Annotated in this window: 79 protein-coding genes, 1 other RNA gene and 1 riboswitch; of the genes, 37 read left to right on the top strand and 43 right to left on the bottom strand. The window is 65.1% G+C overall.

Annotated elements, in window-relative coordinates; translation table 11 throughout:
• Both ACXAF3_RS13915 and ACXAF3_RS13910 read left to right on the top strand, forming a co-directional pair.
• On the top strand, positions 1 to 108 hold a 108-nt coding region (locus tag ACXAF3_RS13915; RefSeq protein WP_475112918.1), incomplete at its 5' end, for a transposase.
• A 44-nt stretch (positions 109 to 152) separates the two neighbouring features.
• Positions 153 to 962: an MOSC domain-containing protein gene (locus ACXAF3_RS13910; protein ID WP_475112917.1), complete on the top strand. Its 810-nt coding sequence runs from the start codon at positions 153 to 155 to the stop codon at positions 960 to 962.
• Between the two features lie 143 nt (positions 963 to 1,105).
• Here the strand turns inward: ACXAF3_RS13910 and ACXAF3_RS13905 are convergent, their stop codons facing one another.
• Positions 1,106 to 2,014 carry a methyltransferase gene (locus tag ACXAF3_RS13905; RefSeq protein ID WP_475112916.1) on the bottom strand — a complete coding sequence of 303 codons (909 nt, stop codon included), beginning with the start codon at positions 2,012 to 2,014 and terminating at the stop codon, positions 1,106 to 1,108.
• 398 nt (positions 2,015 to 2,412) lie between these two features.
• Here ACXAF3_RS13905 and ACXAF3_RS13900 point away from each other — a divergent pair, with 398 nt between their 5' ends.
• Positions 2,413 to 3,390, top strand: a complete 978-nt coding sequence (locus ACXAF3_RS13900; protein ID WP_475112915.1) for a questin oxidase family protein — start codon at positions 2,413 to 2,415, stop codon at positions 3,388 to 3,390.
• Between the two features lie 18 nt (positions 3,391 to 3,408).
• Positions 3,409 to 3,957 carry a thioredoxin family protein gene (locus ACXAF3_RS13895; protein WP_475112914.1) on the top strand — a complete coding sequence of 183 codons (549 nt, stop codon included), beginning with the start codon at positions 3,409 to 3,411 and terminating at the stop codon, positions 3,955 to 3,957.
• Between the two features lie 33 nt (positions 3,958 to 3,990).
• Here ACXAF3_RS13895 and ACXAF3_RS13890 read toward each other — a convergent pair whose 3' ends face one another.
• Positions 3,991 to 4,692, bottom strand: a complete 702-nt coding sequence (locus tag ACXAF3_RS13890; RefSeq protein WP_475112913.1) for a glutamine amidotransferase-related protein — start codon at positions 4,690 to 4,692, stop codon at positions 3,991 to 3,993.
• Positions 4,693 to 4,881: 189 nt separating this feature from the next.
• On the opposite strand from ACXAF3_RS13890, the gene ACXAF3_RS13885 reads away from it, so the two are divergent.
• The 3 genes from ACXAF3_RS13885 to ACXAF3_RS13875 all read left to right on the top strand — a co-directional run bounded on the left by ACXAF3_RS13885 (position 4,882) and on the right by ACXAF3_RS13875 (position 9,152).
• Positions 4,882 to 5,616 carry an OmpW/AlkL family protein gene (locus ACXAF3_RS13885; RefSeq protein ID WP_475112912.1) on the top strand — a complete coding sequence of 245 codons (735 nt, stop codon included), beginning with the start codon at positions 4,882 to 4,884 and terminating at the stop codon, positions 5,614 to 5,616.
• A 194-nt stretch (positions 5,617 to 5,810) separates the two neighbouring features.
• Complete coding sequence (locus ACXAF3_RS13880) at positions 5,811 to 7,412, top strand: AbgT family transporter (protein WP_475112911.1); 1,602 nt, start codon at positions 5,811 to 5,813, stop codon at positions 7,410 to 7,412.
• 690 nt (positions 7,413 to 8,102) lie between these two features.
• On the top strand, positions 8,103 to 9,152 hold the full coding sequence (locus ACXAF3_RS13875) for an AraC family transcriptional regulator (protein WP_475112910.1): 1,050 nt from the start codon (positions 8,103 to 8,105) through the stop codon (positions 9,150 to 9,152).
• Positions 9,153 to 9,167: 15 nt separating this feature from the next.
• Here the strand turns inward: ACXAF3_RS13875 and cobO are convergent, their stop codons facing one another.
• The 7 genes from cobO to ACXAF3_RS13840 all read right to left on the bottom strand — a co-directional run bounded on the left by cobO (position 9,168) and on the right by ACXAF3_RS13840 (position 16,894).
• Positions 9,168 to 9,788 (bottom strand): cob(I)yrinic acid a,c-diamide adenosyltransferase, encoded by a 621-nt coding sequence (cobO, locus tag ACXAF3_RS13870; protein WP_475112909.1) that lies wholly within the window; start codon positions 9,786 to 9,788, stop codon positions 9,168 to 9,170.
• Between the two features lie 125 nt (positions 9,789 to 9,913).
• Positions 9,914 to 11,779, bottom strand: coding sequence for a TonB-dependent receptor plug domain-containing protein (locus tag ACXAF3_RS13865; protein ID WP_475112908.1), 1,866 nt, complete (start codon positions 11,777 to 11,779; stop codon positions 9,914 to 9,916).
• Positions 11,780 to 11,882: 103 nt separating this feature from the next.
• Positions 11,883 to 12,043, bottom strand: a riboswitch (cobalamin riboswitch).
• Between the two features lie 225 nt (positions 12,044 to 12,268).
• Positions 12,269 to 13,042, bottom strand: a complete 774-nt coding sequence (locus ACXAF3_RS13860; RefSeq protein ID WP_475112907.1) for an ABC transporter ATP-binding protein — start codon at positions 13,040 to 13,042, stop codon at positions 12,269 to 12,271.
• Positions 13,039 to 14,034, bottom strand: a complete 996-nt coding sequence (locus ACXAF3_RS13855) for a FecCD family ABC transporter permease (protein ID WP_475112906.1) — start codon at positions 14,032 to 14,034, stop codon at positions 13,039 to 13,041. The genes ACXAF3_RS13860 and ACXAF3_RS13855 overlap by 4 nt, the downstream gene beginning before the upstream one ends.
• Positions 14,018 to 14,827 (bottom strand): ABC transporter substrate-binding protein, encoded by an 810-nt coding sequence (locus ACXAF3_RS13850; protein WP_475112905.1) that lies wholly within the window; start codon positions 14,825 to 14,827, stop codon positions 14,018 to 14,020. The genes ACXAF3_RS13855 and ACXAF3_RS13850 overlap by 17 nt, the downstream gene beginning before the upstream one ends.
• A 39-nt stretch (positions 14,828 to 14,866) precedes the next feature.
• The gene (gene radA / locus ACXAF3_RS13845; RefSeq protein ID WP_475112904.1) at positions 14,867 to 16,288 is read right to left on the bottom strand and encodes a DNA repair protein RadA; all 1,422 of its coding nucleotides are present in this window, start codon (positions 16,286 to 16,288) and stop codon (positions 14,867 to 14,869) included.
• 48 nt (positions 16,289 to 16,336) lie between these two features.
• Positions 16,337 to 16,894 carry a L,D-transpeptidase gene (locus tag ACXAF3_RS13840; protein ID WP_475112903.1) on the bottom strand — a complete coding sequence of 186 codons (558 nt, stop codon included), beginning with the start codon at positions 16,892 to 16,894 and terminating at the stop codon, positions 16,337 to 16,339.
• Between the two features lie 116 nt (positions 16,895 to 17,010).
• On the opposite strand from ACXAF3_RS13840, the gene ACXAF3_RS13835 reads away from it, so the two are divergent.
• From ACXAF3_RS13835 to ACXAF3_RS13820, 4 genes are all read left to right on the top strand, one after another.
• Positions 17,011 to 17,382 (top strand): hypothetical protein, encoded by a 372-nt coding sequence (locus ACXAF3_RS13835; protein WP_475112902.1) that lies wholly within the window; start codon positions 17,011 to 17,013, stop codon positions 17,380 to 17,382.
• 99 nt (positions 17,383 to 17,481) lie between these two features.
• Complete coding sequence (locus ACXAF3_RS13830; RefSeq protein WP_475112901.1) at positions 17,482 to 17,958, top strand: DUF411 domain-containing protein; 477 nt, start codon at positions 17,482 to 17,484, stop codon at positions 17,956 to 17,958.
• 10 nt (positions 17,959 to 17,968) lie between these two features.
• A complete protein-coding gene (locus tag ACXAF3_RS13825) occupies positions 17,969 to 19,897 on the top strand; it encodes a copper resistance system multicopper oxidase (protein WP_475112900.1) in 1,929 nt (642 codons plus the stop codon).
• Between the two features lie 11 nt (positions 19,898 to 19,908).
• Positions 19,909 to 20,712, top strand: a complete 804-nt coding sequence (locus ACXAF3_RS13820; RefSeq protein WP_475112899.1) for a copper resistance protein B — start codon at positions 19,909 to 19,911, stop codon at positions 20,710 to 20,712.
• A gap of 149 nt (positions 20,713 to 20,861) precedes the next feature.
• Here ACXAF3_RS13820 and ACXAF3_RS13815 read toward each other — a convergent pair whose 3' ends face one another.
• Positions 20,862 to 21,683 carry an oxidoreductase gene (locus tag ACXAF3_RS13815; protein WP_475112898.1) on the bottom strand — a complete coding sequence of 274 codons (822 nt, stop codon included), beginning with the start codon at positions 21,681 to 21,683 and terminating at the stop codon, positions 20,862 to 20,864.
• 48 nt (positions 21,684 to 21,731) lie between these two features.
• Positions 21,732 to 22,769: an MBL fold metallo-hydrolase gene (locus ACXAF3_RS13810; RefSeq protein ID WP_475112897.1), complete on the bottom strand. Its 1,038-nt coding sequence runs from the start codon at positions 22,767 to 22,769 to the stop codon at positions 21,732 to 21,734.
• A 175-nt stretch (positions 22,770 to 22,944) separates the two neighbouring features.
• Between ACXAF3_RS13810 and ACXAF3_RS13805 the strand changes: the two genes are divergently transcribed.
• Positions 22,945 to 23,556: a TetR/AcrR family transcriptional regulator gene (locus tag ACXAF3_RS13805; RefSeq protein WP_475112896.1), complete on the top strand. Its 612-nt coding sequence runs from the start codon at positions 22,945 to 22,947 to the stop codon at positions 23,554 to 23,556.
• Positions 23,557 to 23,608: 52 nt separating this feature from the next.
• Here ACXAF3_RS13805 and ACXAF3_RS13800 read toward each other — a convergent pair whose 3' ends face one another.
• Positions 23,609 to 23,977, bottom strand: a complete 369-nt coding sequence (locus tag ACXAF3_RS13800; RefSeq protein ID WP_475112895.1) for a cupredoxin domain-containing protein — start codon at positions 23,975 to 23,977, stop codon at positions 23,609 to 23,611.
• Positions 23,977 to 26,208 (bottom strand): heavy metal translocating P-type ATPase, encoded by a 2,232-nt coding sequence (locus tag ACXAF3_RS13795; protein ID WP_475112894.1) that lies wholly within the window; start codon positions 26,206 to 26,208, stop codon positions 23,977 to 23,979. Before ACXAF3_RS13795 ends, ACXAF3_RS13800 begins: the two co-directional genes overlap by 1 nt.
• Positions 26,209 to 26,313: 105 nt before the next feature.
• Here ACXAF3_RS13795 and ACXAF3_RS13790 point away from each other — a divergent pair, with 105 nt between their 5' ends.
• From ACXAF3_RS13790 to ACXAF3_RS13780, 3 genes are all read left to right on the top strand, one after another.
• A complete protein-coding gene (locus tag ACXAF3_RS13790; protein ID WP_475112893.1) occupies positions 26,314 to 27,630 on the top strand; it encodes a DnaT-like ssDNA-binding domain-containing protein in 1,317 nt (438 codons plus the stop codon).
• Positions 27,530 to 28,198 (top strand): replication protein P, encoded by a 669-nt coding sequence (locus ACXAF3_RS13785; protein WP_475112892.1) that lies wholly within the window; start codon positions 27,530 to 27,532, stop codon positions 28,196 to 28,198. Before ACXAF3_RS13790 ends, ACXAF3_RS13785 begins: the two co-directional genes overlap by 101 nt.
• 118 nt (positions 28,199 to 28,316) lie before the next feature.
• On the top strand, positions 28,317 to 29,027 hold the full coding sequence (locus ACXAF3_RS13780; protein ID WP_475112891.1) for an outer membrane beta-barrel protein: 711 nt from the start codon (positions 28,317 to 28,319) through the stop codon (positions 29,025 to 29,027).
• Between the two features lie 41 nt (positions 29,028 to 29,068).
• On the opposite strand, the gene ACXAF3_RS13775 is transcribed toward ACXAF3_RS13780, so the two are convergent.
• A complete protein-coding gene (locus ACXAF3_RS13775; protein WP_475112890.1) occupies positions 29,069 to 31,003 on the bottom strand; it encodes a phytase in 1,935 nt (644 codons plus the stop codon).
• A 124-nt stretch (positions 31,004 to 31,127) separates the two neighbouring features.
• Positions 31,128 to 33,746, bottom strand: coding sequence for a TonB-dependent receptor (locus ACXAF3_RS13770; RefSeq protein ID WP_475112889.1), 2,619 nt, complete (start codon positions 33,744 to 33,746; stop codon positions 31,128 to 31,130).
• Positions 33,747 to 33,896: 150 nt separating this feature from the next.
• Here ACXAF3_RS13770 and ACXAF3_RS13765 point away from each other — a divergent pair, with 150 nt between their 5' ends.
• Positions 33,897 to 35,822, top strand: a complete 1,926-nt coding sequence (locus tag ACXAF3_RS13765) for a PhoX family protein (RefSeq protein WP_475112888.1) — start codon at positions 33,897 to 33,899, stop codon at positions 35,820 to 35,822.
• 88 nt (positions 35,823 to 35,910) lie between these two features.
• Complete coding sequence (gene pstS / locus ACXAF3_RS13760) at positions 35,911 to 36,981, top strand: phosphate ABC transporter substrate-binding protein PstS (protein WP_475112887.1); 1,071 nt, start codon at positions 35,911 to 35,913, stop codon at positions 36,979 to 36,981.
• Here pstS and ACXAF3_RS13755 read toward each other — a convergent pair.
• Complete coding sequence (locus ACXAF3_RS13755) at positions 36,971 to 38,854, bottom strand: sensor domain-containing diguanylate cyclase (protein WP_475112886.1); 1,884 nt, start codon at positions 38,852 to 38,854, stop codon at positions 36,971 to 36,973. The two genes, pstS and ACXAF3_RS13755, sit on opposite strands and share 11 nt — an antisense overlap.
• Positions 38,855 to 39,371: 517 nt before the next feature.
• Here ACXAF3_RS13755 and ACXAF3_RS13750 point away from each other — a divergent pair.
• A complete protein-coding gene (locus ACXAF3_RS13750) occupies positions 39,372 to 41,429 on the top strand; it encodes a di-heme-cytochrome C peroxidase (RefSeq protein WP_475112885.1) in 2,058 nt (685 codons plus the stop codon).
• Positions 41,426 to 42,676 (top strand): catalase family protein, encoded by a 1,251-nt coding sequence (locus ACXAF3_RS13745; RefSeq protein WP_475112884.1) that lies wholly within the window; start codon positions 41,426 to 41,428, stop codon positions 42,674 to 42,676. The genes ACXAF3_RS13750 and ACXAF3_RS13745 overlap by 4 nt, the downstream gene beginning before the upstream one ends.
• Before the next feature lie 150 nt (positions 42,677 to 42,826).
• Here the strand turns inward: ACXAF3_RS13745 and ACXAF3_RS13740 are convergent, their stop codons facing one another.
• Positions 42,827 to 43,435 (bottom strand): MarC family protein, encoded by a 609-nt coding sequence (locus tag ACXAF3_RS13740; protein ID WP_475112883.1) that lies wholly within the window; start codon positions 43,433 to 43,435, stop codon positions 42,827 to 42,829.
• 187 nt (positions 43,436 to 43,622) lie between these two features.
• Here ACXAF3_RS13740 and aceK point away from each other — a divergent pair, with 187 nt between their 5' ends.
• Positions 43,623 to 45,374: a bifunctional isocitrate dehydrogenase kinase/phosphatase gene (gene aceK, locus ACXAF3_RS13735; RefSeq protein WP_475112882.1), complete on the top strand. Its 1,752-nt coding sequence runs from the start codon at positions 43,623 to 43,625 to the stop codon at positions 45,372 to 45,374.
• A gap of 70 nt (positions 45,375 to 45,444) precedes the next feature.
• Positions 45,445 to 45,942, top strand: coding sequence for a hypothetical protein (locus tag ACXAF3_RS13730; protein WP_475112881.1), 498 nt, complete (start codon positions 45,445 to 45,447; stop codon positions 45,940 to 45,942).
• Here ACXAF3_RS13730 and ppk1 read toward each other — a convergent pair.
• Positions 45,929 to 47,989, bottom strand: a complete 2,061-nt coding sequence (gene ppk1, locus ACXAF3_RS13725) for a polyphosphate kinase 1 (protein WP_475112880.1) — start codon at positions 47,987 to 47,989, stop codon at positions 45,929 to 45,931. The two genes, ACXAF3_RS13730 and ppk1, sit on opposite strands and share 14 nt — an antisense overlap.
• Positions 47,990 to 48,225: 236 nt before the next feature.
• Between ppk1 and ACXAF3_RS13720 the strand changes: the two genes are divergently transcribed.
• The 3 genes from ACXAF3_RS13720 (at position 48,226) to ACXAF3_RS13710 (ending at position 51,796) form a co-directional block, all read left to right on the top strand.
• Positions 48,226 to 49,692, top strand: coding sequence for a Ppx/GppA phosphatase family protein (locus tag ACXAF3_RS13720; protein WP_475112879.1), 1,467 nt, complete (start codon positions 48,226 to 48,228; stop codon positions 49,690 to 49,692).
• A gap of 108 nt (positions 49,693 to 49,800) precedes the next feature.
• Complete coding sequence (locus ACXAF3_RS13715) at positions 49,801 to 51,267, top strand: protein adenylyltransferase SelO (RefSeq protein ID WP_475112878.1); 1,467 nt, start codon at positions 49,801 to 49,803, stop codon at positions 51,265 to 51,267.
• A gap of 112 nt (positions 51,268 to 51,379) precedes the next feature.
• Positions 51,380 to 51,796 carry a DUF2147 domain-containing protein gene (locus ACXAF3_RS13710; protein WP_475112877.1) on the top strand — a complete coding sequence of 139 codons (417 nt, stop codon included), beginning with the start codon at positions 51,380 to 51,382 and terminating at the stop codon, positions 51,794 to 51,796.
• A gap of 127 nt (positions 51,797 to 51,923) precedes the next feature.
• On the opposite strand, the gene ACXAF3_RS13705 is transcribed toward ACXAF3_RS13710, so the two are convergent.
• From ACXAF3_RS13705 to parC, 6 genes are all read right to left on the bottom strand, one after another.
• Complete coding sequence (locus ACXAF3_RS13705) at positions 51,924 to 53,390, bottom strand: DHA2 family efflux MFS transporter permease subunit (RefSeq protein WP_475112876.1); 1,467 nt, start codon at positions 53,388 to 53,390, stop codon at positions 51,924 to 51,926.
• A 32-nt stretch (positions 53,391 to 53,422) separates the two neighbouring features.
• Positions 53,423 to 54,508, bottom strand: a complete 1,086-nt coding sequence (locus ACXAF3_RS13700; protein ID WP_475112875.1) for an HlyD family secretion protein — start codon at positions 54,506 to 54,508, stop codon at positions 53,423 to 53,425.
• Between the two features lies 1 nt (position 54,509).
• A complete protein-coding gene (locus tag ACXAF3_RS13695) occupies positions 54,510 to 54,965 on the bottom strand; it encodes a MarR family winged helix-turn-helix transcriptional regulator (RefSeq protein ID WP_475112874.1) in 456 nt (151 codons plus the stop codon).
• A 189-nt stretch (positions 54,966 to 55,154) separates the two neighbouring features.
• Positions 55,155 to 56,066, bottom strand: coding sequence for an aromatic amino acid exporter YddG (gene yddG / locus ACXAF3_RS13690; RefSeq protein ID WP_475112873.1), 912 nt, complete (start codon positions 56,064 to 56,066; stop codon positions 55,155 to 55,157).
• 154 nt (positions 56,067 to 56,220) lie between these two features.
• Entirely contained in the window at positions 56,221 to 56,955 is a 735-nt protein-coding gene (locus tag ACXAF3_RS13685) for a helix-turn-helix domain-containing protein (protein ID WP_475112872.1), read from the bottom strand.
• A 158-nt stretch (positions 56,956 to 57,113) separates the two neighbouring features.
• Positions 57,114 to 59,363 carry a DNA topoisomerase IV subunit A gene (gene parC / locus ACXAF3_RS13680; RefSeq protein WP_475112871.1) on the bottom strand — a complete coding sequence of 750 codons (2,250 nt, stop codon included), beginning with the start codon at positions 59,361 to 59,363 and terminating at the stop codon, positions 57,114 to 57,116.
• Between the two features lie 134 nt (positions 59,364 to 59,497).
• On the opposite strand from parC, the gene ACXAF3_RS13675 reads away from it, so the two are divergent.
• Genes ACXAF3_RS13675 through ACXAF3_RS13655 form a run of 5 tightly spaced genes read left to right on the top strand, consistent with a single transcriptional unit; the run spans position 59,498 to position 62,695 of the window.
• Entirely contained in the window at positions 59,498 to 60,226 is a 729-nt protein-coding gene (locus tag ACXAF3_RS13675; RefSeq protein ID WP_475112870.1) for an AHH domain-containing protein, read from the top strand.
• Positions 60,223 to 60,810: a hypothetical protein gene (locus tag ACXAF3_RS13670; RefSeq protein WP_475112869.1), complete on the top strand. Its 588-nt coding sequence runs from the start codon at positions 60,223 to 60,225 to the stop codon at positions 60,808 to 60,810. Before ACXAF3_RS13675 ends, ACXAF3_RS13670 begins: the two co-directional genes overlap by 4 nt.
• Positions 60,811 to 60,819: 9 nt before the next feature.
• Positions 60,820 to 61,272: a DUF2214 family protein gene (locus ACXAF3_RS13665; protein ID WP_475112868.1), complete on the top strand. Its 453-nt coding sequence runs from the start codon at positions 60,820 to 60,822 to the stop codon at positions 61,270 to 61,272.
• A gap of 17 nt (positions 61,273 to 61,289) precedes the next feature.
• The gene (locus ACXAF3_RS13660) at positions 61,290 to 61,889 is read left to right on the top strand and encodes an ABC transporter ATP-binding protein (protein WP_475112867.1); all 600 of its coding nucleotides are present in this window, start codon (positions 61,290 to 61,292) and stop codon (positions 61,887 to 61,889) included.
• Entirely contained in the window at positions 61,886 to 62,695 is an 810-nt protein-coding gene (locus ACXAF3_RS13655; RefSeq protein WP_475112866.1) for an ABC transporter permease, read from the top strand. The genes ACXAF3_RS13660 and ACXAF3_RS13655 overlap by 4 nt, the downstream gene beginning before the upstream one ends.
• A gap of 226 nt (positions 62,696 to 62,921) precedes the next feature.
• Here ACXAF3_RS13655 and ACXAF3_RS13650 read toward each other — a convergent pair whose 3' ends face one another.
• The 3 genes from ACXAF3_RS13650 to ACXAF3_RS13640 form a co-directional block, all read right to left on the bottom strand.
• Complete coding sequence (locus tag ACXAF3_RS13650) at positions 62,922 to 63,443, bottom strand: DUF6790 family protein (protein WP_475112865.1); 522 nt, start codon at positions 63,441 to 63,443, stop codon at positions 62,922 to 62,924.
• Positions 63,444 to 63,502: 59 nt separating this feature from the next.
• Positions 63,503 to 65,452: an aconitate hydratase gene (locus tag ACXAF3_RS13645; RefSeq protein WP_475112864.1), complete on the bottom strand. Its 1,950-nt coding sequence runs from the start codon at positions 65,450 to 65,452 to the stop codon at positions 63,503 to 63,505.
• A gap of 124 nt (positions 65,453 to 65,576) precedes the next feature.
• The gene (locus ACXAF3_RS13640) at positions 65,577 to 70,817 is read right to left on the bottom strand and encodes a DUF748 domain-containing protein (protein ID WP_475112863.1); all 5,241 of its coding nucleotides are present in this window, start codon (positions 70,815 to 70,817) and stop codon (positions 65,577 to 65,579) included.
• A 437-nt stretch (positions 70,818 to 71,254) separates the two neighbouring features.
• Here ACXAF3_RS13640 and selD point away from each other — a divergent pair, with 437 nt between their 5' ends.
• The 3 genes from selD (at position 71,255) to cobB (ending at position 75,754) form a co-directional block, all read left to right on the top strand.
• Positions 71,255 to 73,540, top strand: coding sequence for a selenide, water dikinase SelD (gene selD, locus ACXAF3_RS13635; RefSeq protein ID WP_475112862.1), 2,286 nt, complete (start codon positions 71,255 to 71,257; stop codon positions 73,538 to 73,540).
• Between the two features lie 127 nt (positions 73,541 to 73,667).
• Positions 73,668 to 74,975: an NAD(P)/FAD-dependent oxidoreductase gene (locus tag ACXAF3_RS13630; protein ID WP_475112861.1), complete on the top strand. Its 1,308-nt coding sequence runs from the start codon at positions 73,668 to 73,670 to the stop codon at positions 74,973 to 74,975.
• Positions 74,976 to 75,046: 71 nt separating this feature from the next.
• Positions 75,047 to 75,754, top strand: a complete 708-nt coding sequence (gene cobB / locus ACXAF3_RS13625) for a Sir2 family NAD+-dependent deacetylase (RefSeq protein ID WP_475112860.1) — start codon at positions 75,047 to 75,049, stop codon at positions 75,752 to 75,754.
• Position 75,755: 1 nt separating this feature from the next.
• On the opposite strand, the gene ACXAF3_RS13620 is transcribed toward cobB, so the two are convergent.
• Both ACXAF3_RS13620 and ACXAF3_RS13615 read right to left on the bottom strand, forming a co-directional pair.
• The gene (locus tag ACXAF3_RS13620) at positions 75,756 to 76,277 is read right to left on the bottom strand and encodes a SixA phosphatase family protein (RefSeq protein ID WP_475112859.1); all 522 of its coding nucleotides are present in this window, start codon (positions 76,275 to 76,277) and stop codon (positions 75,756 to 75,758) included.
• 182 nt (positions 76,278 to 76,459) lie between these two features.
• Positions 76,460 to 76,933, bottom strand: a complete 474-nt coding sequence (locus ACXAF3_RS13615) for a hypothetical protein (protein WP_475112858.1) — start codon at positions 76,931 to 76,933, stop codon at positions 76,460 to 76,462.
• Between the two features lie 457 nt (positions 76,934 to 77,390).
• Between ACXAF3_RS13615 and ACXAF3_RS13610 the strand changes: the two genes are divergently transcribed.
• Positions 77,391 to 77,837 (top strand): CBS domain-containing protein, encoded by a 447-nt coding sequence (locus tag ACXAF3_RS13610; RefSeq protein ID WP_475112857.1) that lies wholly within the window; start codon positions 77,391 to 77,393, stop codon positions 77,835 to 77,837.
• A 27-nt stretch (positions 77,838 to 77,864) separates the two neighbouring features.
• On the opposite strand, the gene ACXAF3_RS13605 is transcribed toward ACXAF3_RS13610, so the two are convergent.
• Positions 77,865 to 79,730: an SLC13 family permease gene (locus ACXAF3_RS13605; RefSeq protein ID WP_475112856.1), complete on the bottom strand. Its 1,866-nt coding sequence runs from the start codon at positions 79,728 to 79,730 to the stop codon at positions 77,865 to 77,867.
• 92 nt (positions 79,731 to 79,822) lie between these two features.
• On the opposite strand from ACXAF3_RS13605, the gene mnmH reads away from it, so the two are divergent.
• Complete coding sequence (gene mnmH / locus ACXAF3_RS13600; protein WP_475112855.1) at positions 79,823 to 80,914, top strand: tRNA 2-selenouridine(34) synthase MnmH; 1,092 nt, start codon at positions 79,823 to 79,825, stop codon at positions 80,912 to 80,914.
• Positions 80,915 to 80,953: 39 nt separating this feature from the next.
• Here mnmH and ACXAF3_RS13595 read toward each other — a convergent pair whose 3' ends face one another.
• From ACXAF3_RS13595 to ACXAF3_RS13555, 9 genes are all read right to left on the bottom strand, one after another.
• Positions 80,954 to 81,883, bottom strand: coding sequence for an SDR family oxidoreductase (locus tag ACXAF3_RS13595; RefSeq protein ID WP_475112854.1), 930 nt, complete (start codon positions 81,881 to 81,883; stop codon positions 80,954 to 80,956).
• Positions 81,884 to 81,897: 14 nt separating this feature from the next.
• Positions 81,898 to 82,275, bottom strand: coding sequence for a VOC family protein (locus ACXAF3_RS13590; protein ID WP_475112853.1), 378 nt, complete (start codon positions 82,273 to 82,275; stop codon positions 81,898 to 81,900).
• A 22-nt stretch (positions 82,276 to 82,297) separates the two neighbouring features.
• Positions 82,298 to 82,666, bottom strand: a complete 369-nt coding sequence (locus ACXAF3_RS13585; RefSeq protein ID WP_475112852.1) for a DUF2750 domain-containing protein — start codon at positions 82,664 to 82,666, stop codon at positions 82,298 to 82,300.
• 68 nt (positions 82,667 to 82,734) lie between these two features.
• Positions 82,735 to 84,117 (bottom strand): 23S rRNA (uracil(1939)-C(5))-methyltransferase RlmD, encoded by a 1,383-nt coding sequence (rlmD, locus tag ACXAF3_RS13580; RefSeq protein ID WP_475112851.1) that lies wholly within the window; start codon positions 84,115 to 84,117, stop codon positions 82,735 to 82,737.
• Positions 84,118 to 84,242: 125 nt separating this feature from the next.
• Entirely contained in the window at positions 84,243 to 84,947 is a 705-nt protein-coding gene (locus ACXAF3_RS13575; protein ID WP_475112850.1) for a M48 family metallopeptidase, read from the bottom strand.
• Positions 84,944 to 85,375, bottom strand: coding sequence for a hotdog fold thioesterase (locus ACXAF3_RS13570; RefSeq protein WP_475112849.1), 432 nt, complete (start codon positions 85,373 to 85,375; stop codon positions 84,944 to 84,946). The genes ACXAF3_RS13575 and ACXAF3_RS13570 overlap by 4 nt, the downstream gene beginning before the upstream one ends.
• A gap of 72 nt (positions 85,376 to 85,447) precedes the next feature.
• Positions 85,448 to 86,008, bottom strand: coding sequence for a DUF2799 domain-containing protein (locus ACXAF3_RS13565; RefSeq protein WP_475112848.1), 561 nt, complete (start codon positions 86,006 to 86,008; stop codon positions 85,448 to 85,450).
• 7 nt (positions 86,009 to 86,015) lie between these two features.
• On the bottom strand, positions 86,016 to 86,666 hold the full coding sequence (locus ACXAF3_RS13560) for an MBL fold metallo-hydrolase (protein ID WP_475112847.1): 651 nt from the start codon (positions 86,664 to 86,666) through the stop codon (positions 86,016 to 86,018).
• A gap of 35 nt (positions 86,667 to 86,701) precedes the next feature.
• Positions 86,702 to 87,595, bottom strand: a complete 894-nt coding sequence (locus ACXAF3_RS13555; RefSeq protein WP_475112846.1) for a hypothetical protein — start codon at positions 87,593 to 87,595, stop codon at positions 86,702 to 86,704.
• Positions 87,596 to 87,832: 237 nt separating this feature from the next.
• Here ACXAF3_RS13555 and malT point away from each other — a divergent pair, with 237 nt between their 5' ends.
• Positions 87,833 to 90,547 (top strand): HTH-type transcriptional regulator MalT, encoded by a 2,715-nt coding sequence (gene malT, locus ACXAF3_RS13550; protein ID WP_475112845.1) that lies wholly within the window; start codon positions 87,833 to 87,835, stop codon positions 90,545 to 90,547.
• Between the two features lie 237 nt (positions 90,548 to 90,784).
• Positions 90,785 to 92,431: an alpha-amylase family glycosyl hydrolase gene (locus ACXAF3_RS13545; protein ID WP_475112844.1), complete on the top strand. Its 1,647-nt coding sequence runs from the start codon at positions 90,785 to 90,787 to the stop codon at positions 92,429 to 92,431.
• Between the two features lie 312 nt (positions 92,432 to 92,743).
• Here ACXAF3_RS13545 and ACXAF3_RS13540 read toward each other — a convergent pair whose 3' ends face one another.
• Complete coding sequence (locus ACXAF3_RS13540) at positions 92,744 to 93,184, bottom strand: hypothetical protein (RefSeq protein ID WP_475112843.1); 441 nt, start codon at positions 93,182 to 93,184, stop codon at positions 92,744 to 92,746.
• A gap of 74 nt (positions 93,185 to 93,258) precedes the next feature.
• Complete coding sequence (locus ACXAF3_RS13535) at positions 93,259 to 93,609, bottom strand: hypothetical protein (protein ID WP_475112842.1); 351 nt, start codon at positions 93,607 to 93,609, stop codon at positions 93,259 to 93,261.
• Positions 93,610 to 93,932: 323 nt separating this feature from the next.
• On the opposite strand from ACXAF3_RS13535, the gene ACXAF3_RS13530 reads away from it, so the two are divergent.
• Positions 93,933 to 94,634, top strand: a complete 702-nt coding sequence (locus ACXAF3_RS13530) for a L,D-transpeptidase family protein (RefSeq protein ID WP_475112841.1) — start codon at positions 93,933 to 93,935, stop codon at positions 94,632 to 94,634.
• Positions 94,635 to 94,884: 250 nt separating this feature from the next.
• Here ACXAF3_RS13530 and ACXAF3_RS13525 read toward each other — a convergent pair.
• Both ACXAF3_RS13525 and ACXAF3_RS13520 read right to left on the bottom strand, forming a co-directional pair.
• Positions 94,885 to 94,962, bottom strand: a non-coding RNA gene (locus ACXAF3_RS13525) — sX9 sRNA.
• 315 nt (positions 94,963 to 95,277) lie between these two features.
• Entirely contained in the window at positions 95,278 to 96,684 is a 1,407-nt protein-coding gene (locus ACXAF3_RS13520) for an alanine/glycine:cation symporter family protein (protein ID WP_475112840.1), read from the bottom strand.
• Positions 96,685 to 96,896 lie beyond the last annotated feature (212 nt).

Raw genomic sequence — 96,896 nt, 5'->3', positions numbered from 1 at the left:
GGCATGAACAACCGCATCAAGGTGATCAAGCGCACGGCCTACGGATACCGGGACAACGACTACTTCTTCCTAAAGATCAAAGCCGCGTTTCCCGGTAAAGTGCGATGAACCTTTTTATTGCCGGCACTCAACAGGGAACAATAACAAACCCAATGCATATCTCCGCCCTCTACCACTTCCCGGTCAAATCCCTGCAGGGCCACCGCTGCGAATCCCTGACCCTGGACCGCTTCGGCGCCGCCGGCGACCGCCGCTGGATGCTGGTGGACGAAAGAGACCAGTTCGTCACCCAGCGGCGCCTGCGCGCCATGGCGAGGCTGAAAGCCACCAATATCGACGGCGGCGTGCGCATCGAAAGCGATGGCGGCGAGCGGATAGAGGTGGCACAGCCGGAGGACTCCGCCGAACTGCGCCGGGTCACCGTCTGGGGCGACACCGTCAGCGCCCGCGACGCAGGAGACGCGGCCGCCGCCTGGCTGAGTGAGCAGTTGCAAACTCCGCTGCGCCTGGTGGCCATCGGGGAGGAGTTCCACCGGCCGCTGAAGGCGCCGCGAGCGGATCGCCAGGTGGGCTTCGCCGACGGCGCGCCGCTGCTGCTGATCGGCCAGGCCTCCCTGGACGACCTCAACGCGCGCCTGGAACAGCCGGTCTCCATGCTGCGCTTCCGCCCCAACCTGGTGGTCGGCGGCGCAGCGCCCTTCGCCGAGGACGGCTGGAAAAGAGTCCGCATCCACACGGCCACGGGCCCGCTGGAGCTGGAGAACACCCACCGTTGCGCCCGCTGCGCGATACCGGGGCTGGACCCCTTTACCGGCAAGGCCGGCAGGGAACCGCTGCACACCCTGGCGAAATACCGGCGCGGGGAAGACGGGCAGATCTATTTCGGCGTGAACCTGGCGCCACACAGCGCCGACCCGGCGGGCGCGGTTATCCGGCTCGGCGACCGGGTGGAAGTGGAGTAAACGGAGGCTAGGGAAGCTCGGTAACCGATCTCTTCGCCACAGGCCCCAGTGCTGCGTTGAAAAAGCTTGAATTAACCGCTTTTTCGCCTTGCCCTGGTGCCTGTGGCTGTGAGCTTTAGTTGCCGAATTTACCGCCTGGACCACTAACGGCGCGCCTGCAGCAGAATATTGCGCGGCGTCAGCTGCCGCTCGCAGAATTCCCCGACCCGCACCTCGGCCCCCCGCTCCAGCAGGTACAGGGCCCTGTCCAACACCAGCCAGAGCTCCAGGGGCCGGCGGAACAGATGGGTGACCAGCTCCATGCGCCGCACCCGGCGCAGCCGCTCGCGCCCCCGGGCCAGCCAGGCGCACTCGTCCAGCTTACCGGGCAGTTCCAGCCCCTTGCGCCCCGCGGCCCAGCGGGCGAAATCGCCAAAACTGCCCGAGAGCAGGCTCTTCTTCACATTGGGCAGCGGCAGATAGCAGTCCTCGCCGCGCAGTTCGCGCTGCAGTTCATCGAAGGCCAGCCGCCAGTGCAGCTCCGTCTGGCGCAGGCGGCGCACGCCGGCGCCGGCGGTAACGGTTTCCTGCAACGGCAGATGTAAATCCGCTTTCGACAGACACACCCGCGCGGCCGCACCGGCCCGGGAAAGTGGCGCGAAATCCTCGCCCCGAATCAGGTGATAGCAACAGGGGGACAGGCTCAGCCTACCGCCGCGGTTTCGCACCCAGTGGCGCATCAGCTCGACGTGCAGATCGCCGCAGGCGTGCAGCGCCACCGCGTCCTCCCCGGGCCTGACCCAGGCGCCCGCTTCGGGGGCAAACGCATCGCAGTGCACGAAACGCATATCCGCGCCACTGCGCGCCGCGAGATTCTCGCCCTCGCGGCAGAGGCGCTGCTGCCACTCCAGGCTTGTGACCGGCCCCCCCCCCGCAGGTGGCCAGCAGGCGCCCCAGGTGCCCCTTGCCGGCGCACCACTCCAACAGGGGCGCCCGCGACTGCGGCAGGCAGCCGGCAAAGGCGAGAATCTGCCGCCATTTGCGCCCGGGCACGCCGTAGCCCAGCCGGGCATCAAAAGCGAGGTCGCGGGATTCGAAGCGCGGCAGCCGCACCAGCGCCTGCAGCCGCCGGCCATCCGGTATCCAGGGGGACAGCCACTCGGCCGCGGCGGTGATATCCCCCTCGAGGCGATCGACATCGGCGTCACTCAGCGATTCCAGCGCGGCGCAGAGTTGCGGATGGCTGTGTCGCCAATAGAAATCGCGGTGGTGGAAGGGCCTGAGCTGCCACCAGTGGCGGTTGGCGGCCAGTACCCGGTCCAGCGCCCGAAACCACTGCGGAAGGCTATCCCGCTGAAACGACCCGACTTCTTGCTCCATCCGCGGAAACCGAACTGCACTCATCTCGACTTGCGTGAAGCGGGCATTCTATAGTCATTGCCAGAATCGGGAGAAGCAGAGGGAGCCCCCCATGAGCATCAGCCGTTACTGTGCAGAACTGCTCGAAGCGGCCGGCCGCTACCACGTGCGCTACGGCGACCGCCTCGCCAACCACCTGCCGATGGTGCTGATCGCACTGGACAAGATGGGCGCCGGCCACGAACAGATGCGCCGCGCCTTCGAGCGCTCGGTTCCCCACCTGGAGAGGCCACAACTGCTGCCCCCGGACCCGAAGGTGTCCATCGCGGACTGCCGCAACCGCGAGGAGCTCTTCCCCAGCGCGCTGCGCTACTACGAGCTGCAGATCCGACAGCACGGCATCGGCGGGTGCCTCAGGCGCGAACTGCCGCCGCTGCTGCCGGCCATCGCCGCCGCCGCCTTCCACCCGCTGATCCGCACCGCCTACGGCATAGACGCCCAACACCAGCAGGAAGTCGCCTATGGCCTCGCCTACTGGAACCTCGAATACCACCGGCTGCCGACCAGCGAGAAACTGACCGATGCGCACGCTTCCGAGATACTGCCGCAACTGGCCGAACGATTCCCACTGATTTCCCTCGCGCCCGGCAATATCGCCGACCATATGCAGTCGGTGACGCAGCAGCGCGGCTGGATGGATACGCCGATTCAGCCGGAGCAGTTGGGGCTTGCGGATATAGCGCGGGTCGCCATCGACGCCTATAGAGGCACGAGGGACTTTACCCTGCTGCACGGGGTGACAGGCTGCCACGCGCTGCGGCTGATACTGCCTTTTTGCCCGGAACCAGAAACCGCACTGCGCCATTTCTGGAGCGGTTTGGCGGTTGCCTATCTGAGTACAGGCCCGAAAAATATCGTCGCCGCCCCGGATGAAAATGGGACCCCGGCGGCCTGGAATGCAATCAAGAGGAATGCCTGCAATAGCGATGACGATCACGTGATCAAACTGACATACAGCTGCTCCGAGGAGTGCAGCTTTTACCACTGGCCGGATTATCAGCGCACGGCCGCCGAACTCTTCAACAACTGAATCCGGGAGAAAATAGTCATGGCCCTGACACCTTCCAGCATGGTTCCCCTCGGCAGCCCGATGCCGAGCTTTTCACTGCCGGATCCGGCCGGCAACCTGCACAACAGCGACGACCTTCCGGAACAGCCGATCCTCGTCGCCTTTATCTGCAACCACTGCCCCTACGTAAAACACATAGCCGCCGCCTTCGCGGAATTCGCTCAAGAGTACAAAGAGGCGGGCCTGACCATCGTCGCAATCAACAGCAACGACTTCGGCAAATATCCCGAGGACAGCCCGGAAAAGATGCAGGAGGAGATAGCCGCGCGGGGCTATGTGTTCCCCTATCTGGTGGACGAGAGCCAGGCGGTGGCGCGGGCCTTCGGTGCGGCCTGTACGCCGGATTTCTTTTTGTACGACGGAAACCGCAGGCTGGTCTACCGGGGGCAGTTCGACGGCAGCCGGCCGGGCAACGGCGAGCCGGTGAACGGGCGCGATCTGCGCGCGGCGGTGGATGCGGTCTTGGCGGGGGAGCAGCCCGGCGGGGAGCAGATGCCCTCGATCGGGTGCAATATCAAGTGGAAGTGAGGCGGGCTCAGCGCCCGCCGTTCACCAGAGGGATTACTTGCGCAGAAACTCCACCATCCACTTGGCCACGGTATTCTCGTGGATATCATTCTGCAGCGAGGCCTTGCCCTTCTCCACCAGCTCCTCGCCGAAAGCCTCCTTGCGCAGTTCCATCAGGCTCTTGGAATAGGGTTTGGTGAACTCCGGGTGGGCCTGGAAGGTCAGCATGTGGTCGTCCACCTGCACCATGGCCATGGGGCAGAAGTCGCTCCCGGCCAGCACCTTGGCGCCCGGCGGCAGCTCCTCCACCTGGTCCTGGTGGCTGACCAGCAGGCTGAACTGCTGCAGCGGCTCGGACATCCACGCCGGAGTCTCCTGCAGTTCGTAGCTGTGCACGCCGATACCCCAGCCCTTGTCGGATTTGCGCGTCTTGCCACCCAGAGCCTGGGCGATCAGTTGGTGGCCGAAACAGATGCCGATAGTGGGTTTCCTGGCATCGTGCAGCTTGCGCACGAAGTCCATCAGCGGCGGGATCCACTCTTTGTCCTCATAGACGCCGGTTTTGCTGCCGGTAATCAGATAGGCGTCCACCTCGTCGATATCCGCCGGGTAGTGGCCGCGCTGCACCTCGTAGGTGGTGAATTCCAGCTCCGGGTCCTGGCTGCGCAGCAATTCGGCAAACATCTCCGGGTACTCGCCAAATTCGCCGACCAGCTCCTTGCGCACGTCGTCGGTTTTCAAAACACCAATTTTCATTATCTCACCGCTGGGTTGACTGCTATCGGTTGTCGGTTGGGAGTGCGGATTATGGCATATTCGCGCGGCCGAGTTGGCCCGGGGAAATCCCGCCCGCTGGCGCGGCTTGCAACCGGGCGGCGTCGCGAAACTGAACCCGAGTCTAAACTGACTATTGGAAGCCCCTCGCAGTTCAAGGAGCGATCTCAGATGAAAGCCTTCAACCTCCTCGCCGCGGCCCTGGCGCTTGCGCTCGGCGCCGGCCAGGCGCTGGCCGACTACGACCAAGGCAGTGTGATAGTGCGTATCGGCGCCGGCTGGGCGGATCCGGATGACGATTCCAACTGGCTGAGACTGGACGGCACCCAGCTGCCGGGCACGCGCGTCTATGCGGACACCGGCGAGAGCGCCACGTTTACCGGTACCTGGCTGTTTGCCGACCACTGGGGTATCGGCCTGATGGCCGCGATTCCGTTCGAGCACGACCTGGAGGTGACCGGCCTGCCCAACCCGGCCGGCAGCCCGCCGCTCGGGCGCATCCGGCTGGGCGATTTCGAGCAGCTGCCGCCGACCGTGACGGTCCAGTGGTTCCCGGTGTGCACCGACTCCTGGGTGCAGCCCTATGTGGGCCTGGGCGTCAACTACACCACCTTTATGGACGAGAATGTCAGCCGCGCGGCCAACGAATACTTCACGATGGTGCTCGGTGCGGTGGGCGATGCGGATCTGGATATGGACGACTCCTGGGGGCTGGCCGGCGAGCTGGGCGTGGATATAGCCCTGGGCCGCAACAGCCAGTGGCTGGTCAACGCCGCCGTCTGGTACCTGGATATCGACAGCGACACCCGAATCCGCTTCCCCACCCTGACCGGCACCGGCGTCATCAAGACGGAGGTGGATATAGATCCCTGGGTCTATTCGGTCGGTATAGGCTACCGCTTCTAGGGCCTCCGATACATTGATCCCGCCAGCCGCTGTGCCGCAGCGGCTCCCCCTACTGCCGCCGCTGTCCGCCGCGGCATTCAATCCAACCTGACTTTTGTGTATGATCCCCGGTTTTAGCGCATTTTTTAGCCAAATAATCGGCAGCGGCACCGCGGATATCCGGCGCCCCGAGACGAGATGACCGAGGAGACACAATGACCACAACCACATCCTCCAGCGAGCGGCAGGCCGACGCCGCCAACAGCCGCACGGCCTTTACCCGCTTCCTCGACACGGTGGAGTGGCTGGGCAACCTGTTGCCGCACCCGATCACCCTGTTCGCGCTCTTCGCGGTGGGCGTCGTTGTTATCAGCGGCATCGCCTCCTATTTCGGCCTGTCGGTGGCGGACCCGCGCCCGCTGGGCGCCGCCGGCCGCGACCCGGACGGCGTGATCGAGGTGTTCAACCTGTTCAGCGGCGATGGCCTGCGCCTGATAGTCACCAGCCTGGTGACCAACTTCACCAGCTTCGCACCGCTCGGCACCGTGCTGGTGGCGGTGCTCGGCGTCAGTGTCGCCGAGCACTCGGGACTGCTCTCGGCCGCGGTGCGCGGCCTGGTGATGCAGGCCTCGAAGCGCACCGTGACGGTGATCGTGGTCTTCGCCGGCATCCTGTCCAACACCGCGTCGGAGCTGGGCTATGTGGTGCTGATTCCGCTGGCGGCGATGATCTTCCACTCCCTCGGCCGCCACCCGCTGGCGGGCCTGGCGGCGGCCTTCGCCGGCGTCTCCGGCGGCTACAGCGCCAACCTGCTGATCGGCACCGTGGACCCGCTCTTGTCCGGTATCACCGAATCCGCCGCGCACATCATCGATCCAACCTACACCGTGGGCCCGGAGGTGAACTGGTTCTTTATGATCGCCAGCACCTTCCTGATCACCATCGTCGGCAGCTGGGTGACCATCGCGATCGTGGAGCCGAAACTGGGCAAATACGACCCGAGCGAGGCCTCCGTCGACCTGTCCCAGGACAAGATGGGCGCGCTGACCGCCGACGAGAAGCGCGGCCTGAAGTTCGCCGGCCTGGCGGTGCTCGGGGTCTGCGCGCTGCTGGCGCTGTCGATCGTTCCCGAGTGGGGTGTACTGCGCAACCAGGCCACCGGCGGCGTGGCCGGCTCGCCCTTCCTGAAGGGCGTTGTGGTCATGATCCTGGTGTTCTTCGCGATTCCCGGCTTCGTCTACGGCCGCGTGACCGGCACCATGCGCAACGACCGCGACGTGATCGATGCGATGTCGAAGAGCATGGGCACCATGGGCATGTACATAGTGCTGGTGTTCTTCGCCGCGCAGTTCGTGGCCTTCTTCAAGGTCACCAACCTGGGCACCATCTTCGCGGTGCTGGGCGCCGACGCGCTGCAGAGTATCGGCCTGACCGGCCCGCTGCTGTTCCTGTTCTTTATCATGATGTGCGGCTTCGTGAACCTGATGCTGGGCAGCGCCTCGGCCCAGTGGGCGGTGACCGCCCCCATCTTCGTGCCGATGCTGATGCTGCTCGGCTACGCGCCGGAAGTGATCCAGGCCGCCTACCGCATCGGCGACTCGGTGACCAATATCATTACGCCGATGATGAGCTACTTCGGGTTGATCGTGTCCTTCGCCACCCGCTACAAGAAGGATCTGGGCATGGGTACGCTGATCGCGACCATGATCCCCTACTCGATCTTCTTCTTCGTGTTCTGGACCGCGCTCTTCTTTATCTGGGTGTTCGCGCTGGGGCTGCCGGTGGGACCGGGGGCCGCGACCTACTACAGCGGCTGATCGACGGCGCCCGCGCCCTCGCGGCGCGGGCGCCCGTCAGACCGGGTTCAGCTGCGAGCACACTTGCTGAAACCGCAATTGTCCTGCCGCACCGGCACCTCCCCCCTCCGCCATGGCGCTCCAGCCACTGCCCCTATTCCGCCTGCAGACGCGCCTGCCCAGCCCGACTAGTGGCAGAACCCAGAGGCATGTGCCAACCGGCTGTAGGGCCGCAAGCATATCAGCCCCCAAGACTCGACGCGCCGAGAAAAACTTTTTTAACCCCCGCCGAGAACAGAAACCATTTAACGCGAAATCGTTATTCTTTGGGAAAAATAAATTAAAAAAAGATATTTTCGGAACCAGATTTTTAATCTGAATGAAATTCGAGGAATTTAATTTTACAACCCTTGCATTTCCGGCGGCGGCCCGCGCAACGACTGTCGCCAATTGCCAATAATTTGTCCGCCACTAACGGGTAATATGCACGAAAACGATTACCTTATAACTGAATTTCAATAATCTGCTCCGGCACGGCCACCCGCCGAATGGGGAAAGCGGCGGATACAGGCGGTCCCAGCCGGGCGCGGGAGTTCGCGACAACAACCACCAATAAATACAAAGCCCGGCGGGGATCCGCACATGGTGCGGCCCCCGGCGAAGCTCAGCTTGCCCCAGTACTTCCGGGGCGCATTGGGGACTCACAAGACAATGACTCAGCTGATCAAAACCGCTTCACTGACGGGGTTTTATGAACTGGTGACTCGGCTCGGCGGAGATCCGGACGCGCTGCTGCGCCAGTTCAACATCGACGCGGAAAAAGTAAGGAGCCTCGAAGGTGTTCTGCCATTCGGCGCCGCCGTGAAGGTCGTTGAGGCGGCGGCCGAACAGCTGGACTGCCCGGATTTCGGTCTGCGCCTGGCGCGACAACAGGACCTCACGATCCTGGGGCCACTGGCGGCGCTGGCCCTGAACGCACCGACCGTGGGGGATGCGCTGAGGGCCACGATCAATTGCCTGCACTACTACACCGGGGGCCTGAAGGTCGCGTTGCGGGCCGACAGGCCGGCGGGGCGCCACTATCTGTCCATCGAAACCAGCGAGGGACGGCCCCTGCCGAGCCAGAACCGGGAGCTGGCCCTGGGCTTCGCGCACAGGGCCCTGAGGGTGCTCTGCGGCGAGGACTTCCGCCCCCAGGCGGTGCTACTGCAAGGCGACGAGCCGCTGCACGACGCCTACTACGCTTTTTTCGGCGCGCCTGTACATTTCGCCCAGGACTTGGACGCACTGGTGCTCAGCGCCGAGCAGCTGGAACACAGGATCGCGCACAACGACACGCGGCTGCACCAGTTCCTGAACGAATATATCGGCGAGGCTTTACGGGAGCAGCCGATGGATCTGAAAAACCAGGTGGAGCAGCTGATCTTCCGCCTGATGCCGATCCAGCGCTGCAGCCTGCAGGAAGTGGCCAACCAGCTCGGTCTGCACAAGCGCACATTGCAGCGCCGCCTCAGTGATCAGTCCATTGTCTTCGAGGCGTTGCTGGACAGAATTCGCCGCGAGCACACAAAGAAATACCTGTTGGAGCCGGAAATGCCGATGACCCAGGTCGCGGCCCTGCTCGGCTACCGGGAGCAGAGTTCCTTCAATCGCGCCTGCCAGCGCTGGTTTGGCATGACGCCGCTGAAGATGCGCAGACAGCTGCAAAGCAAAGCGGCTGCGGCCGCCGCAAACCCGCTGGAGGGCACTTTCGAACCGTGAAGCGGCGGGCGCCGCCTACCACTCGATTCCCTTGCGCGCCGCGATACCATCGCTGAAGGCGTGCTTGTGCGCGCGCATTTCCGTGACGGTATCGGCGATGTCCTTCAGATACTGTTTGGCGCCGCGGCCGGTGACAATAACCGTCTGCGAGCGCGGGCGCTGCCGTATCGCGTCGAGCACTTCCCGTTTGTCGAGCCAGTGGTAGTTCAGCGCATAGGTGAGTTCGTCGAGCACGACCAGGTAGACCCTGTCGTCGCGCAGCGCCGCCAGCGCCTTGTCCCAGAGTGCGCGCGCGGCGGCCTTGTCGGCCTCGAAATCCTGGGTTTCCCAGGTGAAGTCGGTGCCCATTTCGTGCCACTGAAGCGGATACTGCTCCGGCGGCAGTTGCGTCAGCAGATTCTTCTCCCCGCACTCCCAGGCCCCCTTGATAAACTGCGCCACCACCACACGGTAGCCGTAGCCCAGCGCGCGGGCGACGGTGCCCACGGCGGCGGTGGTCTTGCCCTTGCCGTCGCCGGTGTAGAGGATCACTATGCCGCGCTCTTCGAGGGCCCTGGCCACGCCGGCGTCGACGATTTTCTTGCGCGCCTGCATGCGCTTCCTGTGGCGTTCGGCTTTTTCTTCCGGGGTGGTCATGGGAAGAGACAATTTCTGGAATATAAAGAAATATTGTAGATACACTGGGCAGGCAAATACACCGTGCCAGCGGATGCCCGTAGGAGCGGCCGTTGGCCGCTCCTGCAAAGGGCAGAGACTGCGGATTACAGGGTCAGCTGTACACCCGCATAGACGGCCGCGCCGGCGGTGTAGTAACCGGCCACTTCGCGGTAGTCCTCGTCCAGCACATTTTCGCCGCGCAGCGTCAGACGCACCTTCTCCGTCAGGCGATAGGCGGCGTTCAGATCCAGCTTGCCGTAGTCGTCCAGCAGTGCACCGCTCACGTCGAGGCGGTCTTCCACCCGCTGCCAGTTGCCGTTCAGCGTCAGCCTGTCGCCGAGCAGGCGGTAGCTGAGCCCGAGGTTGTAAACCCGCTGTGGCACCTGCCGGCGCTGTTCGCCCTGCGGGTCGATGGAATCCAGCCAGGTGCCGTTCAGGTACCAGTCGACCCGCTCGCCGATACCGCCGGCCAGGGACAGTTCCACGCCCTCGGACCGGCTGTCGCCGTCATCCTGGCGGTAGGCGCCCCAGTTGCCCAGTGCAAAGTCGTAGACGATCGCATCGGTAATTTCCTGATCGAAATAGGTCACTTCCATCTGCAGCAGCTGCGCCAGCTGATATTCCAGGCCCAGCTCGTAGCCGCGGCTGGTTTCGGGACCAACGGCCTCGACTCCCTGGGACAGGTTGTGACTGATCTCGTAGGGACTGGGGGCGCGATAGCCGGTACCGAAACTCGCGCGGTATTTCAGCTGCTGCTCGTCGCCCAGCAACACCGGATAGGCCACGGACGCGCGGAAGCTGTTGTGGTCTTCAGTTTCCAGACTGTCGCGGCGATAGCCGAGCGTATAGAAAACCTTTTCCGCCACCTCCCCGCGCCACTCGGCGAACAGACCCAGGCTGTCGATATCCTGTTCGCTGAAGGCGCTGCTGAACTCCTGCTGTTCGTACTCCGCACCCCACAGCAGCTGGCCGCCGGCCACAGCGCTGTTGCCGGTATAGCTCAGCTCGGCGATGGCGCCGTCCACTGCGAAGGTGCTCTGTCCGACGGCGATACTGTCGCGCTCGATTTCCTGGCGCGCAACGGCCAGCCGGTGGCCGGCGGAGTCCCGCCGGAAGTGGCCGGCCAGGCGGTAGCTGGTCTGGGCGAACTGATCCAGGCAGTCGTCCGTCGGCGCAAAACCGGCGTCGTAGCAGCCGTCGAACTCGGACTCCGCGTCCGTGTGGCGCAGCTGGCCTTCGACGGACAGGTTTTCGCTGAACTGGTAGCCGAGGCGCGCGCGGCCGCTCAGATTGTCGTAGCCGTCGTCCTCGCCGCCGAGGTCGCTCTCGCGGCTGTTGAATCCGTCGCTGGAGAGATTGGAAAGGCTCAGGTCGTAACTCCAGCCGTCGCGGCTGCCACCCAGGTTCGCGCTGGCTTTCTGTGTGCCGTAGCGGCCTGTCTCGGCACTCAGCTGCGCCCGCAGAGGCGCGCCGGCTCTCTTGCTGATGATATTGATCACACCGCCGGCGCCGGCGCCGTACATCATGCCCTGGGGGCCGCGCAGCACCTCGATGCGCTCGATATCCGCGGCCTGCAGATGCTGGAACTGGGTGCCCACCTGCGGCGCGGCCGGATCGGCGATATTCACCCCGTCCAGCAGCACCAGCGTGCGGTAGTTGCGCTCACCGCGCACAAACACCGAACTGACCTTGCCCGCACCGCCGCTGTTACTGACGGATACGCCCGGCAGCGTGCGGATCACATCCAGCAGGCTGTCGTAACCCAGGCGCTCGATATCCGCTTCCGTCAGCACGGACACGGACACCCCCACCTCTCTCCTGGGCATCTCGATGCGGCTGGCGGTGACGGTGATCTGCTCCAAACTACTGGCTGAAGGCTCCTTATTGTTATTGGCTGAAGGCTCCTCGGCGGCAGACAGCAGCGGCTGGCCGGCGGCGAGGACGGCCGCGGCAATAAGCGTTTTTTTCATGGTGGTTCCCCAATCTCGAAGATGTTTACGGATTGAGGGAGGGTGAGTGCAATCAGTGCGCACAACGGGTGGGGCACACAGACCAGACAAAGCCCTCCGCTTTATCCTGCGATTGCTCTGGGCCGGTATCGGGCTTGTCATTGCAGTTGACTTACCGTTGCGGGGGCAGCGCCGGATTCTGTTTTGAGAAAACATCACCGGACTTCCCGTTTACCCCAGCCAAGTGCAATAGCACTGCTGGGCACCCAGGGCGGGCGGCAGTATAGCAGCGCTTAGTGACGAGTGGTTAGTAACCGGAATTGCCTGTAGGAGCCTGCTTGCAGGCGAATGGCCGCGAAGCACTGTTCTTTTCGCCTGCAAGCAGGCTCCTACAGGCGGAGGTCGGTTGGACGGCGAATCCGATGCGAAGGCGACGGAGCTCCGGAACCAAGCCCACCCGGGCGAACACAGGGCTCGCCCCTGCACGAGTGAAAAAAGCGCGATCAGTCGCTATAGCAGATCCAGCGGCACGAAGTCCGCGACGCCGTCGCGCCAGCGGAATTCACAGCTGACTCCGTACACATCGCCGATCAGCGCCGGGGTGAAGACGTCTTCCGGCGCCCCCTGGGCGATCAGCCGCCCGTCCCGCAACAGCAGGATGCGGTCGCAGAAGCGCGCCGCCATGGAGAGATCGTGCAGGGCCAGCACGACCGTTTTGCCCGCGTCCGCCTGGCGGCGGAAATTCTGCATCAGCTGCAACTGGTGGCGGATATCCAACGCCGCGGTGGGCTCGTCGGCAATCAGCAGTGGCGCCTCGCCGACCAGCAGCCGCGCCAGCTGTACGCGGCGCAGCTCGCCGCCGGAGAGCTGGGTCACCGGGCGCCCGGCGAACTCGAGCCCATCCACCAGTTTCAGTGCCGCGCTCACGCGCCGCGCGCTATCCGCCGGCCGCCCCCAGGGCAGAAGGCCCAGCGCCACCAGGTCGGCCGCGGCGAGACTCCAGGCCGGGGTTTCCGACTGGGGCAGATAGGCACCGAGGCGCGCGCGCTCGGCGGCGGAAAACTGCCGCGCGTCGCGACCGTCAAAGGCGATCTCCCCCGAGCCGGGAACCAGCACGCCGGCCAGGCACTGCAGCAGGCTGCTCTTGCCGGCGCCATTGGGCCCCACCACCGCGGTCAGTTCAAAGGGTTTGAAAACACAGTTGATATCCGCCAGCACCTGCCGGCGCCCGCGCGCCAGGCCGAGCTTCAGGCAGGAAACTTCCAGAGTTCGCGCTTCGGTCACAGCTGCTGCCCCCTGCGTGCACTGACGATCAGCCAGAAAAAGAAGGGCGCCCCGATAAAGGCGGTCACGGCGCCGATTCTCAGTTCCTGCGCGCCGACAAAATTGATCACCAGAATATCCGCCAGCAGCAACAACAGCGCCCCCGCCAGCGCGCTGGCCCACAGCAGCCGGCCCGGGTCCCGCCGCACCAGCGGCCGCATCAGGTGCGGCACGACCAGGCCGACAAAGCCGATGGTGCCGGCCACCGCCACCGCCGCACCCACGGCGCTGGCGATTCCCAGCAGGACCAGTAGCGGATAGCGGCGGCCGCGAAAGCCGAGGGAGGCCGCGCTTGCCTCGCCCAAAGAGAGCGCGCGCAAATAGTTACGCGCGAAATACAGGAGCGCCGCACCGAGCAACACGAAGGGAAAAGCCAGCAGCAGTTGATCCCAACCGCGGTTAGCCAGCGAGCCGAGCAGCCAGAAGACGATCTCCTGCATCGCGAACATGCTCGGCGCGTAGTTCAGGGCCAGCGCCATCAGCGCAGACAGAAAGGCGTTGATGGCCACGCCCGCCAACACCAGCCTGCTGGCGCTGGCACCGCGCCCGGCCAGCAGCCACACGCAGGCCGCCGCGCAGAAGGCACCGGCTATGGCCAGCGCCGGCAGCAGCCAGCCGGACTGCCAGGCGAGCCCGTAATAGAGCAGCAGAATCGCGGCCAGCGCCGCGCCGCTGGATACGCCCAGCAGGGCCGGCTCCGCCAGCGGATTGCGCAACCAACCCTGCATGGCCGCGCCGCCCATGCCCAGCGCCGCGCCCACCAGCACCGCCAACAGCGCGCGCGGCAGGCGCAGCTGCCACAGGATCACGGCGTCGCCGCTGTCGCTGCGCCAGCCCTGGCTCAGGGCCGCAACGAGATCGACGGGCACAGGGCCGCTCGCCAGCGCCGCGAGCAGTGCCAGCGGCAGGGCAGCCATTAACAGCGCGAGCGCGGATTTATCGCGATTCAACAAGTGTTTTTCTCTTATCTGTCAGCTGTTGCAGCACACCCGCCGCGACCAGCGCGGGGCAGAACCCCAGTTCCTTCGGCAGCGTATAGGTGCGGCCGCTATCGATATAGCGTTTCAGTACCGGGTGGCGCGCGGCCAGGTGCGCAATGGCGAAATCTTTTTCGCCGCCGTAAAAAACCAGCAGATCCGGCCGCATCGCGATCACCTCCTCCAGGCTGACCCTGCCGAGCTGCTCGATACCGCGCTGCGCGGCCAGATTGTCAAAACCCGCGCGCTCGAGCAACTGGTGTTCCAACATGCCCCCGCCATAAGTAATGTTGTTGGCGGAGAGTATCAGCGCGGAGCTTCTCTCCCGCACTGGCGGCCGCTCGAGCAGCGACTGCAGCTGGCGCCGCTGTTCTTGCAACGCCGGCAGCCGGCCGAGGACCTTCTGCAGTGCGTCCAGTTGCGTCACCAGCTGCTCCAGACTGTAGGCGTCGGGGATGGAGACCACATTCAAACCGAGTTCGCGCAGCCGCCGCGCCGCGCGCTGCGCGCCGAACTGGCCCACCAGAATCAGGTCCGGCTGCAGGCGCAACAGCTCCTCCGCCTGGCCGCGGTTCAGGTACACCTGCGGCGGCAGGGGCGCCGAGCGGTAGTGCTGGTCGGCGGAGAGCCAGGTGACCGAGGCGATTTTCTCCGGGGCCACCCAGTGGAGGAGCAGCTGGTCCAGGCACAGGTTCAGGGAGGCGATGCGCTCGTAGGCGCTTGCATTTGTGGATAGCAGCAGCGCAATCAGCAGGAGTGTTTTTTTCACGGCGTTTTTTTCCCACTGCAATTCTTGCGGAGCTCCTGCTCAGCTCATATCGATCGCGGCCAGCGCCTCGGCCAGGGTTTTTACCGGGCGCATCTCCATGCCATCGATATCGTTTTTCAGCCGGTTGGCGGCGGGCACTATGGCCTTGCGGAAGCCGTGCTTGGCCGCTTCGCGCAGCCGCTCCTGGCCCGACGGCACCGGGCGTATCTCTCCGGCCAGACCCACTTCGCCGAACACCATCAGGTCGCGCGGCAGCGGGCGGTTGCGGAAGCTGGACACCACCGCCAGCAGCAGGGTCAGGTCGGCGCTGGTCTCCATCACTTTGACCCCGCCGACCACATTGATAAACACATCCTGGTCGCCGACCAGCACGCCGCCGTGGCGGTGCAGCACGGCGAGCAGCATATTCAGCCGGTTCTGATCCAGCCCCACCGCGACCCGGCGCGGGTTGCCGAGGCTGCTGTCGTCCACCAGCGCCTGCAGTTCCACCAGCAGCGGGCGGGTGCCCTCCCACACCGAGGTCACCACCGAGCCGGCCGCCACTTCCTCGGCACGCTGCAGGAAAATGGCCGAAGGGTTCGAGACCTCCTTCAGGCCCTGCTCGGTCATCGCGAAGACCCCCAGCTCGTTGACCGCGCCGAAGCGGTTCTTGTGCGCGCGCAGGGTGCGGAAGCGGGAGTCGTGGGTGCTCTCAAGCAGTATCGAGCAGTCGATGATGTGCTCCAGCACCTTGGGCCCGGCGAGGCTGCCGTCCTTGGTCACGTGGCCGACCAGAATCAGCGCGGTGCCGGTCTGCTTGGCGTAGCGGGTCAGGTAGGCAGCGCTCTCGCGCACCTGGGCCACGGAGCCCGGGGCCGACTGCACCTCGCTCATATGCATCACCTGGATGGAGTCCACGACCATTACCTTCGGCTTGACCTCCTTGGCCACATGGCAGATGCGCTCAACATCGGTTTCACTCAGCATCTGCAGGTGCTCCGCCGGCAGCCCCAGGCGCTTCGCGCGCATGGCCACCTGCTGCAGGGATTCCTCGCCGGTCACATAGAGTGCGGGCATGGCCCTGGACAGGTGGCACAGGGTCTGCAGCAGGATGGTCGACTTGCCGGCGCCCGGGTGGCCGCCGATCAGCACCACCGAGCCGGGCACCAGGCCGCCGCCGAGCACCCGGTCCAGCTCCGACGCGGAGGTGGGGATGCGCGGCAGCTCGCCGAGGTCGATCTCCGAGAGTTTCTGCACCCTGCCCTGGCCCGCGGCGCCGGCGTAGCCGCTCTGGGCATCGGTGAAGTTGGCCGCGCGGCTGTCTTTGTGCTCCGGTCCCAGGCGCACCTCGCTGAGGCTGTTCCAGGCGCCGCAGGCGCTGCACTGCCCGGCCCACTTCGAGTAGTCGGCACCGCACTCGTTACAGACGTAAGCGGTTTTCTGCTTCTTGGCCAAGGCCGTTCCCCCCGGGAAATCTCGCATACAGGGCGCAGAGTTTACCCGCCGCGGCGGGCCGGGGAAAACGCGGAATCAATCGGTGACGATCACCGGCGTGCCCACCGGCGCATAGCGGTAGAACTTCTGCGCCATATGCCGGGGCATGCGCACGCAGCCGTGGGAGGCGGGGTAGTTGGGCACGTCGCCGGAGGCGTGGAAGCCGATACCGCCGTTGAAACGGATAAAGTAATCCATCTTGGCACCGCGGTAGTAGGTGCCCGGCGGGCGGCGGTGTTTGCGGGTGTCCACATCGGCGCGCACTACCCGGTGGGTGTTCCTGTCCACATAGCTGCCGTAGAGGGTGGATCTGTGTTTGAGCTTCTTGCCCTTGACCCTATAGCGCCCTTTCGGAGTCCGGAAACCGGCCTTGCCGGATGAGACGCGGGATACGCCCACCAGTTTGCCGCCCTTGTAGAAGTAGGCCCGCTGCTCGCCGAGAGACACCCGTATCGAGGGCGCCCCGGGGCTGTTGGCCGCGGCCTCCTCATCGAACCAGCTGGCGGGCGCGGCAGCGGCCGGGATCGCCAGCAGGGCGACAAGGCACATCGCCAGCGCGGTGATTGTGAGTCTGTACTGCCTGATCGGGTGCATAAACACTCCTCCCGCATAGGGCAGCTTAATGTCGCCGGGCCCCCATCACTACCCGCAGTTGCACCGGCGGAGACCAGCTCCTAAACTGCTGCGACTCTACTTTGCAGAAGATCCCCATGCGCACCGGAGTCGCCCGCACACTGCTGCTGATACTGCTACTGGTCCTCGCCGGCCAGGCGTCGGCGGCACCCTGCGATTCCGGCGGCGATATGTCGATGCCGGTGGATATGACGGGCGACCACCAGTCCCACTGCGCGCCCGGCGCCGACGGCGATCACGCAGCGCCAGGCTGCGGCGATCACGGCGGCGACTGCGAGCCGAACTGCGGCTGCTGCCCCGGTCACTGCGCCGGCGCCCTGCCCGCCGGCGATACCAAGGCCATGGCCCTGCGCGCAAACTCCGCGGCCACCGGCTACCGCGAACTCAACTCCTCTCCCGAACCCGAAGCGGCCCTGCGCCCTCCCATTCGCGGCCCCATCCCGAACTAAAGGGGCGAGTGTGCCCGGCGCCACTCCCCTCCCCGATCGATCCCGCGCGCGCCCGATTGCGCTGCGCGACCGCCGCCTGTTTAGAGAAGAGTTGAAACCATGTATCGCAAACTGTTTACCGCCAGCCTGCTGTCGCTGGCACTCACCGCCTGCGCCGAAGAGAAAACGCCGACCACCGATTCCGTCGAACTGACCACCTACAAGTCCGCCAGCTGCGGCTGCTGCAAGCTGTGGATCGATCACGCCAGGGACAGCGGCTTCTCCGTCACCGCCAATGACGTCGATGACCTCAACGGGGTGAAAGACCGGCACGGCATTGCCCCCCGTTTCCAGTCGTGTCACACCAGCGTGTCCGCCGACGGTTACGTTTTCGAGGGACATGTGCCCGCGAAACTGGTGCAACGCTTCCTGCAGAATCCGCCCGAGGGCGCCAGGGGCTTGGCGGTGCCGGGTATGCCGCCGGGCAGCCCGGGCATGGAAATGGCCCCCTTCGCCCCCTATCGGGTACTGCTGATTGGTGCCGACGGCAGTCACAGCGTCTACGCCGAAGTGCGGTCCGCCGAGCAGCAGTATTGAGGGAACAGGGATGAAAAAAATCGGGAAATACCACCAGCCGCCGGCCTCGCCCGGTCGCCGCAGGTTCGTCACCGGCATCGCCGCCGGTGCCGCGCTGTTGGGCATGCCCGCCGCCCTCGCCGGTGCACCGCGCCGTGCGCCCGCCCCGCGGGCACTGCGCGGCGATGTCTTCGATCTGCGGGTCGGCTACACGCCGGTCAACTTCACCGGCCGCGAGCGCACCGCGGTGACCGTCAACGGCAGTCTGCCCGGGCCGATACTGCGCTGGCGGGAGGGGCAAACGGTCACGCTGAAGGTCACCAACGGCCTTGCCCACGACACCTCGATCCACTGGCACGGCATTATCCTGCCGAGCGATATGGACGGCGTGCCCGGGCTCAGCTTCGCCGGCATCAGACCCGGCGAGACCTTCACCTACCGCTTCCAGGTCAATCAGAGCGGCACCTATTGGTACCACAGCCACTCGGACTTCCAGGAGCAGCAGGGCCTGTACGGCGCCATAGTGGTCGATCCGGCCGACGCCGATCCGGTGGCCAGCGACCGCGACTACGTGGTGCTGCTTTCCGACTGGAGCGACGAATCGCCCCACGATATCTACGCCAAGCTGAAAAAAGAGAGCCACTACTACAATCGCCGCCGCCGCACCGCCGCCGACCTGTGGCGGGAAGTAAAAGAGAAGGGCGTGGCGGCGACCTGGCGCGACCGCGCTATGTGGAACGAGATGCGCATGGCCGACACCGACATCTCCGACGTCACCGGCTACACCTATACATTTTTGATGAACGGCCAGACGCCGGACGACAACTGGACGGCGCTGTTCAGGCGCGGCGAAAAAGTGCGCCTGCGCTTTATCAACGCCGCCGCCATGACGATTTTCGATATCCGCATCCCTGGCCTGAAGATGACGGTGGTCGCCGCCGACGGCCAGAACATCGAGCCGGTCACGGTGGACGAATTCCGCATCGGCGTGGCCGAAACCTACGACGTGATCGTCGAGCCGGACGGCGACAGCGCCTATACCCTCTTCGCCCAGACCATAGACCGCAGCGGCTTCGCCCGCGGCACCCTGACTCCCGAGCCCGGCCTGCGCGCCGAAGTGCCGCCGATGGACTATGCCCCGGTACTGACGCACCGCGATATGGGGATGGCCCACGCGATGGGGGGAATGGATCACGGCGGACACCAGATGGGAGCTATGGACCATTCCCGGCACGGCGGTATGAGCGGCATGGACCATTCGCGGCATCGGATGGGCGGTATGGACCACTCGCAGCACCGCAACGCCGATCACAGCCGGCACAAAGCCGGGGCTGAGGACTACAGCCTGCACGGCGGCCGCCCGGAACTCGGCGGTATGCGGGGCGTCTGGTACACGGAAGACCTGGGGCCTGCCGGCCACGGCAGTGACAGCCCGATAGTGCACCTGCCGAGCGAATACGGCTACGGCGTGGACATGCGTTCGGAGATGCCGATGAGCGGCCTGCACGACCCCGGCATAGGTCTGCGCGACCATATGCAGCGCTACGGCCGGCGCGTGCTGAATTACGGCGATATCCGCAACCTGGCGCCGACCATCGACCGCCGCGAACCGGCACGGGAACTGCAGCTGCACCTGACCGGCAATATGGAGCGCTATATGTGGTCCATGGACGGTATCAAGTTCAGCGACGCCGAGCCGCTGATGCTGAAGTACGGCGAGCGCATCCGCATCACGCTCGTCAACGACACCATGATGACCCACCCGATCCACCTGCACGGCATGTGGAGTGAGCTGGAAACCGGCGATGCCGAGTACATCCCGCGCAAGCACACGGTGCTGGTGCAGCCGGGCGCGAAGATCAGCTACCTGGTCACCGCCGACGCCTACGGCCGCTGGGCCTACCACTGCCACCTGCTGTACCACATGCCGGGCATGTTCCGCGAAGTGCGCGTTGTCTGAGGAGTGCGACCATGAAACCAATCATTATTTTATCGGCCGCACTCGCAGCCAATGCTGCCCTGGCCCTGGAAGACATGCCCCATCACGGCCACGGCGATCGGGTCGCGCAAGCGGGTTCCTACCCGGCCGGACAGGGCACAACCAGCAACCTGGAACACGCGCCGGATTCCCCGGATCACGTCATGGACCACGACGTGCTGCTGACCAAGGTCACTTTCGACCAGCTGGAGGTGCGCGAGCACGACGGCGGCGCACTGAAGGGCGACCTCTGGTTCGGCGGCGACCGCAACAAACTGTGGCTGAAAACCGAGTGGGAGCGGAGCGAAGGGGAAACGGAGAAGGCAGAACTGCACGCGCTCTACAGCCGCGCCGTGGCGCCCTACTGGGATCTGCAGATGGGCGTGCGCCACGACTTCGAAGCGGAGAGCGACAGCCGTAACTGGGGCGCAATCGGCTTCAACGGCCTGGCGCCCTACTTCTTCGAGGTGGACTCGGCGCTGTTTGTCGGCGAGGACGGCGACACTGCCCTGCGCCTGGAGGCGGAGTACGAGCTGTTGTTCACCCAGCAGTGGATTCTGAGCCCGGAGATAGAGGCGGATTTCTTCGGCCAGAACGACCGCGAGGCCGGCACCGGCTCCGGCCTTTCGGACGTCGAGCTGGGCCTGCGTTTGCGCTACGAATTTACCCCGCAGTTCGCCCCCTATATCGGCGTGCACTACGAGAGGAAATTCGGCAACGCCGCCGACTTCGCCCGCGACGAGGGCGAGCATACCAGTGTCACCAGTTGGGTGATCGGACTGCACAGCTGGTTTTGAGCCCTCCCTTCACGCCAAGTTGGGGGCTGTGGCGGCCGAGTAGTGCGGGTATTTCGAGAACCTATCCGGGCAGGCGCCGCCGGCTGTGTGCAACCCAGGCCGGTGGCGTATTCCCGACAGTACCCGCGCGCCCGCTATTTCCAGCGGACCTACTGCACCATCGACATCACGACACGGTCGAAGATGCGGTCGCCGAACCACTTGCGCATAAACATCATCGGCTTGGCGTACTTGCCCCCGGCATAGCGGGTCTTCGGCCGGCGCGCGCGCACCGCCTTCAACACCAGATCCGTGATCACCGAGGGCGGCGACAAATTGCCCTTTTCCTGGCTGTTCCTGCCCAGCTCCGCGACCTTGCTGGCCATGGGGCCGTACGGGCCCTGGCCGGAGCGCTCCAGCATCGGGCCGCCCATCACGTCGGCAAACTCGGTGGCGATGGCACCGGGCTCGATGATCACCACATCGATACCGAACTGCTGCACCTCGATGCGCAGGCAGTCGGACCAGCCCTCCAGCGCATGCTTGGTGGCGTGATACCAGGCACCGAGCGGCGTATATACCTTGCCGCCCATGGAGGAGATATTGATGATCCTGCCCGAGCCTTTCTCGCGCATATGCGGCAACACCAGTTGCGTCAGGCGCGCGAGGCCGAACAGGTTCACCTCGAACTGATAGCGGGCGTCGTCGATACTGGTGTCCTCCACCGCGCCGTACATGCCGAAGCCGGCATTGTTGATCAGCACATCGACGCCACCGTGGTCCCGCTCGATCTGCGCCACGACAGACTCGATATCTCCCGACAGGGTGATATCCATCGGCAGCGGAATAATGCCCTCGGCCCTGAGGTCCTCCATTTTCTCCACGCGGCGCGCCGCCGCGTAGACGACCATCCCCTGCTTCGCCAGCGCCCGGGCGAAGTCCTTACCCATACCGGAGGAAGCACCGGTAACCAGTGCAACTTGCTTGCTCATTTCAATTGCCTCTCTTACTCATTCGACAAATCAATTCGGATACCGGGGTCACTGGCTGGTCGCCAGTTGCGCCGGTTCGCGCACCATTTCTTCGCGCCACCAGGCCAGTGATTCTGCTGGCGTACGCACAGATAGCGGGGCGCCGATAATCGGCGTCACCAAACGGACCCCGAACTGTTCCGCGGCGATGGCCGCGCGCTCGAGCGGTTCGTACCAGTCGTGCAGGGCCAGGTCGAACGTACTGTTGTGGATCGGCAGCATCGCTTTGCCGCGCAGGTCCAGATGCGCCTGCACACTCTGCTCCGGCAACATATGGATCTGGCTCCAAAGCTCGTTGTAGGCACCGGTTTCGATCAGGGTCAGGTCGAAGGAGCCGAAGCGCTCACCGATTTCCTTGAAGCCGTTGAAATAGCCGCTGTCGCCACTGAAAAAGATGCGCGCTTCATGGCTTTCGATCGCCCAGCTGGCCCAGAGGGTTTCGTCCCGGTCGGTCAGGCCGCGGCCGGAAAAATGCTGCGCCGGCGTCGCGGTGAATTTCAGGCTGCCGACGGAAACCGACTGCCACCAGTCGAGCTCGACGATCTTGTCACTGGCAATCCCCCAGCGGCGCAGGTGATTGCCCACTTTCAGCGGTGTGATGAAGCGCTCCACCCTGCCGTCCAGCGCCAGCACGCTGGCCTTGTCCAGGTGGTCGTAGTGGTCGTGGCTGATCACCACCGCCTTGATACGCGGCAGGGCGTCCAGCTCCAGCGGCAGCGGATGGAAGCGCTTGGGCCCCATCCACTGCACCGGCGAGGCCCGCTCACTGAACACCGGGTCAGTCAGCACATACTCACCGTCCAGGCGCATCAGCACAGTGGAGTGGCCGAGGCGGTACACGGTCGCCTCTCCCTGCCCCCGCGCCAGTTCCGCCGCGGGAATGGGACGCAGCGGCAATGGCCCGGCGGGCGCCGGCGCCACCCGCTCTGCGCAAACATAGGCCTTGATTATGTCGACCATGTTGCCGGGCTGAGCCCGGTAGTCGGCGGATGTGTTGCGAAATTTTTCTGCCTGCGTCGAACAGGCACTGAAAACACCAATGGTCATAAACATCACCCCTGCGAGTGCGAACCAGCGAAGTTTCATGGAGACCCCATAAAGTAAACTATACTGTGCAGTGTAAATTCAGGATCGCCAGAAGTAAACTGGCTAGTGTAAAATTTATCCGGATGACGGACAGGGCGCTGACTACCCAGTCCAAAACGGGACAGCCGAGAAGCCGATGAGCGACAGAAAACCGACGAGAAGTGAGATAAAGCGCCAGGCGATCCTGGATGCGGCCAAGCAGGTGTTCCAGGAGCTGGGCGTACAGGGCACCAGCATGGACGAACTGGCGGCGCGGGCGCAGGTGTCGAAGCGCACCGTTTACAACCACTTCGCCAGCAAGGAGGCGCTGATCCTGGAATTGATCGGCGCACTCTGGCAGCAGGCGACGCAGTTACCGCAGGGCGCCTACGACCCGGCTGCCGATCTGCAGCCCCAGCTGTGCGCACTGATCGAGGCGGAAATCGCCGCGATCTGCAGCCGCGAATATATCGAGCTTAACCGGGTGGCGTTCGACCATTTCTTTCACCGGCCCGAGGCGCTGCAACGGGAAATGGAAAGATTTGCCGCGATCGAAACCGGCATCAAGCGCTGGATCAAGGCCGCGCGGGCGGACGGGCGCCTGCGCGAGCTGGATACGGAAATCGCCGCTGGCCAGATCCACAACCTGATCAAGGGCAGCTGCTTCTGGCCGCAGCTGATTCAGATAGCGCCGATCCTGAACGACAGAGAGCGCCGCGAACTGGCCGAGCGCACCGCGGCCATGTTTCTGAGTCACTATCAGCAATAAAAGCGGCGCTAACGCCGCTTCCGGCTCGCTCCTCCCCCCACTTTCCACTCCCTCACTCCACCACAAGCGTGCCGCGATACATCTGCATCTGGCAGGTAAACGGATACTCACCCGGCCGCGCCGCGGGGATCTTTACCGCGGTGTCGCCCTGCATCGCCAGCTGCGCGCTGACTTCCAGATCCGGAAACAGCACCCACTCGGCGCAGGGGCTCGGGTCCTCGCGGAGGAAATGCAGCGTCGCCTCTGTGCCCGCCGGCACGCGGATGCGGTCCGGCTCGTAGACGCCATCCTTCACCAGAATCCGGATTTTCCGCACATCCCCGGCCGCGGGCGCCGCGCGCCACCTGGGCCCCAGCCAGAACCACCAGACGATGCCCGCAATCAGCAGCAGGCCGATACCGTTGACCAGTAGTGTCAGCATCAGCGCACCTCCGCCGGCCGGAAAAAGCGCAGGCGATTCGCATTGCTGACCACGGTCACTGAGGACAGCGCCATGGCCGCGCCGGCGATCACCGGGCTCAGCAGGCTGCCGGTCAATGGATACAGAGCGCCGGCGGCGATCGGAATCCCCAGGGTGTTGTAGATAAAGGCACCGAACAGATTCTGCTTGATATTGCGCAGCGTCGCGCGCGACAGCTCTATCGCATCCGCGACGCCGTGCAGCGACGAGCGCATCAGGGTCACGTCGGCGGTTTCTATCGCGACATCGGTGCCGGTGCCTATGGCGAAGCCCACTTCCGCGCGCGCCAGAGCCGGCGCATCGTTGATGCCGTCGCCGGCCATGCCCAGATGCCCGCCTTTCGCCTGCAGTTCCGCGACGATGCGCTCCTTGTCCTCCGGCAGGAGTTCCGCGTGCACCTCGTCTATGCCCAGCTGTGCCGCCACCGCCTCTGCGGTGGCGCGGTTGTCGCCGGTGAGCATCTGGATTTCCAGGCCGAGGCTCTTGATTCTCTGTATCGCGGATTTTGCGTCCTCGCGCAGCGGGTCCGCCACCGCAATCAGGCCCGCGGCCGCGCCGTCCACCGCCGCATAGATAGCCGTGCGCCCCTCGGCGGCAAGCGCTTCGGCGGCCGCCACCCACGGGGAGATATCGATATTTTCGCGCAGCATGAATTTGCGGTTGCCGAGCAGTATTTTCTTGCCGTCCACTGTGCCGGAGACACCGTGGGCGGTGATTGCCTCAAAGTCGCTCACAGTCGCCAGTTTCAGCCCCCGCTGTTTCGCCGCGGACACTATGGCCTCCGCCAGCGGGTGCTCGGACGCCTGCTCCAGGCTGGCCAGCAGGCGCAGCAGTTCCCGCTCGTCGCCATCTGCCTGCAGGTCGGTGACCCTGGGGGCGCCCACGGTGAGGGTACCGGTCTTGTCCACCACCAGGGTGGTCAGCTTGCTGGCCTGTTGCAGCGCCTTGCCATTGCGCACCAGCACGCCGTGTTCGGCGCCCTTGCCGACGCCCACCATCACCGACATGGGCGTAGCCAGCCCCAGCGCACAGGGGCAGGCGATAATCAGCACCGCGGTGGCCACCACCAGCATATGCGCGACTTTCGGATCCGGCCCCCAGTTAAACCAGATCAGTGCCGACACTGTGGCGACGATCATGACGGCCGGCACGAACACGGCGGAAATCCTGTCCGCCAGGCGCGCGATGGGCACGCGGGAATTCTGCGCCTTCTTCACCAGCTCGATAATCTGCGCCAGGCGGGTCTCGGCGCCGATCTTCTCCGCAACGAACAGCAGGGTCCCGTTCTTGTTCAGAGTGCCGGCGGACAGGAAATCGCCCGCGCCTTTCCGCACCGGCAGCGGCTCACCGGTGAGCATGGATTCGTCCACCAGACTGCCGCCGTCGATCACCGTGCCGTCCAGCGGAATTTTCTCGCCCGGGCGCACGCGCAGGTGCTCGCCCGGCAGCACCTCTTCCACCGGCACATCCACCTCTTCGCCGCCGCGCAGCACCCGCGCACTGGTCTCCTGCAACGCCAGCAGCTTCTCCACCGCGGCACTGGTCTTGCCGCGGGCGCGCACCTCCAGCGCCTGGCCCAGGTTGATCAGGCCGATAATCATCGCACTGGCCTCGAAGTAGACGTGGCGCGCCATCTCCGGCAGCAGCTGCGGCACCAGCACCACCAGCATCGAGAAGGCCCAGGCGGTGCCGGTACCCAGCGCGATCAGCGTGTCCATATTCGCGTTGTGATGGCGGAAGGCCTTCCAGGCGCCGGTGAAGAAGTGACCGCCGCAGTAGATGAGCACCGCCAGCGTGAGAAGACCGACCAGGCCCCAGGCCAGCTGCTGGCCGGGGCTGTGCACCGACATCTCACCGGTGACCAGGCCCCAGGCCATCAGCGGCAGGCCGAGGCCCAGCGCCAGCCCCGAGCGCCACAGCAGGTCGCGGTAGTGGGCGCGGTCCGCGGCGCGCTGCCGCTCGCGCAGTTCGCGCTCGCCGACAGTGGCCAGCGCCGCGCCGTAGCCGGCCTCCTCAATGGCCCGGATGCAGGCGTCCGCGGTGGCGGAGCCCTGCACCGCGACCGTCCTCTCCGCCAGGTTGACCCGCGCCTCATCGACACCGGGCAGTCGCCGCAGCGCGCCCTCGATCTTGTTGACGCAACTGGCGCAGGAGGCGCCGCTCAGGGTAAAGGTCTGTTTGCTCTGCACCATCTTTCCATCCTAGCCATGGATCACCGGCGGGGAGCTTAGGGGCTTCCCGCCAGGGGAAGGCAAGACCTCCATGCGACGGCCAACGGGGGGTGGTAGAATCGCGCCATGAAACACCCCCTGCTCCCGGAAAGACCCCTCAGCCTCTCCCCCACTCTGGCCGCCACCCTCGGCCTGGAGGAGGCGGTGCTATTGACCGCGCTCGGGGACCTGCTGCCTTTCCTGCCGGTGGAGTCCCACCCGGGGCGCGACTGGTACACGGCCGACGGCGAGCAGCTGCAGCAGCTGCTGCCCTTCTGGCAGCCGGCGGATATCCAGCGGGTGGCCACCAGCCTGCGCAACCAGGGGGCGCTGCTGCTGGGCGCGGCCCCCTACGGCAGCAGCGAGATACTCAAGTTCGCGCTGCCGCTGGGCAAAGCCCAGCCGGAAACGCCTGCGCCGCCGGCCGCGCGCAGCGCCAACACCATCTCGCCGAACTGGCAGCCGGACGCCGAGACGATGGCGCGCATCGCCCAGCTCGGGGTGCCCGAGCACTTCGTGCGCGAGCAGCTGCCGGAGTTCGTCACCTACTGGCGCGAGCGGGGCGAGCCGCGCCACTCCTTCGGCGCCCTGTTCCTGAAGCAGGTCAAGAGCAAATGGGAGGCCTTCCGCGCGACGGCGCAGCGCAAGCAGCCGCTGCCCGAGGACTGGCGCCCGAACGAGGAGACGCTGCGCAAGCTGTCCGACGAGGGGGTGCCCAGCACCTTCGTGCAGCGCGCCCTGCAGCGCTTCGTCGACTACCACCGCTCCAGCGGCAAGCAGTCCATCTCCTGGGATCTGGAGTTCAACGACTGGGTCATGGAGGACTGGGAAAAGCAGGACGCGCCCTTTATCGAGAAGCGCAAACCCACCCCGATGACCCGCGACTGGCAGCCCAGCGAACACACCTGGGAACAGCTCAGGCGCCTGGCCATCAATCCCAGCTTCGCCGCCGAGCTGCTGCCGGAATTCATCTACAAGTGGCTCGAGCGCGGCGGCCACAGCGCCCGCTGGGGCGAGCTGTTTATCGAATACGCGCGCGAGGAGTGGGCCTACTACTGCCAGGGCATCGAGAAGAACCCGGTGGCCAAGCCGATACCGCGCAACTGGCAGCCGGGCAGCGACTGCTTGAGCCACCTGGTCAACCAGTGTGAAATAGACCGGGATTTCGCCCTCTCTTTGGTACCCGAATTCATCCTCTACTGGCGCGGCCAGAACGCCGCGCGCAAGAGCTGGGACGCCGTCTTCGTGCGTCACGCGCGCCACCAGTGGGCGGAGCGCAACAAGCTGGCAATAGGAAACGCATATGGCAGGCAAGATACCAACCACCCGACAAACCAGCGCAACCAGAACCAGCGGACAAGGGACAGATCCATCGGCGACATACTCACAGACACAAACTGGTAGCGCCGAACAGCTGAACGACAAGAAGCGCGCTATCAACGAGGTCTTCGCGCTGTTCAAGCTGAACTATCACAACCAGTTCAGCGCCGCCTTCCCGGACACAGAGACGCTGCATCACGCCAAGCGCCTGTGGCTGGAGGCGCTGGCCGCCTTCGAGCCGCAGGAGATTATGGCCGGCGCCAAGCGCGCGATACTGCAGAGCGAATACCTGCCCACGGTGCACAAGATGCTGACGCTCTGTGCCGCCGGCGAAAACGGCCTGCCCGAGGCCCGCGCCGCCTACCGCGAGGCCTGCAACGCCCCCAGCCCCAAGGCCAACCACAACTGGAGCCACCCGGCGGTCTACCACGCCGGGCGCGAATCCAACTGGTTTTTCCTCGCCAACAACCCGGAGTCGGTGGCCTACCCGGTTTTCGCCGAGCACTACCGCAAAATCTGCGCGCGGGTATTGGAGGGAGAGAAGCTGCCGGCGCCGCAGCAGCTGAAGCTCGAGGACAACCCCGGCAAGCCGCTGTCGAAGGAGGAGAATGCGAAGAAGCTCGCGGCGCTGCGGGCCGAGCTCGACCTGTAATACCAGGGCCGAAGGCGCCGTGAATGCGCGGCGCGGCCGCTCCTACAGATTAACGATAAACCAGAGCAGTAACGGAAAAGGCGGTAAAAAACTCACTCCCAACCCAGCAGGTAACGCCATGAAACGGCCACTCCCTCTGCTAGCGGTACCCCTCCTCAGCGTCTGCGCCCAGGCACAGGCAGACTTCTACTCCCACCGATACGCCGGCTTCGGTTACAGCGATGTCGAGGCGGCCGGTTTCTGCAGCGGTGCCGCGCAATTCGTGCAGCGCCTGAACCTCACCGGACAGACGGCCGACACCAACAGCTGCGGCGAGCGCGGCGACGGCTGGAAAGTCTACGGCGGCTGGCGCTGGACACCGCACCTGGCGGTAGAGGCCAGTTACCAGCAGCTGGCGGGCGCCGAGCTGGATTTCCGTATCGACGCCGACAGCGGCGAGTACCTGCAGTTCGAGGACGAAATCGAAACCCAGCTGTTGAACGCCTTCTTCGTCGGCCACTGGCCGCTCGCCGAAGGGCTCAGCCTGTTCGGCAAACTGGGCGGCGGCCTGTGGCACTCGGAACTGTCCGAGCGCCAGTCCGGCGAGTTGTTTTTCATCTATCAGATTGCCGAAGAGGAATTCGAAGAGCGCCTGACCGAAGTCAGCGGCAAGGCCGCCGAAGTCGACAACGGCCTCCACTGGGGCTACGGCTTCGGCCTCAGCTACCGCTACCGCAACCAGTGGACGCTGCGCGCCGAGTGGGAGACCTTCTCCGATGTGGGCAGCGAGGATCTGCGCAGCGGGTTTGATGTGGAGGCCGCGTCTTTGGGGTGGAGTATGCACTTTTAGCTGACACCGATCGCGGCCATGGGCCGCGATCGGACCAGCCGTTATCGCAACTGCAATTTCTCCGCGACGTCCGCCCAGGAAACCAGCTTGAAATTCTGCGCCCCGCCGGGCAGCCGGTTGCGTCCGTCCTGCACCACCAGCAGCCCCTGCGGATAGTCGGGCCCCAGCGCCGCACTGGTGACCTCCAGGCCGTCGGTTTCAGAGCTGCCGTCGATGCCCAGGTCCAGATTCATCTCCACGCGGAAATGGCCGACGAACTCACTGCCGTCGCGGCTGAACAGCGCGTAGCTGTCGCTGCCCTGGCTGGATACCACCAGGTAACTCCGCTCGCCGCCGAGATAGAGACCCAGACCCTCGACATCGGCCACCAGCCGCTCGCCGTCCACGGCGGCCACCAGTTGCGGCCTGGCCTCGCCGGCGGCAAAGGCGGCGAGATCCAGGCGCCAGACGCCGGCATCCTCCTCGCCAAAGAACAGCGTCTCGCGCTCGTCGTCGACCACGCAGCCCTCCACCTGGCTCGCCACCGGCAGATTGGCGCGGCGGCGCAGCTGCCACTGCGCGGGATTTTCACCGAGCAGGATTTCCGCCAGGTGCAGGCCGCCGTCCTTGTCCGAGATCCAGGCAAAGGTCCTGCTGCCCTTCTGGTACAGGCAGAGGCCATAGGGATCGCCGAGGTCCATCTCGCGCAGGCCCAGGTTTTCGACTTCACCGCTAGCGGTGATGCCGAACAGGCTGATGCCGGGCGTGGAGCGGTTGGAAGCGGCGGCCAGGGCGTCGAAGCGCGGGTGTGTGACGCGGCGCAGGTCCACATTGTTGACGCGGCCGACCGGCAACTGCTGGCGCAGTCTTCCCGACAGATCATAGACGTTCAGGCCGCGCTTCTTGTCGGTACCGAGAATCAGGCTGTCGGCGGGATCCCGCGGATGGACCCAGATGGCCGGATCGTCGGCCGCGTCGCCACCGGAATTGACCGGCTGCGTCTGTGCGCGCGCGGCCACACGGGGAATATCCGCCTCTGCGCGCCGCGCCCGGATTTCCGCGCTCGGCGGCGGCAGCTCTGCGGCAAAGCGCTGCACGGCGTTGCTCTCCTCCGCGAGCGCCAGCAGTGCGCCGCCGGCGACGGCGACGGATACCGGCGCCAGGCTGTCCAGTACCCGGGAGAATACCGGCGCCGACTGCGGCAGGCTCAGGGTGTAGGCCTGTACCCTGTCGCCGGCGGCGAGCCAGAGGTGGCCGGTGGCGCCGTCGATCCACAGGCCGCCGAAGTCTTCACCCAGCTTGTCGCCGGCGGCGAACACGCGGCGCTCCTCGTCTTTCTCAGCGTCCGCGTTCAGGCGCCAGATACCCAGCGGCGGCTGCGCCACCAGCAGCTGTGCCTGCACATCGTCCACCGCGCAGCCGCTGACCTGCTCGCCGAAATACAGTGTGCGCACTTCGCTGAACTGCCAGTCCCGTCCGCGCCGGTGCACGACATATTCACGGCCGAGGCCGGATTCATCGATCGCGAATAGATGGGTGCGGCCATTCTGGCGCGACAGGCACAGCGCCGCCTGCGGTGCACTGGTCGCCTGTGCGCCCAGGAATTTCAGGTCCGGCGCGCCCCCCGCATCGAGGCCCAGTTCGCGCAGCTGAATTTCGCCCGCGTCCTCGTCGTAGGCGGCCAGCAGCCAGTGGCCACTCTGCTGTGCCTGCAGCGCAAAGCGCTCGACGCTGCCGCCGCCCAGTGACGCCACCTCATCGCCCTCTTCGCCGAGCAACACCAGTCCGCGCGTCTCGCTGGCGAGCAACAGGAAATTTTTTCCACCGAGGCTCAGCGGCGCCAGCTGGCTGGAGACCACACCGGGGACGGAGATCGACTGTTGCGGTTTCAGTGCACGGGTCCGCTCAACCGGCGGCTCACCCGTTTCGCTGCAGCCCGCCAACAGGCCGCAGAATACCGCGGCGGAAACCATTTTCAGAAAGTGCCTTTGCATCATTTTTTTCACTTTATTCGCAACGGCGGCAGTGATTTTGACTGCCGCTTCAATATGACAGAAAACATGGCAGAAAGCCCGGCGCCTCGAGAGGCGCCGGGCTTTCACTCGGGTTCTGAGCGCGGGGTCAGAAGGTGCTGTAGGTCAAACCCAGCACATAGGTGGGACCGTATTCTTCGTACTGGCCGTTGTAGCCGGCGTTGTGCACAAAGAGGGGCTCGTCGGTCAGGTTGACGCCGCTGAAAGTCAGCTGCAGGCCGTTGTCGAAGCGGTATTTCGCCGACAGGTCCAGCTGCATATGATCGTCCTCGTAGCGGTCGCCGGCCGCGTCTTCCAGATCCACTTCCAGCAGGCGCTCGCCGCGGAAAGCCGCAGACAGGCGCAGGCTGAAGGCGTCGCGCTCGTAGCCGATAATCAGGTTGCCCACCAGGTCCGCCTGGGACGGCAGCGGGATATCGTCGTCGCGCCCGCCGCCGGCGCCCAGGCTCGCTTCGGAATCGGTCAGGGTGGCGTTGGCGCGCAGCAGCAGGCCGTTGTCGAAGCCCCGGGTCCAGGCCAGTTCGGCGCCGCTCAGGGTGGCGGTGTCGCCGCTGATCGGCTGCAGGATTTCCGCCGCGTCGACGGTCAGGTCACCCACATACTGGGTGAAGTCGGCAGTGGCGGCCACGTCGGCCATGACGATAAAGTTGTCGATGCGCTTGTGGAAGAGGCCGACGGAGAACATGCCCAGGCCATCGGCGTAGTACTCGGCGGAGAAGTCCAGATTCTGCGCCTCGTAGGGATCCAGCGCCGGGTTGCCGGCTTCGACTTCCAGCTCGCCGTCGTCGTATTCGATCGCCGCCGGCGACGGATTCAGGTGACCGAAAGAGGGGCGCGAAAGCGATTCCGTGTAGGCGGCGCGCAGCACGAGTTTGTCGCTGTAGTCGTACTTGAAGTTGGCGCTCGGGAACAGCCTGCTGTAGTCGCGCTGGTAGCGGACTGCGGAGACGTAGACGTCCTCGGCCACTTCCTCGGCGCCGTCAACCGGCGCGCCGGACTCCACCACGCGGTAGCCGTCGGCGGAGAAGTCGGTGGTCTCGTAGCGCACACCGTAGACCAGACTGGCGCGATCGAAGTCGATGCTGTTCATGACGTAGAACGCGGAAATATCCTCGTTCATTACATAGTCGCGCGCGGAATCCAGCGCGGTCGCCGTCTCGTCCACCTCGAAGGCGGACAGGTTCGCGTCGATAAAGCGGTTCAATGCGCCCCGGTCGACGCCGGGGCCGAAGGCGGAGAGGCCGTAATCGACCCGGTTCAGCGCGAAGTCGGCCAGTGTGTAGTCACCGCCGAAGCCTTCGTAGGTGGTGGCGTTGAGGTCGCCGGATTTTTCGCGGCGGCGCTCGTGCAGGCCGAACTTCAGCGCGGACGGCCTGCCGGCCAGGTCGATTTCGCGGCTGAGATCGATGCGGAAGCTGACCTCCTCGTCCTCGGTGAAGTTGTCCTCGATCACCAGCTCGTCCAGCGCGTAGTTGGCGGCGTTCAGCGCCGCTTCCAAATCGGAGGCAGCGACGGCCATCTGCGGCTTGTCGCCGGCGCTGGTGTAACCCAGCTGCAGGCCCTCCTGCACGAAGTCCGCGTCGCGGCGGTGCGGTTCGGCCTCCTCGGCGTGGGAGTAACCCAGCGCATACTCGACATTCCAGAGGTCCAGGTCGTGCCCGCCGCCGAAGACGACGGACAGGATCTGCTGTTCCTCGAGCCGGTCCTTCAGGGATTTCTCCAGCGCCGCGTCTTCCCACACGGCAAAGCCGGCGCCGATACTGGCCGGGTCATCGTTCTCTTCGTCCAGCTTCCAGGAGTTGCGCTGGCGCTCCTCTTCATCTGAAAAGTCGGAATAGAGGCTGTGCAGGTACAGCTGGCTGGTCTCGGACAGGCGCAGGTCGAAGTTGGCGGCCAGGCCGGTGCGCTCGCGGGTGATGGTGTAGTCGCGCTGCTCGATTTCCGCGGCGCCGAAGGCCTCACTGCCGTCGGCGGCGGTGAATGCCTCCCAGTTGCCGTCCGTTTCGATATTGTCGGAACCGAAGTTGCGCTCCTGGTGGCTGGCGGCGATGGCGACGCCCAATGCGCGGCCGCCTTCCAGCTCAAACACGCTGGTGAAGGTGGCGGCCAGCTTGGGGCTGTGCTCACCCTGCAGTTCGCTGTAGCTGTTCTCGGCGCTGAGCTTGAACTGCTGGCCGTCGTGATCCAGCGCGTTCAGGCTCTTGATCTCGATGGCGCCGCCGATGGAATCGGCGCTCATATCCGGGGTCAGGGTCTTGAAGACTTCCAGGCTGGCGAGCAGATCGGACGGAATCACGTCCAGGGCCACGGCGCGGCTGTCGGTCTCCGGCGCCGGCAGGCTGATGCCGTTGATCGTGGCGGCGTTCAGGTTGGGATCGATACCGCGCACGCCGACGAAGCGGCCTTCGCCCTGGTCGCGGGCGATAAATACGCCCGGCATACGCTGCAGCGCCTCGGTGACGTTGGCGTCCGGCAGCTCGCCGATGGCGTCGGAGGTCTGCACCGCGACCAGCTTGTTGGACTTGCGCTGGCGCTCGATATCGCTGCTGGCGTTGGCGGCCTGGGCGGTCACCGTGATGGTCTCCATGGCCTGAGTGTCGCTATCGCCCGCGGCCCGCTGGGCGGTGGCGTTCGCGGATGCGATGGCGAGGGCCACCGCGGCCAGCGGCATGGCGAGCAGGCCCGCCCGGATACTGTTGTTCTTCATGCTGTCCCCGTTTGCGTTTTTATAAATTGGGGCGCAGCCTAGGACTCAGATATGAATCTTGCGTGACGCTTTTTTTAAGATTGTCATATTACGCGGCGACAATGGGCGCCTAAGGAACCTCTGAATCCCAACGCAAAGGAAGACGAGCCGATGGCGAAAACACTGCAGAACCCCGCGCGGCGCAAATTATTCAAGGCCATTGGCGCCGCCACGGCCGCAGGCGCCGGCGCCAGCCTGTTGCCGGGCTGTGGCCGGAGTGACAGCGACGCCGGCGAGCCTCTCGGCTTTGTGGAAATTCCCCACGCTCTGGACGACCACCACCATGTGCCGGCGGGCTATAGTGCCGACCTGCTGCTGCGCTGGGGCGACCCGATTGTGACCGGCGCCGGCCCCTTTGAGCCGAAAGCCCTGACCGCCGCCGAGCAGGCGCGCCGTTTCGGCTACAACAACGACTTTATCGCCTTTATGCCGCTGGACCCGGGCGCCGCGCCGGGCGAGGGCGAGCGCCACTACAAGAGCCGCAACAGCGAGCGCGGCCTGCTGTGCGTGAATCACGAGTACACGCAGCCGCACCTGATGTTCCCCGGCTACCGCGACAAGCACAGCGCCAACCGCGGCGTCTCGGCCGCCCATGTGGCCATTGAGCAGGCCGCCTGCGGCCACGCGGTGGTGGAAATCGAGAAAACCGATAGCGGCTGGCAACCGGTGCTGGACAGCCCCTACAACCGCCGCATCACGCTGAATACCGAGATGGACATCGTCGGCCCGGCCGCCGGCGACCGCCGCCTGCAGACGCGGGCGGATCCCTCGGGCCGCCGCGTGTTCGGCACTGTCGGCAACTGCGCCGGCGGCAAGACGCCCTGGGGCACGGTGCTGATCGCCGAGGAGGGATTCGGCGGCGCCTTCCAGGGGGACCCGGACCGTATCGCCGACCCGGTCGAGGCGAGAAACCACCACGCCTTCGGCATAGCGCCCGACAACCGCAACTGGGGCGATCACGACCGCCGCTTCGATATCGGCTTCGAACCGAATGAGCCCAACCGCTTCGGCTGGATGGTGGAATACGATCCCTACGACCCGAATTCGCGCCCGCGCAAGCTGACCAGCCTCGGGCGCTTCGAGCACGAGGGCTTCACGCTGGTGTGCAAGCCGGAGCAGCCCATCGTCGCCTACGGCGGCGACGACGACGAGCACCAGTTCGTCTACCGCTATGTGTCGAAAAACACTTACCGGCCCGGCGATGCGGCCAACCGCGCGCTGCTGACCGAGGGCACCCTCTACGCGGCCCAGTTCAATGAGGATGGCAGCGGCCGCTGGCTGCCGCTGGTGTTCGGCCAGGGACCGCTGACCGGGGAAAACGGCTTCCGCAACCAGGCGGACGTCTTGATAGACGCGCGCCGCGCCGCGGCGCTGCTCGGCGCCACGCCGATGGACAGGCCCGAGGATGTGGAGACCAACCCGGTCAACGACTGCACCTACGTGATGCTGACCAAGAACAAGAAGCGCCGCGCGGACGATACAGACGCGGCCAACCCGCGCCCGCGCAACGCCGCCGGCCATGTGCTGGAAATAGTGCCGCCGGGGGAGTACGGCCGGCGCAATCACGCGGCCGACGACTTCCGCTGGAACACCTTCCTGCTCGGCGGCAACCCGAACGCGGAAGACCCGCGCGAGCGCGGCGCCTACGGCCAGCAGACTCCGGGCGCCATCTCCGCCCACGGCTGGTTCGCGAACCCGGACAACGTGGCCTTCGACAACGGCGGCAATCTGTGGATCGCCACCGACGGCTGCGAGGATTTCGGCTTTCACGACGGCCTCTGGGCCATGGCCACCGAGGGCGAGCGGCGCGCGGCGCCGAAACATTTCTTCGGCTGCCCGGCCGGCGCCGAGGTGTGCGGGCCGGAGTTCACCCCGGACGGCAGGACACTGTTCGTATCGGTGCAGCACCCGGCGGACGGTCGCGGCTCCACCTTCGACAACCCCATGCACCGCTGGCCGGACGGAGACCCGCGGCTGCCGCCGCGGCCGTCGCTGCTGGCCATCTACCGCAGGGACGGCAAAGTGGTGGGCAGTTGAAGCGCCGCGGCGGCAAAAGGCCGGGCGACGCGGCCTGCTAGAATTTCTGGGGAGTCCATCGCCCGCGTAAACCCATCGAGGTATTCCGATGACTTTCTGGCGCGCTCTGCCCATCGGCCATCTCCTGGCCGCCGCCCTGACCTTTGCCGCGGCCGTCGCCTTCGCCCCGCCGTCGCGCGCCGATATCACGCTCAGGGGCGCCGGCGCCGATTTCCCCTATCCCATCTACACGCAGTGGTTTCGGGATTTCAGCCACAAAAACACGGGCGTCTTCATCTTCTATGAGGCGACGGGCAGCGGCGCGGGTATCCGCGACTTTATCGGCCGCACGGTGGATTTCGCGGCCTCCGTTGCGGCCATGGACGAGGCGGAACTCGCGCTGGTGGAAGGCGGCGCCGTGCTGCTGCCGGTGACGGCCGGCGAGGTGGCGCTGGTATTCAACCTGCCCGGGGTCACCAGCCTGAAACTGCCCCGCGAGGTTTACGCCGATATTTTTCGCGGGAAGATCCACCACTGGAACGACAGCAGGATCGCCGACGCCAACCCGGAGGTGGAATTGCCGCGGCTGGATATCACGCTGGTCCGGCGCTCCGACGCCTCCGGCACCACCCATATCCTCACCGGCCACCTGAGTCATATCAACGCAGACTTCAAACAGGAGGTGGGCCACGGCCGCACACCGAACTGGCCCGGCGCTAGCCATATCGAGAAGGCCCCGGGCAGCCAGGGCGTCGCCGCGGCAGTGAAGCGGACACCGGGCGCCATCGGCTATGTGGAATACAGCTTCGCCAAACTGGTGGAACTGCCGATCGCGCAACTGCAAAACCGCGCCGGCAACTATGTCTTCCCCGGAACTGAGTCGGGCGCCGCGGCCCTGGCCGGTATCGCCTTCCCCAACGGAACGCTGCCGGGCAGCGAGGCGCCGAATCTGATTGCCTGGGATTGGGACCCGGGCGCGGAAAACGCCTATCCGATCACCAGCTTCACCTGGCTTCTGTGCTACGCCGAACAGGAGGACGAAAAGGCGGACGCGCTGCGGCGGCTGGTGCACTACATGGTGAGCGACGCGGCGCAGGAACGGGCCAAGGCGCTGGGTTACACCCCGCTGCCGGAAACGGTCAGAACCAAAGTGCGCGCGGCCGCCGCCTTTATTCGCTGACCGCCGCAGCCGGCACTGAGGCCTCGTACTCGACAATGCGGTTCCTGCCCGCCCCTTTCGCCTGGTACAGGGCGCAGTCCGCCTTGTGCAGCAGCTCCTCGACGCCGACCTCGTCCCGCAAATGGACGACACCGATACTGGCGGTGAACTGCAGCGGGCCGGCCCCGGTCTCCAGCGCTATTCCGGCGATCTCCCGGTGCAGACGCTGCGCGGTGTTCAGGGCGCCGTCGCGGTCTTCACTCAATAGCAGCGCGAACTCCTCTCCGCCGAGGCGGCCGAACACGTCGGTTGTGCGGATATGGTCCGCGATCGTATCGCTGAATGCGCGCAGGGCCAGATCGCCCACCCCGTGGCCGTGGTTGTCGTTGATGGACTTGAAGTGGTCGATATCCAGCATCAACAGGCTGATCGGCAGGCCCTTTCTCTTCGCCAGCCTGAAAAGCTGTTCCGACTCGGCGAAGAAACTGCGGCGGTTGTAGATGCCGGTCAGCGGGTCCGTGCGCGCCTCCCGCTCCGCCTTTATCTTTGCCGCCTGCAGTTCCCGGGTGCGCCACTGCACCTGCTGTTCCAGCTCCGCCTTGGAGATCTCCAGCTGCTGGGTATATTTTTTCTCCGCCTCTTCCTTCTGCAGGCGCAGACGCCGCACCATCAGGCCGATGGCCGCCATGATGGTCAGCATCTCGACAAAGGAGGCGAACGGCGGCCAGTAGTAATTGATGAAGTTGTGCTCCACATAGCCCAGATCCCGCATGGCCTGCACCAGCAGGCCCAGCACCAGCAGGCTCCAGGCCAGCGCGAAGATCCCCGCCTCGCGGTAGCCCTGCCGCCAGCGCACGAAAGCGACCAGCGCGATCAGCGGGTAGAGCAACAACGCGACGGTGATGGATATCACCGACAGCGCCTTCAGCTTCAACAGCGCACAGGCCAGCAGGAAGACGGCGTTGGCCATCATGAATTTCAGCAGGTAGTCGAGACGCGGTGTGTGCTTCCCGGTCTGCAGGAACATACGCGAGAAGACGAGACCGCACAGGATGGTAATGGCCCCACTGAGCGACATATAGCTCCAGTGGAAGTGATCGGTGATGAAATACTGGTGGGTGTAGCCGAGTATCGTGCACCAGACGGCGAACTTGGAGGCGGAATAGACCGAGTAGATGTAAAAAAGCTTCTCCCTGGCGATGATGGCCCCGACCAGCGCAAACATCGACATCAGAAAGTAGCCGCCCAGCAGGAAGGCCATAACACCGGTTTCGAGACCGCTCGAATAGCGGAGCGCATCCGGATCCCAGATCCGCATGCTCGGAAATACCACCCCTAATTCGTCGGAGCTGAGCTTGACCAGATACTCCACCGTCTGCCCCGCGGGCAGGGATGTCTCGAAAACAAAGCGGTTGTGCGGCACCTGCCGGCTGGAAAAAGGCTCGCCCAGCGACAGGCGGCCGATGCGGCGGTAATCCGTGTCGGCGCCCTCCCGGGCGAAGGCTTCGAGGCCGATCAGCTGGTGGTCGACATATTCGATATGCAGGGTCAACTCGGTATCGGTGACATTCTTCAGCGAGAAGTGCGTCCAGAAGGCGCCCGGCTGCAGACCGGTAGAGCCGGCGCTTTCCAGCGGCCTGAATTCACCGCGCAGATAGGCCCGCCTAGCCTCCTCCAGGCCGCTGTCCCCCACCGCGTCGTGCCATATCTCCGCCTGCCCGGTCAGCTTGTCGCCACTCTCCCGCGCCCCCACCTCCACCTGTGCACTAGCGGCCACCGGCAGCAGGAAAATGACGGCGAGCAGGGATTTCAATAAACTTCGGACCCCGGCCAGTGCGCGCGATACGGCGCGGGCGCCCCGGCGCCCGCCGCTGTTCGATCGTGTTTTATGCATTTTTATTTGCAAAGGCTGCAAGAGGCTGCCTTTATAATGGCTCGCCGCGGCGCTGTAAAATAAAAGTCTGACTGCGCCGGCACCAACAGGGATTCAACGGACCGCGCCCTCTGACAACAAACAGCTGCGGGGCGCCGATCACAGGAGGTAGAGGTGCAATTCATCGGTTTTAACCGGGCCGGCCGGCGCGCGAAAACGGAATTCCGCAGGCTTTCCCCCGCCCTGCCCCGGAGCAACGGGCATTTTTCCATACACCGTTTCTCCGTACACCGGCCGCCGCGCCATGTACACGATACACGGCGCATGTCCGCAAACCCTCCACGACAAATCAAGCACTTAAGTGCTTGATTTGCGACCCGGCCATCCATGGCCGGGCTATTCGACTGCTACAAGAAACGCGCACCCTGCAGCCGGCGCGCAGAATCTATCGATTGTTAATTTTTCGGGGGCAACTATGCGCATCGCTTACCGCGCACTGACACCGTCTGGCAGGATTGTCAGGAAAATAACGAAGATTTTGAAAAAATCGGCGATCGGTTTGTGGCGCTGGCTGGGGGGCCTGCTGCGCGCCCTGCTCAACTTGTGGAAAGCGCTGGGGCCGCGCTGGCTCAGGATCTGCATCGCGCTGATCGCCGTCGTTCTGATCGCCTACCGCGCGCTGGCCGACTATCTGGCGCCGAACCTGACCCGGGAGCGCATCCATCGCGTCCACTACCTGAACGAGGGATGGAGCGAACAGCAGCGCCAGAGTTACTACTACACACCCCAGGGCACCGAGCTGTTCGGCATGGACTACGCCTGGTTCGCCAACCTGGAGCTGCCGCTGTCGCGGGAACTGCTCGCCAGCGAGCGCAATATGCGCGGCTGGGGTTTTGTCGTCGACCCGGGCCAGCGCCCCAGTCCGCTGAATCCCGCCAACCTGCCCGTGGGCCTGACGCGCCACAGAGACCCCGACAGCGGCCGCGAACGCCTGGACATAGGCTGCGCCGCCTGCCACACCGGCGAACTGCACTACCGCGGCACCGCGCTGCGGGTCGACGGCGGCCAGGCGATGCAGAGTATTCCCACCGCCGCGCGCGGCGAGTTCATCACCACGCTCGGCGCCTCCGTGTTCGAGACCCTCTACAACCCGGCCAAGTGGGACAGGTTCGCCACGCGCCTGGTGGGCGAAGACGCGGCCAGACGCCAGGCCCTGCGCACCCGCTTCCGGCAGTTCGCCGCCGAGCTGAAGGCCTTCGCCAGCGGTCCCGGCGCCCCGCAGTACTATCCGGTGGAGGAGGGGCGCGGCCGCACCGATGCGATAGGGCGCATCGGCAATGTGGTGTTCGGCTACCGCCTGCAGCGGCCGGAGAATTACCGGGTCGCGGATGCGCCGGCCAGCTACCCCTTTCTGTGGGATATCTGGCGCTTCGACTGGGTGCAGTACACCGGCTTCACCAACCAGGCCATGACGCGCAATATCGGCGAGAGCCTGGGTGTACTGGCCCCGATCAAACTGGTCGACGCCGAGGGCCGGGCGGTCGGCGGCAGCGAGTTCGGCGCAACGCCCGTGGACCTGGACGGCATGCACTGCGTGGAGGGCCTGCTGCGCAGCCTGAAGCCGTCCAAGTGGCCGCAGGAAATACTGGGCGAAATCGATATCGCCAGAGCCAGGGCCGGCAAGGACCTGTTTGCCGAGCAGTGCGCCTTCTGCCACGGCCCGCACGAGTCCCGGCGCTACGACTGGCGGGTGGCCGATGGCCCGGACGCGCCGCTGCCGGGCCAGTACGCGGTGAACTGGCAGTGGGATATGGCCGGCGACGTGACGCGCAGGGACGGTCTCGCCTACCGCAGCGACTGGCGCGACCGCCTCTGGGCTCTACCCTGGATAGCCACCGATGTGATCGGCACAGACCCGAAGCTCGCGGACAATTTCATCGACAACCGCTACGACCTCAGCGCGCTCTTTCCGGGCGCGCCGCCGGTCAGCACCGGCGACGGACTGCAGCTGCTACTGAACCAGCTGGTACCGAAGCTCTACCGACAGTGGGGTATCGAGGGCGCGCAGAAGGTGGCGGATTTCGACGGCCTCAATGTGCCTTTCCGCATCGAAAACAAGCGCGCCTACAAGGCGCGCCCGCTGCACGGCGTCTGGGCCACGCCGCCGTTTCTGCACAACGGCTCTGTGCCGACGATTTACGATCTGCTCTCGCCGCTGCGCGCGAGGCCGAAAACCTTCTACGTCGGCAACCGCGAATACGACCCGCAAAAACTCGGCTACGTCACCGAATACTCGGCCGGCAGCTTCCTGGTGGACACCCGCATCGACGGCAACCGCAATACCGGCCACCTGTTCACCGACGTGGACATGCCCGGGCGCATCGGCAGGCTGCTCAGCGAAGCGGAGCGCTACGCGCTCCTCGAGTACCTGAAGGTGATGGGCAACCCGGAGTTCGACAGCGCCCTCGGCGGCGATCCGATGAACTGGGACAACTACGGCCCGGGGCCATCGAGTGAATCGAAGGCCCAGGCCTGCAACAGCGTCCACCGCAGCCTCGGTGTCGGCCATCTGCTCGCACAGGAGACGGCGCGATGAAGCGATTGCAAACACTGCTTTTCTCCGGCCTGCTCGTGTGCAGCGCGCCGGCGCCGGCAAACAACCCGGAAGGACTGAGCCAACTCGAGCGGATAGCGCTGGATATGGAGCTGTCCGCACAGGAGATGGCGGCGATAGAGCGGGCCATGGCATTCGGCCGCGAGATCTCCCGCAAGGCGGAAAAAATCAACGGCCCGCCCTTCCGCCGCGACGCTCACGCCAAGGCGACCGGCTGCCTGCGCGCCACCTTCTCGGTCAACGGCGATATTCCCGAGCACTTCCGCCACAGCGTATTCGCCCAGCCGGGGCGCGAATACCAGTCCTGGATCCGCTTCTCCAACGGCGACATGGTGGTGCAGGCGGACGGGGAACCGGACGCCCGCGGCATGGCGATCAAGCTGACGGGGGTGGAGGGCACCAAGATAGCGCCGGAGATGGAGGGCCCGAAGACGCAGGACTTCATCATGACCAATACCCCGGCCTTCTTTAACCGCAACATCTTCGACTATGTCGACAATATGAGCCACCTGGCAAAGCTTGAGCGCACCAGTTGGTTTATCGGTCTGTGGCCGCCGCGCTTCCGCCCCAAGCTGCTCTACCGCGCGGCGCAGACAGTGTCCTCCGAGATAGAGACGCCACTGCAGCCGCAGTACTTCTCGATGCTGCCCTACCAGCTCGGCAACACCCAGCTGAAATTTTCCGCGCGCCCCTGCCCGGGCATGAGTTTCGAAACCGGCGTCGACCGCACGCACGACGACTATCTCACCCGCGCCATGGCGGCGCAGCTGGCCGAGGGCGGCGCCTGCTTCGACTTTATGCTGCAGGAGAAAGTACCCGGCGCCGATATGCCCATCGACGACGCCTCGGTGATCTGGTCGGAGACGGCCTCGCCGTTCGTGCCGGTGGCCAGGCTCAATATCCCGCCGCAGACCTTCGACGGCGAGGCGCAACAGCAGTTTTGCGAGAAGCTGTCCATGAACCCCTGGCACGGCGTCGGCGAGTGGCGCCCGCTCGGCAGCCTGAACCGGGCCCGACGCCTCGTCTACCACGCGGTGTCGCAGTACCGGCACAGGGAAAACGGCACCGAGGTGTTCGAGCCGCAAGGCTGGTGCCTGGACGGCGGGCGGGACTGCGACCTGTCCGGTGTCTTCCACAGCGTCAAGCCAAAGTGGCCGCTGCCGCGCTGCTTCGATCCCAAATACCGCCCCGCGGACGGCACCGAGCCGCCGCCGCGCTGCTGGGATTGATACCCCTTGTAGCGGCGGCCCATGGCCGCGATCTGGCTCCGATCGGCCCCGCTGCCGGTGGCCGCCCGGCAAATATTTACCGATCAGGTTTTTTGCCGGGTGGCCACCGGCAGCGGGGCCTGGCTCAGTAGTGGCAGCACTCGGTCGTTCCTACACCGAGAAGAACTGCTGTATCCCCAGCAGCACATTGGTGGTCGCCACCGAGGCCAGAATCAGGCCCATCACGCGGCTGACGATGCTGGCGCCGGCGTTGCCGATCCAGCGGAAGATCCAGTTGGCGGTCAGCAGAAGCAGCAGCACTATGCCCAGCACCGCCAGCATCGCCGTGGCGGTGCGGGCCTGGTGTATCGGGTCGAAGCGGTAGTTGTCGGTCAGCACCACCGCCGCCAGCATGGCGCCGGGGGAGGCGATGGAGGGCACCGCCAGCGGGAAAATCGCCGTCTCGTGCCCCTCCTGCACTATCTCCATCTCCTGCTCCGGCTTGCCCTCGCCGAAGATCATCGTCAGCGCGAACAGGAACAGCACCACGCCGCCGGCCACCTGGAAGGCCGACAGCGGCACGCCGATGGTCTCCAGCAGGTACTGGCCGGCGAGCAGGAAAAACATCAGTATGCCGGTGGCCACCAGCACCGCCAGTATCGCTATCTTGCGCTTCTGCCACTCGGCGTGGCTCGCGGTGACGGCAATAAACACCGGCAGTGTGCCCACCGGGTCTATGACCGCAAAGAAAAAGACAAAGCTGCTGATCCAATCGTTCAAGGGAGGCTCCGGCGCAGCGTGCTACTATCGGCTAAGCCCCTCTGTAGGAGCGGCCCATGGCCGCGATCGAAGTCTGCCGCCGGCAGCGGGGCCGAGCGGAGCCCTCAGCTCGATTTTGGTCCGATCGCGGCCATGGGCCGCTCCTACAGAGGGGGAGAATCTGGTTTCCGAACATAAAGTCTAGTGCATGACCAACCACTCCCCGACAGCGCGCCGCATCGCAAAGACCATCCTGAACGGCTTCGACGCCTACTTCGCCGACTTCCAGAACATCACCCTCGGCGCCAAAGCGCGTTTCGAGCGGGCCGCCTGGCACGAGGTGCACCAGGCCAACAAAGAGCGCATCGACCTCTACAAGACGAAGGTCAACCAGGTGCTGAAGCTGGTACACTCGGTCACCAGCAAGGACACCAGCATGCTCGACCTGTGGCGCGACGCGCGCGCCACCTACGCGCAGCTGATCGCCAACCACAGCAACTACGAGATCGCCGAGACCTTTTTCAATTCGGTGTTCTGCAGTCAGTTCCAGCACGAGTACATCCACGACAGCAATATCTTCGTCAAACCCTCGCGCACGCCGGACGACAAACCGCTGCGGGACTACAGCATCTATATCAGCTACAGCGGGCGCGACGGCCTCGAGTATATGATCGAGGACATACTCAACGACTACGGTTTTTCGGTGCCCTGGGAGGACCTGCAGCGGGATATTAAAAACATCTGCGCGGCCCTGCGCGCCGCCCCCCTGGCCGGGCTGGAAAACGAAAAGCAGCTGCGTGTGGACATGCTGGAGTCGGTCTTCTACCGCAACAAGGCCGCCTACCTGGTGGGGCGCATGATGTTCGGCGGCGAGGTGATACCGCTGATACTGCCCTGCCTGAACAACGGCCGCGGCGGCATCTTCGTGGACACTGTGCTCTACAGCCAGGATTCCGCCAGTATCATTTTCAGTTTCACCCGCTCCTATTTCATGGTGGACGCGCCGATACCGTCGCGCTTCGTGCGCTTCCTCTCCACTATCATGCCACTGAAGGAGCGCTCCGAACTCTACAACTCCATCGGCTTCCACAAGCACGGCAAGACGGAGTTCTACCGCCATATCCTCGCGCATATGAAGGTCAGCAACGACAAGTTCGTGATAGCGCCGGGAATCAAGGGCATGGTCATGAGCGTGTTCACCCTGCCCTCCTACCCGGTGGTGTTCAAGGTCATCAAGGACAGGTTCGACCGCCCGAAAACCGTCACCGAGGCGATCGTCAAGGAGAAGTACAAGTTCGTGTCCCGCTCCGACCGGGTCGGGCGCATGGCGGACACCCAGGAATACACCAACTTTATTTTCTACCGCAACCGCTTCAGCGACGAGCTGCTGGCCGAGTTGCAGGAACTGGCGCCGTCGAAACTGCAGATGGACGACAAGTGGGTCATCATCAAGCACCTGTATGTGGAGCGGCGCATGGAACCCCTGAACCTCTACCTGCAGCACGCCAGCGACGAGGAGATCCGCGAGGCGATGGAGGAGTACGGCAACGCGATCAAGCAGCTGGCGGCGGCGAATATCTTCCCCGGCGATATGCTGCTGAAAAATTTTGGCGTGACGCGCCACGGCCGCGTCGTCTTCTACGACTACGACGAACTCTGCCCGCTGACCGACTGCAACTTCCGCAAGATTCCCGAGCCGCAGACCGCGGAGCAGGAGCTGTCGGACAGGCCCTGGTACACGGTGGACGAGGCGGACGTATTCCCGGAGGAATTCCGCCTCTTCTTCTCCGGCAATCCCACTGCGCGCAAGGCCTTCGAGGACCAGCACAGCGACCTCTACGACTACCGCTACTGGCAGCGGCTGCAGGAGCGCATTCGCGCCGGCCATATCGAAAGCGCCTTCCCCTACCGCCGCAAATGGCGCTTCAAGCGGCGCTCCATGCGAACGGGCAGGCGCTGAGCCGCGCGGCCCGGCACCGGAAAATTTGCGGCTATAGTTGAAGGAGGCCCATAAACGCGAGGTAAAGAGTGTGCGTCCTATCGGCTTGGCGGCGGCTATTTGCGCGCTGGCGATGATTTTCGGCGGCGGCTGCGGCTACCTCCCCAGCGAGCTGGCGAAGCCGGGGGAGGGAAAGGCGCGACCCCACGCCCGCGTGGCGGCGAAAAAACACACCGTCAGCTGCAGCACACCGGCGCGGGGCTTCCGCCGGATCAAGTTCGACGACCTCTATACTTTTACCGACGACTCCGAACAGCCATTTCGCGAAGCCGACAACGCGCCGGCGCAGTACGACGTCAGCGCCTATGTGTGGGGCTTCGACAACTGCATGCAGGCCGGCACCTGCGAGGGCGGCGACCACTACTGGCTGATCAGCCGCGGCCCGGGCAGGGACTTCACCACCTGGGTGGTCACCCCCCAGTACCCGCGCATCACCATCCAGTCCACCTGCCGCGAACAGCTGAAGGTCGGCGAGCGCTACCGCTTCTCCTTCAGCCGCGGCAAGCTGGTGGGTTTCAGCCGCCGCTGACTGCGTTACTCTGCCGTTTCAGATATCGGTAAATTGCGTCCTGCGCACGGCAGCCCTTATCGGTGTTGCTGGCAATGCGCGTGTTGCTCTGCTCCGCATCCAGCACCCGCGCCTTCTGGTTGTCGCTCCACTGCAACTCCATGATTTTCTTCACCACCTTGCGGTGTTCCTCGTCGAGAATCGGAAAGGTCACCTCGACGCGGTGGTCCAGGTTGCGGGTCATCAGGTCCGCCGATGACATCCATACCAGCTCATTGCCGCCGTTGTGAAACATATAGACACGGGCGTGTTCCAGATACTTGTCAACCAGGCTGATCGCCTGGATATTTTCCGACAGCCCCGGCGTCTCGCATACCAGTGCGCACATGCTGCGCACTATGATGCGCACCTGCACGCCGGCGGCGCCGGCGCGATACAGGCGCTCGATCAGTTCGCTGTCCACCAGATTATTGCACTTGAAAAACAGCGCCGCCTGTTCGCCGGCTTCGGCCGCGGCAATCTCCCGGTCTATGGCGTCCAGCAGCGTCGGGCGGTTGCTGTAGGGGGACACGGCTATGTGCCGGTACTCGGGCCGCAAGTGGGTGTACTGGATAAACTCGAACACGTCGTAGACATCCCGCCCCAGTGCCTGGTCGCTGGTGAGCAGACTGAAATCGCAGTAGACGCGGGCGGTGCTCTCGTTGAAATTACCAGTGCCCAGGTGGCTGTAGAACCTGTTCTCGCCACCCTCCCTGCGCACGATGGAAATCAGCTTGCAGTGCACCTTGAGCCCGGGCACGCCGTAGATCACATGCACGCCGGCGTCGCGCAGCTCGTTGGACCAGTGGATATTGGCCAGCTCGTCGAAACGCGCCTGCAGCTCCACCACCGCGATCACTTTCTTGTGGTTGCGCACCGCATTGACCAGCGCCGCCACCACGCGGGAATTCCTCGCCACCCGGTAGAGGGTAATGCGTATTTCCGAAACCTGCGGATCTATGGCGGCGGAAATCAGCAGGTTGGTGATCGCGCGGAAATCGTGATACGGGTAGTAGTAGAGCTGATCGCGCCCGCGCAGCAGGTCGAAAATGCTCTGGTCTTCCGGCAGCGTCGGCAGTGGGTTCAGGGGCTTGTAGCAGTGGCGTGCCGACTCGGCAGGAAATCCCATAAAGTCCTTGGAATTGTGGTAGCGGCCGCCGGGGGTGAAACTGTCGTAGCGACCCATCTTCAGTTTTTTCTTTAGCAGCTTCAGCAATGCCCCCGGCATCTGCGCGTCGTAGGCCATCCGTACCGGCTCCGCCTGCTTGCGCTTTTTCAGCGATTTGGCCACCCGGTCGACGATGTTCTGGGTGACGTGCTCCCCCAGCTCCAGCTCCGCATCGCGGCTGATCTTGAACATATAGGCCTCGGCCTGTTCGATCGGCAGCACATAGCGGAACACCTCCACCAGACAGGCGCGGATGATATTGTCGAGGACGATATAGACTTTCTCGTGTTTACCCTGGCGCGGCGGTATCACCACGAAGCGCGACAGGGTGTCGGTGGGGATCTCCATGGCCGCGAAGCGCTCCGAGCCGTCCACAAGCCTCAGGTGAATCGCAAAGTAAATGCTCGCTTCATTCAGAAGCGGCATGGTATCCCGGTCGTCGATGAAAAAGGGCTCCAGCTCCGGCAGCACCTCGCGGTGGAAGTAGTCCACCACGAAGGCGCGCTGCTTTTCGCACAGCTGGGTTTCGTTGACCAGGTGGATATGGTGTTTGGCCAGATCCAACAGTACCTTGCTGTAGGCGGCACGGGAGCGGCGCTGCAACCTGAGCACCTTTTCGTTGATGCTGGCCAGCAGCTCCGAAAACTGCTTTTTCTGCTCCGCACCCTTGGCGAATGTGGCCAGGCGTCGCACGTCCGCCACACGCACCCGGTAGAATTCATCCAGGTTGTTGGAAAAGATTCCGAGAAAGCGCACCCGCTCGATAATGGGCACCGTCTCGTCCTCCACTTCCTGCAGGACGCGCTCGTTGAAGGAAAGCCAGCTTAGCTCTTTCGGATATAGGGGCGTATCATTGGGCATGGAGTGACTGCCAGGTCCCTGAGGATCTCCGGGTGGCCGAAATAAAATATTAACCCGGCAACCGAATAGGTTAACGGGTTAATGCGGTACAGGGATGTGCCGCCGCCAGCCGCAGGCTGGCGCGAGCTCGCTAAATACCAGCAGATTCACACATCTGCGCCAGTATTTAACCGCCGGGTTAATAGTAAGGCAGTTTGCTACATTCAGATGACAGTTTTTTGACAAGGAAGCGGATGGTGCCTGACCGAGAACGCTACGCCGCCCTGGACCTGGGCTCCAACAGTTTCCATCTGCTGCTGGCGGAATTCCGCGACCAGCGCATGGTGCGCCTGCATACGGATCGCGCCATGGTGCGGCTGGCCGAGGGTCTGGACGAGGCTCGCAACCTGGATCCGCTTATCGCCGAGCGCGCGCTGGCCTCCCTGCACCGCTTCCGTCCGGTGCTGGCGGAGCTACCGCCAGACCATATCCGCTGCGTCGGCACCAACACCCTGCGCGCCGCCGCCAACGCAGACGGCTTTCTCGAATCCGCCGAAGCCATTCTCGGTGCCCCCATCGAAATCATCAGCGGCATCGAGGAGGCGCGGCTGATCTACAGCGGCGTCATGGCGGCCGCCGACAGCCCGCCGCGGTTGCGCTGCGTGGTGGATATCGGCGGCGGCTCCACCGAGCTGGTACGCGGCCGCGAGGTGCCGCACCGGTTGCAGAGCCTGTATATCGGCTGCGTCTCCTTCAGCAAGCGCTTCTTTGCCGACGGCCTGATCACCAGCAACACCGTCAACCATTTCAACCGCGCCCGCCGCGCCGCCCGCGCCGAGCTGCAGGAACTGCAACACCTGGCTGAAAACGCCGAAGTGATCGGCTGCTCGGGCACTGTCAAGGCGGTGGCGCGGGTGTTGAACGGCGGCGAACTCGCCGACATCCGGCGCGAGGATATCGACCGGCTGGCGGAAAAGGTGGCCGCCGCCAAACACATCGCCGAGCTGGACCTGCCCAACCTGGACGAGGAGCGGCGACCGGTTTTCGCCGCCGGGCTGGCGATACTGCACGCCATCTTCTGCGAACTGGATATCCAGAGCATGCAGGTGTCCCCCTACGCGATCCGCGAGGGTATAGTCCACGACCTGGCCGGGCGGCTGCACGGCGGCGACCGCCGCGCCGACACTGTCGCGGCGATGATGCAGCGCTGGCAGGTGGACGCCGGACAGGCCCGCCGCGTGGGCGACACGGCGCTGGACCTGCTGTACCAACTGCGCCCCGATCCACCCGACGAACAGCAGCAGCGGCTGCGCTGGGCCGCGCAGCTGCACGAAGTCGGCCTGGCGCTGTCCCACAGTAGCTTCCGCAAGCTCGGCGCCTATATGATCGAACACGCGGATCTGGCGGGCTTCGCCAGAAGCGAACAGGAAAACCTGGCGCACCTGCTGCGCAACCAGCGCGGCCGCATCAAACCGCCGCGGGAACACTACGGTTTCCACCCCGATCCGGATCTGCTGCTGTGCCTGCGTCTCGCCTGCATCATGCACCGCGACCGCACCGACCGGGCGCTGAACGGACTGACACTGGCAGCGCGCGACGACGGCTACCGGCTGCGTATCCCGCAGCCCTGGCTGGACCAGAATCCCGCCATCGAGGACCTACTCTACCAGGAGCTGGAACACTGGCGGTCGCAACCGCTGAAGCTGGAACTGGATGCCGTGTGACTCCCCTGCCGAGCGCAAAGGTCCGGGCGGCCCAGCTGCGCACCCGGCCCGCCGCTAGTCCAAACCGCATTGGAAGCACCTCGCATTTCCACCCTACAATGATTATTTATGAAGCTCAGCCAAGTCTCCCTCAGCCACCACTACGCCGATCTCGGCGACGCCTTCGGCACACGCATCGATCCGACCCCCTTCGAAAACCCGAAACTGATTCACGTCAACCCGGCGGTCCTGAAACTGCTGGGCATCGACGAGACGGAGGCGCGCAATCCGGACTGGGCCCAGCTCGGCTGCGGTAAGAAGCTTTTCAAGGGCAGCCGCCCCTTCGCGATGAAATACACCGGCCACCAGTTCGGTGTCTACAACCCGGACCTGGGCGACGGCCGCGCGCTGTTGCTGGGGGAGCTGGAACACGCCGGCAAACGCTGGGAGCTGCATTTGAAGGGCGCCGGCAAGACCCCCTACTCCCGCTTCGGTGACGGCCGCGCGGTGCTGCGCTCGACGGTGCGCGAATACCTGGCCGGCGAAGCGCTCACCGGCCTCGGCATCCGCAGCACCCGCGCGCTGTGTATCGTCGGCAGCGACGAGCCGGTGGTGCGGGAAAAAATCGAGAGCGGCGCCATGCTGATCCGCGTGGCCGAAAGCCATGTGCGCTTTGGCCACTTCGAATATTTTTTCTATACCAAGCAGCTGCAAGCGCTGCAGAAACTGATCGATACTGTCTGCCGCCGCTTTCTGCCGGAGGTCGCGGAGCTGCCGGTGGCCGGGCAGGCGGAGGCACTGCTGCGCTTTGCCACGCGCAGGAGTGCGGAGCTGGTGGCCGGCTGGCAGTCGGTGGGTTTCGCCCACGGCGTATTGAACACCGACAATATGTCGATTATCGGCGACACCTTCGACTACGGCCCCTACGGCTTTCTCGACGACTACGAGCCGGCCTTTATCTGCAACCACTCGGACCACACCGGCCGCTACGCCTTCGAGCAGCAGCCCGGCGTGGTGCTGTGGAACCTGAACGCGCTGGCCCACGCCCTTTCCGCCTTCGTCGGCACCGAGACGCTGCGCGACTGCCTGGAGGATTTCCAGCCGCGCCTGATCGACGAATACGCCGCGCTGATGCGCCGCAAGCTGGGGCTGGAAACGGAGGAGGACGGCGACCAGACGCTGTGCGCGGACCTGCTCAAGCTGCTCGCGGACAGCCGGGCCGACTACACGCTGTTTTTCCGCGCCCTGGCCCACTACCGCGGCGAGCGCCCGCCGGCGGCGCTGCGGGCGCTGATAGCGCCGGCGCAGCGCGGGGCCCTGGAGCAGTGGCTCGCCCACTACGACCAGCGCCTGGCGCGGGAGCACCGCGACTCCCGCGCGCGCAACCGCGCCATGCTCGCCGCCAACCCCAAGTTCGTGCTGCGCAACTACCTGGCGCAGAAGGTGATAGACGCCGCCGAGGGCGGCGACTACCGGCCGCTGCAGACGATGATCGAATTGCTGCAGAACCCCTTCGACGAACACCCGGCGCACGAGACCTGGGCCGCGGCGCCACCGGAGTCCGGCAAGCATATGCCGGTCAGCTGCTCCTCCTGAGCGCCGCGCACCCTCCGCACCGGACTACACTGGAATAAGATTCCATGTTTTATATATGACTTGGTGTATTATTCCGGTCACGACTCAACAGGGAATACAAGGGGTAAGCGAGATGATCAGAAACCTGCTGATGGCGGCCTGCTGTGTGCTGTTCGCGCTACCGGCCAGCGCCCAGGACGTGCTGGGCAAGTGGCGCACCATCGACGACGAAACGGGCCAGCCGAAATCCATCGTCGAGATCTATCAGAAGGGCGGCAAATACTACGGGCGCGTGGTGGATCTGCTGATGAAGCCCGACGACACCATCTGCGAAAAGTGCCCCGGCGCGCGCAAGGGCAAGCCGATTGTGGGTATGGACGTGATCACCGGCATGGTGAAGAGCGGCGATGTCTACGAGGGCGGCCAGATTCTCGACCCGGCCAAGGGCAAGATCTACGACTGCAAGTTCTGGCTCGAGGGCAACCAGCTGAAGGTGCGCGGCTATTTAGGCTTCTTCTACCGCACCCAGACCTGGTACAGGGTGCAGTAATTTCCGGCGCGCAGTGGGCGAACACAAGGCTCGCCCCTACAAGCCAGCCTTTCCCCCGTAACTCGATCTGTAGGGGCGGCAGGTGCCGCGAATACCTGGAGTTGTGTTCGCCCGGCCGCGGCCATATTCAGGCCGCGGACTCGGATTCCCGCCCCGGATTCGACAGCAAAAACACCAGCGGAATCGCCGCCAGCGTAATCCACATCAACAGCTGAAAATCGTTCACATAGGCGATTTCCGCCGCCTGCCGCGACAGTTCCTGCGCGACATTCAGCGGCAGCGCCCCCGGCGCCCCGGGACCGGCTAGCGCGCCGAGCAATTCCGGCGACGGCTGCAGCCGCTCCCCCAGCTGCTGCTGGTTGATCCACAGGTTGCGCGTCAGCACCGCCATCACGATCGACACGCCGATACTGCTGCCCAGGTTGCGCGACAGGCTGAACAGCGCCGTGGCCTCGCCGCGCAGCCGCGCCGGCAGGGTCGCGTAGGCCAGCGTCGAGATAGGCACGAACACCAGCCCCAGCCCGAATCCCTGCAGTGTGCCGGTCAGCACCAGCGCCCGCTGGCTCACCTGCAGGTTGAAGCCGGCCATCAGGTGCAGCGACAGGCCCACCAGCAACATGCCAGCCACGATCAGCGCGCGCGGATCGAAATAGCGCAGCAGTCGCCCCACCAGCAGCATCGCGACCATGACGCCGAGGCCCCGCGGCATCAGTACCAGGCCGGTGGTCACCACCGGGTAGCCCTTCCACTGCTGCAGGTAGGACGGCAGCAGTGCCATGGTGGCCAGCAGTATGATGCCGACGACGAAGATAAACACCAGCCCGGACACATAGTTGCGGTCGCGGAAGAGGCCCGGGGACAGAAAGGGTTTGTTCGTGGTCAGCGAGTGCACCGCGAACAGGTAGAGCCCCAGCGCGGATGCGATCGCGTACAGCTGTATCTCCAGGGACTCGAACCAGTGCACCTGTTCGCCGCGGTCCAGCAGCATCTGCAGCGCGCCCACCGCCAGCGCCAGCAGGCCGAAGCCGAGGGCGTCGAAGCGCGTCTTGCGCGTCTCCCCCTCGGGCACGCTCAGGTAGATGCCGACCAGCGACAGCAGGCCGAGCGGCAGATTGATATAGAAGACCCAGCGCCAGGAATAATACTCGGTCAGCCAGCCGCCCAGGGTCGGCCCGAGAATCGGCCCGATCATCACCCCCACGCCCCAGAGGCCCATCGCCGAGGCGTGCCGCTCGCGCGGATAGGTGTCCAACAGCGTGGCCTGGGAGAGGGGCACCAGCGCGGCGCCGAAGGCGCCCTGCATCAGGCGCCAGAAGATCATCTCGTTCAGGCTGCCGGCCTGGCCGCACAGCATCGAGGTGACGGTGAATCCGGCCACGGAGCAGAGGAACAGTTTGCGCCGGCCGAAGCGCTGCGACAGATAGCCCACCGGCAGCGTCATGATGGCCGCGGCGACGATATAGGAGGTCAGCACCCAGGTGATCTGGTCGCTGCCGGCGCCGAGGCTGCCCTGCATATGCGGCAGGGCCACGTTGGCGATGGTGGTGTCCAGCACCTGGATCACCGTGGCCAGCATGATACTGAGCGTGATCATGCGCCGGCGCCCGTCTGTCATCGCGACCGGCGTCATTCCGCGAGCACGACCCGGCTGCCCTCACCAGCGGCCGCGCGCGCGGCCACCAGCTTTTCGTCCTCGCTGGTATCGATGCGCACCCTGGCGCTCATACCCGCGCGCAGCGCCGGCGCGTCCTTGGCCGGGTAGAGGCGCAGGCGCACCGGCACCCGCTGCACCACCTTGACCCAGTTGCCGCTGGCGTTTTGCGGCGGAATCAGCGCGAACTCGCTGCCGCTGGCCGGACTCAGGCTCTCCACCTGGGCCTGCCAGCGGAATCCGGGATAGGCATCCAGCCTGACCTCGGCCTGCTGGCCGGCGCGCACCTGCGCCAGCTCCGTCTCCTTCAGGTTCGCCTCGATCCAGAGGCCGTCGGCGCCGAGCATGCTGATCAGCCCGATACCCGCCGGCGCCATTTCGCCGGGCTGCGGCACCTCGTTGGCGATGACCCCGTCCGCCGGCGCAAAGATACGGGTGCGCGACAGCTGGTAGCGGGCCTTGTCCAGCTTCGCCTGAGCCACCTTCAGGTCCGCCTGCTCCTCCAGCGGTATCTCCGGGTTGCCGCCCAGTTCCGCGCGCAGGCTGGCGAGCTTCTCGGTGTTGATCGCAATCTGCGCCCGCGCCCGCTCCAGCAGCTGGCGCGATTCGTCCAGCTGCGCCTCGGACAGAGCCACCTTGCCCAGCTTTTCGTTGCGGGACAGCTGGCGGCGGTAGAAGTCCGCATCCTTGCGCGCCTGCTCCAGCGCCGCCTCGGCTTCGGCGTATTCGGCGCGGCGCGCCAGCAGCTGGTTTCTGACCTGCCCCAGGTGCGCCTCCGCCTCGGCCACCGCCAGTTCGAAGGGCGTCGGGTTCAGCTCCACCAGCAGCTGGCCCTGCTCCACCGGCTGGTTGGCCCTGACATTCACCCGCGCCACCACGCCGCTGACTTCCGGCGCCAGCGTGATCTTGTCCGCCTTGATGTAGGCGTTCTCGGTCTCCACGCTGCCGCCACCGCCGAACAGGCACCAGCCGGTCACCGCCAGCGCCGCGACTATGCCGGCGGCGAAAGCCAGGCGACGCACCGGCAGCCGCCCCACTTTTTCCTGCAACTTGTCCTTCACGTTATACCTCCTCACGTGTCAGGTTCTGCCGCAGCCGCCCCAACAGCCCCTGCAACAGCTGCACCTCTTCGGTGGAAAAGCCGGCCAGCGCCTGGCTGCGGGTCTGCTGTGCCAGCCCGCGCAGCACCTCCAGGGCCGGCGCGGCGGCGTCGGTGAGATAGATGCGGAAACAGCGCCTGTCGCCCGGGTCCGGGCGGCGCTCCACCAGCCCCTCCTGCTGCAGATTGTCCAGCTGCCGCGCCAGGCTGATCGGCGCCACGTCCATACGATCCGCCAACTCCGCCTGCTTCTGCCCCTGCTCCCGCGCCAGGTGCCACAACACCTGCCAGCGCGAGCGGCTGAGTCCGTGGGCCTTGGCGCGGCGGTCGAAGTTGCGCCGCAACAGGCGCGCGGCGCTGTGCAGCTCGAAACTCATCTGCGCGGCGCCGTCTTTGGCTGAGTGGATTTCGTCGGACATGGGGCCCCCGTTTTGAGGGCGCGTATTATAAGGGTGCTTACAATAAGCACAATGCGGAAGCGCCGGGTTCGTATCCCGCTTGCGGCCCGAGAGGCCCAGTCATTTGGGGTTAGCAGAAGTCGGGGTTAGCAGAAGGTTGGCCGGGCCATGAATGACCCGGCCGGATATCGAGTGTGGGAGCGCTTAACGTTATGAACGCGCATCGCAGGCCGCTTCCACAGGCTTCTTTGCCGGTCGCAGAGCCGGCCCGATGGCGGCCAGCAGGGCGCCGCCGACAATCAACAGGCTGGACGCGGCCAGGACCCAGCTGGACTCGGCGTAGCCCGCCAGCACCAACAGCAGCGTCGAAATCAGTGGTGCGCCGTAGGCGAGCACCCCGAGCAGGCGCAGGTCGCCGTGCTTGACCCCGTAATCCCAGGTAAAAAATGCGATGCCCACCGGGCCCAGCCCCAGGCCTACAATTCCCAGCCACTGCAATGCCCCCTGCGGCCAAACCCAGCTCTCCCACAGCAGGTGACAGACAAAGCCGAGTGCGGCGGTGGCCGCGCAGAAGCCGCCGACTGCATCTGTAGGCACTTTGGCCAGCAACCGGCTGGCCACCGAATAGGAGGACCAGATCAGCGCGCAGCCGATGGCCAGTGCATAGCCGGGCCAGTAGTGCCACTCGAAACCGCCGTCGCCCCGGTCCAACAGCAACCAGCATCCGGCCAGCGCCATCAGCGCACCGCCGATATGCACCGCGAGTAATCTGTGCCCCGGCAGCAGCGCCGAAAAAATCACAGTCAGCAGCGGCCACAAGTAGGCCAGCAGGCTGACTTCCACTGCCGGCGCCAGCGCCATGGCGGCGAAGTAGCAGGCGTGATAGCCGAAGAGTCCGCCCACACCCAGCAGCCAAGCCCGCGCCGGCTGGCGCAGCACTCGCAATAGCGACGGTCCCAGCAGCAAGCCCTTGACCAGCATCAGCGACCAGGCGATGGCGAAGGTCATCCCCAGCAGCTGGAACGGTGGAATACGGTTTCCTGTCAGCTGGGTAAGCAGCGCCAGTGTGCCCCAGAGCAGGATGGAGATGCCGCCAATGGCGGTGGCTCTATTCCAAAACACGATGTGGTCCTCATTCAGCATCCCGGATTGCGCCAGATTACGCCGGCTCTGCCGGCTGTACTTTCGCAATCAGGCAGAAGACTTTGTCGAAATGGCAAAGGTTTGCGCTGGTGGCGGCATTCTTTCCCCGCATGCCGCACCTGACGGAAGGAAGCTAATCTTTCGAGCCGCGGAAATAGCGCGGTGATTTGCCGAAGTGGCGGCGAAAGCGGTCGCTGAAAGCCGCGAGATTGCCGTAACCAACCCGTTCGGCAACCTGCTGGACACTGAGGTTGCCGTTCTCCAGCAACCTCCAGGCGAGCTGCATACGGCGCTCGAGCTGATACTGCTGGGGAGTCATGCCGAAGCTGGCCTTGAACAGATCAGAGAGACGGCGCGGACTCAGGTGGACGAGTGTCGCCAGTGCGGCCAGCGTCAACGACCGATCCAGGTGTTCGTTTATCCAGACCTGCGCCGCCTGCACGCGGCGGTCAATGTGTAGATGCCCCCCGTAGCGCTCGCTCAGCAACTGCACCAGCAGTAGCAGTATCTGGCGCTGGCTGTGGCAGGCCGGGCGCGGGGATTCCAGTTCGGATATCAGGAATGAGATGTAGTGGCTGAGAGAACTGTCCAGCGGGATAAAGGCCGGCAGCCGCTCCAGTTCGGGTGCCAGCGCGGATGGCACATCGGCGACGATAAAGCGGTTGTCTTCACTGCTCGCTGCAAACGCGTGGCTTTCACCCGCATGAATAATGGCCCCCTGGGCCTGCCCGACACTCCCCTGGCGCCCGCCGACCTGGGTCTCCAGTGAGCCAGCGACCGGCAGCACGACCTGGTGGTAGTCGTGGTGATGTTGCCGGGTTTCCCGGTCGTAACTGCGCAGATCGAGGATAAATTTGGTCTCGGGCATTGGGACAGTTTAACCGGATTTTCCTACCAGGGTCCTCGTTTGGAAAAACGGGACCAGGCCCGGCGCCGGCCACCGACAGACAAGTGACAGGGAGCGGGCCGGGACCGGCAACAGGCGCCGGAGTCTTCGCAACCTCGAGACGACTCCGCGCGCCCCGGCTACTTCTCCAACACTTCGATGCGATCCACCTTCTGGAAGCCCCGCGGCAGCTTGTTGCCGCGGCGGCCGCGCTCGCCGCGATAGTGGTCCAGTTCCGAGATCTTGATCTTGGTGTGGCGCTTGCCGGCGTGGATCACCAGCTGCGCATTGCCCTCGAGCACTGCGATACCCACCATGATCTCCTCGCGGCTGGCGGCGCGGGCTGCGGGAATATTGACGATCTTGTTGCCCTTGCCCTTGGCCAGCTCCGGCAGCTCGGACACCGGGAACACCAGCATACGGCCCTCGCTGGTCACCGCCGCCAGCAGCGCCTCGCCGGGATTGTCCACGATACAGGGCGGCAGCACCCGCGCGCCCTTGGGCAGGGTCAGCATCGCCTTGCCGGCCTTGTTGCGCGATTGCAGGTCCGCCAGCTTGGCGATAAAGCCGTAGCCGGCATCAGACGCCAGCAGCACCCGCTGCTCGTCCGCGCCCATCAGCAGCCCCTCGAAGGTGGCGCCGGAGGGCGGATTGATGCGGCCGCTCAAAGGCTCGCCCTGACCCCGCGCCGACGGCAGCGTGTGGGACGCTATCGCGTAGCTGCGCCCGGTGCTGTCCAGCAGCAGCGCCGGCTGGTTGCTCTTGCCGCGGGCGGCGAACTTGAAGCCGTCGCCGGCCTTGTAGTTGAGCCCGGCGGGGTCTATGTCGTGGCCCTTGGCGGCGCGAATCCAGCCCTTCTCCGACAGCACCACGGTGATCGGATCGGACGACAGCAGCTCCGCCTCGCTGAAGGCCCTGGCCTCGGCGCGCTCGACGATGGGCGAGCGGCGCTCGTCGCCGAACTCGTCCGCCGCGGCCAGCAGCTCCTTCTTGATCAGCGTCTTCAGGCGGCGCGCGCTGTCCAGGGTCTTGGTCAGCGTATCGCGCTCTTTCTCCAGCTCCGCCTGCTCGCCGCGGATCTTCATCTCCTCCAGGCGCGCCAGCTGGCGCAGCTTGGTGTCGAGGATGTATTCCGCCTGCACATCGGTCAGCTCGAAGCGGGCCATCAGCTCCCGCTTCGGCTCGTCGTGGGTGCGGATGATCTCGATCACTTCGTCGATATTCAGGAAGGCGATCAGCAAACCGGCCAGCAGGTGCAGGCGCTTCTCCACCTTGTCGAGGCGGAACTGCAGGCGGCGGCGTGTCGTCACGGTGCGGAAGCTGAGCCACTCGCCGAGAATCCTGTCCAGGGACTTCACCTGCGGGCGGCCGTCGATACCGATCATATTCAGGTTGACCCGGTAGCTCTTCTCCAGATCGGTGGTCGCGAACAGGTGGTTCATGACCGCGTCCACATCCACGCGGTTGGACTTGGGCACGATTACCAGGCGGGTCGGGTTCTCGTGGTCCGACTCGTCGCGCAGGTCGGTGATCATCGGCAGCTTCTTGGCCTGCATCTGCTGCGCTATCTGCTCCAGCACCTTGGCGCCGCTGGCCTGGTAGGGCAGCGCGGTGATGACGATATCGCCGTCCTCCCTGCTCCACAGCGCGCGCATCTTGATCGAGCCGCGGCCGCTCTCGTAGACCTTCTGAATTTCCGCGCGCGGCGTGATGATCTCCGCCTCGGTGGGCATATCCGGACCCTGGATATGCTCGCACAGCTCCGCCACCGTGGCCTTGGGGTTCTCCAGCAGCGCCACCGTCGCATTGACCACCTCGCGCAGGTTGTGCGGCGGAATATCGGTGGCCATACCCACCGCGATACCGGTGGTACCGTTCAGCAGGATATTCGGCACCCTTGAAGGCAGCACCGCCGGCTCGTCCAGGGTGCCGTCGAAGTTCGGCTGCCAGTCCACCGTGCCCTGGCCCAGTTCCGACAGCAGTACTTCCGAGTATTTGCCCATGCGCGATTCCGTGTAGCGCATCGCGGCGAAGGACTTGGGATCGTCCGGCGAGCCCCAGTTGCCCTGGCCGTCGATCAGTGGGTAGCGGTAGCTGAACGGCTGCGCCATCAGCACCATGGCCTCGTAGACGGCGCTGTCGCCGTGCGGGTGGTACTTACCGATCACGTCGCCAACGGTGCGCGCGGACTTCTTGTACTTGGCGGTGTTCTTGAGCCCCAGCTCGCTCATCGCGTAGACGATGCGCCGCTGCACCGGCTTCAGGCCGTCGCCGATATTGGGCAGGGCCCGGTCCAGGATCACGTACATGGAGTAGTCCAGGTACGCCTTCTCGGTGTACTCCTTCAGCGGCAGTCGCTCTGTGGCCTCATAGACGGAGGTGTCGGTCATACAGCTCTCGTTATTCTGTTCGGAAGGGGCGGATTATGGCGGACAGGCAGCCCGGGTTCAAAGCCCAACATCTTGCTACCGCCATGGCCGCTGGCCATAATCGCCGGGAATCCGCAGCGCAAGGATAGTGCTATATGTGGCTTGAACAGCCCCCGGCCCCCAACGCCCCACCCAAGGCGGCGACAGCCCTGGAAACGGCCATCTACGAATTTGAAAAGAAGTGTGATGCCTATCACGCGGCCCAGTGCGCCCCTTCCTCCAGCAGTGAATCCCCGCAAGAGCGGGAGAAACGCCTACGGGAGTGGCGTGAGGCACGGGAGCACCTGGAGCAGGAGCGCAGGCGAATCAATACGCTCGCGTCTATTGAAGATGGCCTAATTGAATACCGCATGGAGTTCAACGCCCTGACATCGTCCCAGAGACTGGCGAGAATGACTCAAGAGCGCCACCACCCCACGACACTTCTCGCCAGGCACTTAACAGCAGACGGCGAACCCAAGCCCAGCAGACAACATGCAGCTCACCATATCGTTCCCGGCAAAGGACGCTGGAAACAGAGACAGATAATCAACGCCCGCTTAAAGCTTCACCAATCCGGAATCAGAATTAACGACTCTCGCAACGGTTTATGGCTGCCGGGCCTAAAGAGGCACAAGGGGCATTGGGCTACTCCGGAACGGCCTACCCACAAGTCTGTTCACGGTACAAACTACGAGCAGTGGATATCAACCGAGCTGGCCTTCACATCCGCCGGGCCGACATTCGAAGCCAAACTGAAAACAATAAAAACCAACATTAAGAATGGCACCTACCCAATTAAAATTGAGGAAGCAAAGGATCCTGACTGGAATGGAAAGTCATGAAGATATACAAAATTCGCAACGATGAGAAAAACTACAAAGAGCTGTCCCTGGATCCTGTTCAATTATTTGAAAAGCTCGAACTCGATCCGGAAGGAAATGGGCTTATCGACTGTGTAGACCTCTCTCAAGGCCTGAAAAAATTCCCCCACAGGTGGAAAAAAATATCCACTGAATTTGAGGCATCCCCCCTGTATCCCGGGGCAGTAAAAATACCCAATCTGTCAATTTGGATTGGCACCGCAATGGTATTCTCTGAAAAATCCCACGCATTCCTAAAACTGTTGATGAAGGATTTAGGAGAATTTCTCCCCATAGATTTCAAGGGAGATACCTACTACATATTTAATCTGTTACGCCAAGGGAAAGTCGATGAAGATAAAAGCCAATACGCTTGGGATGATGGCATCGCTACAGAACTTATCAAACGGGTTTTTGATGAGCGGGACATGCAGGAACAATACCTATTTCAATGCACCCATAATGGCTACGGTGGGATCTACTGCACGGAAGAGTTCAAGCAGGACTGCGAGGATTTTGAGCTAGACGGCCTAATATTCGACGAAGATATATCCAACATCTACTAAGACTCAAAAATGCCTCTGATTTTCGCCTTTCTACACCACCTGACCGCCTTTGCCCTGGTCGCCGCCATTGCCATAGAGCTGGTACTGCTGGGGCAGAAATTCACCCTGGAGACCGCGCGCAAGTTACAGCTCGTCGATCGGGTGCTGGGTATCTCTGCCGGCCTGCTGCTGGTGGTCGGCCTGCTGCGGGTCTTCTATTTCGAGAAGGGCGCCGCCTACTATTTCAGTAACGGCGCCTTCCACGCAAAACTGACCCTGTTTTTCCTCGCCGCCTTCCTGTCCATCTACCCGACGCTGCGCTTTATTCGCTGGAGCAAATCCCTGAAGCGGGGGCAGCTGCCCGATGTCAGCGGCGGCCAGTGGAGACGGATGCGCGGGATTGTGCATATCGAGCTGGCGGCCATTGTCGGCATACTGCTGTGCGCGGCGATGGTGGCCAAGGGAATCGGCTATTTCGGCTGAGTAAACGGACGAACGCATTGGCCAGACTCACGCTCCACCGCATCGCAATAGGCCCCCTCGAAGATATCGACCTGGAAGTGGCGCCCGGGGAGATAGTGTGCCTGTCCGGCCCCTCCGGCGCCGGCAAGAGCCGGCTGCTCAGAGCCGTCGCGGACCTGGAGCCCCACGCCGGCACAGTGCGCCTGGGCCATATGGAACAGGGCTCGGTGCCGGGCCACCGCTGGCGGCGCTCGGTGATGATGGTGCCGGCGGAGAGCGCCTGGTGGTTCGACAGCGTCGGCGCGCACTTCGACAGGCCCATGCCGGAGGCGCTCACCGCGCTGGGTTTCGGCGCCGAGGCCGCCGGCTGGCCCGTATCCCACCTCTCCTCCGGGGAGAAGCAGCGCCTGGCGCTGGTGCGCGCCCTGGCCCGCGAGCCCCGGGCGCTGCTGCTGGACGAGCCCACCGCCAACCTGGACGGGAAGACCACCCGGCGGGTGGAGGCTTGGCTGCTGGAGCATATCCGCGAGCGCCGCCTGCCGGTGCTCTGGGTGGCCCACAGCGAGAACCAGATACGACGGGTGGCCGGGCGGCACTTTCACATCGATGGCGCAGGGCTTTTGGAGGTGCGGACGTGAACGTCATCGCACTGAGCTGGTGGCAGCTGGCTCTGGCCGCCTCCCTGGTACTGGCGCTGGCGGTCTGTACCCATTTGGCGCACCTGAAGGTGGGGAGGCCGCTGCTGATTGCCGCGGCGCGCACCGCACTACAGCTGGCGCTGATCGGCGTGGTGCTGGAGGCGCTGTTCGCGGTGGGCAGCCTGCTCTGGGTGGCACTGATGGGGCTGGCCATGCTGCTGCTCGCCGGGCGCGAAGTGGTCGCGCGGCAGAAATACCGGCTGCGCGGCGGTTGGAGTTTCGCGATAGGCACGCTGTCGATGTTTATCTCCGCCTTCAGCGTCACGGTGCTGACCCTGATCGCGGTGATAGGCCCGGAGCCCTGGTACCAGCCCCAGTACGCGATACCGCTTTTGGGTATGCTGCTCGGCAACACCATGACCGGTGTGGCTTTGGGCCTGGACCGCCTCACCGAGAGCGCGCACCGCTCGCAAAACATCATCGAAAACCGGCTGATGCTCGGGGAAACCTGGGCCGATGCCTGTGGCGACTTCCGCCGCGAGGCCATGCGCGCCGGGCTGATGCCGATCATCAACGCGATGGCCGCCGCCGGCATAGTGTCACTGCCGGGCATGATGACCGGCCAGATACTCGCCGGCAGCCCGCCGGCGCTGGCGGTCAAATACCAGATACTGATCATGTTCACCATCGCCGCCGGCACCGGCTTCGGCACCTTTGCCGCGGTGGCCATCTGTGCGCGGCGATTGTTCGACCGGCGCGAGCGCTTGCGGGTGGATCGGCTGACGTCGGGTGGGCGCGGCGGATAAAGTCGCCCGTCGCACGCTCCGGGCTTCGCCCTGTGGGTTTCCAGAGGTTCCCTAACAGGCTGCTGAAAAAACCATCCTTGGTTTTTTCAGCCCGGGTTTGCGGCGCATGTCCGCAAACCCTCCACGACAAATCAAGCACTTAGGTGCTTGATTTGCGATCCGGCCATCCATGGCCGGACTAGCAGCCTTCTGAGAAAGCCCTGCGGCCAGAGTCGAAGGCGAAGTGCTATACCGCCGTGCTCGCAGAAGCCCGGCCGGCGCGCTGCAACCAGAGGAGCGTCAACCCCACTACCGGAATAAGGATATCCGTATAGAAAACCACACCGGCGTTACCCGGCGCGAAGTTGTGCGCAGTCACCATTTGATAGACGTGACCGCCAGCCGCGCCGAGGAGAAAAATACTCGGCCCCACGACGGCGCCGACCCGCAGGCCAAACCCGCCGCGGAAGGCGAGAAATCCGACAGCGGCGAAGCCGAGGCTGGCGAAGCCTACTTCCAGCTGAAATGGGCTCTGCGCCCAGCCGATAAAACGCGCCGTCATCTCGCCGAAGAAGACGTGTACGACGAAGTTGTATACATTGGCTATGGCGATGGAAAACAGAAGGAAATAGGAGAACAGAGATTCGACCACATCGCCTTGGCGCAATGGCCGCGCCTTGACGGCAATCGACAGGGCGGAGGCACAGAGTCCGATCGCGAACAGCACCAGCGTCGGGTTGGACAGGACAAAGCCGATGACCCTCTCCACGGTACTCTCTCCTCATCTGCGCAAACACAGTCCGGTGTCGGCCGGCCACGGCTGGAAGTCTATTGATCGCCGTTGGTCAGATGCTTCTCCCGCGCCTCGTTGATCAGCCCACCCGCCTTCAGGGTCTCGATCTCGTCCTCAGACAGGTCGTGTTTCAGTGTGATCGTTTCCGCGTCCGCGCTGATCTTCAGTTCCACCGGTTTGCCCGGCGCCAGTTGCGCAATCGGGTGGTCGATTTCCAGCACCGCGTCCTGCTCCAGGCGCTCGTAGTCATCCGGGTTGTCGAACAGCAGCGGCAGCACGCCGAAATTGACCAGGTTGCGGCGGTGGATGCGCGCCATGCTTTTCGCGATCACGCAGCGCACGCCAAGATAGCGCGGCGAAATTGCGGCGTGTTCGCGGCTGGAGCCCTGGCCGTAGTTCTCGCCGCCGACGACGAAACAGTCGCCGTTCAGTTCCGTCGCGCGCCGGTAGAAATCCTCGTCGATACGGGAAAAGGCGTGGCGGCTGATGGCGGGAATATTCGAGCGCAGCGGCAGTATCTCGGCACCGGCGGGCAGTATTTCGTCGGTGGAGACATTGTCGCCGGCCTTCAGCAGCAGCGGGCCCCTCAACAGCTCCGGCAGTCTGTCGAACTCCGGCAGCGGCTGGATATTCGGGCCCTTGATCAGCTCCACCGCGACCGGGATCTCCTGCGGCGGCTGCAACAGCGGGCGCATATCCGGCAGCTGTTCCGGTTCTTCGAAAGTCGGGCAGTCCATATCCAGGTCGCGCGGGTCGGTGATTTTTCCGCTCAGCGCGCTGGCGGTCGCGACTTCCGGGCTGCACAGGTAGACCTGGTCCTCTTTGGTGCCGGAGCGGCCGGGAAAATTGCGCGGCACCGTGCGCAGGCTGATGCGGCCGCTGGCCGGCGCCTGGCCCATACCGATGCAGCCGCCGCAACCGGTCTGGTGCAGGCGCGCGCCGGCGGCGAGCAGTGTGGCCAGGTCACCGCTGCGGCTGATCTCCTCCAGTAACTGGCGCGAGGTGGGGTTGATATCGAAGGAGACGTCGTCGGCGACGCGGCGGCCGGCGACCATACGCGCCGGGATGACGAAGTCGCGCAGGCCCGGGTTCGCCGAGGAGCCGATATAGCTCTGGTAGATGGGCCTGCCCGCCACTTCGCGCACGGGCACCACCTTGTCGGGGCTGGACGGGCAGGCGATCAGCGGCTCGAGTTTGGCCAGATCGATGCTGTCCTCCTCGTCGTAGCCCGCACCGTCGTCGGCCTTCAGCTCGACGAAATCCCCCGCGCGCTGCTGCTGTTTCAGGAAGGCGCGCACGGCGTCGTCGGCGGGGAAGACACTGGCGGTGGCGCCCATCTCCTGGCCCATATTGGCGATCACATGGCGGTCCATCGCGGTGAGCTTGTCGAGGCCCGGGCCGTAGTATTCGACGATCTTGTTCACGCAGCCCTTGACCGTATAGCGGCGCAGCATTTCCAGTATCACGTCCTTGGCGCTGACCCAGGGCGGCAGCTCGCCCTCGAGCCTGACGCCGAGCACTTTCGGCATTTTCAGGGAAAAAGGCACACCGGCCATGGCCATGGCCACCTGCAGGCCGCCGGCGCCTATGGCCAGCATGCCCATGGAGCCGGCGGCGCAGGTGTGGCTGTCGGAACCGAGCAGCGTCTTGCCGGGCACGCCGAAACAGGACATATGCACCGGGTGGCTGACGCCGTTGCCGGGGCGGCTGTACCAGAGGCCGAACTTGCGGCAGGCGCTCTGCAGGAACAGGTGGTCGTCGGCGTTCTTGAAATCCGTCTGTAACAGGTTGTGATCCACATACTGGGCGGACAGCTCCGTCTTCACCCGCGGCAGCCCCAACGCCTCGAATTCCAGCATCACCATGGTGCCGGTGGCATCCTGGGTCAGGGTCTGATCGATCTTCAGCGCTATCGGGCTGCCGGGCTCCAGCGAGCCGCTGACGAGATGGCTCTGGATCAGTTTCTGTGCGAGGTTCATGGCCATGATGTTTACCATTCGAAAGTTTTCTGCCCGGCTCGACGCGCGAGGCCCGGGATTTTTGCGCCGCGCTAGCAGGCTACTGAAAAAACCATCCCTGGTTTTTTCAGCCCGGCCATCCATGGCCAGGCTAGTTCGAAAATTCCACCCGCGGCTCACCGAAGTCACGTCCATTGTAGTCCGGCGCACAGGGGATCAGTTCGTGGGCAGTGATGCCCGCATCTATCAGGAAGCGCTCTATCTGGCGGCTGCGCTCCAGCGCCAGCCGCTCGAATTCCTCGAACAGCATTAGCGGCGGATGCCGATAGAAAGATTCGCGCGCCTTGCGGCTGCCGCCGAGGCCCGGGGTGGAGTTCGGGTAGAGCGCGTGCCAGTCGCGCGCGTTGGCGATGCCACAGATACCGGGGCGCGCGTCCGGCCGCTCCTGGAGGGTAACGACCATCTCCCGCAGCTGTTCCAGCGCCCCGGCATCGAGTTCCGCACTGCCGGGCTGGAAGACGATCGGATCGAAGCTGACGGCGCGGAAGCGGCCCCAGGCGTATTTGCCCAGGGTATAGAAGCCCACCGGGGTGAAATAGCTGAACAGGGCCTCCAGGATCGCCTTCTGCAGCAGGTCGCTGAAAATAAAGCTGAAGGAAAATGTCGGGTCATAGAGGTCGCCGGAGATCGGCATGCCGAAGTGGACATCGCCGCGGCCGTCTTTCAGCAGCCACAGCGCGATATTCAGCGGAATAAACGACGGCTCCACATCCAACTGGTCGTCCTCGCGCACACGCCGCACCCGGATTTTTTCCAGCCCCATATCGGCGAAGGCCTCGACCTTGTTCTCCCGTATCTGGATATCCAGGCGCGCGTCCAGCTGCCCCTGCAGAATCTTGTAGCCGAGCAGCTTGGCCATATAGGGCGTGGCCGGAATCAGGTTGGAATCGACAATATAGCCGGTCAGGTCGGCATTCCACTGGCGCGTGTTCAGATAGTCGATGGTGCCGGCCAGCTGTATCTCGCCGAAGCCGCCGGGGCGCCCGTTCAGCAGCACCACCGAGGGGGGATGCTGCGGCAGGTTGCTGATATTGCGCACGGTCAGGTAGATGGCCCTGATCGGCAGCCGCGCCCGGTAGCGGCCCTGGCGGTCCACCCAGGTGAAGGTGCCGTGGCGCACGTCGAGTTCGCGGATGTGATAGCGGAATTTCACCCCCTCGGTGACGGCGTCGGCCGCGCGCACCAGCGGCTTTTCCGCCGCCGGGGCGCCGGTCAGCGCGGCTATCTCCCGCAGCGCCGGGTATTCCCCCGCGCGGTCGCGCAGCAGTATCAGGCGCGGCCGCAGCGCGTCGACCCGGCCGATCTCCAGGCGCTCGCCGGCGCTGTCGTAGCGGAACTGCTCCACGCGCATCTCCGCCAGGCGGCCGATTACGGAGTGGCGATCGTACTCGGGCGCGCCCTCGCGCCGGTCGAACATTTCGAAATCCGTGGCCTCTGCCGACAGAAAATGCCACTGCGCCCCGCCGGCACGCAGCTGTTCCACCTCTATGCGCGCCCCGCGCACCAGGCTGCGGCCGTCGCCGGACAGCAGCTGAATCTTGTGCAGCTGCAACTGCGCCAGTGCCAGCTGTCGCCCGGCGGCGCTGTAGCTGCCGCTGGCGCTGATATTTTCCAGCGTCAGGCAGTGGTTCAGGCGCGCCACATAGCCGGGCGGCACACAACCGGCGATGCCGTCCAGCTGCAGCCGCTGCGCGTCTATGCCGCCGCCACCCAGGCGCAGCCGCTCGGCGCGGATATTTTTCAGGTGCAACAGCTGCGCCGGCAGCCCCGCGGGATAGTCCGGCTGCGTCAGTTCCACCCCGTCGATGGAAAACCCGTGCAGCAGCGTCGCCCTGCCGGTGGGCGTATCGACCCGCTCCATGCGCTGCATTTCGACGCGGCCGAAGCGGTAACAGGGCGCCAGGCGGTTGTCGCCGAGCAGGCCCGCGGGCAGGCAGCCGCTGGCACCGGACAGGGTGCCGATGGGCGTGCCGCCGTAGGCCAGCTGGTCCAGCTGGATGCGCGCTATGTGCAGCGGCTCGCCGCCGGCGCGCGCGACGCTGAGGCCCAGCAGCACGATGGATCCGTCGGTCGAAACGGGGGCCGCCAGGGAGATTCTCTGGCGGCCGGGCAGGCGCAGTTCGCGCAGGCGAAAACAGGACCCCACCCGCCCCGAGGTGGCCAGATCGATGACGTCGACGGCGATCCGCCCGACCGGGCCCGCGGTGCAGCCGGTGAATCCCTGCACCAACAGATCGCTAATCCACAGCACGCGGCCGCCGTCCCAGCGCAGCCGGCGCCAGCTCAGCCGCTTCACGCCGGCGCGCGCGTACTCGCCCACCTCCTGCCACAGGGAGATCGGCTGCGACCGCAGCTCGCCCACTTCGACGCGCGCCGCCGCCGGAGTCAGGCCGATGCGGCTGCTGCCGGCGAGATCCAGCTGGCGGGCGCTGACGCAGTCGGCAACGCCGGCCGCGCGCGCGTTGTTCGGCAGCAACTGCCGCAGGCCGCAGACACGCAGTGCTCGGATCTGCAGCCCGTGCAGATCGAGGGTGTCGGGCGCCAGCGACAGGCGTGCCACCCGCAGGCCCTCGGCGCGCCACAGGGGCTCGGCGGCGGGCGCGGCCTTGAACAGCGTCTCCCCCAGCGCCAGGCCGCCGTCGCCGAGCGAGTGCAGCCCGTCGATGGATACACAGCGCGGCAGCCCGGCGCGCAACTCGATCGTCTGCGGCAGGCAGGCGAGGAGCCGCTCCGCGGACAGGTCGCGCAGCGCCAGTTGCGCCGGGCGCTTTGCGCCGCGCGGCCACTGCACCCGCAGCTGTGGCGCCGACAGCTTCTGCAGATCCAGCAAAAGTCGCTCGCCCCCCGCCGCCAGCAGTATCCGCTGCGCCCGGGAGCCGTCCAGTTGCGCCGACAGCCGGCGGCTGTCGAGCGTCAGGCGGAAATCCCCGCCCAGCTGCAGATCGGACAGTTCCGCACAGCGGATTCCCGGCGCCGGGGGCGCCACGTCTTGCGGCAGACAGGCGCTGAAGGCCTGCAGGGACAGCTCCGGCAGTGACACCAAGGTGCTGCGGTAGGGCGGTGGCAGGTGGCGCAGGCGCGCGTCGGGCATACGCAGTCCGGAGAGGTCCAGCAGGCTTTTTCCCGCCGCCGTTGTCACCTGCGCGCGCTCCAGCGACAACTCGCGCGCGGCGAAGTCCAAGCCGCCCTGCCAGGCCAGCGCCAGCGGGCCCCGCTGGCGCAGGTCGCGCAGCTCGAAACACTCCGGCATCTGCGCGCGCCCCCGGTACAGCAGCCGCGCCCAGCCGGGCGGCAGGCAGCCCTGCAGGCGCTCGAGCGCGCTGCTTTGCAGTTGCAGGTTGGGGCTGGCGGCACTCGGCGGCGGGGGCATTTGCGACGCCTGTGCGGAGGCGCCGCCGCGCCGTGCCCGCTCTTGCGGCAGCTGTCCCTTCTCGCCCGCGTCGCTTCCGCCGGTAACCGCCGGCGCGGCGGTTACCGGCGTCACGACGGCACTGTCCGGATCGCTGTCGATCCACGGGTTGTCGCCGTCCGCGTCGCGGCGCATATAGCCCTGGCCCGTGTGCAGCTGCTGTAGCAGCAGGCCCCTGTCTCCGTTCAACCCCTCTGCCAACAGCAGGCGCTGCAGCCGCAACTCCCCGGCGATCAAATAGCCGTCCGCGCCCCCGCGCCAGGCGAAGTTGCCGCGCCCGTCGAGGCCGCTCAGGTCCGCGCACAGGGGCTGCCAGCCCTGCGGCAGCAGCCCCTCCGGCACGCAGCCGCTCAGGGAGCCGACGGCGAAATCCTGCAGCGACAGCGGCGCGCCGGCATCGCCGATCGAGTCGATGCGCGCCCAGCGCAGCTTCTGCAGCTGCAATTGCCGGGCCCCGTCGCGCTCCAGGCGAAACTGCGCCAGCGCCAGCGGACCGCTGGCAAACCCCCAGGGCAGATCGCGCGCGCGCGAAGGGAAGCGCAGGCGCAGCGGCTCGGCGCCGCGCAGCCCCGCGAGCAGCAGGCAGTAGTCCGGCTGCCGCCACAGCTGCCCGGGAATACAGCCGCCGGCGCTCTCCAGATCCACGCTGCCGAACTGGAGACTGCGGCTTTTACCGTCGTATTCGAGCGCGCCGAGCAGCGCCCGCTGGGCGGTGAGCGGATTGCGTATGTCGCCGGCCAGATCCAGCAGCTGCAGCTGCTGCAGGCGGCTGGGGCCTGCGGCCACGCGCAGGCCACTGCGCCAGTCGAAGGTCACCGGATCCGGCAACTGCACCCTGCCGGCGCGCGCACAGTAGTGCTGATTTCCGCCGCGCAGACCCGGCGGGCACCAGTAGAAGGCGCCGGCTTCGGCGCTCCGCCAGCCCAGTTTCTTCTGCTCGCGGATATAGCGGAAATCGCTCAGGGACAGGCTCTGGGCGCGCCAGTTGGGCCAGCGGTGGTCGGCGTAGCGCAGCGTTATGCCCCGGCCACTCGCGCGCTGCCAGCGCACCTCGGCGCCCCTGCCGAAGCTGAACAGCAGGTCGCCTTTCAGCTGTAATCGCCGCGCGACACCGCAGTGGCCGATCAGGCGCCGCAGGGCCGGCAGCGCTTCGGCCCAGCGCCGCTGCGGACAGCTGCCGAACATGCGCGCCGCCACCGTATCGGCGCTGATCCTGTTGCCGGGGCGCCGCCGGTAGAGACCGCCGGACAGATCCAGTTTCACCAGCGCGGTATCGACCGCGCCCGACGCTTTTTCCTGAATCAGCAGGTTGCGCAGGCCGAGCGTCTGCGCGCCTATGGTGATATCCAGCGGCTCGTCGCCGCTGCGCTGCAGGCCCAGCAGGAAATCCCGCAAGCGCAGCTCGTCGAAACCGGCACAGCTGGGGGTCGGCCAGGCCGGGCGGTGGCGGTAGCAGAGGGTGCTGTCGCGGATGCGCACCCAGTCCAGCAGCAGCTCGAAATCCCTGTCCCTGCGCGGCCCCTGCCCCAGCGCCCAGCCGCCCACCTCCCAGCGGCGGCCGCGCGCGCCGGCGCTGGATTCCAGGTCCATATAGGCGCCTTCCAGGTAGGCGCGCTGCAAGCGCAGGCGGCCGCGCAACAGCTGCCACCAGCTGTAGTCGAGCATCAGCTCGCGGGCGCTGAAGCCGCGCCCCTGCGCGTTTTTTGCCCGTACGCCGCGAGCCACGAGGCGCAGATCCGGGATCGAGATCCGCAGGTGGTCGATCTCGCTTTCCAGGCCGCGCTGTCCGAGCCAGCTTTCTATCTTCGCCGCCAGCAGCCACGAGGCGACGCCGGAGGCGGCCGCGAACAGCAGCAGGCCGGCGATCAGCCACCAGAGCAGGCGCCGAAGCGAATCGATAGAAGAGGCATACTGCTTGGGCATTATTGGGGATACGGCGCCGGAAAATGAATTTAGCGAAAGCTGCAACTGCAGTTGCGCCCAGTAATTAAAGTTCAGCGGCCGCGCCTTTTTTTTACCCTGGCGCCCGCTTTCGCGATAATCCGCCGGCGCGCCGCGCAAATGATCGCGCGCGCCGGCCGGCTGTCTACTATTTATCCAGCGGTTATTAACCCGGCAACCGAATAGGTTGACGGGTTAATGCGGCACAGGGATGTGCCGCCGCCGGCCATCGGCCTGCGCGAGCCCGCGAAATACCAACAGATTCGCGTATCTGCGCCAGTATTTCGCGGGCGACAATAAAATATATGAGGATTCATATATTTTATTGCCAGATAAATAAACCATGCGGCAGCGACTTGCCGCCCGTTTCGCCTCGCGGCGAAAACCGAGGCATCTTCCACTTTTACCAGCGAGCGACCATGCAGGAGTACCCAAATTACCAGGACATAGTCCTGGTCGGTGGCGGCCACGCACACGCGATGGCGCTGAAGATGTGGGCCATGAACCCGCTGCCGGGGGCGCGCCTGACCCTGGTTTCCCCGCAGGTGCAGACCGCCTACTCCGGCATGCTGCCGGGGCTGGTGGCCGGCCACTACCAGCTGCACGAGACCCATATCGACCTGGCGCGCCTGTGCCGCGCCGCCGGCGCGCGCTTCGTGCAGGCCTGCGCCCACCATATAGATACCGCGGAGCGCCGGATCTCCCTGCTCGGGCGCCCGGATCTGGAGTACGACATCCTGTCCCTGGACGTGGGCGCGACACCGGCGCGGGAACTGCCCGGTTCCGAGCTGGCGATACCGATCAAGCCCATCGGCCACTTCCACCGCTACTGGCAGCAGCTGCAAAGGCGCGTGCAGAAAACCCGCGCCAGCCTGAAACTGGGCGTGGTCGGCGGCGGCGCCGGCGGCTGCGAGCTGGCCATGGCTATGGCCTACGCGCTGGAGGAGCAGGTGTATTCCGGGCGCGTGGAGATCCACCTGATCCACGCCGGCGAGCGGGTGCCCGAGGGCTACCCGCTGCTGGCCCGCGGGCTGGTGGCGCGGGAACTGAAAAACCTCGGCGTGCGCCTGCACCGCAACTGGCCGGTGGCCGAGATCACCGAACAGGGCGTGCGCAGCGAGCGCGGCGAGAGGCTGGCGCTGGACCAGGTGCTGCTGTGCACCAACGCCTGCGCCCCGCCCTGGCTGGCGGCTTCCGGGCTGGCGCTGGACGAACAGGGCTTCGTGCTGGTGGACGAGCAGCTGCGCGCCCGGGGGCACGACAATATTTTCGCCGCCGGCGACGTGGCCAGCTTTGCCCCCAGGCCGCTGCCGAAGGCCGGCGTCTACGCGGTGCGCCAGGGGCCGGTGCTGTTCCACAACCTGCGCGCGTCGCTGACCGGCCGCGCGCTGAAAAGCTATCGCCCACAGCGGCACTTCCTGAGCCTGCTGTCCTGCGGCGGCAGGCGCGCGGTCGCCACCCGCAACGGCGCCGCACTGGTGGGCGGCGCCCTGTGGCGCTGGAAAAACCACATCGATCGCGGCTTTATGCAGCGCTTCGCCGATCTGCCGGTGGCGATGGACGAAACCGCGCGCAAGCCGCCGAAGGAAATCGTCGCCGAGCGCGCCGGCGAGTCGCTGGCAGCGATGCGCTGCAGCGGTTGCGGTGCCAAGGTGGGCTCGGAAGTGCTGCACCGCGCGCTGAAACAGCTGCCGGCGCAGCAGTCCGCCTTCCTGCTGCGCGGCGCCGGCGACGACGCGGCGGTGATGGAACTGCCGCAGGGCAAGCTGCTGGTGCAGAGCTCCGACCAGTTGCGCGCGCCGGTCGCCGACCCCTGGCTGTTCGGCCGCCTGGCGGCGCTGCACGCGCTGTCCGATCTGTTCGCGATGCACGCGCGCCCGGTCAGCGCCCAGGCGCTGGTGACGCTGCCGCCGGCCGCGGCGGAGATCACCCGGCGCGACCTGCAGCAACTGCTCGCCGGCGCAGTGTACGAACTGAACCGCCACCAGTGCGCCCTGTCCGGTGGCCACACCGCCGAGGGCGCGGAGATGCAGCTGGGCCTGACCGTGAACGGCCTCGCCGAGCGGGCGCAGCTGCTGGAAAAGACCGGCGCCCGCACCGGCGACTGCCTGATTCTCAGCAAACCCCTCGGCATCGGCACCATACTCGCCGCGGAGGGCGCCGGCGAGGCCCGCGGGTCCTGGCTGCAGAAGGCGCTGGAAACCATGCTGCACAGCAATGCCGCGGCGGCGGAAGTGTTCGCGCAGCACGGCGCCCACGCGCTGACCGACGTCACCGGCTTCGGCCTGCTCGGCCACCTGCTGGAGATGCTCGGCGGCGACAGCGGGCTGGGGGCAACGCTGATCGCCGAGCGGCTGCCGCTGATTCCCGGCGCCACCAGCTGCATAGAGCGCGGCTGGCTCTCCAGCCTGCAACCGCAGAATGCCGCCGCCTACGCATCGGTGGAAAACCCCGGGGAATGGCAGCCGCTGCCGCACTGGGAACTGCTCGCCGACCCGCAGACCTGCGGCGGCCTGCTGGCGGCGGTCCCGGCGCACCGGGCGGAGGAGTGCCTGCGGGCGCTGCAGCAGAGCGGCTGCGGCCAGGCGGCGATTGTCGGCGCACTGCACCGCGCCCGTGTGGCGGAGACACCGGTGCGCCTGCTGCGCGACGGGGACTGGCGCGCGCTGACCGCGCCGGCGGAAACGGTGCAGAGTCAGGTCTGAATTTGCCAAACTGCACCGACCGGTAGATACTGACGCCAGCGCCCGAAGCAGGCTTCCGGCGGCACAACAAAAAAACGGTCTTCACAGATTGGGGAATCGGCTTTTTAACAAGCTAGGAAGACCACAGATGAAGAAGATCGTAATCGTTGGCGGCGGTGCCGGCGGCCTGCAACTGGCCACCCGGCTCGGGCACTATTTCAATTTCACCCCCTTTCTCAAACGCCGGCGCAAATCCCCCGCCGCGGAGATCACGCTGGTCGACAGAAACCGCACCCATGTCTGGAAGCCGCTGCTGCACCAGGTCGCCACCGGCGCACTGGACAGCAGCCTGGACGCGCTCAATTACCAGGTGCACGCGCGCGCAAACGGATTCAATTTCCAGCTCGGCAGCCTGCAGAAGCTCAATCGCGGCCGCCGCACCATAGAACTGGCACCGGTCGCCGACGACGAGGGCCGGCAGCTGGTGCCGGCGCGGGAGATCGAATACGACTACCTGGTGCTGTGCATCGGCAGCCAGAGCAACGACTTCCACACCCCCGGCGTGCGCGAGCACTGTGTATTCCTCGACAGCAGCGAGCAGGCGCGCAGATTCCACCGCCTGCTGCTGGACCGCTTCCTGCAACTGGAAACACAGATGGCGGACAGGGTGCAGGTCGCCATCGTCGGCGGCGGCGCCACCGGCGTCGAGCTGTCCGCGGAACTGGTGGACGCCAGCCGGCAGATGGGCAACTACGGCCATATCCGGCGCGACGCCCTCGAAGTCACGCTGATCGAAGCCGGCCCCCACCTGCTGCCGGCACTGCCGCCGCGTCTCGGCAACAACGCCGAGCGCGAGCTGAGCAAACTCGGCGTGCGTGTGCTCACCGGCTGCGCCGTCGCCGAGGCCTGTGCCGACGGCCTGATCACCAGAGACGGCGAGAAGATCCCCGCGTCCATCCGCGTCTGGGCCGCGGGCGTCAAGGCGCCGGACTTTCTCGCGCGGCTGGACGGCCTCAGCACCAACAAACTGAACCAGATCGAAGTCCAGGCGAATTTGCAATCGGTCGACGACCCGCATATTTTCGCCCTCGGCGACTGCGCCGGCTGCGTCGACGCGGCGCAGCAGCGGGTGCCGCCACGCGCCCAGGCGGCGCAGCAGATGGCCGGCGTGGTCGAGCGCAATCTGATCGCGCTGATCGAAGGCGGGCCGCTGCAGGATTTCCGCTACCGAGACCGCGGCTCGCTGGTATCCCTGAGCAAGCACACCGCGGTGGGCAACCTGATGGGCGCGCTGGTCAAGGGCAGCCTGACCATCGAGGGGCGTATCGCCGGCCTCGCCTACCGCTCCCTGTACCGTATGCACCTGGCGGCGGTGCACGGCTGGGCCAGGGCGATGCTGATCTACCTGGTGGGCCAGGCGAACCGCTTCGTCAAACCGCGCCTTAAAATGCACTGAACTTTAATCGCTTCAAGCGCTTCGCGCCGGGCGAACCCCGTGTTCGCCCAAACAGAACCGGAAAAAAATAAATGAACTATCAGCGCATCGTTATTCTCACCGGCGCCGGCATCTCCGCCGAATCCGGTATCCGTACCTTTCGCGGCGCCGACGGCCTGTGGGAAAACCACCGCCTCGAAGACGTGGCCACACCGGAGGCCTTCGCGCGGGACCCGCAGCTGGTGCAGCGCTTCTACAACGAGCGCCGCCGGCAACTGCTGTCGGAAGAGATAGCCCCCAACGCCGCCCACCGGGCGCTGGCGCAACTGGAAGACCAGTTCCCCGGCGACTTTCTGCTGGTGACCCAGAATATCGACGACCTGCACGAGCGCGCCGGCAGCCGCAAGCTGATCCATATGCACGGCGAACTGCTGAAGGCGCGCTGCAGCGTCAGCGGCCAACTGTTCCCTATCCGCGACGATCTTTCGGTGGAGGACCACTGCAAATGCTGCGGGCGCAGCGGCACGCTGCGCCCGCACGTGGTCTGGTTCGGGGAAATGCCGCTGCAGATGGAGCGCATCTATTCCGCCCTCGGCGAATGCGACCTGTTTGTCAGCATCGGCACCTCCGGCAATGTCTACCCGGCGGCGGGCTTCGTCGAGTGCGCCAATATGGCCGGCGCCCACAGCGTGGAGCTGAATCTGGAGCGCAGCAGCGTCGGCGACGCTTTTGCGGAGCACCGCCACGGACCGGCATCGGAAGTGGTGACGGCGTTTGTGCGGGAATTGCTGGCGGGCTGAATTATTCGTTGGATGCCGGGCCGAAGCGCTGCAACAGCGTGGTGACGCGCCCGCGATCGAGAATCACGATATACAGCCGGTCGTACTCACGCTGCTCGTCGATCGGCGCCCCGCCCTCGCCGCCGAGCAGTTCGACCAGCCGCGGCGTGGTGTTGCTGTGGCCGACCACCAGACTGCGGCCGCCACCCCGACGCAGTTGCCGCGCCAGATCATCCAGCGCGCGCGCATCGTAAAGCTGTACCGCCAAACCCAGCTTTTTCGCCAGGGGTTCCGCGGTCTGGCGCGTGCGCCTGTAATCCGAGCTGTAAACGCTGTCGATGCCCGCCTGCGCCAGTATATAGGCGAGGTGCCGCGCGCGCGCCCTGCCCGACTCGGTGAGTGCCGGGTCACCGCCCTGATGCGTCTGTTTTTCCGCGTGGCGCACCAGGTAGATCACCCGAGGCTGCACCTCTTCGCCCCCGGCTGTGGCCCAGGCGCTGCAGGCTATGGTCAGAAAGACAATAGTGACTATCCGCGTTATCACCGCCGGGACCTCCATCTGAAAATAAAGCCGACACTTTAACAGCCCGACAACGGGCAATATAAGCCCACCCGGCGGGAAAATCGCACTGCGCCGACAGGGTAGCGGAATAAAAGAGACAGAGGGGTGCGGAGAAAGGGAATCCCGGCACCGGGAACCCGGTACCGGGAGGCGTCAGATCCGGATCAGATCTTCCACTCTTTGACGGTTTCCAGACCGTGCTCCTCGATCCACTGGTTCAGCTGCTTCGGATTGCGCTTTTTCTTTTCCACGGTGGCGCCGGTGTAGGGGTTGCGATAGTGGCCGGTTTCCAGCTTCGGCTCGCTGGACTTGGCTGCCGATGCGCGACGGCTGCGGCGCGGGGCTTCGCCACCTTTCTTCAGCGCGCGCGCAACGCGGGCCTTCAGGGACTGTACGAAGTCGGGTGCATTGTCGTCATTCAGCTGGCCAACCAGCCAGTCGACGATTTCCTTGCCGCGAACAACGAAGAATTCCTCTTCCGCCATATCGTATTCGGCCGCCAGGTTCACCAACGCCTTGTCGAACGCGATTGCGCCCTCTTTCTTGCGCTCGGCGCGGGCCTTCTGCGCCTTCAGCTCTTCAATCTTGGCCTGGTGTTCGGCAATCTGCTGTTCGATCTGTTCGTATTCCTGAAACATTCAATAGACCTCAACGGCTGTTATTAAAAACAAAAAAAGATATAACCTGCGCGGCAGATAACGCAGTTTCTGCGAAAGATAAAATCGCGCAATAAACGCTGTAACAACACCTCAAAGCCGGCTATTGGGCGGGTGCTATATTCGACATATGGTAATAAACCGATATTTCAACGCAGATAACCGCGAAGCGCCCGTAAACGACGGACGGGCTATATACGGTGAATACGGGATACTAAGATTCGCCGGGCACTGATTGCCGCCGGGCATATTCCGGGGCGCCGCTTATAACCCGGTCGAGGCGGCGAATAATAAGCCTTCGCGCACAAATATCAACTGCCAATTGGCTATTTGTCTATTCGTCTATATTGTAGCGGGGCCCACCGCGAGCCGGACAGACGACGGTTGTCGGGGGCGCCGAGTGACAATTTTGTGACCCACCAACGGCAGATAAGGTTCCATGTCCAAATCCCGAGACTTGCATCATATCCCGACACTGGCGGCACTGATGACGCCATTTCCCTATCATATCGATATCAATGCGACGGTCGAGGAAGCGCTGGCGCTGATGGATGAGCACGGCGTTCACCACCTGCCGGTAACCCGCGACGGCGACCTGGAGACCATCATATCCCGCAGCGATATAGACAGGGCCAATGCGCCGGGGCACCGGCTGGAAGAGCAGCAGCTGTATGTGCACGATCTCTGCGCCCGCCGGCCCTATATAGCCGATATCCACGATCCGCTGGACAAGATTCTGCTGGCCATGGCGGAAACCGGTATCGGCTCGGTGCTGGTGATGAAGGAAGGGGAGCTGGCGGGCATAGTCACGGTCACCGATGCGCTGCGCTTTTGCGGCCGCCTTCTGAACGAACTGGCACACCCGGTGGACGATTCGGTGGCCTGAAGCGCGGCCAGCGCTGGGCGCCCGCGCTCAGAGCGGCCACACCCACAGCAGCGTGGGGATGCTGACCAGTACCACCAGTATCTCCAGCGGCAGCCCCATCTGCCAGTAGTCGCCGAACTCGAAGCCACCGGGGCCCAGGATCAGGGTGTTGTTCTGGTGGCCCACCGGGGTCAGAAAGGCGCAGGAGGCACCTATGGCCACCGCCATCAGGAAGCTGTCCGGATTCACGGCCAGCTGCTCCGCCGTGGACAGCGCGATGGAGCACATCACCGCGGCGGTGGCGGCGTTGTTCATAAAATCCGACAGGGTCATGGTGACAACCAGAATCAGCACCAGCGCAATGACCGGGCTGCCCCGGGCCAGGTTGTCGAGCATCCCCTGGGCGATCAGGTCAGCGGCGCCGGTGGACTCCATCACCCCCGCCACCGCGATCATGGTGCCCAGCAGCACCACCACAGAGCCGTCGATGGCCTCGTACATGCCCCGCAGCGGCACCACCTTCAGCGCCATAAACGCCAACACACAGGCGGCGAAGGAGATGGCCGCCGGCAGCAAACCGAAGGCGGCACCGCCCATCGCAACCGCCATGGCCAGCAGCGCAATCGCGGCCTTCTCCTTGTTCGGGATGCTGATGGCGCGCTGCGCCAGCGGCACGCAGCCCTGCTCCCGGGCGAAGCTGTTCAGGTTTTCGTCCGCCCCCATCATCAGCAGCGCGTCGCCGGCCAGCAGCGGAGTGGAGCGCAGCCTGCGCACCGAGCGCCGCCCCTGGCGCGACAGCGCCAGCAGGTTGATCTGGTAGCGCTCCGGCAGGCGCAGGTATTGCACGGTGCGCCCGACCAGAAAGGAGTCCGGCATCACCACCAACTCGCGCAACTGCACGTCGCCGTCGGCGCCGCCTTTCTCCTTGTCCTTTTCTTTGCCTTTCTCTTTGTCTTTCCCCTCGCCCTCGCGTTTGCTCTTCTCGCTGCGGCGCTTCTTGTCCTCGTCTTTTTTCTCGTCCCTGGACGGCTCTCCGGCCAGTTTCAGGCCGAGGGTGGAAACCGCCGACGACAGCGCCTCCGGCTCTGCCTCTATGACCAGGATGTCGCCCTCGCGCACCCGCTGCCAGGGGGTGGCCGGAGAGACGCGCGCATCGTTGTGCACCACCCCGACCACCTGCGCGTCCTCGCTCTCGAGCATCTGCGCTATCTCGCGCAGATTCTTGCCGTTGGCCGCGCTCTTCTCCCCCACCAGCGCCTCGGTCAGGTAGGTGCCGGTGTCGAAGCTGGACGCACCCGCCTGGGGGCGCGCCGGTACCAGGCGCCAACCGATCAGCGCCACGAACAGCACCCCGACGAGCGCCACCACCACCCCCACCGGGGTGAAATCGAACATGCCGTAACTGCCGGCGCCGGCGCCGGCGCGAAAACCGGATACGATCAGGTTCGGCGGTGTGCCGATCAGCGTTGTCATGCCGCCGAGGATGGTGCCGAACGACAGCGGCATCAGCACCTTGCCCGGCGGCAGCTGCTGCTTGTCGGCCACGTCCGAGGCCACCGGCATCAGCAGCGCCAGCGCGCCCACATTGTTCATAAAGCCGGACATCAGCGCGCCTATACCGGTCAGCGAGAAGATGGCCAAGGCGGTGCTGCCGGACCTGGACACCACCCGCTGCGCCAGCGCGTCCATGGCGCCGGTATTCTGCAGGCCGCGGCTCAGGATCAGCACGCAGGCCACGGTCACCACCGCCGGGTGGCCGAAGCCGATAAACGCCGCCTCCGGCTCGATCAGGCCGGTGAAGACGCAGGCCAGCAGCGAGGCCAGCGCCACCATATCGTGGCGCCAGGACCCCCAGATAAACAGCGTCACCGTGACGGCGAGAATAATGAGGATGGTCAACTGATCGACGGTCATGAATTCGGGCATCCCTGCGCGCGGCGGCCAAACCGAGTAATCCACCGCTGACTATTCAGGTTACACTGCGCAAAAACATTGGGAGACAAGATTTGCGCCAGAACACCGCAGATTACCAATACCTTTTTCTGCACGACGTGCCATTGATGGACGCGCGCGCGCCGGTGGAATTCGCCCGCGGCGCCTTCCCCTGCGCGGAGAACCTGCCGCTGCTGGACGACCGCCAGCGCGAGCTGGTGGGCACCGAGTACAAGCGCAGGGGCCAGCAGGCCGCCATCGACCTGGGCTGGCGCCTGGCCACAGACGAAGTGCGCGCGCAGCGCCTGGCTGCCTGGAGCGACTTCGCGCGGCGCCACCCGCACGGCTACCTCTACTGCTTTCGCGGCGGCCTGAGATCGCGCACGACACAGCAGCTGCTGCGCGAGGCGGGTATCGACTACCCGCTGGTGGAGGGCGGCTACAAGGCGATGCGCAACTTCCTGCTCGAAGCCCTCGAGCGCCACTGCGCCGAACTGCCGCTGATCGTGATCGCCGGCCACACCGGCTGTGGCAAGACGGAGCTGATCCAGAAGGCCGCGCGCGCGGTGGACCTGGAGGGTATAGCCCGCCACCGCGGCTCCAGCTTCGGCCGCACCGGCCAGCCGCAACCGGCGCAGATCGACTTCGAAAACCGCGTCAGCATCGACCTGCTGAAGCTGGCACAGGCGCCGGGAGCGGTTTTCATCGAGGACGAGAGCCGCCTGATCGGCCGCTGCGCGGTGCCGCCGGTACTGCAGGCGGCGATGAAGCGCGCCCCGCGGGTGCTGGTGCAGGAGCCGGTGGAGGCGCGCGCGCGGCGCATAGTGCGCGACTATGTGGCCGAGGCCCTGCCGCGCTATGCGGAATCGGAGCAGGGGCCGGCACAGGCGCTCGGCGAGGAGCTGCGCAACAACCTGGGCAGGATACAGAAGCGCCTCGGCGGCCTGCGCTACCGGCAGCTGGACGAACAGCTGCAGGCCGCGAACCGCGAGCTGGCGGCCAGCGGCAGCGCCGACGCCTACATACCGCTGGTGATGGCGCTGCTCAGCGAATATTACGACGGCACCTACGATTACCTGATGCGCCAACGCGACGGGGAGGTGCTGTTCCGCGGCAGTTACGACGAGGTCGCGGACTGGCTGGTGAGCAATCACTCCGCGCCGTAGGAGCGGCCCATGGCCGCTCCTACAAAAAGGGGGAAAGTGCTACGCCTTGTGCGACACCCGCCGCAGCCGGAAGCGCCGCGACAGAATCCAGTCCCGCAGCCGCCGCGGCAGCCAGCGCGCCATCCACGGCAGCAGGCGGCTCTTGTTGCCGATGCGCACCACCGCCGGCGGCCGCTTCTTCAGCAACTCCTTCACCAGCCTGCGCGCCATCACGCTGGCCAGGGTCGCATTCTGCTGCGACTCCTGGGCGCGGGCGCGCACCACCTCCTCCTGGCGCTTGTACCAGGAGTCCGGCGCCAGCAGGCCGCGCAGGGACACCTCCGCATGGCGGCCAAACTCGGACGCTATGGCGCCCGGCTGCACCGTCATCACGCGGATACCGAAGGGTTTCAGTTCCAGGCGCAGCACCTCGGACAGGGTGTGCAGCGCCGCCTTGGAGGCGCAGTAGGCGCCGGAGAAGGGGGTCGGCATCACGCCGGACACGGAGCCGATATTGCAGATCAGGCCGCGGCGCTCGGACTTCATCAGCGGCGCGCAGGCGCGGATCAGCGCCATGGGCGCGAACACATTGGTGCGGAACTGGTTTTCCAGCGCGCGGGTATCCAGCTCCAGCAGCGGCCCCATCTGCCCGTAGCCGGCGTTGTTGATCAGAATATCCAGGCGCCCGTAGGCGGCCTTCAGCGCGTGCACCACGCGGTTGATATCCGCCTGGCAGTTGACGTCCAGGGCCTCGGTGGCGATACCCAGGTCCGCCAGCTCCTGCAGGCTCTCGGGGCGCCGCGCGGTGGCAATGACGATGGTGCCGCGGCGGTGCAGGGCCAGCGCCAGCTCGCGGCCTATACCGCTGGAACAGCCGGTGATCAGCGCCACCCGGTCCGGCACCACGTAACCGCGGCCTATCTGCGCCAGACTCTCGGCGGCGAATGTGTGGTCTGAGGGGCGGAACCTGGACGCCGGCGGTTTGTTCAAGGGAACTGCTCCGGTTACTGATCCTGCTGCGTGAACTGCGGGCTTTCTATCAATCCGAAAATGTTGCCGTAGGGATCGAGGAAACTGGCCATCCGTATCCCCTCCCCCCGCTCGACGATCTCGCCGTGCTGGCGCGCGCCCAGTGCGTTGAGGCGCTCCACCTGGGCGGCGATATCGCGCACGCCCCAATAGGCGACGACGCCGTCAGCGCGGCTGGTGACGCTGCGCGCATCCGGATTCAAACCCAGCTCGAAGCCGCCGACATTGAAGCCCACATAGCACTCGCTGTCGAAACAGGGCGCCTGCTCCAGCAGCTGGGAGTACCAGGCCTTGGCCTCGGCGATATCCGTGACGCCGTAGATGACGGTGCGCAGGCCGAGAAACTGTCCCATGGGCGCCTCCTTACTTTCCGGGTTACTGCAGCTCCTGCTCCAGCTGTTCGAGCAGGTCCAGCGGCTCCAGCTCTATGCCTTCCAGCTCCGCATTCCAGTTGATACCCGCCAGCAAGACGTCGTCGTGCATGCCAGTCAGCCAGTCGTCCATAAACTCCTCCAGGTCGATGGCCACGACCCGGTAGCCGGCCCACTCCCCTTCGGTGTGTATCTCGGCGAACTCGCGCCGGGACCAGAAGGGCATGACCTCGGTCTGCGGGTACTTTTCCGACTCGCACAGCGCGAAACCCTCTTCCCCCTCCAGCGCCCAGACACAGCCCTGCTCGGCGGCCTCGGGCAGGAAGCGGGCACAGTTGTCTTCGAAATCGTCACTCAGGGGTTCGACTTGCATGGATTTGTTTCTCTGGAATTTCAGCGCAGTTTACGCCAGATTTGTTGGGGCACCAACGACTGCGCCGCTCATCGAATCCGATCGGTTTTCACCCTGTCGAACAGCGCCATGGATTCGACGTGATCCGTGTGCGGGAACATATCCATCACACCGGCTTGCACAAGGCGGTAACCGAGTGCCGCCAGCTCGCCCGCGTCCCGTGCCAGCGTGGCCGGATTGCAGGACACATAGACGATCCGCTTGGCCCCGAAGCGGGCCAGTTGCCGCACCACTTCCAGCGCACCGCTGCGCGGCGGGTCCAGCAGAATCCTGTCGAAACCGCCGGCGGCCCAGGGCTGCGCGGCTATGTCGCGGGTCAGATCGGCGGAGTGGAACTGCACATTGTCGAGGCCGTTTAGCACCGCATTGTCGGCGCCGCGCCGGGTCAGGCCGCCCTCGCCCTCCACGCCGACCACTTGGCGCGCGCGGCGCGCCAGCGGCAGGGTGAAATTGCCGAGGCCGCAGAAGAGATCCAGCACCCGCTCACCGGGCTGTGGATCCAGCAGTGCGACGGCGCGGCTGACCATCTGGCGGTTGATCGCGAAATTGACCTGCACGAAGTCCAGCGGGTGAAAGCGCAGGCTCAGATCGAACTCCGGCAGCGCGTAACTCAGCCGCGCTTCGCCGCCCTCGGGCCAGATCCGGTGCGCGCTGGCCGCGTCGCCGGGCTGCAGGTACAGGTGGATGCCGGTGTCTTCGGCAAAGGCCAGCCAGCGCGCCCTGTCCGCCTCGCCCAGCGGCCTCAGATGGCGCAGCACTATGGCCGCAGCGTCCTCGCCCACCGCCACCTCCAGCTGCGAGAAGTGCGCGCGGCCGTCGCTGTCGGCCACCAGCCGCTTCAGGCGCGGTATCTGCCCGGCGATGGCCGGGTGCAGCACATGGCACTCGTTGATATCGGTCAGGTCGTTGGAGCGCTTTTTGCGGAAGCCGAACAGCAGCGTTTTTTTGCCCGAGGGCGTTTTCACACAGCGGATACCGATACGCCCCCTGCGCCGGTAGCCGAAGGGCTCGGCCACCAGCGGCGGCAGTATTTCCGGCACCGCCACGCCGCCGAAGCGCGCCAGCTGGTCCAGCAGAATCTGCTGTTTCTCCGCGATCTGCGCCTCGGGCCGCAGGTGCTGTACCGAGCAGCCGCCGCACAGGTCCACGTGCGGGCAGCGCGCTTCGCAGCGCTGCGCGGACGGCTGCAGGATTTTCACCGCCGCGCCCTCGTCGAAGCGCGCGCGGCGCGCGCTGTACTTGAATTCGACCGTCTCGCCGGGCAGCGCATTGTCGATAAACACCGCCTTGCCGCCGACGCGGGCGATGCCGCGCATATCGTGGCTGAATTTTTCCACCCGCGCCTCGGCATTTTTCGGCAGCGGCCTGTCGGCGGATTTTTTCGGCGTATAGAAACGGGGCTTCTTGGCCATAGATCAAAAGGCAAATCGGATTTGTGATTGTAGGAGCCTGCTCGCAGGCGAACAGCGGAGCCATTTCGTATCACGAGATATTCGCCGGCGAGCAGGCTCCTACAGGAGGTTACCTTCCCACGGCATTAGAGAACGAGCCTGTGGCCATTGTCCCGCAACCAGCGGCGCAATTCCTTGTAGCGCGGGCAGACGCTCTGCACCAGCTGCCAGAAATCGCGGCTGTGGTTGTGGTGGCGCAGGTGGCAGACCTCGTGGGCCACCAGGTAGTCCACCACCGGCTCCGGGGCCAGGCACACCAGCCAGTTGTACTGCAGCTCGCCGCGGATAGTGCAGTGGCCCCACTTGCTCTTGGTGCGGCGCACGCGCACCGAGGCAAACTCGAGTCCGAGGTGCTCGGCCAGCCGCTGCGACTTTTCCGTCAGCAGCGCCAGCGCCTCGCGCTGGTAGAGGCGCTGCAGCGCCGCCTGCAACTGATCCGCGTCCGGCTGGCTGTGGCGGGTGTACAGGCGGATGGCCGCGCCGATACCGCTGTCTGCGGAGCGCGCCGCGCGCTGCAGCAACAGCGCGTTTCCGAGCCACGGAAAAGCCTCGCCGAAATCGTAGCGGTAGCGCGGCACCTGCGCCGCGCGCTCGCCGGCGGCGAGCAGCTGTGCGCGCACCCACTGGATGTTTTCCTGCAGGAACCTGTGTCCGTGGCGCGCCGCACAGCGCTCGGGGATGCGCACCTCGACGCCGGATTCCGCCAGCACCAGTCCCAGGCGCTTGCGCCGGGGCGAGCGCACCAGGCGGTAGGCGATATCCTCGTAGACGAAGCGCTGATCGCCGCTCATCGGCCGCCGTGGGGCACCACCGCCATGGTGATGCGGGAGATGCAGTTCAGTTTGCCGTTCGGGTCGCAGATGCGGATCTCCCACACCTGGCTGCTGCGGCCGATATGCACCGGCCTGGCGGTGCCGGTGACCTCGCCCTCGGCCACCGGGCGCAGGTGGTTGGCGTTGATCTCCTGGCCGACGCAGTAGAACTTTTCCGTATCCACCACCAGGTTGGCGCCGATGGAGCCGAGGGTCTCCGCCAGCACCACGCTGGCGCCGCCGTGCAGAATGCCGAACGGCTGGCGGGTGCGCGCGTCCACCGGCAGTGTGCCCACCAGGTAGTCGTCGCCTATCTCGGTGATCTCGAGACCGATATGGCCGGGCATGCAGCCGGCAGTGCTCTCGTTCAGCTGCTCCAGAGTCGGTTTGGTGTGCCAGATTGCCATGCAATTACTTCCGATAGTGATACTCGTGGATAGGACTGGGGATGTGGATCTGCGGGGAGCCAGTCTTTCGAATCAATAAAAAAGGCCGAAGCCGAAAAAGCCGAAGCGGTGCAGCTGCAGATCCAGCAGGCTCAGTTCCCGCCTGAGCGCGCTGCGGCGGAATTGCAGGGCGCGGATGCTGTCTTCGTCCTCGGCGTTCGCCAGCGCGGCGTTGACCGCGAAGAGCTGCCGCTCGATATCGTCGTGGCGCTGGGCCAGGCGGCGGTATTCCATTTCCACCCGGTAGTCCGCCAGGCCGCGCCGGTATTCGGCCATAAACAGGTCGGCGCCAGGGCCGGTGCAGACACCCTCGTAGCCGTTGCCGCGGCGGCCCTGGTAGTAGCCGTTCTCCGGCGTGCAGAACTGCTCCACGCCCTCCTCGTGGCCGCGCAGCCAGGCCTCGCTGTCCACCCGCACGCCGTACTCGCGGCATTTCTGCGCTATCTCGTAGACGAGCCCCTGGCCGCGCCCGCGGGCGCCGTCCTGCAGGCCGCGCTCGTACCAGAGACCGGCGCGGCACTCCTCCTCGGAGACCAGGGCGCAGCCGGCCAGCAGGGCGGGCAACAGTAACAGAAGGCGCCTTGCGATCCTCATGACGGAATCAGCCAAAACGCTTGTCGGCGACGAAGGGATTGGTCTCGCGCTCCTGGCCGAAGGTGGACATGGGGCCGTGGCCGGGAATAAAGCGCACCGAGTCGCCGAGCGGCCACAGCTTTTCGGTGATGGAGCGGATCAGGGTGTCGTGGTCGCCCTGGGGGAAATCGGTGCGGCCGATGGAGCCGGCGAAGAGCACATCGCCCACCAGCGCCAGTTCGCTCGGGCGGTGGAAGAAGATCACATGGCCCGGAGTGTGACCGGGGCAGTGGTGCACCTCCAGCACCTCGTCGCCGACGGTGACCGTGTCGCCCTGGACCAGCCAGCGGTCCGGGGTAAAGACCTCCACCGCCGGGAAGCCGAACATCTGCGCCTGCAGCGGCAGCTGCTCTATCCAGAAGTTGTCGGCCTCGTGGGGGCCCTCGACCGGCAGCTGCAGCCGCCGGGACAGCGCCGCGGTACCGCCGACATGGTCCAGGTGGCCGTGAGTCAGCAGTATCTTCTCCAGCTTCAGACCGCGCTCGTCGACCGCGGCGAGGATCCTGTCCAGGTCACCGCCCGGATCCACCACCGCGGCCCGTTTGCTGTCGTCACACCAGAGCAGGGTGCAGTTCTGCTGGAAGGGCGTGACCGGAACCGTGTGAAATTGCAGCGCCATAGGGGGTAACCACCAACTGGGAATCGAGCGCCGGATTATACCGTGACCGCGCCCGGAGTTCGCGCCGCGGCCGCCGGGCGGCGCGCGCGGCTCTTCTTCAGCAGTTCGCGCAGGTCTTCCAGCAGCTGTTGCTGCACCATCTCGCTGCGCCAGTAGCCATCGTGCGCGACCAGCTGCGGTCCCCACTGGGTGCCGCCCCAGTCCGCCAGCGGGCGCGTCTCGTAGTCGCGGTACACCGCCTGGTTGTAGGAGGGGGACAGCGGCTTCAGCGGCCAGCCGAACAGATCGTCCGGGTGGTAGAAGTTCTTCCAGCGGAAGTTGTAGCCGCGGGTGTCGGAAGTCACCGCGTGTATCTGGTCGCGCGGCATACCGGCGCACCAGAGCGGATTGCTGGCGCCGAGGGTGTACCAGTGGCTCAGGGTCTTCAGGCGCAGGAACAGGTCCCGCGCGGAGCCCTTGTGCACGCCGCGGGGGCCGCCGTCGCGCCAGATGCCGTGGTTGATGCTGGGGCGCTGGGCGTCCCAGAGGTAGTTGGACAGATAGACGCAGCCCACCGAATGGCTGAGCAGCACCACCGGCGCTGTGTCGGACGCCGCGGCGGCGGCCTTCTCCAGCGTCGCATAGATGGCCTGCTGGGTCTTTTCGTAGTTGCCGCCGCGCCGCTGGATATCCGCCAGCTGCGCGGCGCTCTCGGCCATGCCGTAGAGCATGAATTTGCGCGCGCGCAGAAAATCCATATCGCGCTTCTGCATACCGTCGAAGACCCGCTCGATATTGCCCTGCAAGTGGCCCTGACACAGGATGGTGTCGCAGTGCAGGCGCGACCAGTCGTCGCCGAGCCCCTCGCGCAGCGCCGCGAACAGCGGCTCGGCAAAACGCTCGTCCACCGCCCCCATGCCCGGCGCCGCCAGGATGACTATATCCGCCATATTCGCCCCTATATTTTTATTCTTCTATCCGGCACGCAAACAAATCGCGCACCAATCGTTATCGTGCATCGGGCACCGCTGATCGCGAAAAGCTACCACCTGACCCCGCCGGAGGCAAAAAGTGGGGGCCCGCCTCCCCCCTGCCAGAGGGGGATGTCATGCCCCTGTCCCCGTGCCACCCTCATGATGCATAATTACGCCTGTATAAAAATCACTCAGGACAACCCGCGCTCCGCGATGCTACTGACCTCCAAATACAGCCTGCCGGACTGCCCGGAACACACGCTGGCGCGCCCGCGCCTGCTGTCGCTGCTGAACGACAGCCACAGCGACCAGCTGCTGCTGGTCACCGCGCCGGCCGGCTACGGCAAGACCACGCTGGTCTCCTCCTGGGCCGCGGCGCAGGACAACCCGGTGGCCTGGTACTCCCTGGACGCCAGCGACAACGAGCCCAGCCAGTTCTGCCGCTACCTGGTGGAGAGCGTGCACCGCGCCACCGGCAACGGCGTGCCCGAGACCCACAAGCTGCTCGCCGCGCAGCAGCGCCCGGAACCGGCGCTGGTGATCAGCCAGCTGCTGGCGGAGCTGCGCGGCCTGCCGAGCGAGCTGCGCATAGTGCTCGACGACTACCACCAGATCGACAGCGAGGCGGTGCACGACGCCACCCGCTTCCTGCTGCGCCACGCGCCGGCCGGTATCGGCGTGGTGCTGACCAGCCGCAGCCAGCCGCCGCTGGGCCTGGCCTCGCTGCGCGTGCAGGGGCGCCTGCTGGAGCTGGGCAGCGACGAACTGGCCCTGAACACCGACGAAATCGCGCAGCTGCTCGAGCAGCGGCTGCCCTTCCCCCTCGACAGCGACCGCGCCGTCCAGCTGCACCAGTTGAGCGAGGGCTGGCCGCCGGCGGTGCAGTTGTTCGCGCTGTCGGTGCGCAGCCGCGAGGAGGTGGACCGCTACCTGGCCGAACTGGAGCGCGGCCACAGCCATATCCTCGACTACCTGGCCGAGGAGGTGCTCGAACGCCTGGACCCACAGCTGCGCGAACTGCTCGCCAGCACCTCGATACTGACCCGCGTCAACGCGCAACTGGCGGAGCAGCTGAGCGGTCTCGAAGGCGGCCAGCAGCTGCTGGAACAGGCCGCGCGGCGCGGCCTCTTTCTGCAGGCGCAGGACTCCAGCCGCCAGTGGTTCCGCTACCACCCGGTGTTCGCCCGCTTCCTGCAGCGCCAGCTCACCGACCGCACGCGCCTGCAGGCACTGCACCGCGCCGCCTGCGACACCTGGCAGCAGCTGGGCCAGCCGCAGGAGGCGCTGCGCCACGCGCTGGCGGCGGAGGACCGCGAGCGGCTGCGACAGCTGCTCGCCCAGCAGGGCGAACAGCTGCTGCGCGAGGGCCAGCCCCGGGTCGTGAAGGACTGCCTCGACTGGCTCGGCGCCGACGAGCTGCGGCGCAACGCCCGCTTCACCCTGCTGGCGGCGCGCATGGCGCGCGACAACTTCGAGCACGACCACTGTGAGAAGCTGCTGGCCGCCGCCGAGAGCTGGCTGCAGCGCGAGGACCCGCGCCAGTGGCGCGACTCCGAGGGCGCCTTCGCCGCCGCGCGCGCCCAGGCCGCCGTGGCCCGCGGCCAGACACTGCTGGCCAAGGAGTACGCCGAGGAGGCGCTGAAACTGCTGCGCGACGACCAGACCGGCGAGCGCATCGCGGCCCTGCTGGTCACCGGCGAGACCGGCTTCTGCCTCGGCGAACTGGAGGCCGCCAGCGCACATATGCAGGAGGTGGAGGCGCTGGCCCTGGCCGAACACGACTACCCCAGCGCCGCCTGGGCCATCTGCCAGCAGACCGAGATCGCCATCGCCCAGGGGCTGCTGAAAAAGGCCGCCGCGCTGCAGGCCCGCGCCCAACAGCTGGTGCAGGACCACCACCTGAGCGGCCTGCCCATCTCCGAATTTATCTGCCGCCTGCGCGGCCAGCTGATGTGGGAGCGCGGCGAACTGGACGAGGCGGCCCAGTGCGCGCGCCGCGGTATGCAGATCAACCGCAAGGTGGGCGAGCGCTGGCTGCTGCCCGAATACACACTGCTGTTGAAAGTGGCCCAGGCCAGGGGCGAGAAAGAGGAATCCCTCGAGTGGCTGGCGCGCATCGACCGGCTGCTGCAGACGGAGCGCTACCACCGCGACTGGGTCGCCAACGCCGACGCCGCGCGCATGCGCGCCTGGCAGGCGCTGGGCCAGCAGCAGGCCATACAGGCGTGGCTGGAACAGGCGGAGCCGGTGGCGGACAGGCCCAGCAACCACTTCGAGCAGTGCCACGGCCGCAACCATGTGCGCGCGCTGATCGAACTGCACCGCTGGTCCGACGCGGGCCGCCTGCTCAGCCGCCTGCAGCAGACGGCGCGGGACTGCGGCCTGGTCACCGACCGCCTGCGCAACCTGGTGCTGGAGGCCCAGCTGCTGTGGCTGCGCGAAGAGCGCGACGGCGCCACAGACGCGATCCGCGAGGCCCTCGGCATCGCCGCCGAACGCGACTTCAGCGCCAGCTTCCTGCAGATTGGCAAGCCGCTGATCGTGATACTGAAAGCGGCGCTCGAGCGGGGGCTCGGCGATGCGGAGAGCGACCGGGCGCAGGAGCTGATCCGCCTGGCGCAGCAGCAGCCGGAGCTGGACGGCGGCATCCGCATAGAGCTGGACGAGACCATCATCAGGGAGATACTCGACAGCGACGCTGTGCCGGACTTCCTGCGCCACTCGCCGCTGACGCCGCGCGAGTGGCAGGTGCTGAACGCGATCCACTCGGGCCTCTCCAACGAGCGCATCGCGCGCCACTTCAAGGTCGCGCCGAGCACCATCAAGACCCATATCCGCAGCCTGTACCAGAAGCTGGACGTCAAGGACCGCCAGGAGGCGATTGCGCTGGCGGAGCAGATGCTGCGCTCGGTGCAGGATCGCCCCTGATCCGGCACATCCCCTGTAGGAGCGGCCCATGGCCGCGATCGAACTCCGGATGGAACGGGAAATCCCATCGCGGCCATGGGCCGCTCCTACAGGGAGACAAACGCCAAACCTGCCAATCCTACCCCCTCCCCCCTCGGCGGGGAGGAGGAAGCCCGCGGCGCGCGGCGCCATACTGACCCTATCCTTATAGGAGCGGGCCCCGCCCGCGCTATCGAATAATGAAATAGGCAGTAACCTATGAGCGGCAACACCAACAACGGCGACTGGTGGCGCAACGGCGTTATCTACCAGATATACCCGCGCAGCTTCTGCGACGCCAACGGCGACGGTATCGGCGACCTGCCGGGCATCACCAAGAAGCTCGACTATGTCCAGTCCCTCGGTGTGGACGCCATCTGGATATCCCCCTTCTTCAAGTCGCCGATGGCGGATTTCGGCTACGACGTGTCCGACTACCGCGACGTGGACCCGATCTTCGGCAGTCTCGCCGATTTCGACCGCCTGATCGACGCCGCACACCAGCGCGGCCTCAGAGTCATCATCGACCAGATACTGAGCCACTCCTCCGACCAGCACCCCTGGTTCGAGGAGAGCCGTTCCAGCCGCGACAACCCCAAGGCAGACTGGTATGTGTGGGCCGACCCCAAGCCGGACGGCAGCGCGCCCAACAACTGGATGTCCAACTTCGGCGGCAGCGCCTGGCGCTGGTGTACCCGCCGCCGCCAGTACTACCTGACCAACTTCCTGAAGGAACAGCCGGACCTGAACCTGCACAATCCGGAGGTTCAGGAACAGCTGCTGGCGGACCTGAAATTCTGGCTCGACCGCGGCGTGGACGGCTTCCGCCTGGATGCGATCAACCACGCCTTCCACAACCAGTCCCTGGCCGACAACCCGCCGCGCCCGCTGGAGCTGGATGAAAAGGGCCTGCCGCCGGTCAACACCTACCAGTACCAGTGGCATGTGCACGACAAGTCCCAGCCGGAAAACCTGGTGTTTCTGCAGCGGGTGCGCCAGCTGATGAACCAGTACCCGGGCACCATCACCATGGGCGAGGTGGGCGATGACAACACCCACAAGATCATGGCCGAGTACACCACCGGCGAGCGCCTGAACATGGCCTATTCCTTCGACCTGCTGACCGAGGAGAGCAGCGCCGGCTTCCTGCGCAACACCCTGGAGAAGAACCGCGAGGTGATCGAGCGGGGCTGGCCCTGCTGGTCCATCAGCAACCACGACGTGCCGCGCTCCTTCACCCGCTGGAACAAGGGCTTCGAGCCGGAACAAGCCCTTGCGCGCGCGCCGCTGTTTCTGCTGATGCAGCTGACCCTGCGCGGCAGCGTCTGCCTGTACCAGGGCGAGGAGCTGGGCCTGCCGGAGGCGGATATCGCCTTCGAGGATCTGGTGGACCCCTACGGCATCAACCTGTGGCCGGAATTCAAGGGCCGCGACGGCTGCCGCACCCCGATGCCCTGGGTCAACAGCGGCGAGATCAACGCCGGCTTCTCCAGGGTCAAACCCTGGCTGCCGGTGCCGGAGGAGCACCACCACAAGGCCGTCAGCCTGCAGGAAAAAGATCCGCACTCGATGCTGAACCGCTTCCGCGCCCTGCTCGACTGGCACAAGCAACAATCGCCGGCACTGGCCACCGCCGAGCAGGAGGTGGTGGATACCGGTAACGACCTGCTGGTGTTCTACCGCCGTGGCGCAAACGAGGAATATCTGATTGCGCTGAATCTGGGCAAGAGCGCGGAGACCTTCGATGTACCGGCGGAATTCGCGCACGCCGAGGATATAACCCCGCAGCAGTTCGCCGGCGAGCGCGACGGTCAACGATTGACGCTGCCACTGGCCGGCGCGCGGGTGCTGCACCTGAAGAAATAGACCGTTTGCCCATCCTACCGGATAAAAGCTACAGAAAAGAAAATCGGAAGTTTAAGAAGCGCCCCGGTGCCAGAACCGCCATTCGTCCACCGGGGCGCTTCGCCCTACCCCCAAGCAGTTTTAATGCGCGTCTCTCCTTTCGACGTCTGCTTCCCTCGCCGGCCCTGTGCCGGCTTTTTTATTGCGGAATTAATCCCTAGGGAACCTCTGATTAAGTCCGTAATGTCTCTGCGGGGCCTGAAGGCTGCAGATGTTAAGCGCAGCTCGCCGCGAATAGCCCGCAGAGAGGCTGTGGAGTTCTTCAGAGGTTCCCTAGGCGCCGCGCAGCCTGTGATAAATCCGGACGACAAACCTGTTGCCGAGAATCAGAAACAGCGAAATCAACAGCACCAGCCCGGCGCCGTAGTTGACGCCGCCCTGTTCGGAGTACTGCCCAACCAGGATTCCAACCGATCGCAGCAGCCAGTAGACACCGAGCAAAAAGGTTCCGGCCGACACTAGGCCAGGCTCGCTGAGTGCGGGCGGAGGCTCCGCGGATCCCGCCCATTTTTCCGCGATGCGCCCGGCCACAAGCCACAGCAGGATACCAGCGACAATCGGGACCAACAGGCCACCGACTACCGGCAGCAGTCGACCGACTTCCCCCTGCTCCAAGACGCCGGAGGCGAGAACCAGGTTCAGGCCGCCGCTGAGGCTGCCGAGAACCAGATAGGCGGCGAAAATTCTTATCGCCAGCTCAGATAGTTGCTTCATGCTGCTCCGCCAACGTCAAATGTCTGTTCAGGGTGTGGGAATATTCCGGCGCAGGCAGTACGCATTTCAGCCGGTTACGACACCGAGACATTGACCACCTCCACCTTTCCGCCATTCTCCACCAGATGCAGAAAGGCGACAAACTCATCGTCCGACCTGCTGTACCACTGCCGCCAGAATACTCTGACATCGCGGCGCTTTCGGAATATCCCCACCAGCTCCCGCCGGGAAAAGACACCCAGCTCCGCCTGATAGGCGCGACACTGCGCCTCGAGATTCTCTTTTGTGACGATCTTTTTCAGCCGCTTACTGAAATCGCGCACATGTCTCCGGTGATCGATATCGGTGGATGCCTGCATCAGGTTATTCATGATCGGGTCGGCAATGCTCATCACCGCTTCATCGGTCATTTCCAGCCAATTCATAGAAATCTCCTCCTTATCGCCAAGGCCTCGACAGACAAAGCATCGGCATCCGCTATAACCACCCCCACCCTTATTCTTTATTTTTGTAATTGTACCCGGCGGGCGACGCTACCATCGATTCCACTTGCCGTGGCAGTTGCCGCCGCTATCCCACTCCGCAGCGCATGCCGGAGCATACCGGCAGCCTGGTCTGGGGAAATCACAAACTGCTGTCGCGCCGTGAAGGCGTACGGGAGCTCTTTGTTCCGCGAAAGCTCGCGCAGCGGATAGCGCTCGCAAATCGCTGTTGTTTGCAAAGCCCATTTGCAATAGAGAGGTGCGCAATGCAAAGCCGTTTTTCACTACTAAAACGATCGTCACTTGCCGCGCTGCTGGTGTTCAGCAGCGCTTCTCTGGTAACAGAAGTAGCAGAGGGAGCCGATTATCGCGATCCCAACAACCTCCCTCCGCATGTGCGCGCCTACTACAACAACTCGCGCAATCAGTACTACCCGTACAGCCGGCAAACCTACGACTCGCGCTACTACAGCAGGTCACCTTATGCGAACAGGGGCGCCCAGCAATACACGGGCCGATCCTGGTGGCGTCACGATGTTGTCGGCGGTACACCGCGGATCGTGATCGATCTCAGTGAGCAGACGGCCTATTTTTACAAAGGCGGAAAACTGGCCGGTGTCTCACCTGTGTCCACCGGCAAGGCAGGGCACAGGACACCTACCGGCAACTTTCGGATTTCCGAAAAGAAGTACAACCACCGCTCCAATCTGTATGGCCACTATGTCAGCAGAAACGGCTATGTGCTGCGCAGCAATGTGGATGTGCGCCGCCACCGCCGCCCCCCCGGTGCAGTTTTCCGCGGTGCGTCGATGGACTTCATGATGCGTATCAACGGCCCGGTGACCATGCACGCGGGCTATGTCCCGGGCTATCCGGCTTCCCATGGCTGCATCCGCCTGCCTTGGCACATGGCGAAGATTTTTTTCAACAACGCTACCGTGGGCACCAAGGTTTCCGTAGTGCCCTAGTCCGCGATACCTCTGGCTTTCAGAGCGGTTCACAATCAAGGCGCGGCTTCGCAGGAATGTCTAGACCTTTCAAGAAGCCGCAACGCAGAGTGTGAATCGCTCTGCAAGCCCCGCAGGGCGGGGCCTGAAGGCCGCATCTGCGGCGTTGCAGCTCTTGCAAAGGGTGGGCCATTCGCTGGGAGCTGCGCCTTGCATCTGCACGCTTCAGGGCCCGCAGAGAGGCTATGGAGTTATTCAGAGGTTCCCTAGAAGCTGTTTCATAACGTAGCGAGCGGGTGGCTGGTGGTGGCCGCCGGAGCGGAGGCACCGCAGTGTACAAGTAGTACATGCGGATGCCGAGCACCGCCGGACGCCGCCAGGCGCCCGCGCAGTAGTTATGAAACAGCTTCTAGCGGAGCGTCCCAAAAAAAGCGAACCGAGGTTCGCCCGATTAACCCGGCGATAAATATTGCCGGGTTAATCGCGGCACAAGGATGTGCCGCCGCCAGCCGCAGGCTGGCGCGAGCCCGCTAAATACCAGCAGATTCACACATCTGCGCCAGTATTTAGCGGGCGACGGCTAAATAGATCAGGGCCGAAAGCGCCGCGGGAGCGGCTGGACCGATCTATTTAACCGCCGGGTTAATAGTATCTACGTTTTTGGTCACGCGGCATCTTCCAGCTTCGCTTTGTCTTCGGCTTCCATGCGTACAAAATAGTCGTGCGCGGCGCGATTCACATGCCGGGCCAGCAGCAGTGTGGAGGTCATGGTCGGAATCGCCATAATTGCGTACATACCGATAATGATGCTGTTGACCGCGTTCAGCGACGCCACGGCGCCAATTGCGATCAACGCGATATAGACTGCCGTGTAGAGCCCCTGCCAGCGATTGCCGAACAGGAAGGCGAAGCACTTGATGCCGTAATACCAGAAGGTGACCATGGTGCTGAAAGCCAGCGGCAGCACCATCATCAGCAACAGTATCGGCCCCCAGTGGCCAAACACCTCGGAAAACGCGCTCGCGGTCAGCGTCACCCCGGCGATGCCCCCGCCCTGCTGCCAGACACCGGTGAGCAGGATCACCAGCGCGGTACAGGTGCAGATCACCAGCGTATCGACAATCGGCCCCAGCATCGCCACCACGCCCTCGCGAATCGGCTCGCGGGTCTTGGCCGCGCCGTGGGCCAGGGACTCGGTGCCGATACCGGCCTCATTGGAGAAGGCCCCGCGGCTGATACCGGTGGCAATCACCGCGCCGAGCGCACCGCCAGCCGCCGCCTTGCCGCTGAAGGCATCGGAGAAAATCAGCGCGAAGGCGGCCGGCACCTGCTGCCAGAAATAGCCGATCACGATCAGCGTCAGCGCCAGGTAGAAGAGCACCATACCCGGTACCACCCGCACCGCAAATCTGCCGATACGCTGTATACGCCCGGCGATCACCACCGCGGCCGCCACGGCCAGCACCAGGCCGGTGGCAAAATCGAACAGCAGCGAGCCCTCCGCCGGCACCCAGCCGAGCGGCACCGCGAAGGATTCCCGCAGCAGCTGCACCGTCTGGTTGGACTGGAACACCGGCAGCATGCCGCACAGGCCCGCCACCGCAAACAGCAGCGCCAGTGGCATCCACTTCTTGCCGAGCCCCTCGCGGATCACATACATGGGTCCGCCCTGCAGTTCACCGGCGGCGTCGCGCCCGCGGAACATGACCGCCAGCGTCGCGGTATAGAACTTGGTGGCCACGCCGACCAGCGCCGTCACCCACATCCAGAAAATCGCCCCCGGCCCGCCGGTGCTGATCGCGATGGCCACGCCGGCGATATTGCCGAGCCCGAGAGTGCCCGACAGGGCGGTGGAAAGCGCCTGCCGGTGCGGCACCTGGCCGGGATCGTTCGGATCGTCGTATTTGCCGCGCAACAGATCGATACTGTGGCCGATATGGCGATAGGGCCGGCCGCGGGAGTAGATCAGCAACGCCAGACCGCCGCCGACCAGCAGTACCAGCAGCGGGGGCCCCCAGACGAAGTTGGCGAAGGCGGCGAGGGCGGAGTCGATGGATTGCAGAAAGGACATTGGAACTCTGGTCTTATGTATTAACCGACCAGTCTATGGAGCGCTGCAAGCCGTTGTCAAAAACGCGCGGTAATAAAGCGACGGGAAAAGACAGTTCGGGAAATAAAAAAGGTTCTTCGCAGATTGGCGTGAAAAAGTAGGCTGGCGGTTGTTGGCTGGGTAAAGTTTGGTTCGCCAAAACACAACAATCCCCGAACCAACACCGCCAGAGC

Source organism: Microbulbifer sp. ABF4_143 (assembly GCF_056160225.1).
This window is presented reverse-complemented; position numbering and strand designations above follow the sequence as displayed.

Coding starts and splice junctions, on each gene's coding strand:
- ACXAF3_RS13910 (WP_475112917.1), top strand. CDS start 153: ATGCATATCTCCGCCCTCTACCACTTCCCGGTCAAATCCCTGCAGGGC.
- ACXAF3_RS13905 (WP_475112916.1), bottom strand. CDS start 2,014: ATGCCCGGCTGGGCTACGGCGTGCCCGGGCGCAAATGGCGGCAGATTC.
- ACXAF3_RS13900 (WP_475112915.1), top strand. CDS start 2,413: ATGAGCATCAGCCGTTACTGTGCAGAACTGCTCGAAGCGGCCGGCCGC.
- ACXAF3_RS13895 (WP_475112914.1), top strand. CDS start 3,409: ATGGCCCTGACACCTTCCAGCATGGTTCCCCTCGGCAGCCCGATGCCG.
- ACXAF3_RS13890 (WP_475112913.1), bottom strand. CDS start 4,692: ATGAAAATTGGTGTTTTGAAAACCGACGACGTGCGCAAGGAGCTGGTC.
- ACXAF3_RS13885 (WP_475112912.1), top strand. CDS start 4,882: ATGAAAGCCTTCAACCTCCTCGCCGCGGCCCTGGCGCTTGCGCTCGGC.
- ACXAF3_RS13880 (WP_475112911.1), top strand. CDS start 5,811: ATGACCACAACCACATCCTCCAGCGAGCGGCAGGCCGACGCCGCCAAC.
- ACXAF3_RS13875 (WP_475112910.1), top strand. CDS start 8,103: ATGACTCAGCTGATCAAAACCGCTTCACTGACGGGGTTTTATGAACTG.
- cobO (WP_475112909.1), bottom strand. CDS start 9,788: ATGACCACCCCGGAAGAAAAAGCCGAACGCCACAGGAAGCGCATGCAG.
- ACXAF3_RS13865 (WP_475112908.1), bottom strand. CDS start 11,779: ATGAAAAAAACGCTTATTGCCGCGGCCGTCCTCGCCGCCGGCCAGCCG.
- radA (WP_475112904.1), bottom strand. CDS start 16,288: ATGCGAGATTTCCCGGGGGGAACGGCCTTGGCCAAGAAGCAGAAAACC.
- ACXAF3_RS13840 (WP_475112903.1), bottom strand. CDS start 16,894: ATGCACCCGATCAGGCAGTACAGACTCACAATCACCGCGCTGGCGATG.
- ACXAF3_RS13835 (WP_475112902.1), top strand. CDS start 17,011: ATGCGCACCGGAGTCGCCCGCACACTGCTGCTGATACTGCTACTGGTC.
- ACXAF3_RS13830 (WP_475112901.1), top strand. CDS start 17,482: ATGTATCGCAAACTGTTTACCGCCAGCCTGCTGTCGCTGGCACTCACC.
- ACXAF3_RS13825 (WP_475112900.1), top strand. CDS start 17,969: ATGAAAAAAATCGGGAAATACCACCAGCCGCCGGCCTCGCCCGGTCGC.
- ACXAF3_RS13820 (WP_475112899.1), top strand. CDS start 19,909: ATGAAACCAATCATTATTTTATCGGCCGCACTCGCAGCCAATGCTGCC.
- ACXAF3_RS13815 (WP_475112898.1), bottom strand. CDS start 21,683: ATGAGCAAGCAAGTTGCACTGGTTACCGGTGCTTCCTCCGGTATGGGT.
- ACXAF3_RS13810 (WP_475112897.1), bottom strand. CDS start 22,769: ATGACCATTGGTGTTTTCAGTGCCTGTTCGACGCAGGCAGAAAAATTT.
- ACXAF3_RS13805 (WP_475112896.1), top strand. CDS start 22,945: ATGAGCGACAGAAAACCGACGAGAAGTGAGATAAAGCGCCAGGCGATC.
- ACXAF3_RS13800 (WP_475112895.1), bottom strand. CDS start 23,977: ATGCTGACACTACTGGTCAACGGTATCGGCCTGCTGCTGATTGCGGGC.
- ACXAF3_RS13795 (WP_475112894.1), bottom strand. CDS start 26,208: ATGGTGCAGAGCAAACAGACCTTTACCCTGAGCGGCGCCTCCTGCGCC.
- ACXAF3_RS13790 (WP_475112893.1), top strand. CDS start 26,314: ATGAAACACCCCCTGCTCCCGGAAAGACCCCTCAGCCTCTCCCCCACT.
- ACXAF3_RS13785 (WP_475112892.1), top strand. CDS start 27,530: ATGGCAGGCAAGATACCAACCACCCGACAAACCAGCGCAACCAGAACC.
- ACXAF3_RS13780 (WP_475112891.1), top strand. CDS start 28,317: ATGAAACGGCCACTCCCTCTGCTAGCGGTACCCCTCCTCAGCGTCTGC.
- ACXAF3_RS13775 (WP_475112890.1), bottom strand. CDS start 31,003: ATGATGCAAAGGCACTTTCTGAAAATGGTTTCCGCCGCGGTATTCTGC.
- ACXAF3_RS13770 (WP_475112889.1), bottom strand. CDS start 33,746: ATGAAGAACAACAGTATCCGGGCGGGCCTGCTCGCCATGCCGCTGGCC.
- ACXAF3_RS13765 (WP_475112888.1), top strand. CDS start 33,897: ATGGCGAAAACACTGCAGAACCCCGCGCGGCGCAAATTATTCAAGGCC.
- pstS (WP_475112887.1), top strand. CDS start 35,911: ATGACTTTCTGGCGCGCTCTGCCCATCGGCCATCTCCTGGCCGCCGCC.
- ACXAF3_RS13755 (WP_475112886.1), bottom strand. CDS start 38,854: ATGCATAAAACACGATCGAACAGCGGCGGGCGCCGGGGCGCCCGCGCC.
- ACXAF3_RS13745 (WP_475112884.1), top strand. CDS start 41,426: ATGAAGCGATTGCAAACACTGCTTTTCTCCGGCCTGCTCGTGTGCAGC.
- aceK (WP_475112882.1), top strand. CDS start 43,623: ATGACCAACCACTCCCCGACAGCGCGCCGCATCGCAAAGACCATCCTG.
- ppk1 (WP_475112880.1), bottom strand. CDS start 47,989: ATGCCCAATGATACGCCCCTATATCCGAAAGAGCTAAGCTGGCTTTCC.
- ACXAF3_RS13715 (WP_475112878.1), top strand. CDS start 49,801: ATGAAGCTCAGCCAAGTCTCCCTCAGCCACCACTACGCCGATCTCGGC.
- ACXAF3_RS13710 (WP_475112877.1), top strand. CDS start 51,380: ATGATCAGAAACCTGCTGATGGCGGCCTGCTGTGTGCTGTTCGCGCTA.
- ACXAF3_RS13705 (WP_475112876.1), bottom strand. CDS start 53,390: ATGATCACGCTCAGTATCATGCTGGCCACGGTGATCCAGGTGCTGGAC.
- ACXAF3_RS13695 (WP_475112874.1), bottom strand. CDS start 54,965: ATGTCCGACGAAATCCACTCAGCCAAAGACGGCGCCGCGCAGATGAGT.
- ACXAF3_RS13685 (WP_475112872.1), bottom strand. CDS start 56,955: ATGCCCGAGACCAAATTTATCCTCGATCTGCGCAGTTACGACCGGGAA.
- parC (WP_475112871.1), bottom strand. CDS start 59,363: ATGACCGACACCTCCGTCTATGAGGCCACAGAGCGACTGCCGCTGAAG.
- ACXAF3_RS13675 (WP_475112870.1), top strand. CDS start 59,498: ATGTGGCTTGAACAGCCCCCGGCCCCCAACGCCCCACCCAAGGCGGCG.
- ACXAF3_RS13670 (WP_475112869.1), top strand. CDS start 60,223: ATGAAGATATACAAAATTCGCAACGATGAGAAAAACTACAAAGAGCTG.
- ACXAF3_RS13665 (WP_475112868.1), top strand. CDS start 60,820: ATGCCTCTGATTTTCGCCTTTCTACACCACCTGACCGCCTTTGCCCTG.
- ACXAF3_RS13645 (WP_475112864.1), bottom strand. CDS start 65,452: ATGGCCATGAACCTCGCACAGAAACTGATCCAGAGCCATCTCGTCAGC.
- ACXAF3_RS13640 (WP_475112863.1), bottom strand. CDS start 70,817: ATGCCCAAGCAGTATGCCTCTTCTATCGATTCGCTTCGGCGCCTGCTC.
- selD (WP_475112862.1), top strand. CDS start 71,255: ATGCAGGAGTACCCAAATTACCAGGACATAGTCCTGGTCGGTGGCGGC.
- ACXAF3_RS13630 (WP_475112861.1), top strand. CDS start 73,668: ATGAAGAAGATCGTAATCGTTGGCGGCGGTGCCGGCGGCCTGCAACTG.
- cobB (WP_475112860.1), top strand. CDS start 75,047: ATGAACTATCAGCGCATCGTTATTCTCACCGGCGCCGGCATCTCCGCC.
- ACXAF3_RS13615 (WP_475112858.1), bottom strand. CDS start 76,933: ATGTTTCAGGAATACGAACAGATCGAACAGCAGATTGCCGAACACCAG.
- ACXAF3_RS13610 (WP_475112857.1), top strand. CDS start 77,391: ATGTCCAAATCCCGAGACTTGCATCATATCCCGACACTGGCGGCACTG.
- ACXAF3_RS13605 (WP_475112856.1), bottom strand. CDS start 79,730: ATGACCGTCGATCAGTTGACCATCCTCATTATTCTCGCCGTCACGGTG.
- ACXAF3_RS13590 (WP_475112853.1), bottom strand. CDS start 82,275: ATGGGACAGTTTCTCGGCCTGCGCACCGTCATCTACGGCGTCACGGAT.
- ACXAF3_RS13585 (WP_475112852.1), bottom strand. CDS start 82,666: ATGCAAGTCGAACCCCTGAGTGACGATTTCGAAGACAACTGTGCCCGC.
- rlmD (WP_475112851.1), bottom strand. CDS start 84,117: ATGGCCAAGAAGCCCCGTTTCTATACGCCGAAAAAATCCGCCGACAGG.
- ACXAF3_RS13575 (WP_475112850.1), bottom strand. CDS start 84,947: ATGAGCGGCGATCAGCGCTTCGTCTACGAGGATATCGCCTACCGCCTG.
- ACXAF3_RS13570 (WP_475112849.1), bottom strand. CDS start 85,375: ATGGCAATCTGGCACACCAAACCGACTCTGGAGCAGCTGAACGAGAGC.
- ACXAF3_RS13565 (WP_475112848.1), bottom strand. CDS start 86,008: ATGAGGATCGCAAGGCGCCTTCTGTTACTGTTGCCCGCCCTGCTGGCC.
- ACXAF3_RS13560 (WP_475112847.1), bottom strand. CDS start 86,666: ATGGCGCTGCAATTTCACACGGTTCCGGTCACGCCCTTCCAGCAGAAC.
- ACXAF3_RS13555 (WP_475112846.1), bottom strand. CDS start 87,595: ATGGCGGATATAGTCATCCTGGCGGCGCCGGGCATGGGGGCGGTGGAC.
- malT (WP_475112845.1), top strand. CDS start 87,833: ATGCTACTGACCTCCAAATACAGCCTGCCGGACTGCCCGGAACACACG.
- ACXAF3_RS13545 (WP_475112844.1), top strand. CDS start 90,785: ATGAGCGGCAACACCAACAACGGCGACTGGTGGCGCAACGGCGTTATC.
- ACXAF3_RS13540 (WP_475112843.1), bottom strand. CDS start 93,184: ATGAAGCAACTATCTGAGCTGGCGATAAGAATTTTCGCCGCCTATCTG.
- ACXAF3_RS13535 (WP_475112842.1), bottom strand. CDS start 93,609: ATGAATTGGCTGGAAATGACCGATGAAGCGGTGATGAGCATTGCCGAC.
- ACXAF3_RS13530 (WP_475112841.1), top strand. CDS start 93,933: ATGCAAAGCCGTTTTTCACTACTAAAACGATCGTCACTTGCCGCGCTG.
- ACXAF3_RS13520 (WP_475112840.1), bottom strand. CDS start 96,684: ATGTCCTTTCTGCAATCCATCGACTCCGCCCTCGCCGCCTTCGCCAAC.